At 60.6% G+C, this 113,869-nt stretch carries 103 protein-coding genes and 1 tRNA gene (2 of these 104 only partly in view); 51 read left to right on the top strand and 53 right to left on the bottom strand.

What is annotated here, in order from left to right; genetic code table 11:
- Together ASD07_RS27900 and ASD07_RS27895 are read left to right on the top strand one after the other, a co-directional pair.
- On the top strand, positions 1-357 hold the 3' end of the coding sequence (locus ASD07_RS27900; protein WP_229207314.1) for a methyl-accepting chemotaxis protein. 1,251 nt of this gene lie to the left of the window's left edge; only the last 357 of its 1,608 coding nucleotides appear in the window; its start codon lies off the left edge, out of view; it ends in the stop codon at positions 355-357.
- Between the two features lie 207 nt (positions 358-564).
- On the top strand, positions 565-933 hold the full coding sequence (locus ASD07_RS27895; protein ID WP_055938439.1) for a VOC family protein: 369 nt from the start codon (positions 565-567) through the stop codon (positions 931-933).
- Between the two features lie 33 nt (positions 934-966).
- Here ASD07_RS27895 and ASD07_RS27890 read toward each other — a convergent pair whose 3' ends face one another.
- From ASD07_RS27890 to ASD07_RS27865, 5 genes are all read right to left on the bottom strand, one after another.
- Positions 967-1,575, bottom strand: coding sequence for a DUF1579 domain-containing protein (locus ASD07_RS27890; RefSeq protein WP_156398206.1), 609 nt, complete (start codon positions 1,573-1,575; stop codon positions 967-969).
- Between the two features lie 240 nt (positions 1,576-1,815).
- The gene (locus tag ASD07_RS27880; RefSeq protein WP_055938428.1) at positions 1,816-2,238 is read right to left on the bottom strand and encodes a hypothetical protein; all 423 of its coding nucleotides are present in this window, start codon (positions 2,236-2,238) and stop codon (positions 1,816-1,818) included.
- 249 nt (positions 2,239-2,487) lie between these two features.
- Complete coding sequence (locus tag ASD07_RS27875) at positions 2,488-3,324, bottom strand: GNAT family N-acetyltransferase (protein ID WP_229207313.1); 837 nt, start codon at positions 3,322-3,324, stop codon at positions 2,488-2,490.
- 1 nt (position 3,325) lies between these two features.
- Positions 3,326-4,183: a hypothetical protein gene (locus ASD07_RS27870; RefSeq protein WP_055938425.1), complete on the bottom strand. Its 858-nt coding sequence runs from the start codon at positions 4,181-4,183 to the stop codon at positions 3,326-3,328.
- A gap of 148 nt (positions 4,184-4,331) precedes the next feature.
- The gene (locus ASD07_RS27865; protein WP_055938422.1) at positions 4,332-6,938 is read right to left on the bottom strand and encodes a TonB-dependent siderophore receptor; all 2,607 of its coding nucleotides are present in this window, start codon (positions 6,936-6,938) and stop codon (positions 4,332-4,334) included.
- A 163-nt stretch (positions 6,939-7,101) separates the two neighbouring features.
- Here ASD07_RS27865 and ASD07_RS27860 point away from each other — a divergent pair, with 163 nt between their 5' ends.
- From ASD07_RS27860 to ASD07_RS27830, 7 genes are read left to right on the top strand one after another with little or no spacing between them, the layout of a single operon-like run.
- Positions 7,102-7,887 (top strand): ABC transporter substrate-binding protein, encoded by a 786-nt coding sequence (locus ASD07_RS27860; protein WP_055938419.1) that lies wholly within the window; start codon positions 7,102-7,104, stop codon positions 7,885-7,887.
- Positions 7,888-7,925: 38 nt separating this feature from the next.
- Positions 7,926-8,618 (top strand): RDD family protein, encoded by a 693-nt coding sequence (locus ASD07_RS27855; protein ID WP_055938417.1) that lies wholly within the window; start codon positions 7,926-7,928, stop codon positions 8,616-8,618.
- Positions 8,615-9,574, top strand: coding sequence for a stage II sporulation protein M (locus tag ASD07_RS27850; protein ID WP_055938414.1), 960 nt, complete (start codon positions 8,615-8,617; stop codon positions 9,572-9,574). Before ASD07_RS27855 ends, ASD07_RS27850 begins: the two co-directional genes overlap by 4 nt.
- Entirely contained in the window at positions 9,561-11,153 is a 1,593-nt protein-coding gene (locus ASD07_RS27845; RefSeq protein ID WP_055938411.1) for a DUF4129 domain-containing protein, read from the top strand. The genes ASD07_RS27850 and ASD07_RS27845 overlap by 14 nt, the downstream gene beginning before the upstream one ends.
- Positions 11,150-12,484, top strand: coding sequence for a DUF4350 domain-containing protein (locus ASD07_RS27840; RefSeq protein ID WP_055938408.1), 1,335 nt, complete (start codon positions 11,150-11,152; stop codon positions 12,482-12,484). Before ASD07_RS27845 ends, ASD07_RS27840 begins: the two co-directional genes overlap by 4 nt.
- 1 nt (position 12,485) lies before the next feature.
- Positions 12,486-13,478 (top strand): MoxR family ATPase, encoded by a 993-nt coding sequence (locus tag ASD07_RS27835; protein ID WP_200953863.1) that lies wholly within the window; start codon positions 12,486-12,488, stop codon positions 13,476-13,478.
- A complete protein-coding gene (locus ASD07_RS27830) occupies positions 13,478-14,782 on the top strand; it encodes a DUF58 domain-containing protein (RefSeq protein ID WP_055938402.1) in 1,305 nt (434 codons plus the stop codon). The genes ASD07_RS27835 and ASD07_RS27830 overlap by 1 nt, the downstream gene beginning before the upstream one ends.
- Here ASD07_RS27830 and ASD07_RS27825 read toward each other — a convergent pair.
- Positions 14,749-15,255 carry a DUF805 domain-containing protein gene (locus ASD07_RS27825; protein ID WP_055938398.1) on the bottom strand — a complete coding sequence of 169 codons (507 nt, stop codon included), beginning with the start codon at positions 15,253-15,255 and terminating at the stop codon, positions 14,749-14,751. The genes ASD07_RS27830 and ASD07_RS27825 overlap by 34 nt on opposite strands.
- Positions 15,256-15,258: 3 nt before the next feature.
- Complete coding sequence (locus tag ASD07_RS27820) at positions 15,259-15,819, bottom strand: DUF805 domain-containing protein (protein WP_156398205.1); 561 nt, start codon at positions 15,817-15,819, stop codon at positions 15,259-15,261.
- Between the two features lie 178 nt (positions 15,820-15,997).
- Between ASD07_RS27820 and ASD07_RS27815 the strand changes: the two genes are divergently transcribed.
- Entirely contained in the window at positions 15,998-17,152 is a 1,155-nt protein-coding gene (locus tag ASD07_RS27815; protein ID WP_055938392.1) for a TIGR04552 family protein, read from the top strand.
- Here the strand turns inward: ASD07_RS27815 and ASD07_RS27810 are convergent.
- The gene (locus tag ASD07_RS27810) at positions 17,149-17,397 is read right to left on the bottom strand and encodes a DUF1059 domain-containing protein (RefSeq protein WP_055938389.1); all 249 of its coding nucleotides are present in this window, start codon (positions 17,395-17,397) and stop codon (positions 17,149-17,151) included. The two genes, ASD07_RS27815 and ASD07_RS27810, sit on opposite strands and share 4 nt — an antisense overlap.
- 58 nt (positions 17,398-17,455) lie before the next feature.
- Positions 17,456-18,331 carry a CsgG/HfaB family protein gene (locus tag ASD07_RS27805; protein ID WP_055938386.1) on the bottom strand — a complete coding sequence of 292 codons (876 nt, stop codon included), beginning with the start codon at positions 18,329-18,331 and terminating at the stop codon, positions 17,456-17,458.
- Between the two features lie 126 nt (positions 18,332-18,457).
- On the opposite strand from ASD07_RS27805, the gene ASD07_RS27800 reads away from it, so the two are divergent.
- Positions 18,458-18,754 (top strand): PsiF family protein, encoded by a 297-nt coding sequence (locus ASD07_RS27800; RefSeq protein ID WP_055938383.1) that lies wholly within the window; start codon positions 18,458-18,460, stop codon positions 18,752-18,754.
- Positions 18,755-18,765: 11 nt separating this feature from the next.
- On the opposite strand, the gene ASD07_RS27795 is transcribed toward ASD07_RS27800, so the two are convergent.
- Together ASD07_RS27795 and ASD07_RS27790 are read right to left on the bottom strand one after the other, a co-directional pair.
- Complete coding sequence (locus ASD07_RS27795; protein ID WP_055938380.1) at positions 18,766-20,049, bottom strand: hypothetical protein; 1,284 nt, start codon at positions 20,047-20,049, stop codon at positions 18,766-18,768.
- A 40-nt stretch (positions 20,050-20,089) separates the two neighbouring features.
- Positions 20,090-21,946, bottom strand: coding sequence for a PAS domain-containing sensor histidine kinase (locus tag ASD07_RS27790; RefSeq protein WP_229207312.1), 1,857 nt, complete (start codon positions 21,944-21,946; stop codon positions 20,090-20,092).
- 115 nt (positions 21,947-22,061) lie between these two features.
- On the opposite strand from ASD07_RS27790, the gene ASD07_RS27785 reads away from it, so the two are divergent.
- Entirely contained in the window at positions 22,062-23,018 is a 957-nt protein-coding gene (locus tag ASD07_RS27785) for a hypothetical protein (RefSeq protein WP_229207311.1), read from the top strand.
- Here the strand turns inward: ASD07_RS27785 and ASD07_RS27780 are convergent.
- The 3 genes from ASD07_RS27780 to ASD07_RS31225 form a co-directional block, all read right to left on the bottom strand.
- A complete protein-coding gene (locus ASD07_RS27780; RefSeq protein WP_055938370.1) occupies positions 23,015-23,482 on the bottom strand; it encodes a sulfatase/phosphatase domain-containing protein in 468 nt (155 codons plus the stop codon). The genes ASD07_RS27785 and ASD07_RS27780 overlap by 4 nt on opposite strands.
- On the bottom strand, positions 23,482-23,913 hold the full coding sequence (locus tag ASD07_RS27775) for a hypothetical protein (protein WP_055938367.1): 432 nt from the start codon (positions 23,911-23,913) through the stop codon (positions 23,482-23,484). Before ASD07_RS27775 ends, ASD07_RS27780 begins: the two co-directional genes overlap by 1 nt.
- A 91-nt stretch (positions 23,914-24,004) precedes the next feature.
- The gene (locus ASD07_RS31225) at positions 24,005-24,220 is read right to left on the bottom strand and encodes a hypothetical protein (RefSeq protein ID WP_156398204.1); all 216 of its coding nucleotides are present in this window, start codon (positions 24,218-24,220) and stop codon (positions 24,005-24,007) included.
- On the opposite strand from ASD07_RS31225, the gene ASD07_RS27770 reads away from it, so the two are divergent.
- The 8 genes from ASD07_RS27770 (at position 24,188) to ASD07_RS27740 (ending at position 31,609) form a co-directional block, all read left to right on the top strand.
- A complete protein-coding gene (locus ASD07_RS27770) occupies positions 24,188-25,960 on the top strand; it encodes a glycosyltransferase family 39 protein (RefSeq protein WP_055938364.1) in 1,773 nt (590 codons plus the stop codon). The genes ASD07_RS31225 and ASD07_RS27770 overlap by 33 nt on opposite strands.
- A gap of 76 nt (positions 25,961-26,036) precedes the next feature.
- Positions 26,037-26,112 (top strand) — tRNA-Phe (locus tag ASD07_RS27765).
- 575 nt (positions 26,113-26,687) lie between these two features.
- Entirely contained in the window at positions 26,688-27,836 is a 1,149-nt protein-coding gene (locus ASD07_RS27760; RefSeq protein WP_055938361.1) for a DUF6575 domain-containing protein, read from the top strand.
- Positions 27,837-28,234: 398 nt separating this feature from the next.
- Complete coding sequence (locus ASD07_RS27755) at positions 28,235-28,849, top strand: hypothetical protein (RefSeq protein WP_055938358.1); 615 nt, start codon at positions 28,235-28,237, stop codon at positions 28,847-28,849.
- Between the two features lie 69 nt (positions 28,850-28,918).
- The gene (locus ASD07_RS31220) at positions 28,919-29,074 is read left to right on the top strand and encodes a hypothetical protein (RefSeq protein WP_156398202.1); all 156 of its coding nucleotides are present in this window, start codon (positions 28,919-28,921) and stop codon (positions 29,072-29,074) included.
- 26 nt (positions 29,075-29,100) lie between these two features.
- Positions 29,101-29,664 (top strand): hypothetical protein, encoded by a 564-nt coding sequence (locus tag ASD07_RS27750; RefSeq protein ID WP_055938356.1) that lies wholly within the window; start codon positions 29,101-29,103, stop codon positions 29,662-29,664.
- Positions 29,665-29,697: 33 nt separating this feature from the next.
- Positions 29,698-30,864 (top strand): radical SAM protein, encoded by a 1,167-nt coding sequence (locus ASD07_RS27745; RefSeq protein WP_156398201.1) that lies wholly within the window; start codon positions 29,698-29,700, stop codon positions 30,862-30,864.
- Between the two features lie 13 nt (positions 30,865-30,877).
- Positions 30,878-31,609 carry a hypothetical protein gene (locus ASD07_RS27740; protein ID WP_055938350.1) on the top strand — a complete coding sequence of 244 codons (732 nt, stop codon included), beginning with the start codon at positions 30,878-30,880 and terminating at the stop codon, positions 31,607-31,609.
- Between the two features lie 233 nt (positions 31,610-31,842).
- On the opposite strand, the gene ASD07_RS27735 is transcribed toward ASD07_RS27740, so the two are convergent.
- The gene (locus ASD07_RS27735; protein ID WP_156398200.1) at positions 31,843-32,859 is read right to left on the bottom strand and encodes a hypothetical protein; all 1,017 of its coding nucleotides are present in this window, start codon (positions 32,857-32,859) and stop codon (positions 31,843-31,845) included.
- 179 nt (positions 32,860-33,038) lie between these two features.
- Here ASD07_RS27735 and ASD07_RS27725 point away from each other — a divergent pair, with 179 nt between their 5' ends.
- Positions 33,039-34,823, top strand: coding sequence for a DUF3987 domain-containing protein (locus ASD07_RS27725; protein WP_055938342.1), 1,785 nt, complete (start codon positions 33,039-33,041; stop codon positions 34,821-34,823).
- Positions 34,824-35,108: 285 nt separating this feature from the next.
- On the opposite strand, the gene ASD07_RS31215 is transcribed toward ASD07_RS27725, so the two are convergent.
- The gene (locus tag ASD07_RS31215; protein WP_156398199.1) at positions 35,109-35,303 is read right to left on the bottom strand and encodes a hypothetical protein; all 195 of its coding nucleotides are present in this window, start codon (positions 35,301-35,303) and stop codon (positions 35,109-35,111) included.
- Between the two features lie 327 nt (positions 35,304-35,630).
- Between ASD07_RS31215 and ASD07_RS27720 the strand changes: the two genes are divergently transcribed.
- On the top strand, positions 35,631-36,779 hold the full coding sequence (locus ASD07_RS27720) for a site-specific integrase (protein ID WP_055938339.1): 1,149 nt from the start codon (positions 35,631-35,633) through the stop codon (positions 36,777-36,779).
- 487 nt (positions 36,780-37,266) lie between these two features.
- On the opposite strand, the gene ASD07_RS27715 is transcribed toward ASD07_RS27720, so the two are convergent.
- The 4 genes from ASD07_RS27715 to ASD07_RS27705 all read right to left on the bottom strand — a co-directional run bounded on the left by ASD07_RS27715 (position 37,267) and on the right by ASD07_RS27705 (position 39,030).
- Positions 37,267-37,674: a hypothetical protein gene (locus ASD07_RS27715; RefSeq protein ID WP_055938334.1), complete on the bottom strand. Its 408-nt coding sequence runs from the start codon at positions 37,672-37,674 to the stop codon at positions 37,267-37,269.
- Positions 37,675-37,744: 70 nt separating this feature from the next.
- On the bottom strand, positions 37,745-38,074 hold the full coding sequence (locus tag ASD07_RS27710; RefSeq protein ID WP_055938332.1) for a hypothetical protein: 330 nt from the start codon (positions 38,072-38,074) through the stop codon (positions 37,745-37,747).
- The gene (locus ASD07_RS30530) at positions 38,071-38,613 is read right to left on the bottom strand and encodes a demethoxyubiquinone hydroxylase family protein (RefSeq protein ID WP_082507598.1); all 543 of its coding nucleotides are present in this window, start codon (positions 38,611-38,613) and stop codon (positions 38,071-38,073) included. The genes ASD07_RS27710 and ASD07_RS30530 overlap by 4 nt, the downstream gene beginning before the upstream one ends.
- A gap of 114 nt (positions 38,614-38,727) precedes the next feature.
- Entirely contained in the window at positions 38,728-39,030 is a 303-nt protein-coding gene (locus ASD07_RS27705) for a hypothetical protein (RefSeq protein ID WP_055938331.1), read from the bottom strand.
- A 1,389-nt stretch (positions 39,031-40,419) separates the two neighbouring features.
- On the opposite strand from ASD07_RS27705, the gene ASD07_RS27695 reads away from it, so the two are divergent.
- Positions 40,420-42,792 carry a hypothetical protein gene (locus tag ASD07_RS27695; RefSeq protein ID WP_055938325.1) on the top strand — a complete coding sequence of 791 codons (2,373 nt, stop codon included), beginning with the start codon at positions 40,420-40,422 and terminating at the stop codon, positions 42,790-42,792.
- 6 nt (positions 42,793-42,798) lie between these two features.
- Here ASD07_RS27695 and ASD07_RS27690 read toward each other — a convergent pair whose 3' ends face one another.
- The 9 genes from ASD07_RS27690 to ASD07_RS27650 all read right to left on the bottom strand — a co-directional run bounded on the left by ASD07_RS27690 (position 42,799) and on the right by ASD07_RS27650 (position 54,289).
- Positions 42,799-43,782 carry a lysylphosphatidylglycerol synthase transmembrane domain-containing protein gene (locus tag ASD07_RS27690; RefSeq protein WP_055938322.1) on the bottom strand — a complete coding sequence of 328 codons (984 nt, stop codon included), beginning with the start codon at positions 43,780-43,782 and terminating at the stop codon, positions 42,799-42,801.
- Positions 43,779-44,168 (bottom strand): GtrA family protein, encoded by a 390-nt coding sequence (locus ASD07_RS27685; protein ID WP_055938601.1) that lies wholly within the window; start codon positions 44,166-44,168, stop codon positions 43,779-43,781. The genes ASD07_RS27690 and ASD07_RS27685 overlap by 4 nt, the downstream gene beginning before the upstream one ends.
- Positions 44,158-45,459 (bottom strand): NAD(P)/FAD-dependent oxidoreductase, encoded by a 1,302-nt coding sequence (locus ASD07_RS27680; RefSeq protein WP_200953869.1) that lies wholly within the window; start codon positions 45,457-45,459, stop codon positions 44,158-44,160. The genes ASD07_RS27685 and ASD07_RS27680 overlap by 11 nt, the downstream gene beginning before the upstream one ends.
- Positions 45,459-46,406 (bottom strand): NAD(P)-dependent oxidoreductase, encoded by a 948-nt coding sequence (locus tag ASD07_RS27675; RefSeq protein WP_055938317.1) that lies wholly within the window; start codon positions 46,404-46,406, stop codon positions 45,459-45,461. The genes ASD07_RS27680 and ASD07_RS27675 overlap by 1 nt, the downstream gene beginning before the upstream one ends.
- Positions 46,407-46,425: 19 nt before the next feature.
- Positions 46,426-48,546 carry a hypothetical protein gene (locus tag ASD07_RS27670; RefSeq protein ID WP_055938314.1) on the bottom strand — a complete coding sequence of 707 codons (2,121 nt, stop codon included), beginning with the start codon at positions 48,544-48,546 and terminating at the stop codon, positions 46,426-46,428.
- On the bottom strand, positions 48,543-49,295 hold the full coding sequence (locus ASD07_RS27665; RefSeq protein ID WP_055938311.1) for an SDR family NAD(P)-dependent oxidoreductase: 753 nt from the start codon (positions 49,293-49,295) through the stop codon (positions 48,543-48,545). The genes ASD07_RS27670 and ASD07_RS27665 overlap by 4 nt, the downstream gene beginning before the upstream one ends.
- Complete coding sequence (locus ASD07_RS27660; protein WP_055938307.1) at positions 49,296-50,597, bottom strand: FAD-binding oxidoreductase; 1,302 nt, start codon at positions 50,595-50,597, stop codon at positions 49,296-49,298.
- Positions 50,585-52,018 carry a UbiA family prenyltransferase gene (locus ASD07_RS27655; RefSeq protein ID WP_055938304.1) on the bottom strand — a complete coding sequence of 478 codons (1,434 nt, stop codon included), beginning with the start codon at positions 52,016-52,018 and terminating at the stop codon, positions 50,585-50,587. Before ASD07_RS27655 ends, ASD07_RS27660 begins: the two co-directional genes overlap by 13 nt.
- 105 nt (positions 52,019-52,123) lie before the next feature.
- Entirely contained in the window at positions 52,124-54,289 is a 2,166-nt protein-coding gene (locus tag ASD07_RS27650; RefSeq protein ID WP_055938300.1) for a glycosyltransferase, read from the bottom strand.
- Positions 54,290-54,695: 406 nt separating this feature from the next.
- Between ASD07_RS27650 and ASD07_RS27645 the strand changes: the two genes are divergently transcribed.
- The 9 genes from ASD07_RS27645 to ASD07_RS27610 all read left to right on the top strand — a co-directional run bounded on the left by ASD07_RS27645 (position 54,696) and on the right by ASD07_RS27610 (position 63,235).
- Positions 54,696-56,063, top strand: a complete 1,368-nt coding sequence (locus ASD07_RS27645; RefSeq protein ID WP_156398198.1) for a hypothetical protein — start codon at positions 54,696-54,698, stop codon at positions 56,061-56,063.
- Positions 56,064-56,124: 61 nt separating this feature from the next.
- The gene (locus tag ASD07_RS27640) at positions 56,125-57,150 is read left to right on the top strand and encodes a glycosyltransferase (protein WP_055938294.1); all 1,026 of its coding nucleotides are present in this window, start codon (positions 56,125-56,127) and stop codon (positions 57,148-57,150) included.
- Positions 57,151-57,158: 8 nt separating this feature from the next.
- On the top strand, positions 57,159-58,289 hold the full coding sequence (locus tag ASD07_RS27635; RefSeq protein ID WP_055938291.1) for an FAD-binding oxidoreductase: 1,131 nt from the start codon (positions 57,159-57,161) through the stop codon (positions 58,287-58,289).
- Positions 58,290-59,075: an NAD(P)-dependent oxidoreductase gene (locus tag ASD07_RS27630; RefSeq protein WP_055938288.1), complete on the top strand. Its 786-nt coding sequence runs from the start codon at positions 58,290-58,292 to the stop codon at positions 59,073-59,075.
- Positions 59,072-59,905 carry a sugar phosphate isomerase/epimerase gene (locus ASD07_RS27625; protein ID WP_055938284.1) on the top strand — a complete coding sequence of 278 codons (834 nt, stop codon included), beginning with the start codon at positions 59,072-59,074 and terminating at the stop codon, positions 59,903-59,905. The genes ASD07_RS27630 and ASD07_RS27625 overlap by 4 nt, the downstream gene beginning before the upstream one ends.
- Complete coding sequence (locus tag ASD07_RS27620; protein WP_055938283.1) at positions 59,902-60,258, top strand: SMR family transporter; 357 nt, start codon at positions 59,902-59,904, stop codon at positions 60,256-60,258. The genes ASD07_RS27625 and ASD07_RS27620 overlap by 4 nt, the downstream gene beginning before the upstream one ends.
- Positions 60,255-61,082, top strand: coding sequence for a glycosyltransferase family 2 protein (locus ASD07_RS27615; protein WP_229207310.1), 828 nt, complete (start codon positions 60,255-60,257; stop codon positions 61,080-61,082). The genes ASD07_RS27620 and ASD07_RS27615 overlap by 4 nt, the downstream gene beginning before the upstream one ends.
- 108 nt (positions 61,083-61,190) lie before the next feature.
- Positions 61,191-61,763, top strand: coding sequence for an Ig-like domain-containing protein (locus ASD07_RS30525; RefSeq protein WP_162246605.1), 573 nt, complete (start codon positions 61,191-61,193; stop codon positions 61,761-61,763).
- Positions 61,764-61,882: 119 nt separating this feature from the next.
- Positions 61,883-63,235 carry an IS5 family transposase gene (locus ASD07_RS27610; protein WP_055938278.1) on the top strand — a complete coding sequence of 451 codons (1,353 nt, stop codon included), beginning with the start codon at positions 61,883-61,885 and terminating at the stop codon, positions 63,233-63,235.
- A 498-nt stretch (positions 63,236-63,733) separates the two neighbouring features.
- On the opposite strand, the gene ASD07_RS27605 is transcribed toward ASD07_RS27610, so the two are convergent.
- Positions 63,734-65,190 (bottom strand): IS3 family transposase gene (locus tag ASD07_RS27605; protein ID WP_373922107.1). Its coding sequence is split into 2 segments (ribosomal slippage): positions 63,734-64,803 and positions 64,803-65,190, totalling 1,458 coding nucleotides; the frame shifts between segments, so codons are not numbered across the junction.
- Between the two features lie 195 nt (positions 65,191-65,385).
- Here ASD07_RS27605 and ASD07_RS31205 point away from each other — a divergent pair.
- Together ASD07_RS31205 and ASD07_RS30520 are read left to right on the top strand one after the other, a co-directional pair.
- A complete protein-coding gene (locus ASD07_RS31205) occupies positions 65,386-65,988 on the top strand; it encodes a hypothetical protein (RefSeq protein WP_156398196.1) in 603 nt (200 codons plus the stop codon).
- A gap of 110 nt (positions 65,989-66,098) precedes the next feature.
- Positions 66,099-67,778: an Ig-like domain-containing protein gene (locus tag ASD07_RS30520; protein ID WP_082507596.1), complete on the top strand. Its 1,680-nt coding sequence runs from the start codon at positions 66,099-66,101 to the stop codon at positions 67,776-67,778.
- A 76-nt stretch (positions 67,779-67,854) separates the two neighbouring features.
- Here ASD07_RS30520 and ASD07_RS27590 read toward each other — a convergent pair whose 3' ends face one another.
- From ASD07_RS27590 to ASD07_RS27525, 14 genes are all read right to left on the bottom strand, one after another.
- Positions 67,855-68,817 (bottom strand): NAD-dependent epimerase/dehydratase family protein, encoded by a 963-nt coding sequence (locus ASD07_RS27590; RefSeq protein ID WP_055938269.1) that lies wholly within the window; start codon positions 68,815-68,817, stop codon positions 67,855-67,857.
- 45 nt (positions 68,818-68,862) lie between these two features.
- The gene (locus tag ASD07_RS27585; protein WP_082507595.1) at positions 68,863-71,844 is read right to left on the bottom strand and encodes a glycosyltransferase; all 2,982 of its coding nucleotides are present in this window, start codon (positions 71,842-71,844) and stop codon (positions 68,863-68,865) included.
- A 12-nt stretch (positions 71,845-71,856) separates the two neighbouring features.
- Complete coding sequence (locus ASD07_RS31310; protein WP_055938263.1) at positions 71,857-73,224, bottom strand: ABC transporter ATP-binding protein; 1,368 nt, start codon at positions 73,222-73,224, stop codon at positions 71,857-71,859.
- On the bottom strand, positions 73,214-74,041 hold the full coding sequence (locus ASD07_RS27575) for an ABC transporter permease (protein ID WP_055938260.1): 828 nt from the start codon (positions 74,039-74,041) through the stop codon (positions 73,214-73,216). The genes ASD07_RS31310 and ASD07_RS27575 overlap by 11 nt, the downstream gene beginning before the upstream one ends.
- Entirely contained in the window at positions 74,038-75,045 is a 1,008-nt protein-coding gene (gene galE, locus ASD07_RS27570; protein WP_055938257.1) for a UDP-glucose 4-epimerase GalE, read from the bottom strand. The genes ASD07_RS27575 and galE overlap by 4 nt, the downstream gene beginning before the upstream one ends.
- Positions 75,042-75,587 carry a dTDP-4-dehydrorhamnose 3,5-epimerase gene (rfbC, locus tag ASD07_RS27565; RefSeq protein ID WP_055938255.1) on the bottom strand — a complete coding sequence of 182 codons (546 nt, stop codon included), beginning with the start codon at positions 75,585-75,587 and terminating at the stop codon, positions 75,042-75,044. The genes galE and rfbC overlap by 4 nt, the downstream gene beginning before the upstream one ends.
- Positions 75,587-76,468, bottom strand: a complete 882-nt coding sequence (gene rfbA, locus ASD07_RS27560; RefSeq protein WP_055938252.1) for a glucose-1-phosphate thymidylyltransferase RfbA — start codon at positions 76,466-76,468, stop codon at positions 75,587-75,589. The genes rfbC and rfbA overlap by 1 nt, the downstream gene beginning before the upstream one ends.
- Before the next feature lie 12 nt (positions 76,469-76,480).
- Entirely contained in the window at positions 76,481-77,359 is an 879-nt protein-coding gene (gene rfbD, locus ASD07_RS27555) for a dTDP-4-dehydrorhamnose reductase (protein WP_055938249.1), read from the bottom strand.
- Positions 77,356-78,414, bottom strand: a complete 1,059-nt coding sequence (gene rfbB, locus ASD07_RS27550; RefSeq protein WP_055938248.1) for a dTDP-glucose 4,6-dehydratase — start codon at positions 78,412-78,414, stop codon at positions 77,356-77,358. The genes rfbD and rfbB overlap by 4 nt, the downstream gene beginning before the upstream one ends.
- Positions 78,415-78,418: 4 nt before the next feature.
- Positions 78,419-79,357: a glycosyltransferase family 2 protein gene (locus ASD07_RS27545; RefSeq protein ID WP_055938247.1), complete on the bottom strand. Its 939-nt coding sequence runs from the start codon at positions 79,355-79,357 to the stop codon at positions 78,419-78,421.
- Positions 79,358-79,635: 278 nt separating this feature from the next.
- On the bottom strand, positions 79,636-80,589 hold the full coding sequence (locus tag ASD07_RS27540; protein WP_229207309.1) for a glycosyltransferase family 2 protein: 954 nt from the start codon (positions 80,587-80,589) through the stop codon (positions 79,636-79,638).
- 256 nt (positions 80,590-80,845) lie between these two features.
- Positions 80,846-81,718, bottom strand: coding sequence for a UTP--glucose-1-phosphate uridylyltransferase GalU (galU, locus tag ASD07_RS27535; protein ID WP_055938243.1), 873 nt, complete (start codon positions 81,716-81,718; stop codon positions 80,846-80,848).
- Between the two features lie 171 nt (positions 81,719-81,889).
- Positions 81,890-83,089, bottom strand: coding sequence for a diguanylate cyclase domain-containing protein (locus tag ASD07_RS27530; protein WP_055938240.1), 1,200 nt, complete (start codon positions 83,087-83,089; stop codon positions 81,890-81,892).
- A gap of 65 nt (positions 83,090-83,154) precedes the next feature.
- Complete coding sequence (locus ASD07_RS27525; RefSeq protein ID WP_055938238.1) at positions 83,155-84,735, bottom strand: methyl-accepting chemotaxis protein; 1,581 nt, start codon at positions 84,733-84,735, stop codon at positions 83,155-83,157.
- Positions 84,736-84,889: 154 nt separating this feature from the next.
- On the opposite strand from ASD07_RS27525, the gene ASD07_RS27520 reads away from it, so the two are divergent.
- Complete coding sequence (locus ASD07_RS27520; protein ID WP_055938235.1) at positions 84,890-85,351, top strand: hypothetical protein; 462 nt, start codon at positions 84,890-84,892, stop codon at positions 85,349-85,351.
- Here the strand turns inward: ASD07_RS27520 and ASD07_RS27515 are convergent, their stop codons facing one another.
- Positions 85,352-87,760, bottom strand: a complete 2,409-nt coding sequence (locus tag ASD07_RS27515) for a penicillin acylase family protein (RefSeq protein WP_055938232.1) — start codon at positions 87,758-87,760, stop codon at positions 85,352-85,354.
- Between the two features lie 151 nt (positions 87,761-87,911).
- Here ASD07_RS27515 and ASD07_RS27510 point away from each other — a divergent pair, with 151 nt between their 5' ends.
- Positions 87,912-88,616 carry a glutathione S-transferase N-terminal domain-containing protein gene (locus tag ASD07_RS27510; protein WP_055938225.1) on the top strand — a complete coding sequence of 235 codons (705 nt, stop codon included), beginning with the start codon at positions 87,912-87,914 and terminating at the stop codon, positions 88,614-88,616.
- A 62-nt stretch (positions 88,617-88,678) separates the two neighbouring features.
- Positions 88,679-89,659, top strand: coding sequence for a cyanophycinase (locus ASD07_RS27505; RefSeq protein WP_055938223.1), 981 nt, complete (start codon positions 88,679-88,681; stop codon positions 89,657-89,659).
- Here the strand turns inward: ASD07_RS27505 and ASD07_RS27500 are convergent.
- Positions 89,649-90,188, bottom strand: coding sequence for a DUF2058 domain-containing protein (locus ASD07_RS27500; RefSeq protein ID WP_055938220.1), 540 nt, complete (start codon positions 90,186-90,188; stop codon positions 89,649-89,651). The genes ASD07_RS27505 and ASD07_RS27500 overlap by 11 nt on opposite strands.
- A 50-nt stretch (positions 90,189-90,238) precedes the next feature.
- Between ASD07_RS27500 and ASD07_RS27495 the strand changes: the two genes are divergently transcribed.
- The 11 genes from ASD07_RS27495 to ASD07_RS27445 all read left to right on the top strand — a co-directional run bounded on the left by ASD07_RS27495 (position 90,239) and on the right by ASD07_RS27445 (position 102,803).
- Positions 90,239-91,087, top strand: a complete 849-nt coding sequence (locus tag ASD07_RS27495) for a CAP domain-containing protein (protein WP_055938218.1) — start codon at positions 90,239-90,241, stop codon at positions 91,085-91,087.
- An 85-nt stretch (positions 91,088-91,172) separates the two neighbouring features.
- Positions 91,173-91,604: a nuclear transport factor 2 family protein gene (locus ASD07_RS27490; RefSeq protein ID WP_055938215.1), complete on the top strand. Its 432-nt coding sequence runs from the start codon at positions 91,173-91,175 to the stop codon at positions 91,602-91,604.
- Between the two features lie 14 nt (positions 91,605-91,618).
- Entirely contained in the window at positions 91,619-93,397 is a 1,779-nt protein-coding gene (locus ASD07_RS27485; RefSeq protein WP_229207308.1) for a lipopolysaccharide assembly protein LapB, read from the top strand.
- A 70-nt stretch (positions 93,398-93,467) separates the two neighbouring features.
- Entirely contained in the window at positions 93,468-96,407 is a 2,940-nt protein-coding gene (locus ASD07_RS27480) for a sensor histidine kinase (RefSeq protein ID WP_055938209.1), read from the top strand.
- A gap of 124 nt (positions 96,408-96,531) precedes the next feature.
- The gene (locus tag ASD07_RS27475; protein WP_055938206.1) at positions 96,532-97,497 is read left to right on the top strand and encodes an alpha/beta fold hydrolase; all 966 of its coding nucleotides are present in this window, start codon (positions 96,532-96,534) and stop codon (positions 97,495-97,497) included.
- Between the two features lie 3 nt (positions 97,498-97,500).
- Positions 97,501-98,946, top strand: coding sequence for a catalase (locus ASD07_RS27470; RefSeq protein WP_055938204.1), 1,446 nt, complete (start codon positions 97,501-97,503; stop codon positions 98,944-98,946).
- A 19-nt stretch (positions 98,947-98,965) separates the two neighbouring features.
- Positions 98,966-99,622, top strand: a complete 657-nt coding sequence (locus tag ASD07_RS27465) for a hydrolase (protein WP_055938201.1) — start codon at positions 98,966-98,968, stop codon at positions 99,620-99,622.
- Positions 99,619-99,876, top strand: a complete 258-nt coding sequence (locus ASD07_RS27460) for a DUF1427 family protein (protein WP_055938197.1) — start codon at positions 99,619-99,621, stop codon at positions 99,874-99,876. Before ASD07_RS27465 ends, ASD07_RS27460 begins: the two co-directional genes overlap by 4 nt.
- Complete coding sequence (locus tag ASD07_RS27455; protein ID WP_229207307.1) at positions 99,873-101,786, top strand: amidohydrolase; 1,914 nt, start codon at positions 99,873-99,875, stop codon at positions 101,784-101,786. The genes ASD07_RS27460 and ASD07_RS27455 overlap by 4 nt, the downstream gene beginning before the upstream one ends.
- 1 nt (position 101,787) lies before the next feature.
- A complete protein-coding gene (locus ASD07_RS27450) occupies positions 101,788-102,207 on the top strand; it encodes a DoxX family protein (RefSeq protein ID WP_055938191.1) in 420 nt (139 codons plus the stop codon).
- Positions 102,186-102,803 (top strand): YoaK family protein, encoded by a 618-nt coding sequence (locus ASD07_RS27445; protein ID WP_055938188.1) that lies wholly within the window; start codon positions 102,186-102,188, stop codon positions 102,801-102,803. The genes ASD07_RS27450 and ASD07_RS27445 overlap by 22 nt, the downstream gene beginning before the upstream one ends.
- On the opposite strand, the gene ASD07_RS27440 is transcribed toward ASD07_RS27445, so the two are convergent.
- A complete protein-coding gene (locus tag ASD07_RS27440) occupies positions 102,777-103,409 on the bottom strand; it encodes a response regulator transcription factor (RefSeq protein ID WP_082507609.1) in 633 nt (210 codons plus the stop codon). The genes ASD07_RS27445 and ASD07_RS27440 overlap by 27 nt on opposite strands.
- Positions 103,410-103,522: 113 nt before the next feature.
- Positions 103,523-104,401: a CsgG/HfaB family protein gene (locus ASD07_RS27435; RefSeq protein ID WP_055938185.1), complete on the bottom strand. Its 879-nt coding sequence runs from the start codon at positions 104,399-104,401 to the stop codon at positions 103,523-103,525.
- A gap of 157 nt (positions 104,402-104,558) precedes the next feature.
- Between ASD07_RS27435 and ASD07_RS27430 the strand changes: the two genes are divergently transcribed.
- Complete coding sequence (locus tag ASD07_RS27430) at positions 104,559-106,427, top strand: bifunctional diguanylate cyclase/phosphodiesterase (protein WP_055938182.1); 1,869 nt, start codon at positions 104,559-104,561, stop codon at positions 106,425-106,427.
- Here ASD07_RS27430 and pepN read toward each other — a convergent pair.
- Positions 106,424-109,087 (bottom strand): aminopeptidase N, encoded by a 2,664-nt coding sequence (gene pepN / locus ASD07_RS27425; RefSeq protein WP_055938179.1) that lies wholly within the window; start codon positions 109,085-109,087, stop codon positions 106,424-106,426. The two genes, ASD07_RS27430 and pepN, sit on opposite strands and share 4 nt — an antisense overlap.
- A gap of 70 nt (positions 109,088-109,157) precedes the next feature.
- Between pepN and ASD07_RS27420 the strand changes: the two genes are divergently transcribed.
- Together ASD07_RS27420 and ASD07_RS27415 are read left to right on the top strand one after the other, a co-directional pair.
- Positions 109,158-109,607 carry a GNAT family N-acetyltransferase gene (locus tag ASD07_RS27420; protein ID WP_055938176.1) on the top strand — a complete coding sequence of 150 codons (450 nt, stop codon included), beginning with the start codon at positions 109,158-109,160 and terminating at the stop codon, positions 109,605-109,607.
- Positions 109,604-109,924 (top strand): nucleotide pyrophosphohydrolase, encoded by a 321-nt coding sequence (locus tag ASD07_RS27415; protein ID WP_055938174.1) that lies wholly within the window; start codon positions 109,604-109,606, stop codon positions 109,922-109,924. The genes ASD07_RS27420 and ASD07_RS27415 overlap by 4 nt, the downstream gene beginning before the upstream one ends.
- An 11-nt stretch (positions 109,925-109,935) precedes the next feature.
- Here the strand turns inward: ASD07_RS27415 and ASD07_RS27410 are convergent, their stop codons facing one another.
- The 4 genes from ASD07_RS27410 to ASD07_RS27395 form a co-directional block, all read right to left on the bottom strand.
- Positions 109,936-110,697 (bottom strand): tRNA(His) guanylyltransferase Thg1 family protein, encoded by a 762-nt coding sequence (locus tag ASD07_RS27410; RefSeq protein ID WP_055938170.1) that lies wholly within the window; start codon positions 110,695-110,697, stop codon positions 109,936-109,938.
- On the bottom strand, positions 110,687-111,133 hold the full coding sequence (locus ASD07_RS27405; protein WP_055938168.1) for an ATP-binding protein: 447 nt from the start codon (positions 111,131-111,133) through the stop codon (positions 110,687-110,689). Before ASD07_RS27405 ends, ASD07_RS27410 begins: the two co-directional genes overlap by 11 nt.
- The gene (locus ASD07_RS27400) at positions 111,133-112,050 is read right to left on the bottom strand and encodes a S9 family peptidase (RefSeq protein ID WP_082507608.1); all 918 of its coding nucleotides are present in this window, start codon (positions 112,048-112,050) and stop codon (positions 111,133-111,135) included. Before ASD07_RS27400 ends, ASD07_RS27405 begins: the two co-directional genes overlap by 1 nt.
- Before the next feature lie 287 nt (positions 112,051-112,337).
- Positions 112,338-113,869 carry the 3' portion of a DEAD/DEAH box helicase gene (locus tag ASD07_RS27395; RefSeq protein ID WP_055938165.1) on the bottom strand. Its footprint extends 673 nt past the window's final position, so 1,532 of the gene's 2,205 nt are visible here — the last part of the coding sequence; the start codon falls outside the window, past its right edge; it ends in the stop codon at positions 112,338-112,340.

The following is a 113,869-nucleotide window of genomic DNA, read 5'->3' as shown; positions in this document are numbered from 1 at the left end:
AAGGACCTGATCGGCGCCTCGGTGGAAACCGTCGGCGTCGGCAATTCGCTGGTGGCGCAGGCCGGCAGCACCATGCAGGAAGTGGTGGAAAGCGTGCACCGCGTGCGCCAGGTCATCAACGAGATCAGTACCGCCAGCAACGAGCAAAGCGCCGGCATCGCCCAGGTCAATGAAGCGATTTCGCAAATGGATGCGGTGACGCAGCAGAATGCGGCGCTGGTCGAACAGGCTGCCGCTGCCGCGGCCAGCATGCAGCAGCAGTCGGCGGCGCTGCTGCAGGCGGTCGGCGTGTTCCGCGTCGATGCCGACGCCCCCGCCGCGCCGGGGCGCCGCACACCACGTCTTGGCCGCAGCTGATGTCGTGATATGATCGGGCCTGTCGAAAAAGGCAGGACCGGTTCAAGGTAAGCCCGATCCCTCTCCTCCCCGGAGAGCTCTGCTCCATGCGCAGTCTTGCATGAGAACCCACGACGATCCCGGCGCAAATGCGTCCCGGGCTCGTCGGGGCGTTGCCAATCGATCCTCACAGGCACTCCCGTTGGGCCCACCAACTATGGAGTCATCATGCAATTGAATCACCTCGACCTGTCCGTGCCCGATGTGGCCGCGGCTTCAACTTTCCTTACGCGCCACTTCGGCTTCGCGCTGCTGCAAACCAAAGGCAACCAGGGCATGGCCATATTGGCTGGCGACGGCGGCGTGGTACTCGTGCTTACGCGCAGCGAGGAGCCCAGCTACCCCAAGACATTCCACATCGGCTTCCTGGTGGACGATGCCGGCAAAGTCAGCGCCAAACACGCCGAACTGGAGGCGGCCGGCGTGAGCGGGCTTTCGCCGCTGCAGGATATGCGCGGAGGCCCTGGCTTCTATTGCCGCACCGGGTGGGGAATCTTGCTGGAGGTTGCGCACCGCGTGCCAGTACCCGTGAGGTAGCACCGGTGCGCAGGCCCCTCGCGGGGCCTTGCCTTATTTGACGCGGGTGTAGGTCATTTCCATCCACTTCATGTCCTTGCCATTCTGCCCCGGCCCCCACATTTCCAGTTTGTGGTTGTCGTTGTCGGTGATGGCCACGCTCATGGTGTATGGAATTTCCTTGCCGCTCATCGGGTCGGACATCATGCCCTTGTACTTGATGGTGTTGCCAGTCATGGCGCCATGGGCCAGCGTCATGCCGGTGCCGCTGGAATCGATCCAGCTGCCGAAGTACTTCTTCGTCACGTTGTCATAGCCCTGGATGCCCATGCCATCGAATGGCTGGCCCATGAACTTGCCCTGGTAGTTCTCCTGCAGGTAACGGTTACCCATGATCCATTTGCGTTCCGTGGAACCGTCGGTTTCTTCAGGAGGTTTGGATGGGTCCATCCACATTTTTGACTTGACCGTGAACTTGCCTGCCAGCGCGTCAAGCTTCTTGTGCGCTTCGCCGGGAGCGGCGGCCTTGGCCATCATCTCCATTGCCGCCTTGTCGTCAGGCGGCGCGGCGGCCTTTTTCTTTTCCGGGGCGGCGCTGACGGCGGCGCCGGCCAGGGTGAATCCCGCAACAACCAGGTACTGCGCGATACGACGGAGCTTCATGACTTCCTCCTTATCCAGCAGGGTTGTGGAAGGGCCATTCTCCGCGCGGCCGCGCAGCCCGTCAACTGCGCCGCTCGGTTTCACGCAACTTGCGGCGCAGACGCAGGTTATCCGCCACAACCGACACCAACGCAAGCATCATGAGTACGACTACCGCATCAGTATCCAGATATCGCCAGAACGCCCACGCCCCAAATGCGCAAGCAGCGGCAGATAGCAGAAGCAGAAACTGGTCTCTCATCACCGAGTCATCCGTGCTTGGTACAAACTACGACCGATTACCCTTGCATCATAGATCACCGGGTGACGACGCATTGTGTCGGCCAACCAAGGGCGGTATAGGCCGTTGCATCGGATATCCCACATCACGTCGGCTAGGGAGACGCCTCCGCTCAGCGTCCTTCCCGTCGCGACAGCAATGCTCCCGATAACTGCTCCCACATAAAAGGCAGCACCCATTGTCGCTATTGCGCCAAGTTTCTCTGCGCGCAGTCCAGCGCCTATCATTTCACCTACCGTGATTCTTTGTCCGAATTTATCGATATGCGCAATGAATGCTGCCGCGTTTGCCAGTGCCATCTGAAGACTACCAAATAATGACACTGGCGCCGGCAAGCCTAGCGATTCCATATTTTCTCGGAAGTACTGGTAGAAGTTGGACATGGTCACTCCCCGATGGATTGGCGTAAAAGGGAGAGTAGCGCCACGAGGGGCGGCGCGTTTTGCGCTGGGGCAAGTGAAGTGCTTACGCGGCGTAGATGCTGACGGCTTCGACCATGAAAGGCGCGAGGTCGGGGTGGATATTGCCGAAGCTGGCGCGGAAGCGCGGACCGTCGCGCGAGGATGCCCCGCTTCCTGCTGCTATGCCGCCATCCTCAAGGCTGACGCCGCGTCAGGGTCGCGCAATACTGCTCAGCCCAGTTCAAAAGTTGTGATGCCGTACTGCCGCGCCAGCGGTAGCCTTGGGTCTGCACCGGTGTACATGCGCGCCGTTTCGAAGCAGGCATGCATGCCATGCCGTTCAGCCAGCGCCACGGCGGCGGCATTCGGCTCGGGCACGTCGAGGAAAACCGGTTCACCGGCCGGCACACGGCCACATACGGCCAGCATCAATTCCTCGGCCACTTGCGGCGATTCCGCGCACAGCGGGCCAATCTTGAAACCCGCGCGGCACGGGCGCAGCACCGCGTAGCCAAGCAGCGTGCCATCCGTATCGCGTACACCGAAGGCGACGCTGCCTGCCTGCTGCAACCAGCAGCGCATGAATTGCTCACGCTCGTCGGCGAAGAAAGCGCGGTCATATGCCAGCACTTCGCCCACATCGTGCGGGCCGAGCGGCAGCACGCGGTCGGCAGCCGGGACGTCGCTGCCACGGCCTTCATAGCGCACATTGCGGTGCGCCAGCTTGAAGCCGGAGCGCGCGTAGTTGGCCTGCTGGGCCGGTACGCCATCCAGCCCCACGTTGCGCCCTGCCAGCCGCGCCATGCCGGCGTGCCAGATCGCCATGCCGTAACCCTTGCTGCGATATTCAGGCCGCACGATATAGCCACCGATGAAACCGAACGCGGCGCCGAAGCGCACCGCGAAGATGCTGGCCACCGCTTCGCCATCCACAGTGCCCAGCAGGAAGCCGTCCGGGTCGGCCGCATAAAAACTGGCGGCATCCTGCAGTCCAGGATTCCAGCCCTCCGCCGCGGCCCAATCGAGCACCATATCGAGCTCGGGCAGGGTCATGGCACGAATGTCCATATCAGCCTCCATTTGCCGAATCATAAGCGGCAAATGCGGCCCGCACAGCATATTCCCATGCAGCGCCATCCTGTTCGTAAAGGTAGTTGGCTGGCGCAGGCGCCGCGCCCTCCAGCGCACTGCGACGGCGATACAGGTACACCGTGGTCCATGCCACGCTGGGCGGCGCGAATTGCTTTACCAGCTCGAAAGCCGGGTTCAGCATGGGGAAGGTGACCGTTGTGACCAGGGCGCCCTCCGGCAGTTCCCCTGCCAGCTTATCGGCCAGCCGGTCCATCATCGGCGCGAAACAGGTGCTGTAGATATAAACCATGCTCGCTTCGGAGACGTCCGCTTCAAACATGTCCTGGTGCAGCAGACGCACGCGGGCAGCAACCCTGGCCGCCGCGGCGGGATCTTCGGACACCCCGACCGCCAGCATCTGCGCCAACCGCACCTGCGCCATATCGTTGCGGTATCCGAGCAGCTCAACCCCGGTGCAGCGCATGCCGGGCAAGGCCAGTGCCGCGCTCATGACGACCTTGCCAAGACCGCTGCCCAAATCGATGAAGTGGCCGTGCAAAGGCAGCCATGGCGCCACCGCTTCGAAATAATTGTCCAGTTCCTGCTGCGTGAATTCGCCATAGATCAGGCGTCCGTCATCGACCAGCCATTGCGCCAGGTCCGCGTCGGAGATCTCGGCCAGGCTATGGGAAGGAACGCGCTCCGGCAGCATGCCGTGCTGCTGGATGCCAGCCGGCACGCAGCCGGCAATCAGGCGCCGGTGGGGCTTGAGGCGCGCAATGAAGGCCTCGCGCAGCTGCGGCAGGCGGAACGCTTCGCGCACCGCCAGGCCGATTTCGACGTAACGGGCAAGCACTGCATCGTCAATAACGGGCCTTACGTGCTGCGCACCACTTGTGATTGCCCGCCGCATCGAGAGCATAGTCTCCCCTCACCGGTTGATTACCCACTTTACAATAAAAAACCGCCCCAAAGGGCGGTTTTCGCATCGGCTGGGTTGCGCTTTAGAAGCGGTAGTTCAGCGACGCTGCGTAGGTGCGGCCCAGCTGGCTGAAATGCGAGCCATCGTAGGTCACCATGTCGTAGCGGCCGTTAAAGGTGATCAGGTTGCGCTGGATGGCTCGCGCGTTAGGATCATCAATCTTCTTCTGGCCTTCGGCGTTCAGGGCGCGGAACTCCCACTCAGGCGTGGTGTTGAACACGTTGTTGACGTTGAACGACACGGTCACATTCGGCATCAGGTTGTAGTTGAGCGCGAAGTCGGTGACGTTCTTGGTCTTGAACTTGGTCTCCAGGTTGCTGTCCAGGCCGGCCTGGCGGAAGTGGGTCGGGCCGAACACGGTGTTGTTGAGCGACAGGTTCAGCTTCTTGTAGTCCCAGTCGGCGCCAAGGATGGTCTTGAACTTCGGACGCGAAGTGAACATCAGCGCTTCCTGGGTTGCATCCATCACGGATTGGTTGGCGTCGGCCACCAGCTTAGGATTGCGCACCGCACCGTCGCGCTCGTTCCTGTGGGTATAGTTACCGGACAGGTTCAGGGTCAGCTTGCCGTCCGCCAGCGGGATGTTCTTACGCGACAGCACGTAGTCCAGGCCTTCGGTGCGGGTAGTCAGTGCGTTGATGAAGAAGCTCACCGAAACAATGCCTGCCTTGGCCAGTTCCTGGTCCAGCTTGCTCTTCGCAAAGCAGGCATCGTACTGCAACTGGTCTTCGGCTGGCGTCAGGCTATCGTCGTGGTGGCAGACCGGGCCGATTTCCTTGCCCAGCACGATGCGGTCCTTGACCTTGATGCGGTAGTAGTCCAGGGTGATGCTGGTGTTGTCGTCCGGCTTCAGGCCCAGGCCCAGGGTGATGTTGTCCGACTTCTCGGCATGCAGCTTAGGCACTTCCAGGGCAGCGGCTGCCGCCGACACATTGTTCACCAGGCCGGAAACCTGGATGCCGCCGCCGGCTACGAAGGAGTACTGCGCTTTCTGGGTGTAGATCTGCGCCAGCGATGGCGCGCGGAAGCCCTTCGATGCGGAAGCACGCAGGGTCACCCAGTCGTTGGCCTTGAAGCGGGTCGACAGCTTCCATACGAAGGCGGAGCCGAAGTCGGTGTACTTCTCCCAGCGGCCGGTACCGTCGACCAGCCATTCCTTGCTGATATCCCAGGTGGCGCCGGCGTACACGCCGTAGTTAGAGCGCGAGGTCGGGAAGGAATTGCGTGGGTCGTTGCCGGCAAAGGAGTCGGCGCCGGTGCCCTGGTAGGAAGCCACGTCGCCCGGTTTTGTTTCAAACTTCTCGTGGCGCAGTTCGGTACCGGCGTAGAAGTTGACGGTATCGCTCAGCTGCCTGGAGATATCGCCGTTGAAGACAAAATGCTCGAACTTCACGCCGCCTGCGTAGAAACTGGTCGGCGAACGGACCGTGCTGATTCCTTTCAGTACGTCATCCTCCATACTGCGGTTGACGGAATTATTCACATTGTATTTCTGCTCGTTGCCGCCATAGGTCAGGCTGAAATCGGTGTTCCAGCCAGCCAGGTCCAGCTTCACGCCCGCGGTAGCGTTGTAGTCGTCCAGCGTGCCGTCGAAGGTTGGCTGGTAGCCTTCATACACCGAACCGGCCGGATGCAGCAGGCCGTAATCGGTCGGGCGCCAGTACGGGGTTCGGTAGTTGGCAAAGGAATTGATTTTCTTGCGTACGTAGGCAGCATTGCCGTAGATGGCGACGCCATCGCCGATATCGTAGCGGGTGTTGAACAGGCCTTTGAAAGCCTTGGTCTTCGGCGAGCCGTTGACGTTGCGCGCATCAGGATACTTGGACAGGAAGGCCTGCACCTCCGACAGCGGGGCGCCGAAGTCGCCCGCTTCCCCAACGGCGCTGACCGCGCCGGAGCGGCTGGCCAGGTTCACGCGCGAGGCATCGATGGTGTAGTTGAAGAAGCCGCGGTCGCCGCCCAGGGCGAAGCCCTGGTTGAGGCTCAGGCCGCCCATGCCGCCGTCGTGCTCGTGGGTGATGCCGGCACGCGCCGTCACGGAGCCGCCTTCGGCATTGTCCTTCAGGATGATGTTGACCACGCCGGCAATCGCGTCGGAGCCATACTGCGCCGAAGCGCCGTCGCGCAGCACTTCGATGCGCTTGATCGCGTCGGCCGGGATGGCGGAAATGTCGGAACCGGATTCGCCGCGGCCGGGCGAGGTCTGGGTGTAGACCAGCGAGCTCATGTTCTTGCGCTTGCCGTTAATCAGGATCAGCACGCGGCTTGGGCCCATATTGCGGATCTCGTACGGGTCCAGCAGCGAGGTCGCATCGTTGACCGGAGTCTGCACGGTATTGAAGGACGGGACGCGGAACTGCATCGACTTGTCGAGCGTGGCCTGGCCGGTCTTGGTCAGCTCGCGCGAGCTCAGCACGTCAACCGGTACCGGGGTATCGACCATGGTGCGTTGCGAACCGCGGCTACCGGTCGAAACGATGACCACCTTCTGGATGTCGTCGGTGGTGGTGTCGGCAGCCTGCTGCGCCTGGACAGGGGCAGCATCCTGTGCCTGTGCATGGGCTTGGCCCAGCAGCACAAACGGGCTGGCAGACAACATTAATGCTGCAATCGGAAAATGTTTATTCATGTATTTCTCTCTTCCATACAGATTTTAAAAAAACTAGGGAGAATTTATATGCAACATTTTCATCCGTCTATTATTTCCAGTTATACATGCGCAAATACAACATGTATGGATCTTTTTTATGAAGTTGCCCGGAACATAAAAACACCGTGATAATCTTTGTGCCATGAGCTACAAAAGCCTCTGCGTGCTGCTGGCACTGTTGAGCGGCATGGCTGCCCATGCCGCGAAAGAGCCGCCGCTGCGCCTGTGCTTTGAAGACGTCGACCAGCGGCCATGGAGCACGCCGGACGGAAAAGGCCTTAATTTCGAATTATTAAAGCGAGTTGAATTACTCCTTAATGAACAATTTATTTATTCACCGAAACCCTGGAAGCGTTGCTTAAATGAATTAAAACTTGGCCAGGTGGATGCCGTAGTTGGTGCAGCGGATGCAATTGACCGCCGCGCCTGGTCACGCATTCCCCAATTACCCGACGGGCGCGAAGATCCGGGCCGGGCATTATTCGAAGATGCCGCCCTGGTATTCCTGCGCGTCGGGGGCAATGGCAGCTGGGACGGCCATGAACTGCTGGCACCCGGCAAGGTCGTGATCGTGCAGACCGGCTACCTGGTGGCGCAGCAATTGCGCGAAAAAGGCTATATCCCGCACGACACCGTGAAGTCGGCCGCCGATGCGCTGCGCATGCTGACCAGGGGCAGCTTCGATGTCGCCGTCCTGCAGGGACTGGAAGCGAGCAAGCTGGCACACGAAGATCCCCGTTTCGTCGGCAAGGTCCAGCAGGCCGAACTGCCATATTCCACCGTCCACCTGCACCTGATGGTCGGGCGCGGCGTCTACCAGCGCGATCCGCAGCGGGTCGAAGCCATCTGGCAAGCCATCGGCAACGTGCGCCAGACACGCGAATACCGGCAAGTCGAGGAGGCGGCCGGCATAAAACATTTCCATTGATATTTCCATTGAGGAAATTTTATGGTTAAATAAATGGCATGAATTACCTTCTCGACGGACGCCTGTCCCTGATCACCCCAGAAGGCGTGCGTTTGCAGCTTGTTCCTGCCGGTCCGGTAGTGCGCGCTTACGCATGGGCCATCGATTTCGCAGTCTGGAGTATTGGCGCCAGCGTGCTCATCGGGCTGCTGGGCGCCATCATCCCTTCCGAAAAACTGTTCAACGGCGTGACCGCGATCCTGTTCTTCCTCGCCTACTGGGCTTACCCGGTGATCTGCGAGGTGTACGCCGGCGGCCGCACGCTGGGCAAGCACATCATCGGCCTGCAGGTGCTGCGCGCCGACGGCCTGCCGCTGCGCTGGCGCGAATCGGTGCTGCGCAACCTGCTGATGGTGGCCGACTTCCTGCCCCTGCTGTATGCCTCCGGCCTGCTGGCCATGCTGTGCGACCGCCATTTCCGCCGCCTGGGCGATATCGTGGCCGGCACCCAGGTGGTGTACCGTGACAAGGTGTCCAGGCGCGTTGAGGTACCCGATGCGGCGCCGCTGCCGCTGCCTTTCCCGCTGACGCCCGAACAGCAACGTGCGCTGGCCGACCTGTTTGCACGCGAAAGCCGCCTGCCGCACGCGCGCATGCTGGAACTGGCCGATATCGCCGAACCGCTGACCGGCCGCGACGGCGACGCTTCGCTGGAACGCTTGCGCGGCATGGCCGCAGGATTGGTCCGATGAAGCAAGCCCAGTTTGAAGCGACCTACGCTCCGCAGTGGAGCGAGATCGACACCCTGCTGGCCAAGCGCGCCGAAGGCCGCGAAGCCCTGCCCGAACAATACCGCCGCCTGTGCCAGTGCCTGGCCCTGGCCGGCCAGCGCGGTTACTCGCCGCAATTGGTGTCCTACCTGCACGGCCTGGTCGCGCGCTGCCATCACGCGCTGTACGGCGTGGCAGCCGAACGGCCGACCGTGCTGCTGCAGTGGCTGCGTGCGGACTTGCCGCGCCGCGTGCGCGCCGAATGGAAGCTGCTGCTGCTGGTGCTGCTTTGCCTGTTGGGGCCGGCCGTCGCCATCGGCCTGCTGGTATGGCACGACTCGCACAATGCTTTCATGTTCGCCTCGCCGGAAGAACTGACGCGCATGCACCAGATGTATTCGCCCTCCAGCATGAAGACCGGCCGCGGCGGCAGTGAAGGCGACCTGCAAATGTTCGGCCACTATATCTGGAACAATGTCTCGATCGGTTTCCGCACTTTCGCCAGCGGCATCTTCGGCGGCGTGCCGGCCTTGCTCAGCGTACTGTTCAACGGCATGAAGATGGGCGTGGTGGCTGCATGGCTCAGCCTCGACCCGGCGACCCGCACCAACTTCTGGTCCTTCGTGGTGACCCATTCCAGCTTTGAACTGACCGGCCTGGTACTGTCCGGCATGGCCGGCGTGCGCCTTGGCCTGGCGCTGGTGCAGCCAGGACGCCTGGGCCGCCGCCGCGCGCTGCAGGAAGCCAGCATCCAGATGTACCCGGTGGTGGCGGGCGCCGCCCTGCTCACCGTGCTGGCTGCCTTCTTTGAAGCCTTCTGGTCGGCCAGCAGCCTGGCGCCGGCCGTCAAATACAGCGTCGGCGCCGTCTGCTGGGCCCTTGTGTTCCTGTTCTTTGCTTGCGCCGGCCGCGGGAAAGGCGTACATGCAACTCGATAAGCTGCGCCTTGATTTGCGCCCGCGCAGCAATGCGCAAGGCCTGGACCTTGGTTTCTCCCTGCTGCACGCCGGCGGCGCCGACGTCTGGCGCGCCTGGCTGGCCCTGTGGCTGCCGCTGTCGGCGCTGGCCGTCCTGCTCAGCTGGTACAACCCCGACCTGGCCCTGGGCTGGCTGCTGCCATGGTGGCTGCGCCCCTTGCTCGAGCGCGCGCCGCTGCACGTGCTGGCGCGCCAGGTCTTCGGCGAACAGGCCAGCTGGCGCGATGCCTTGCGCGCCTGGCCGCGCGAACTGGGCGGCGGCTGGTTCCGCATGCTGACCTGGTGGCGCCCCTTCATGGCCGGACGCGGCCTGCACCAGCCGGTGTGGGTGCTGGAGCGGGCGCGCGGCAAGGTCGCCACCGCGCGCCGCGCCACCATCGCCCGCAACGGCACCGGCGGCGCGGCGCTGATGTTCGGCAGCATGTGTGCCAGCTTCGAATTCGTGCTGATGATGGGCGTACTGGCCCTGCTGGGCCTGTTCATGCCGGGCGAAACCGCCAATCCTTTCGCCCTGCTCACCTTGACCAACCAGGGCCCGCTGCAGGCCGCGCTGGGCACCGCCGCCTGGTGCCTGGCGTGCGCCATCATCGGCCCGATCTACACCGCCTGTACCTTTACCCTGTACCTGAACCGCCGCGCCACGCTGGAAGCCTGGGACCTCGAAATCGTGCTGCGCCAGCTGCGCCCGCCGGCACGTCCAGCCGCAGCGCGCCAGGCTGCCGCCGTGCTGATGGCCGCGCCGCTGCTGGCCATGGCCTTGCTCGGCATGCCGCCGCCGGTGCAGGCGGCCGGGCCGGTTGCCGGCGCCAAGTCCGTGGCCACCGACTGCGCGCCGCCCGAAGGGCTCACCAAGCAGGACAGCGGCCGCGGGCCTGACCGGTCGCCGCAACAGGCCGCGCTGCGCCGCCAACTCGACCAGGTGTTTGCGCACGAAGACTTGCGCGGCTATCGCTGCGGCGAGCAATGGGAACTGCGCGTACCGCCGGCCGCGGAAAAAGAAAAGGAAAAACCGAAGTCGCCGCCGCTGCTGCCGCGCTGGATGGTCGCGATCCTGGCCGGCGGGCTCAAGGTCGCCCTGATCGCCGGCGCCGTCGCCCTGGTGGCCTGGCTGCTGTGGCGCTATGCCGCGCCGCTGCGCTTCAATTTTGCGGCCGCAGCCGAACCGAAGCTGGCCACCGAAGTGGGCGGCCTCGATATCCGCGAAGAGAGCTTGCCGGCCGATGTGGCGGGCGCCGTGCGCGCGCTGTGGCAGCAAGGCCAGCAGCGCGCTGCGCTGGCGCTGCTGTATCGCGCCACGCTGTCGCGCCTGGTCAGCCGCCAGTCGCTCAAGCTGCACCATGGGGCAACGGAAGGCGAGTGCCTGGCGCAAGCGCGCAGCGCCCACGCCGCCGGCGCACTCGATAGCGCCAGCCTGGCGCTGGCCGACCAGGCCACCACGCTGTGGCTGAACGCCGCCTACGGTGCGCGCTGGCCCGCTGCGGAAAGCGTGGCGGCGCTGTGCACGCGCTGGCAAGCCCATTTCGACCGCGAGGCAGCATGAAGCGGAGCCATACGATCATCATCGCCATCGTCGCCGTGCTGCTGGCCGGCGCCGGCTACGAGCTTTGGCACCTGTACTTCCATAAGGTGTGGCGCGGCCAGTACCACGTCTCGGAAGCACAGGCCAAGAACCCGATGCTGGCGGCAACGCGCCTGCTGGAAGCGAGCGGCCACAAGGTACGCGTCGAGCCCGTGCTCAGCTACCAGTTGCTGAACCAGTTGCCGGATGGCGTCCTGCTGCTGTCACGCTACGCGCGTCCGCCGGACGAGCGCCAGGCCAGGCTGCTGCTGGACTGGGTCCGCCGCGGCAATACCCTGGTCATGACGCCCGACTGGGTGGGCGACACCGAAGAAGGCGAGGCCAGCCCGGCCGACCTCGACCAGGCAACCGATCCCTTGGGCAAGCACTTCGGCGTTGCGATGTCGGGCCGTTCGCGCGTCGATGACAGCTGCCGCATCGACCCGCTGGAAACCAGCCGCCGCGAGAAGCGCGCCGCAAAGGCCAAAGCCGGGCAGGCCCAGAACAACGATGGCGACGACGGTGAGGAGGGCGACGACGGTGACGACGGCGACGGCGCGGCCGGCAAGGAAGCCGAAGGCCCGGCCCGGCTGGTATGCCTGAACGCGCCCGGCGCCGCCAACACCATCGAGCTGGCCCGCCCATCCGACACCTTGCAACGCTTCCAGGGCAAAGGTCCGGCACCGCTATGGGGCGACACCTACGAGCTGGCCGTGCTGGTGTATGGCGAAGGCCGCGGCAAGGTCGCAATGGTGGCGGTCGATGCCGGCGACAGCTATTTCGACAACGACGCGCTGCGCCAGTTCGACCACGCCGAACTGCTGCTGCTGCTGGCCGGGCAAAGCGGTCCCCATGCCCCGGTGATGCTGGTGCAGCACAACGAACCGGTGGGCTGGGCCGCCTGGCTGTGGCAGCACGGCCGCCCGGTCGTGCTGGGCCTGGCCGCCCTGCTGCTGCTGTGGACCTGGAGCGCTTCGCGCCGCTTCGGCCCCATGCTGCCGGAAGCGCCCACCGCACGGCGCGCCCTGATCGAGCACATTGAAGCCAGCGGCCGCTGGTTGTGGCGCCTGCCGCAAGGCCGCGCACTGCTGCTGGAAGCCGTGCGCAAGAGCACGGAGAAGCAGCTGCTGCGCCGCCTGCCGGAATTGCATGCCCTGGGGCCGGCCGAGCGCGCACGCCGCCTGGCACGCCTGGCGAAAATGCCGGAACCGCAGGTGAGCGATGCGCTGCTCGGCGCACCGGCCAAGCGCGCCGCCGACTTCACGCGGCAAATTTCAATACTCCAACAATTACGAGCCCATCATGAGCGATAGCATGTCCATCCAACCCAACAACGCCATTCCGGCCGACCGCCTGGCGCAGGCGATCGACATCGTGCAACGCCTGCGCGAGGAAATCGGCCGCGCCATCATCGGCCAGCAAACGGTGGTCGAGCAGGTGCTGGCTTGCTGCCTGGCCGGCGGCCACGTGCTGCTGGAAGGCGTGCCGGGCCTGGGCAAGACCCTGCTGGTCAAGGCGCTGGCCAAGACCTTTGCCGGCGAGTTCTCGCGCATCCAGTTCACGCCCGACCTGATGCCGGCCGACGTCATGGGCCACGCCGTTTTCGACCAGCGCCAGCAAACTTTCAGCGTGCGCAAGGGGCCGGTCTTCACCCACCTGCTGCTGGCCGACGAAATCAACCGCGCACCGGCCAAGACCCAGTCCGCGCTGCTGGAAGCCATGCAGGAGCGCCAGGTTACCATCGAAGGCGAAGCGCACGTCCTGGACGCCCCCTTCATGGTGCTGGCCACCCAGAATCCGCTGGAAAGCGAAGGCACTTACCCGCTGCCGGAAGCGCAGCTTGACCGTTTCCTGATCAAGGCGCGCATTGCCTACCCAAGCGAGCAGGAAGAAACTGAAATGCTGCTGGCGGTGACCCAGGACCGCGTCGGCGACGCGCTGGAAGTGGCGCAGGTGCGCACCCTGATCAAGCCGGAAATCCTGGTCGCGCTGCAGCAGCTGGTGGCCCGCATCCGCGTCGATGAGGCGGTTGCCAACTACGCCGTGCGCATGGTGCGCGCCACGCGCCAGTGGCCCGGTGTGTCGGTCGGCGCCGGTCCGCGCGGCAGCATCGCCCTGATCCGCCTGGCGCGCGCCATGGCGCTGATGGCCGGCCGCGACTACGCCACGCCGGACGACATCAAGCAAGCCAGCCTGCCGGTGCTGCGCCACCGCATCGCACTGTCGCCGGAAAGCGAACTCGATGGCCTGGGCGCCGATGACGTGCTGGCCGCGCTGATCGACTCCGTCGCCGCGCCGCGCAACTGATGAAGCCAACCCGCCGCATGTTCCAGGCCCTGCTGGGCCTGACCGCGCTCGGCGTGCCGGCCAGCATCTGGCCGGCGCTGCAGGCGCCATGGCAAATGCTGGGCGGCGCCCTGCTGCTGGCCGCCGGCGCCGACGCCTTGCTGGCGCGCCGCCGCCCCGCCCTGCGCGCAGAGCGCAGCATGGCCGGCGTGCTGCCGGTCGGCGCCTGGCACGACGTGCGCCTGACCCTGCACAACGAAGGCAAGGCCGCGCTGCAGCTTGACGTATTCGACGATTACCCGGCCGCCTGGGAACTGGAAGGCATGCCGCACGCAGCGCAGCTGGCGCCGGGTGCGTTTTCCAGCATGACTTACCGCGTACGCCCGCTGGAGCGGGGCGACGGCGAATTCGGCACGCCGTGGCTGCGCGTGGCCGGCCCGCTCGGCCTGTGGCAGGCGACCCACCGCATCGGACCACAGCAGACGGCAAAAGTATTCCCCGACGTGGCGCGCCTGCTGGGCCAGGCCCTGCGCGCCACCGACCGCCAGGCGCCGACTGCCGGTTCGCTGCTCAAGCGCCAGCGCGGCGAAGGCACCGACTTCCGCCAGCTGCGCGAATACCGGCGCGGCGACAGCCTGCGCTCGATCGACTGGAAAGCCACCGCGCGCCACCGCAAGCCGATCAGCCGCGAATATCAGCTCGAACGCGACCAGCAAGTCGTGTTCCTGCTCGATACCGGCCGCCGCATGCTGGCGCGCGACGGCGACACCAGCCACTTCGACCATGCACTGTACGCCGTGCTGACGCTGGCCTTCGTGGCCGGCAAGCAGGGCGATGCGGTGGGCTTGATGAGTTTTGGCGTCGACAAGCGCTGGCTGGCGCCGGCCAAAGGCCGCATTGGACTGGACCGCATGCTGGCCGGAGTGTACGACCTGCAGCCCGGTGAAGCCGCGCCCGACTACATGCGCGCCGCCAACGACCTGCTGAACCGCCTGAACCGGCGCGCCTTCGTGGTGCTGGTGACGAACGTACGGGATGAAGACGATGTGGCGCTGCGCCAGGCGGTCGACCTGCTGTCCTCGCGCCACCTGGTGCTGTGCGCCAGCCTGCGCGAGCGCGCCCTGGATGCCGCCAGCAGCGCGCCGGTTCAGGGCTTCGAAGACGCCCTGCGGCTGGCAGCCAGCGAGCATTACCTGCAACAGCGCCAGGATGCCATCCGCCGCCTCGGCCTGCGCTCGGGCCACCTGGTCGACGTCGCGCCGGAACAGTTGGCCGGCGCCCTGCTGAACCGCTACCTTGACATCAAAGAAAGCGGAGCGCTGTAAAGCCGAACAGCAAGGCCCCCCCCGAGTGCGACCCCGAGCTTCACGCCCCAGTCGGCCGGTGCCGGCAGCGCACCAAAACGGTTCGCTTCCGGCGTACCGGGTGCGACCAGCAGGTAGATCAGGAAGATGAACTGGAAGATGGGGAACAGCAGCAACAGCGCCCACCAGCTGCTGACTTCGATATCGTGCAGCCGCCGGCGTGTCGCCAACACAATCGCCAGCAGGAAAACCAGCGGGATGGTAAAGATCACCGAATCGCTGGCCGAGGATTCCGCAGGGATGTACTGGCGCACCCTGGATAGACCGAAGGCGATGGCGATAGCGTACAGCACTGTCACCGGGATACCCAGCATGCAGTACGCCACAAAATGCAAGCGCCCGATGCGGCCATTCCAGGAAAACAGCCGCGCCTGGTTCGCAGGTGCAAACGGCAGCTCGAGCGCTGCCTGCGGCGCGGCGTACGGGTTATGCACTGCTTACTGGCCGCCTTCCTGCATCTGTGCGGCGCGCGCGCGATCGGTGTAATCCTTGTATGCCGGGATCGACACCGCGGCCAGGATACCGCCCACGACGATGAGGACAGGCACGATCCAGGCGACGACCAGCACGCCCGTGGTGTTCGGCGCCGGTTGTGGGCCGTAGTCGTTAGCGCAATCGTCACCCGGTGCAAACAGCAGCCACAGGCCAATACCGATCTGAACGATGGGAATGATTGCCAGGATGCTCAGCCAGCCCGACTTGCCCATGTCATGGAAGCGGCGGCGCGCCAGGATGATGGTGATGGCGAGATACATGCCCCAGATCAGCAGGCCAAACATGGTGCTTGCGGCGCCCGGGCTGGTCATGATGCCGGACAAGACGCCCACCACGACGACCAGGAAGAGTACCGGCATCATCAGCAAGCCGGCCAGGAAGCTGTACGACCAATAGCGCACGCGGCCAATACGCCCATTCAGGGCAAAAAACTTCGGCATATAGGTTTCGTCGCCGGCGCGTTCCGCCAGGTCGGACTGCGGCATCGAATAAGGATTACTCACGGTTGCTCCTAAAGGATTATTTATATCGTTATTAAAGTTACCAACAAGAAAATCTTACATTATTCTTTTACCAAGGCACAAGGCCGATTTCGATACAACACCCGGCTTGCGGCTTGCACCCGCGGCTGCGATACTTTCTTTAAAGACTGGACGGTTGCACAATACACAAAACACCTCCATGCATCCCTCACTCAAGTGCCAGGGCAAGTTCTCCCTGAACTGGACCTACCTGAATGCCATCGCCTCGGGCGTGTCGGCGATCGACCTCGGCGGCCTGGCCCTGCGCAACCAACACGACGCCCACCAGTTCGTGCGCGAATACGGCTTCGACATCGATAACCCGCATGCGCGCGAAGTGATTGCCGCCGCCCATGCCGAAGCACTCGACTTCATCTGCGGCAACTTCCTGACACCCGGCCAGGCGGCCCTGGTCCCGCCCGAAGTGCGGGCGCCGCAGGATCCGCTGGACCTGCTGGTATTCGCCTCGCTGCACGGCAATGAACAAGTCGAGCTGCGCCGCATGTGGTCGTGCGCCGTACTGAAAGTCATGCACGGCATCTTCTACATCGATAACAACCTCAAACTACGCTACTTCAACACCATCCGCCAGCAAGTGTTTGCCAGCCTCGATGAAGTGATCCAGGAAGAAGATGGCCAGTTCTATTTGAGCGATGGCGAGATTTGCCTGCCCTTGCTGCATTTTGACCGCAAGAACAATAAAAGCCGCGGCAGTATCCTGTTGAAGCTGCTGCAGAAAGCAGCCTACCTGGCAGCCGACATCTTCGACCATCTCGGCGTGCGGCTGGTCTTCAATACACGCTTCGAATGCCTGCTCGCCTTGCGTACGCTGCAGCGCGCCCACCTGATCTCGGTAACCAATGTCGATTCCCAGCGCACCCGCAACACCCTGCTCGACATGGAGGCGGCCAAGGAAGTGTTCACCCAGTACCGCTGCATGCTGGAAGCGGCGGATGGCTATCCGGCCGGATTGCTGGAACAGATGGACGCGGAACTGATGCAGATTTCGTCGCCGCAAACGCGGGCCGACAACCCGCACAGCGGCGCCGGCTTCAGCAGCATCCAGGTCACGGTGCGCAAGATGATCCACCTGCCGCCGGACGATCCGGCAGCGAGCGGCCCCGACTACGACGTCGGCTTCTTCTTCGAGTACGAAATCCAGCTGATGGACAAAGCCAGCCATGGCCGAACGCTGGAAGGCCCAGCCAGCCACGACGCTTACAAGAAACGCCAGGTCGACACAGCGCGCCTGCGCGTGCTGGGGCGCGACCTGGTGCGCTATCTCGAAACCCGGCCCGCAGTGCACGCCGCTTAATGCGGCCGCAGGCCTTCCGGTGCGCCTGTCTCCGCGCCCGGCGGCATCGCATGCTCGGGTGGGATGCCCTCATGGATCATGCCGCGGATGGCGCTGCGCAGTTCAGGACTATCCGCGTGCTTGTGGACCGAGACGGCGTGCTGGACAGCGACTTCCAGCAGCTCGTCTTCGTTATCTGCCGAAATCGCGACGCTGCATTTCGCATCGCTGGGAAACTCGCGGCAGTCGATATATTTGCGGGTCATGGCGACCTCCCTTCCAAAGAGCTACTTACACTATAGCGCGCCTGACCCGCAATGGAACTCAGTTCTTTTTCTTGGCAGGCTTCTTCTCGAGTTCTTTGGAAGCCGGCGTCGAACCGCCCTGCACGCCCAGCGCGCCGCCGGTACCCATGCCGCCGGCCACTTCCTGCGCCCTGTAGTTGCGCACCGCCTTCACCAGTTGGTTGTACGAGTCCATGAACGAGGCAATCAGGATCTTGCCCTCAGGCGTGTTGGAATAGCCGCCGGCTGCGCCAAAACCGCCGCCGCCGAACAGGGCGCCGCCCATGTTGAAGTCATAATTCTTGGCGCTGCCTTCGGCCGCAGCCAGCTGGATGCCGGAACGGTTATCCACCATCAGCAGGGTGGTGGAAGCCTCGTTGGCCTTGAGGCCGCCAGCGACGACACCCGCCACACTGCCCAGCAGCCCCAGCCCGCCCAAGGCGCCGCCAACCCCTTGCGTGCCTTTCTGGCTGAAGGTAATGCTCGGGCTCATGGTGTAATCGGCCGCCACCATCTGGCCTTTGCCGTAATTGCTGCCGGCCCGCATTTCACCGGACGAGGCCAGCGCGCGTTCCTGCATCAGCTTGCCCATTGCCGCGCCACGCTCAACGACGACGAAGCAATTCGATTGCTGGATCATCATGCGCAGTACAGGCACGGTCGAGCCGAGCTTGTATTGCGACAGGTGGTGGTACCAGGGTGCCGCCGTGTCTTCCACCACGCCCAGCGTGCCTAGCGGCTTGTCACATTTTTCCAACTGTGTGTTGGCATTCGACGCCGTGGCGCCGCCGGCCGAGCCGGTCGCCATGGTCGGTGCTCCGCCCAGTTTTGGATCCGTTCCCGCACAGGCAGACAGCAGCAACAGCGCCAGGCCGGCAGTGGCAGTTCCTGATTTGAAGACCTTCTTATTGTCCATGTTCACTCCCCAAGGAAACGGCCGTTTGAACTCATCGGCGTTCTTTGAGAATAGGCCACATCGACAAAAAATCTATGTATAGTTGTTACCGCAAGACCAACTCAACTGTTAGAAGGAAGCCGCCTCATGAAAAAACTGATCATTGCCGCCCTGGCCCTGTCTTGTTCCGCCGCTTTCGCCGCGGATCCGGCGCCGGCAAAGAACTCCCAGCAATCCAAAATGACGACCTGCAACAAGGAAGCCACGGGCAAGAAGGGCGACGAACGCAAGGCCTTCATGAAGGAATGCCTGGCCGCGAAGCCTGCCGCGCCGGCAACCCAGCAGGACAAGATGAAGACCTGCAACGCAGACGCGACGGGCAAGAAAGGCGACGAACGCAAGGCATTCATGAAAGAATGCCTGAGCGCGAAGAAAGCTGCCTGAGCAGCTTAAAGTTAGCGCAGGCCGCTGGCGAGGCGCGGCGACGACAGCAATGTCTTGAACGCTTCCCAGCGCTGCTTGCGGGCGGTTGCCGGATCGGTGGCCGTCACATGTTTTTCCACCCAGGCTTTGACCATGTCCTTGCCCAGGTTGTAGTTGATGACGTAGCCGCGGTTGGCGTCATAGAAAGACAGGCGCTGCGCCGATTTCTCCGGCGGGTACAGGGCCACGTTCACCAGCCATTCGATGGTCTGCTCGCGCGTCCACTTCCCTTCCAGGTAAGCCTGTGCCGCATCGTTGTCGGCATAGCTCAGCTTGCCGAGCAGTTTCATCAGCTTCGCATATTGCGGCGCCAGTGCCGGGTCCAGCCCGGCCAATGGATACAGTACCTTCTGCTCGAAGGCCAGCCGCTCTTCATCGGTGAACGCCATTTCGATGCCGTAGTTGGCACTGCCCTCGGCGATCAGCGACATCGGCGAATACAGCGGGTAGACGCTGAACTCCACCCAGTTGCGCTGTTTGACCAGCGCCTGCTCCAGCAGGGCGTTGTAGACGTGGTGGCCCGGATAGCCCTCGTGGCAGCCCAGGTCCACCGCGCGCTCGATGTAGATCGGGAATTCGGTATTAATCTGGATCAGGCTATGCGCATTGCCCTTGTACCAGTTATAACCGGACCAAGGCTTGTTGCTGACGAATTCCAGTACAAAGCTTTCCTTCTGAGGCAAAGGCATGAAGGCAGCGGTGCGCTCGCGGCAGGCGGCAATGGAAGCATCGAACACCGGCTGCAGCTTGTCTTTCGGGATCGCGAACCTGGCGCGGAAGGCTTGCAGGCGTTCCGGCAGCGTGCCGACGCCCGGCAGCAGCTGGTCGACCTGCGCCACCAGCGCCATGTAATGGGCGCGGTCATGGTGCGGGCTTACGGCGTCGTACAGCAGCGCAGTCTCTGCGTCGAACGTAAACTTGCGGCCCTCCATCATCTCGACGCGGGCCTGCATGGCCTTGAGCTGCTTGGCCAGGAATTCGATGCGCAACGCTTCGTCGGCGCCGCCGGCCTTCTGCTGCGCGATGTCGCGCTGGGCCGCCGCGACGCCGGCCTTGATCGAAGCCAGGCTTTGCTTGTCCTTCGCTGCCTGCTGCTCCAGTTCCGGCGGGCCGTAGTAAGCGTCCACGTAGCTGGCGTCATGCTGGCCGATGGCCAGCGCCAGCTTGCGATAGCGCTGCGCCACGTCCTGCACCGATGCCGCCATGGCGCTGCCTGCCATCAGCATGGCCAATCCTCCCAGTACGATTTTTTTCATTGTCTCCCCTACGCCTTGTTTCAAAGTCGTAGAGTGTAACTCAGCCCGTGCGCAGCTGGCGGGCCAGGTCGGCCAGGCGATATGGCTTGCCCACGACGGCAAATTCCTCTTCGGATTGCGGGAATCCGGACGCCAGGATGATCTTGACGCGGGGGTAGCGCTGGCGCACCTCGCGCGCCAGTTCAAGGCCCGTCATTCCGTTCGGCATCATCACATCGCTGAACAAGACATCGACCTCGCTATCGCGCTGCAGGCAGCGCAAGGCCGCCGCTGCATCGTTGGCATGCAAGGTTACGTAGCCCATGGCCTGGAACAGCTCGCGCGCCGACTCCATTACCAGCGGATCATCGTCCACGATCAACACCCTTTCCTCACGCGCGGCGCGCGGCGCGGGCGCCTCCGGCGCCGACTCCGCCAGGGCTGGCAGGAAGAGGTTGATGGTGGTGCCTTTGCCTTCTTCGGTATCGATCGTCACGGCGCCGCCGGATTGCACGATAAAGCCGTACACCTGGCTCAAGCCCAGGCCGGAGCCCTTGCCGACTTCCTTGGTGGTATAGAACGGTTCGAAGGCACGCTGGCGCACCTCCTCGCTCATGCCGGTGCCGGTGTCGGCAACACTCGCGCGCACATAGTCGCCAGCCGGCAGGGCACCGGCCTGGTTGGCCTCGAGCTTGACGTTGCGCGTGGTGACTTCCAGCGTACCGCCTTCCGGCATGGCGTCGCGCGCATTCACCACCAGGTTGAGCAAGGCGGCTTCAAAGCGCGCTTCGTCGATCGAGGCCTGGCGCAGCTTGGGATCGAGGTCCATCTCGAAGCGCATCAGCGGGCCGGCAGCGCGCCGCAGCACGCCTTCGAAACCGAGCACCAGGCCGTTCAACTGCTGCACGCTGGGCGCCAATGGCTGCTGGCGCGCAAAGGCCAGCAGTTGCGCCGTCAGTGCGGCACCACGGTCGACCGCGCGCCGCATGCTGTCCAGCACGCGCGCGCCGGTATCTTCCGGCGGTGCCGTGCGCAGGATGTCGATGCCGTTCGATACCACCGCCAGCAAATTGTTGAAGTCGTGCGCCACGCCGCCCGTCAACTGCCCGATCGATTCCATCTTCTGCGCCTGGAACAGGGCCGCGCGCGCCTGCTCCAGCGATTCCTGCGCCTGGCGCTGCTCGGTGTTGTCTCGCGTAACCTTGGCAAAACCGAGCAGATCGCCGTCATCGTCGTACAGTGCGTCGACCACGGCGTGGGCCCAGAAACGCGTGCCGTCCTTGCGCACGCGCCAGCCTTCGCTTTCGTAGCGGCCCTCGCGCGCCGCGACTTCCAGCGCCCGCTCCGGCACGCCAGCCGCCTTGTCTTCTTCAGTAAAGAACTGGCGGTAGTGGGTGCCAAGCACCTCCTCCGGAGCATAGCCCTTGATGCGTTCGGCGCCAAGGTTCCAGTTGGTGATCAAGCCCTGCGGCGAGAGCATGTAGATCGCATAATCGATCACGCCCTGCACCAGCAGGCGGAAACGCTGCTCGCTCTCGCGCAACGCTTCCATGACGCGCTTGCGCTCCGTGGTGTCGCGCGTGACATTGGCAAAGCCGACGTGATCGCCCTCCTGCGTATAGATCGGATCGATCACCACGGTGGCCCAGAACAGCGAGCCATCCTTGCGCACCCGCCAACCCTCGTTTTCAAAACGGCCTTCGCGCAATGCGGTGGCGAGGGCATGTTTCGCCAGGCCGGCTTCCTGGTCTTCCGGCGTATGGAAGCGCGAAAAGTGCCTGCCCAGTATCTCCTTCTCGCTGTAGCCGTTAAAGCGCTGCGCACCCGCATTCCAGCTGCTGATGCGGCCTTCGGGGTCCATCATGTAGATCGCATAGTCGCTGATGCTGGCTACCAGAAGTTCATATCTGGTTGACATACTCTCAAGCGTCGGGGCTTCGTTGATCATTAGTAGCTGCGCGCACTGCAGCGCGCATCGATTGTGCGAGGATTTCAGGAGAATGCCACAATCTGCAATTATGTGGAAAACGACTATGTTGCTGGCATTGGCCTTGTCGATCCCCACGGTAGAAGTCCCCAGCACCCGCTCGCCGGTGGACAAGTCCTACCGCAAGATGCTGCAAGGCATGGAGCGATTCAAGCGCGAGCACGCGCTGGCACCGCAGGCCACCTTGCGCTTCCGCCTTCTGCCGCGCCAGCCGGGTACCGCGATGCGGGGCATCAAGCTGAAGGTGGTGGGCGATACCAGCAGCATGGACGTCCCGATCGGCGCCGACAACAGCTTCACGCTGGACTACCAGGAGCTGCTATGGCGCGAAGATGCCGCCGTGCTGGCCAACCGCAAAACCTTGTCGATGACCTGGCGCGCCGAGGTGCGCAGCCCGGGCGTACCGGACGGCATGCGGCGCCTGGGCGACCTGCGGCTGGAATGCCTGGTCGGGATGGAGGCTGGGCTGGTTTCGAACAATGCCCAGCTGTTTGCCTGGCTCGATGAATTCCTGCGCAGCCCGGACAAGGTATGCAGCGACCCGCACGGCAACTACTTGTTCTTCACGGAAAAGCCGCTCTTCGCCATCACCCTGCAGGCAGGCGAACGGCGCGCCACCCTCCCCTTCCACGCACTGTACGCAGGCAATCCGCCGGCGGCTGAAATGCCGTACTGCGACTGCCAGGTACTGCTTGAGCGCAGCTACCTGGCCCCAGTCTGGGACCGCTCCTGGCCGGACGATACCCTGCTGCGCTTTGAATACATGGACGACCCGCCGCCCGCCAGTCCAGCCGCGCCACGCGACCGCAACGCGGCACTGGCAGCACTCGGCCCGCCCCAGCTCAGCCGGCGCTTCGACAGCGGGCGCGAAGTCTGGCTGTACCAGTCCGCGCCGGCGAGCCACTTGGCACCGGGCCCCGACGGCCGCCCGCGCATGGGCGAGCACGTGCTGCTGTTCGACGCCGACGGCACCACACTGAAATCACGTCAGCGCGCTCCTTAGCTTTCGTTGGCTTCGGGGCTGTACTTGTCGGCCTGCACGCGGCCGCCAACGCCGTGGGTACGCACATCGGCACTGATAGGCAGCATTCCAGCATCCCAACGCTCCCACTGCGCGCGCAGCACAGCCAAGCGTTCCGGCTCGCGCTCGGCCAGGTTGAACAGGAATTCCTGATTGCGAATTTTCAGGTACTTCCAGTCGCCGTCGCACAAGACGCACTGGGCATTGGCCTTGTAGCGCCAGTACAGGCTGCGCTGCTGCACGCCCTGCTCGCCCAGCAGCACCGGCAGCAGGTTGGCGCCATCCGGCGGATAGGCCGGATCCGCCGCGGTGCCAGTTGCCGCCAGCAGCGTAGGCAGCCAGTCCATGCTGATCACCACCTGCTGGCTGGTCTGCCCGGGCTTGATGCGGGCCGGCCAGCGCATCAGTCCCGGCACGCGCCCGATCGACGCATCCAGAGCCTCCACTATGCGTCCGTAGGTTTCCAGATGCCGCCGTCGTAGTGGAATATGCCGCCGACAGAGCGCGATACTTCGTCGTCCTTTGGCCCCTCCCACGGCCAGTGTGGCGCGATGTAACGCAGCGACGGGAAGAAAGGCTTGCTGCGGTCTTGCTTGTCGATGAAATTGGCGGCGCGGTCGCCCGGCAAGTCGATGTAGTAGCCGGCCTGGCTGACCGGAACCTTGCCTTCGTACAGGTCGTCCTTGACGTTCGGCCGGCGCCCGGCTTGTGCGTAAAGTAGTCGATGGTGCCGCCGTAATTGGTCGTCGGCGAGGATGAACAGAATATTCGGCTTGGCTGCGACGTTGCCGGTGGCGCCCAGCGCTGCAGCGGGCGTCAGTGCCAGCGTGGATACGCCGCCCACTACGGCGCGGCGCTTGCTGTTGACGGTGCTCATATGATTTCCTCCTGCGCCGCGTCATATGCAGCAACCCTTACGTCAAGGAACGAAGCGTTTCTCATACCATTGTGAAGCGTGGCTGCATTACTTAAGAAGACTTCCAGCCCGAAAGACCGAACGCAAGCTGGCCGGGATCGAAATCAGTTTCAATCATGATAACAATCTGACGTCCTGCAATCACCTTGACGCTCCAAGTCCGCATGGCCAATAATCCCATTTGACAATTTTTCAAGCGCCGCCCCCCTCCCACAAATACGGCGCGATCCCCTTCATGATCGACAAAATCCTCTACGCGGCAACTCATTACTTCGCCTTATTGATCTTCCTGTGCGCCTGCTGGGGTATCGGATGGGCCGTACTGCGCCGCCTGGAGGCCAAAACCTCCCTGGCCGAAGCCGGCGACACGCTGGTATGGCATGGAGTCGCCGCGGCACTGGGGATGGGCTTGTATATGAGTGTCATCCAGTGGCTGGCGATCGCAGGGCAGTTGCGCCTGCTGCCGTTGTTGATCTTGCTCGCAGGCGGTCTTGGCCTGTGGCTGCTTGAATGGCGGGCGCTTCCGGTGCGCACTGGCCCGACGTTGGCCCGGCACTGGCATCAGGCTGGCTGGCCCGCACGCGGCATGGTGTTGTTGATCGCCTTGATGGTGCTGCCGACCCTCGTCGCCCCGCTATGCCCACCGCTGGCCTGGGATGAGGTGAGTTACCACCTGCCTCATGCCAAACAATGGGCATTGGAGGGCAAACTCAACGTTAACGAGTGGCTGCGCTACCCATGGTTCCCCTTCAACGCAGACCTGCTCTTCAGCGCGGCCATGCTTACCTATGACGATGTGATGCCGCACCTGCTTAGCGCGCTGACTGCTTGGCTCACTGCATTCCTGATTTATCGGGTCGGCAAACGCTATGCCGGCCAAACCGTTGCCGGCATGGCCGTCATCATCTTTCTGTCGCTGACACGGAATGAATACGACAATGCGATGGTCGATACCAGCGCCACCCTGTTTATCTTTGCGGGCTGCCTGGTATTCCATTTCTGGCATCAGCAGCCACAACGGCACGCCTTGCTGGCCGTTGCAGCCTTCCTGATCGGCGTTGCCGCTGGCATCAAATACCAGGCGCTGCAAGTTCTTCCCTTGTTCGCGATTGCCTTGCTGATGCGAACCCGTTCGCCTCGCGCCTGGCTCATCGCCACGGCCAGCCTGCTGCTGCCATGCGCTTATTGGTACGTAAGAAATTACGTGTTGACGGGCGACCCCTTCAATCCCCTCGGCGGCAAGCTGTTCGGCTTTAGCGATTGGAACCTGGGGGATTACCAGTTCCAGATCGACGACGTCAAACGCAATGCAGGCTGGCCAAGCTGGGTTATCTGGCCGGCGCTGCTGGCACCATTCATCCCCAAAGTGCGTCGCTTGCCGGGGGCGCGAGCCGCCATGATCCTGTGTGCCGCGGCACTGGGAGTCTGGTTGCTAACCTCGCGCTACCCGCGCTACCTGATGCCGTTCTATCCGGTGCTGGCACTGTTGGCAGCAGCCGTCTGGCATTGGGCATTGACCACAGCATGGAACCTGATCGCTCGCAGGCGCGCGGCCAGCGGGCAGAACAAGGCGGAGATGGCCTGCGTCGCCTTGGCGCTGCTGATCGTTGTACCGGTTGCGCTCAAAAATGCGTACAAGGGCTGGAAACTCGTGGCGCCGACTGCCAGCGCGCGCGAAGCGATATTGCAGCGGGAAATCACGGGTTATCCTGTGCTGGCCTATTTGCGAGAGCACCCCATGGGCCGCACCTACCAGTTTGGCCTGGAAGACGCGCTGTACTATGCTCCGCTGCGTACCGGAGGCGATCACTTCGGGCCAGGACGTTATCGCGATTTGGCCGGCCTGGCTCCAGCCGACCTGGCCAAGGCCTTGCACCAGGCCGGTTACGCCAGCCTGTTGATCCATAGCGGCCGCTGGACAGGAATCAATTCCCGGCCAGGATTCGAGCAATTCTTTACGCTGGTACGCCAAGAGGGCGAAGTGTCCGTGTACCAGATCGCGCAGTAGACGAATTGGCAAGATCCTGATTTGCGCCGCCGGCCCTTGGCAAAAGGAAAAACCCTCTGCTATAATTGCGCGCCTTGGCCTGGTAGCTCAGTTGGTAGAGCAGAGGATTGAAAATCCTTGTGTCGGTGGTTCGATTCCGCCCCGGGCCACCAAGAATAAAAAGTGAAAACGCCGATCCATGCAGATCGGCGTTTTCATTTGCGGTTTAGTAGTCCTTGTGTCCGGTCTATTCGCGGTTCTCGCCCTTGACCTGAGACAGCTACGCGACAAAATTGCGCGACAAGTAAGAGTTCATCAATTTTCTTCATTGCGCATTGGCAATATCGCGGTATTATCTTGATAAGATTTGTATCCCATATCCTTATCATGTGGTTTGAACCTCTACCCGACCAATGCCCTCCTGGCGATGCAATTGCTCCAGACGGCATCTACTACCGAGTGACTGAGTCTTCTGACGTTACATGTGAGGATTTTTGGTCGCACCGCAAACTGAATCCCACTCAAAAATACAATACTACTGAGTGTCGAGCAATGGCAGTTTCGGTGTTTGACACGTTACCAGCCGCGCAAAAATTGCTCCTGCTCGAGCGGCATCGTCACAAGGTCATAACCGCCATAAAGCTAGATCCAACCGCAGGAAAGATCGAGAAAAACGGAGCACCTAACCACTTCTCTTGGTGGCGTGCAACGAGCTATCCAGTTTTGCAGAACGTGGTATAGGTTGACAATGAAAATACTCACCCAAGACCTCGTTTTACTATTCTATGACGTTCCCCAAGTCTTTCTTGCAAGGGACCAAATAGGGTGCCGGTACGTTTGTATGATCGGGAACGACGACACAGACAGTGGTCCTATCTATTCATGTGTAGCAATTTCTGCCGCCCGCGCCGATATGCTCACTAGCGGAAAACTTGACCTCCGCTCAGTATTCGAAGCCCCTGAATTATCCGAATTCTACTTAGCTCACTTTTCTACCGGTGATGACCGCACGCTGGCGGCCAAACAAGCTGAATACGCCATATTTCCAGCCAACTCATTGCCTGGGGAGGGGCTGGTCTTTAACGAATTCGACGAAGTTGCGCAAGCTGCTGCCGAGCTAAATACTACGGTCTCCTTCGTGTCACTGGACGTGCCCGAAGCGGCTCAGTCCGCTAGGATTCGGTCAGCGACTTTGGGAGGTTTTCTGTTCCTCTTCCAAGCAATCGTAAGAAATCTGTCACGCTCGGTAGCGCGCACCGCGAAACGCCCGCTGAAGCGTGATGACGACTCGTTCGCCGCAGATGTTTTTGGCTTCGCTCAAGGATCTTTCAAGATTAAGTTTCGCAGCGCTTATCCCAGCGATATAACCGGAGAAAGCCCGGTCTTCACTATTGCTATGGCTGAGGTACAAAAGTTCCTAGCATTAGCGGATAACCCGGCAAAAGCGATTGAGTATCTGCAAGCAGTAAAGGGGCATACAGCTTCCTCATTGATCAAACTATTAGGTTTCCTATCAGAACACGCTGCCGGAATTCACATGGAATGGGCAACCCCATCTATGAGTTCTGCATATGGGTCACGACTTGAACTAGATAACATCAGGCAACTCTTCGAAATGTGCCGCCTACGTACTGATCTGACAGTTCAAGAAGTTATCCTGCGCGGCCGAGTCGATCTCGCTGCGCATAAAGCGGGAAGCTGGAAGATCATAAGTGAAGAAGACCAAGAATCCTATTCTGGAGAGATTCTGCCGGGCAGCCCAATTAGCCTCAGCGGGATGATCATCACAAACGCAGTTTATGAATTTACGTGCGAGGAGCACATTGAGACGGTACCTGCAACAGGGAGAGAAATCAGACGCCTACTTCTAAAGAACTACAAAAAGGTTGCAGACTAGAGCGAGGCATAGAAGTCGATCTCAGCAGCGTACATGCTCATTTGTTCGTCCATCGTCAAGCCCGTTCAACATTTAGTTTCGGCCACAATTTGTTCACTCAACACACAGCGGATATAGACCGTCCTCTCTTACCTAAGACCACCCATGACGAAGCAGCAAGGCTCCACCAATCCAACACCAAGGCCATCGCCTACGCCCACACCAAGCAACCCTAGAGATGGCGTGTTTCCGGGGGATTGGGCGAAATGGAACAAGAGATAACCCCTCCGCCGGAGCGCCCCCGAATCGCCGCCCATTTCTCGCATATATCATTCTGATGGTTGATTCCAACCAAAGCCCAAGCCCCTACAAGGTCTTGGGCTTTTTCTTTATGACTACACAGAAAAGGCACTCCATCAATGATGAACACCACGGCCAAACCAACCTGGTCAGGCAAGCAGTATCGTCGCGCAGCCACCCCCATTCAGAAAATCAGTATCGCCGCCGCCAGCATCCTGTTCGCGTCGCTCTCGGGCCCAGCGTTTGCCGCCCCCACCTGCAGCGCCTATATCCCCGCCATTAACAAGGCGCTGGCTAGCTACCTGACCGCCGTCGGCCCGCGCGCGATGAAGAACGTAAGCCTGGATGAATTCGGGAATATGGTCGATCCGATGTGGGGCCGCCCCATCGTCAAGCTCGACACCTACGTCCTGCCGGAATCGATCAGCAAGAAGCTCTCGTACCGCTTCACCGACGCCGCCACCAAGGGCGTACGCACCGCCAACGGGCGGACGGTCTGCAACTTCAGCTACGAAGCTAATGACGGCTTCAAGATAGAGAAGGGTTACGCCAACTTCGATGTGGAGCCTTTTTCGAAGGCAGCCGAGGTGGTGATGTACGTCAGCCCCGGCGAAGCGAAAAGCGGCCTCCAGTTCACGCCGGAGGGCTTCACCCAAATGATCATCAACTCCGCCGTGCGCAAATCGCTAGCTAGCGACCCTCAATACAAAGGGAAGTTCAACGTGGTTTTCTGACGCAAGCACTCTAGTAAACACAGCCCGAATGGCCCAGGCCCTTCGGGCTTTTTCATTTCAGGTACCCGAATGACGAAGCCACTAAATACAACCATCAAGGCAAAGCCTGCATCACAAGCCAGCACGGCGCTGAAGACCCTGCGCACCAATGCCATCTTCAAGACCGCCATGTCCAGCTCCCTTCGCAGCCTGGATCTGAAGTTCTCTCTGAAATATCGCCGCTAACCAAACCTCTATACAAAAGGAAAAACATGAACGCAAAAGCTACCAAACCAAATAGCGACAGCGCACAAACAACGCCAGCAGCAGAAAGCGACGCTGGCGTGACTTACTGGCTGCTCAAGGAAGGTAAATGCAGGAAACTCGGCAAGAACGCCGAAGGCGGCATCACTTATCAGGTACTCGCGGACGCCGATCGCCACCGTCTCTATATCGCCATCACCGGCAACGAAAGCGGCGGCTACTTCAGCCGCGAACACGTACCGTTCGACAAAATCGAGGCTTGCCTGAACGCGCTCCCTCCAGATAAACCTTTCCCATCGAAGGCGCTCAAAGGCACGTTTATCGGCCGCAGCAGCAACAACTCGGGCTTCGCAATGGCCGTACTGCGTAATGAAGGACTAGCTACGGCTGCGCCGGATGCCGAAACCCAACACGTGCGACACGGCGACATGGCGACCTGGAAGGCGAAGTTGCTGACCGAACCCGGCAAGCAGATCACGCTGCCGCTCCAGGCCAATAGCACTCCGGTCTGCGACGGCGGACCGGACGAAGCGACCGGCACAACACTCTCCCTGCCGCGAAAAAAGGCGTAACGCCCTGACCGCGCCAGATTACGAAAGTTCTCCATGAGACAACCAAAACCAAACTTCTCGATACTCGTTAACTGGCGCACCAAAGGATTCGGCTGCGCCAAAGTATGCAGCCATTGCAGCTGGAGGGAGTCCCCCTTTCTTCCGCATGGCATACAGAACAAAGAAGCAATCGCCGATTTCGTGGATAAATGTGATAAATCATTTATCACGATCAGCGGCGGTGGCGATCCCCTATACCGATTCGATGAGCACTACCCGCAACTGCTGTCGATGATTCGTATCATCACGGATCGCGGCCTGAAGGTAAGGATCATCACCCGCGAAGTACAGCATATCGCCAAACTGCGGGGAGTAGCAGATTACTTCTCGATCTCGCTCGATGCCGATGTGCTGGACGCCGTCCAGCTATATCGGCACGAATGGGATGGGCTAAACATCGAATACTCGCTCGTCCTTCCTCCGCTCCCCAGCGCCGACCTTGCCACGCTAAAGCCCCAGTATTTGGCCCTGTACCGCCGCCTTGGCCAACGGCTCGTGCTCCGCGAGAACCTATTCAGCATCTTCCCGCTCGACTTCGCAGACCTTAGCTTCGGGCACAGCGGCATCGTGTTTGTTCCCAAGGTACTGTGCTTATCGAGCCGGTACCTATCGACCGTGGACTGCACCGGCTACGAGCTGATGCAGGACACGGAGCGACTAGCCGAGTACCTGATGAACGAGCCAAACCTGCACCTGTTCGGCGGATTCGCGAAGCATCTGATCAATCCGAGGCTGCACCCCGACTTCGCGGACATCGACGTTATCGCATCCAGCACTGACGTTATCGACAATCTGGAACGCGACTTCGCCTTTACGTTCAAGGATGTATCGCCATCCCCGGCTAGCTACCCACGCTACTTTACCGGCAAGTCCACTCGGGCAGGGAAGACCATCCATCTCATCTTGGTCAAGTTTCCTTCCGATACAGCGAAATTCATCAACGCAGCGCAGTACGACGCGGACCGCGTCAGCTACAGCGCTGGCGAGTACCACTTCGACAGCATGATCGGCGAAACAGCAATCCGCCACGCCATCAATTCCAAGTGCGTGAACCGAATTGGCGATGATCGCGACCTGAGCCTGTTCACGATCAATCGCCCCGCCATCGAGCAACGCCACAAGATCAAACTGCTACGCAAGGGCTTCACCATCAACGAATAAAGGGTACCAATCCATGCAGGCCAATATCTATATCAGCGCAGAGGCGATGGCAACCGTCAACGCCATCCAACATCTGGACTACTACGAACGGATCAGTCTGAGCGACGATCCGGCGACCGATCTTACCCACCACCCAGGCTACTACCTCAACACCAACGCCCTGCACCTCATAGGGCTGCCAGAAGGCGCGAAGGTAATATTATCCCTCTCTCCCGCTGACGCTGACCGCTACGGGCGGCACGTCAGCATTCCCACCAACCTACGCGGCGTCATCTTCTCAGGCGCGCCCAACCTTCCAGTCAACTACGACCAGATCATTTCCTACTGGTCGCCGTTGTCCCTGATGCCCTACCATCGCAATGCGCTGTACTACCAGAACGTGCAGTCCGAATATTGCGTGACGCTGACCGAAACTGACGGCATGGGTGACGCGGGGGATGGTCTGCCCGAAACCGTCGATACGCTTATCAGCGATTCGGTGGTGGTCGTTATCTCCGGTCTAGCGGCATCGCTCACCAACCTGAGTTCCGATCACTTCGTTGCGCTGACCATCCCGATCAACTCGAACATGCTCGGCATCGAACTGGACGGCTATCGGTCATCGCAGGACTACGTCACCAGTAATTCCCTGCAATCGGAAACCGTGTTCCTGCGCATCGCGGATATCCTGGCTTCGCCCAATCCTGATCTCATAGCCATCGCTGCGATCAGATCGGAGACGGACGATTACGGCTATATCTACTGAGGGCCTTCGTGCGCACGGGCTGCTGCTCCAGCAATCATCCTGAATGTACCAGCAGCGCCCAAGGCTGCTGCTACATTCAGGGGCCGCATATTCAGTCAACCGAAAATCCTGACGGCATATACAGAAGCAATATAGGGAGAGGGTCAATCCTACAGTCCTGATCGTGGCCTGATGAACGCTGGCGACACGGCGACAGTGGCGACCAAGTACATTACCGCGAGCCGGACGTGTCGCTATGTCGCCGTGTCGCCAAGCATCCCCTCCACCGCCAACCTCCCCCGATCACCAGGGAAAGCAAAGAAGTCCTCGTACTCCCGCTTATAGAACCGAACTTCACGTAGCTCAAAGTCATTCAGAACATAGTCATGCTTCATGATCCGCTGATGAAATTGCGGTGTGGGCACTGTGAATCGTGATGTCCCGTGCCGCGCTTTGGCAGCTGTATCCGATCTAGTCAACATGGCATCAAGAACCTCACGAGCACGTTCCAGGCATTGCAACGCCACTACCTTGTTATGCCGCTTTACCAAGTCCGACAGATAGGATGTTAGCTCAGTTGCGTTGGTGCCTGTGCACCATGCAATGAAGGGATGGTCACCATCGCATGTACGATAAGGCCGTTTACTATCCCAGCTGCACGGCAGTTCATTGTCTCCAGCCAGTTCCTTACGCCCCCTGAGCAACATCCTTCCCGCCGAAAGGGACAAGTAAGCCACCTTGCCAGCTCCTGGCGTGAAGTCCATTATTTTTTGCGTGAACAAGACCTGCTGAATCGGCAAACCGACCATCCGACCGCATTCATCCACAAACGCCGCGACCGTTGCGGCAGGAATCCGGTTACAGAGCGGCATGTCTTTCGGATCCCCGCTGAAATCTGTCCCGCGATACAGGCGGAAGTGGAGCAAGCCGGAGCACACTTCATAACCCAACAAGATAACCAGTTGGCGCGTCTTTCCCTGCCGCTTGTCTTGCCTAAACTGGGCCTTGAGCGACACCACCCGCAAGCGGAGCTGGCAGCTCATGGGGTAACTCCCCATACGGCACGATTCCGTCGCACTGGCGATGCTGCCCCTTGCCCAGTCATTCCGCTCCATGTGCGAGTAGAACGTCTGCCGCGCTTTAGGTACTTGCAATCCCAAGCCCGTTCCCCACTGATAAAGTCGGGATGGCGTCTCGCCCGTCAGTTCAGCTACTTCACGAGCAAAGGCAATTCCCAATTCCTGAGCCTGCTTCTTATCAAAATTAGACAAAATCGAAAATCCACAAAGATTCCCGGCAGGGACTTCTTATACACCACGTCCCAACCAGCAAATTGGCCATATAAGCCATTGATAATAAACATATTCTCCGAACGATACCGGTTAATCATCCGGCAGTAAAGTGCAACCCGTTGCCTCACATCGGGCCGACTATAACAGGAGAAATCAACATGAAAAAAGGTAGTGCCGCAAAGATCGCCCTCATCATTGCAAACAAAAAGCGCAGGGCACAAGCCACAGCAGAAGCTACGGCCAGCACCGACGATGGCAAGGATGAGGCACAATGCGATGATGGCGAGCCAGCGGTTGAGCCTGCCGCAACCGACGACGACTATAACGCCGGTTACTACGAGGCTGAACACGAAGCCGATTACGAAGACGATGACGATGGCAACTACGATGATGGTGAGCCAGCGGATGAGCCCGCCGCAACCATTGACGACTATGACGCCGGGTACGACGAGGCTGAACACGAAGCCGAATACGAGGACGACAAGGAAGGCGACTACGATGACGGTCACTATGAAGATGCCAACGAATACCTCGACATCCCAAATGACAACGAATTCGTAAGCGAAGAAGAATGCCCATCCAGCCAAGATGAGCAGCACGTCTCGGCAATCTCCTCGACGCTCACTGTCCAAAAACCGTCCAGCGTAGCCACTACCGGTGTAAAGCAAACGCGCCGTCCATACCCTGTCGAAGCCTTCGGCAAGTTCGCAACTGTCATCAAGCTGATCGCCTCCGCTGTGCAGGTCGATCTGGAGATGGTCGGTTCGTCGCTGTTGGGCGTAATCGCCGCACTGGCCCAAGGCTTGATTAACGTTTCGTCCCGCACCAACGATAGCGGTTGCCCGGTTTCGGTCAATATGTTCGTGATCGCGCCATCGGGCGAGCGTAAGTCCTCGACGATCGACAAAATCATGAAACCAGTATACGACGCCATCCGTCGTGCACAGGATGAGCGCAAACACATGATCGTCCAGGACCTGACGGTGGACGGTCTGATCGTGGGCCTGATTGCCCGCTGCCCGGTCCAGTTCTGCCTCGCACTGGAAGGCGCGTCACTCCTCGGCGGGCACGCCATGTCCCGCGATAATCTGAGCCGATTCTTAGGCAATGTGGCTTCGCTCTATTCCGGCGAACCAATCTCCCGTACCCGAGTTAATGAACACCACTACGCGCAGGATCGCCGCCTCAATGTACTGCTGTTCACCCAGCCGATCGTGGCGATGGACTTCCTCAGTTCCGAAATGGTGATGCAGCAGGGTATGGGTAATCGCTTCCTCTACAGCCAACCATCGTCGCTGCTGGGCCAACGCCAGCATACTGACATCGAGCTGGAAGACAAACCCGCATATCAGAAATTCTGCGCCAAGATCGCCGAACTTGCGAGCATGACTTGGAAGATCAACCCTGAAAGCGGTGGCGTCACCATCCGCATGGTACGGATGACGAGCGGAGCCAAGGCTGCATGGGTTGACCTGTACAACGAGCTGGAGAGCGCCGCAGGCCCCGGCGGCAAGCTGGCCCAACATGCTGGTTACGTGACCCGCTTTCCAGAACAGGTAATGCGCATTGCGGCCTTGCTCGCCATGCTGGAAGATCCGACTGTAGAGCACATCAGCGAGGACATCATGGTACGTGCCATCGAACTGGGAAAATACTATCTCGACTCGGCCATGCGTGTGTTCGATCTGACCCCAGCCAATAAAGACGAAGCAGACGCCAAGACCTTGCTGAACTGGATGCAGAACAAGGCCGACGAGCAGGGCATGGAAGCCATCCCGGTAAGGATGATGTACAAGGATGGACCACGCTGCGCCCGTCCCAGCAAGCGCACTAAGGAACTACTTGCCGTTCTGGCCGCTCGTGGCGAGATTGTCGAATTCGATGAGGCAATCTATTACGACAAAAAAAACTCCTACGACAATTACGCGATCGTCAGTACCTAACGGATCTGCAAGACAAACGCCCGGTACGGCTTGCTGGCCTGTACCGGGCGTTTTGCTTTTTCGGTGGTTCCGATCGCCCCTTTCGGTCGCACCATCCCGCGCACGCTGTCGCCCTGCCCTGATAGCGCGGCTACATGGCTACATGGCTACACGCATCCACAATGCGCGCCTGAATGTGCAGGTTTCCCCTCTAATATCCAAGCGGCAAAGCATTCGCTTCGTTGCGCAGACGAGCTGCACAACATGCCTCGGCTACGCCCAACCGTGCATCAAGTGCAACCTTTCTCATAATGCGCTGCGCCTTTTTCTGTGCTGCTCGTAATGTCGCCGGGTCGCCGTGTAGCCGCATAGCCTCTCGTCGATGGTTTTCGCGCCGCCGCACTGGCGCGGAAAACCATCAGCCGCCTGGAGCAGCACCGGGCCGGAAATAGACCGGCAGGCCTGCGCATAGGGATTCACAGGAACCACGTAGCCGCTCATTGATCGAGACTGACCCTCGCCGCATGCGGTACGTCCAGCGTCAATCATTTACCCAGCTCCAAGGACTTGGAAGACTTGCTTCACTCACCCTGCCAGACAAGAAGCAACATCGCTGACGTCTCGCACAAAATTAGACAAAACCGTAATTCGCAAATCGGGCCGTCAAGGAACATTCCTGCCCGGATGCCCTGCGCGAAAAGAGCGCGTGTAAGCCACTGAATCGCATCAGTATTCGCCGCCTGAAGCGAAGCCAATCAGCCAATAAAGTACGTCTCAAGCAACCAGCACTGGTTCTTCACGACCAACAATTCCTTTAGGAGAAACTCAATGGCAGCAGCAGTAAAATGGACCAAGGCAGCGCTGGAAAAGCTCCCGCCGCATCAGCAAGGCGCAAAGTCCAGCAATTACGAAATCACCGATCCGCAGACTGCCGGACTGAAACTGCAAGTAGGCACGACGGGCCGCAAATTCTTCTGGTTCCGCTATACCTACCGTGGCGAAAAGCTCGCGGTGCGTATTGGCGAGTTCGGCGCACTGAGCATCGAGCAGGCGCGTGCAGCAGCGATGCAGCACCGCGCAACGCTCGACCAAGGCGGCAACCCGCAGGATGCGCGCCAGCAGCAGAAAAACATGCCGCTCGTGAGCGAGTTCATGGATGACTACATGGCGCAAGCAAAGCTGACGAAGATCACCTACAAAAATGATCTGGCCAAGTTCCGCGACTACATCCTGCCAGCCATCGGCAAGCTGCGCCTGTCCGACGTCACGCAGAAGGACATTCAGCTGCTGCTGGGCGGCCTGAAGGAACGCCTTGCTCCCGCCACGATCAATCGCGTCCACGCCTTGCTGAGTGTTTTCTTCAATTTAGCCGTTTCGTACAAGAGGATCAATGACTCCCCTTGCGCCAACATGAAGAAGCTGAAGGAATTGAATAAGAAAGACCGCTTCCTGACGCCAGATCAAGTCCGCGAAATTCTCGCCATGGCCCAACTGGACATGAACCGTGTGGCCGGGAACGCTATTTCTGCGCTGATTCTGACCGGGTTGCGCCGGGAGGAAATCCTTCGCAGCCGTCACGAGCACCTCGATCTGGAGAAAAAGTCGCTCTACCTGCCCAAGACCAAAAGCGGCAAGTCCCGGCATGTGGCACTGAACGACGCTGCGCTGGCAATCTTCAAGGCCACGCCGCGCATCGACGGCTCGCCGTGGATCTTCCCCGGTAAAGACCCGATGAAGCCACTGAACAATCCGACGAAGGCATGGCACCGTATCCTCGCCGCAGCTGGCGTGGAGCGCTGCCGACTGCACGACTGTCGGCACACTTTCGCCAGCCTGCTGGTGAACGCGGGCGCTTCGCTCTATCAGGTACAGCAACTACTGGGGCATGCCTCCAGCGTCACGACGCAGCGCTACGCGCACCTTTCTTCGCATACTCTGCGTAGCACGTCCCAGATGGTCGCTAACCTCGTCAGCTAGTATCTACGCTTCAGCAAAAATGCTGGGCTGCTCTTCACGGACAGCCCAGCATTTTTTTTTTGCGATTGCTGAGGTCTTATCGCTCCGGCACGGAGTATTTCTCCCAACACTGCTATGCCGCTAGACGTCAGCGTGTGCAATCACGAATTTCAAAACCAGCACCCAGACATTTCTGAAGTGAGCAAAGAAGACCCGCAGTCTCCACCTGAAAACGCTCACGCTCTATATCAGACCATGGTGAAGGTCCAGGCGGATTGGTCCAATCAATAGACGTATCAAAGCGCGCTATCAGCTCTTCAGCAAGCATCCTCACCGACGAATTGAGGTCAAGATCATCCAACTCCACAGCGTACCCGAATCTATCGCTGGCTAAGTCATTTTCCGACCAAAGGCAAATACCAGAGCCTGGGTCGAAGAAATATCGCAGTCTATAATTTTCCATGTGCTAAAGCCGTTCGCGTGACGGCTACAGGCCGTTCTAGGCTACCTAGATGCCATACTTGTTTTCAACAGCGGCCGAGAGCTCCGCGAGCCCCAAGCCACCGCGCTGCCAAAAGGCAAAAAAATATTCGAGGGCCTCTGCGGCTACTCCTAACTCCATAGGATGTAAGACGCATATTGCGGTTCTGATCTTCAGTACATCAGGCTCATCTGATTGATCTCTACCTTCAATCGCTTTCCACAGTCGGACCCGCTCTTCTATAACCTCATCCGCCGTAGCCGCACCAGTAATGAAACGATTGGCGGTGGAAGCGGCAGTCCGGGCAATTGACGGCAGTTGGTTCGTTACTCTCCCGAGAGCTTCAATCATGAACCTTTGCGCGAGGAATTGCTCCGCAGGATCATTCAAGTCAGCGTGCGATGAAATCGCATCAAACAGTTTCGTATTCAGCATACACAATTAGTTCTAGCAAGCTTTTGTGGCGTTACGGTACCGGCGGCATCTGACCGATACCAAATCGGTCCTAGATTCTGTTCCAGAGCGCTTCAAAATCCTCCGGCGAAATCGCAATGTACTCTGCATCCGACATATCGATTGATATCTCAGCAAGCGCGCCGAATTCGTCCTCAATATGCTCTTCACTATAACGCAGCAGCCTACCTACTTCGTAAAGTTCTGCTTGCCGGGTGACGTCGCCGTTTTCACTCACTTCAAAGAACCACCAAGAGGTCCCCCATGAGTCGTACTCATCGCCGCGTCCTTCGTTCCAGTATTTTTTCAAATATCTAGGCATGCGTTTTGAAATTTTGGTAGTCCGTTTTTCCGAATTGAGCCCGTCCATGTTGGGCGTCATACACGCATGCCAATCCAAATGACGGTCTCCGTAGAGGCGGACACTATGGGTGACAGAATCCTCGACCAGAACCGATCAAATGCAATATGAGTTGCCGATTGATCGTGATGCTGCCGCTCCTCTGTAACGATTGAAGCAATTGCTTGGGTTGCCATCTGGTCCTTGCCCGACAATAACGAAAGCTGTTGATCAAGATGGCGAAGAACTACGCGCTCGACTGCTACTGTAGTTGCCGCAATAGCGCGGCGACCAAACGCGCCAGTTATCGCACCAAGAACGAAGCCGCCTACCCCACAGAGCCAAAAGCTCTTGCAGCGAGGACGATTTCGTCTTTGAAGTTCAGCCCAGAATATGGCTCGGTGTCGTTCTTCATGTGACTTGAATTCAATGAGCTCGGCGACCATGGATGGCGCAGTAAGTCGTGCAAGAAAAATCTGCCCTGCGTAGATATTGACAGCCCCGTGCTCGCCAGCGTGGTTGACTTTCAATACGCGCGAAGCAAATTCGTCTACTGTATCAATTGGGATTGCTGAGTGCATAACGGCCAGATGTTAGATAGGTATTCGCCAAAATTTAGCAGCATTCCTAGGAGCGCCCGCCGCTAACCGGCTCGCATGTTCGGCGCTGACTCTCTCTTCCTCATGCCCCGTATTCTAAGGCTTCTCGCGAAGAATAAATCGACCGGACATTCTATTCCAAGCTGAAGCTCGCCCCTGCAGGAACAAGAGTTGTCCATATTCATCCATACTCGAATTCCGACCCGTTTGGCTTAACCATTCTTCATAAAACCCATCGAAGCCCTTCTGATCAAGTTCTGGCAATAGGTTGTTCGAATAGTCGAACAGCGCCGAAAATTCAGCGCTTTGAGATATCAACGTAGGGGAAGACAGCGTTATGCCAAGTAGACTCATCAGCAGCTCCAGTTCGTCGTCACCTGAAAGTTCTACCGCGAACATTTCAACACTGGCCTCCTGCAACGACTCGATCGAACTGGACGAAATTGAACATGCTTCGTTCGACGATAAAAATATGTAGCTTGAAATTTCGACCTCCAGTGGGTGCTTATTGCCGTTTTCAGCCTAGCTCTCGTTGGATGATGTGCGACTAAGCTGCTCAATGAATTCATGGGGCGCAGCAGCGAAACGTGCGGCCCGCGACTTCTGAACAGCTCCGCTGAGTGCCGCCAAGTCCAAAGCAATTATGGCGCGTTCCGCAGGGAAAAATAGGACGCAATCAAGTACGCTAGCGAGTTCAATAACTCTAGAGCATAGGTGTGCCGTATCTTCTCGGGCATCGATGCGAACCATGACCGACTCGACATTATCGCCTTCGTAGCCTACCTGGATATCACTTCTACGCTCATCACCCCAAATTCTCAGGGAGTCGCTCCAAGATTCCGCAGGAGGCAATATTCCAGAAATCAATTCGGCGAGATTAACGTTAGGCTGATTATTCTGCCAAGCGCTCGACGTATCATTGTAACCCTCGCCGTCATACAGCATTTCAGGACTGTTACCGTCCCGTTCAGCCCACTGCCGTGGTATTAGCGCTACTAAGAACTGCCAAATGGCCATTGAGTACCTGCAAATAAAATGAACGACGGATTCTGGCCGGTTGCGGTCTACCGAAGCATGAAGTAACGCACGGGGGGGACAACGACCTGACGGCAGTGCTAAGATGCGTCTCCGGCACTAATCAACGCATCTGTAAAAACATGACGAAGCAAGACTCGACGAAGCCAAATCCCCAGCCCGCACCGACGCCAGCACCGAACAACCCTAGAGATGGAGTGTTTCCGTTCGATTGGGTAAAGATCAAGACAAAATAACTTCCAGATTCTTCCATCAAAAAGGCCAGCCACTGTCCATACACTGTCTTTACCACGGGACAGGTAGCAGGCTTGCCGGGAACCGATTCGATTTCATGAACGACTTACCTGATGCGCCAGCGTGACCGACTGCAATCTCACCTGTCTATTGTCGGTTCCCTTGTGCAAAATGGGAAGTCCCAGGACGCTAAGAGCGCGTGCCAGAACACCTTCGGCTGGCTTACCTATCAGATGAAACTGCCAGTCCCTTTTTCGACAGTATATCCTTGCTCGATTCATCTATCCCAGCCGCGCAAGGAAGATACCCAATACTAAGACTTCGAAAGAACTCAGGTTCGGCAGCGCGTTGTCTTGAAAATCCTTGTGTCGGTGGTTCGATTCCGCCCCGGGCCACCAAGAATAAAAAGTAAGAACGCCACCTTCGGGTGGCGTTTTTGTTTTTCGCTTTACAGATGACACCTCCCACGATGCTGACTTAAAATGCAACACCTCCAACTTGCATTATGAGCAAAAGTACATGAGCATCCCCGCACAAGGCGTGGTCCTTGCCCTTCGCGGCAAAGTCAAGTTCATCTCCTCCAATCTCGTTTTCCTCATCTTCCTGGTATTGACGGCGCTGGCCGTGTTCGTCCCCTTTTCGCCGGCCTTGCCGGGAGAGGGGCTTGACCCATCATGGATGCTGGCGATGAACCAGGCCATCGCGCAGGGACTGGTGATCGGTTCCGATATCGCCTTTACCTTTGGGCCGTATGCCGCCATCTATACGAAGGCATACCACCCGGCCACCGATCATTTGATGATCTGGGGCGCCATGTACCTTGGGTTGTCGTTTGCACTGGCGGTTTACCGGAATTTCAAGAATGCCAGCTGGACCATGCAGCTCGCTCTCCTATTTGTTCTTGGGGCGTTCATCTATTTTCCGGATGCGCTCCTGTTCTTTTACCCCCTCCTTGTCGGCGCCAGCCTTTATCGGTCGGTCGCCGCGGACGAAATCGAAAAGACCGGCACGCGCACCTTTGCCGCCATCGTGGTCGCGCTGTTCACTCCTTTCGGCCTGCTCCCGTTGATCAAGGGCTCCGCCTTGGTTGCGTGCATCGTGATCGTTTTATTCTCCGCATTCCTGCTGGTGAAAACCGGACGGCGCCAGTTGGCTGCGGCATGCTGCCTGGTTCCCGTCGTTTCGATGATGGCGTTCTGGAGCGTGGCTGGCCAGCCTGTCGCTGCCCTTCCCCGCTATTTCCAATCCATGCTTCCTATTATCAGCGGATACACGGAGGCGATGTCTCTCAGCGGCAGCGCAAGGGAGTTGCTGGCCTATGCGGCTGCGGCAAGCGCCATTGTGATCCTCGTATTTTTGCGCAAGGATGTGCCGCTATTCCTGCGCTCGACAGCGGCCCTGATGTTTTCGTGCGTGCTGTTCCTCGCATTCAAAGCTGGATTCGTCCGGCACGATGGCCATGCGGTGATTGCCAGCACCACGCTGTTCCTGGTGGCGATGCTGGCGGGGACCCTGCTGTCTCGCTATAAGGCGCTCGTCCTCTTTCTTGTTGCAGCGGCCGCTTGGTCATATATCGATAGGGCGCAAATCAAGACGTCTCCCCAGACCGCTTTCCACAACTTCAAATCCACCTACCTGAATGCCTGGACCGGCATGGCTTCGAGGATATCGGTGCCAGGCAAGCTGAAGGAAGATTATGCGCGCAGCCTGGCCGAGCTCAACGCCCGTGGCATGGTCCCTGCCTTGGAAGGGACCGTCGATATTTATTCTTACGACCAGGCGTATCTGATTGCATCGGGTAACAAATGGAATCCCCGTCCTGTTTTGCAGAGCTACTCGGTGTATGCGCCTGCCTTGGCCGATAAGAATAAGGAGCACTTGGTCGGTCCTAACAGGCCGGATAACATCCTCTTTAAAGTACAGCCGATTGACGGCAGGCTGCCGGCCCTGGAAGAAGGTCCGAGTTGGCCAGTGCTCATATCTGACTATGAGCCGTCTTCTTTTGTGAACGGCTACCTGCTGCTTAAGCACCGCCAGCCAGGCAGCATCACCCCTGCCCAGTCGAACAGCGTTCTCACACGTACCGCTTCGCTCGGAGAGCAGCTTATTTTGCCGGCGACCAATAAGGCCTTGTATGCAAAGATCAACCTGCAAAAAAGTGTGCTCGGCTCACTCTCGAACACCCTGCTCAAACCGAGCCAGCTTGAAATCCGGGTTACGACGGCAAACGGGATTGAAAAAAAATACCGCATGATTGCGAGCATGGCCGCAGCGGGATTTGTCCTCTCGCCGCTGGTTGAAAGCACCGAGGACTTCGGCCTACTGTACGCCGGGACCAACTTCCTGAAAGGCAAAGCAGTCGCATCGATCAGCATCGAACCTGTCGGCCGTAACATATTCTGGCGCAACAGTTTCGAGATCGAGCTCTTCGCGCTGGAATACAAGGCAGACGAAGGCGTGATTGCCAAATACGGCTTCGCCCAAGTGGAGGACAGGACAGGTTTTGGCAATCCCGTCTTAGTCGAGAAATGCGATGGCAGCATCGATTCGGCCAACGGCGTCTCTCCCGCCCAGACAGTCGTATCCGCCGCCGCGTTGCTGAACGTGAATGGATGGCTGGCACTTTCGGCCGACGCAGCGGAACTGCCAGATAAGACCTACCTCATGCTGACCAGCGAGCAAGGAACGCGCTACTTTGTCGAAACCCAACAGACCGAGCGCCCGGATGTCGGCGCCCATTTCCACAAACCGCAATTGAACCAGTCAGGCTACGTGGCCACTGCCGATGTGACGAAGCTGGCAGGCGACTACACGCTGGGCCTGGCATATGAGAAAGGGAATTCCATGTTCATGTGCCCGCAGTTCAAGATGAAGACGCATATTGGGCGATAAGCCAAGCTAGGCGTTTCGTGCGGCCTGCTTGGCCGAAGACAGCAGGGACAAGGCGCCAATGGCCATGCCCAGCCAGAGTGTCACAAGGCGGATGGCAATCGCCATCGACACGGCAACGCCGCCATCCACCCCGCGCTCGGTCAATTGAATGACCAGCGCGGCCTCCATGGCACCTAAACCGCCCGGCAGCATGCTTGCCGCGCCAAACAAGGTTGCCTGCACAAAGATCAGGACGCAGGCGGCGACAGGCACCCCAGTCCCCGCGGCAGCACAGAACCAGGCGAACACCAGCGCCTGCGTGCCATAGGCAATCATCGCCACGACGGAATAAGCCGTCACTCGCGGCAGTTTCCACACACCGGCCCAGCTTTCGAGGACAGCTTGCCCGCTCTTGACAGGCAGGCGTTGCCAAGCGCGGCTTAGCCAGCCCCAGCAGGCTCCGGCATGTGGCTGGCGCAGGAAGCCGGCAAATATGCAGCTGCCCAGCAGCAGCATGCCAAAGGCCAGCATCCAAGCCCAGGCCAGCACCTGTCCCGCCATCCATGCCGCAGCAAAGCCCAGCAAGCACATGCCCAGGACATCGCTGGCACGGTCGACAATGAAGGCGGCAAGGCTGTGGGAAACCCGCACGCCCTGCTGCAGCAGCAAAGCGGAGCGGAAGGTCTCGCCAGACTTGCCCGGCGTTGCTGTCAGCCCCAGTCCGGACAGGTAGATGGCCAAGTGGCGCCACATCGGGACCTGGTGCCCAAAGCAGCGCAGCGAAGACTCCCAGCGGCCGAAACGCCACAGGTAAGAAGTCGACGACAGCAGGGCTGCAAGCAGGATGGTTTTCAGGCCAAGGGACGATAATGCTGCCACCGTCCCCGTCCAGCCGAACCAGAAAATTGCAGACAGGTAAAGCAGCACCGCGGCGCTGACAAACAGGACGACGGCCCGGATGATGCGTGGATCACCCAGTGCCAACTGGAGTCGCGCCGCAGCCCCGCTCATCGGAAAGTCAGGAACTTATGGCCAAAATAGCTGGTAACCACTGGCACGAGTACGCCAGCCAGGTGCGCCAGCGCTTCGGCATGTTCGACAATGCCGAGTGAGGGTAACAGCCAGCGCGCCAGCAGCAAACTGATCGCCAGTGTCTGGAGTACTGCCAGCACGTTCACGCCAACGAACTTGCCGACCTGGGATGCAAGCGCCCCGTCCTGCGCCTTGAACACGTGGCCGCGCATCAGCGTAAAGGCGACCAGCATCCCCACCAGGTAGGCAAAGAAGACCGCCGGCGCATAGTCCAGGAAGGTGCTGAAGACGAAGCGCGAGCCGAAATTGGCACCGGCGGCAATGCCCCCGGCGACGAGAAATCGCAGGAATTCCTTATTCAGCATGGGCCGCCATTTTCGCCATGTTCCGGCCAAAGTCGATACTCTCGGAGATGCCGCGATCCTCCGGGTAGTAATACGAGGTGTCGGCGACCCACAGGCCCTTTACCGGCAGCGCTACGGGTGGCAACTTGTCAAGGTAGCCGGGGTCGCAGATCGGCTGCGCGTAGCGGTAGCGGCTGGCGCGCATGTCGAGGAAGTCTTCGTCGCGCAGCGCCGGATTGATCTTCTTCAGGTAGCTGCGCACCTTATCCAGGAACACCTGGTCCGGGTCGGCAAACTTCGGATGCTCGCCCGGCATGTAGAACGGCACGTAGGTGATGTGCTCGTCGAGCGGGCGCAGGTTCGAATATTCGACCAGGCCAGGAATGTCCATGTCAGGGTCGTTGGTGTTGAGCCAGAAGTTCTCCGTTACCGGCTTGCGCAACTTGGCAATCACGCATACCACGGCGATATTTTTCACCGACTGGAACTTGGCCAGCACGTCTGGCGGCAGGTCCGGCACCACGCGCGGAACATACGGCAGCGGGATGGTGCTGACCACCTTGTCGAAGGCTTCGAACTGCCCGCCGGCCTCGACGCCGCGCACCTGGCCCTGCTCCATGACGACTTTGGCGACAGGCGTACCAAGGCGCACTTCGCCGCCGTGTTTCACGATATCGTCGCGCATTGCGTTGAGCAGCGTCTCGGAGCCGCCGTCGAGGTAGCCAAGCTTTTCCTCGAACAGGCTGGCACGCGAAGTGCCGATGCGGCGGATGCGGCTCCAGATCCAGGCCGCCGACAGGTTGGTGCTGTGATCATAGAACTTGTAGTCGAACAGGCGGCGCCACAGCACTTCCCAGGCTTCCTCGCCCACCCAACGGCGAATCCAGCCGGTCGCCTCGACGTTATCGAGCGGGCGCCAGTCTTCGCGCTTGCGCTTCGTGGACAGGAAGGCGTGCAGGCCATAGCGGAATTTGGCCGCAAAGCTCAAGCCACGGAACTTCAGCAGCGCGACCGGGTTACCCCACGGTTGCAGGCGATTCTGGTACCAGTAGCCCATCTTGGTAGCGACCCAGTGCATCTTCGACTGCAGGCCCAGTTCATCCAGCACCTGCAGGAAGGCGGTGTCGGAGATGCAGTGGAAGTGATAATAGCGCTCGATCGACAAGCCGGAGAAGTCGAAGGCTGCCGCCATTCCGCCGACCCGGTCGTCCGCTTCGAACACGACTGGGTGATGGCCGTCGCGCGCCAGTTGATAGGCAACGGCCAGGCCCATCGGCCCGGCGCCCAGTACTGCAATACGTTGGCCCATGATCAGAATTCCAGAATAATCGCGTTATAGCGCGCATCGTTGAACGTGGCATCGAGGGCCTTGTCGAACGGCGTGTAAGGAACACCGAACTTGCCGGGCCAGTCGATCACTTCAAATTCATCTTTGGCGGTCAGCGCAGCAAGCTGCTGGGTGGTGAACGGCGGTTTCTTGTCGAACAGCGACCACGTCCAGATCAGCGCATAGAACAGGCCGTACGGGATCTTGACGATAGGCGTCTTGGCGCCGGTCGTCTTCTTGATCATGCGGATGATGTCGATGTAATCGATCTTTTCGTGACCGGAAATATTGAAGATCCCGCCGCCAACACGCTGCTCGAAGCAGCTGATGATGATGTCCGAGAAATCGCGTGCCCACAGCGGCTGTCGCATGTAGCGGCCATGACCCGGGATCGGGAACACCGGTACTTTCTGCATGAAGCGCGACAGCCAGCCCAGGTGTTTTCTGTCAAACCAGCCGAACATCAAGGTCGGGCGCAAGATCGGACACGCGATGCCGCTGGCAAGGACCACTTGCTCCTGCTCGATCTTGCTGCGCGTGTAAAAGTCGTCGGCCACAGAACATACGACCGAAGAACTGATGTGCACCAGGTAGGGCTGCTTGGCACTGGCTTTGACCAGGTCAAGAATATGCTTGGTCGAATCGATGTTGTTGCGCTGGAAATCCGTATAGTCGAGGCCGCCAATTTGCGCTTGCAGCATCAGTACCACGTCGGCGCCGTCGAAATGGCGCATCCATTCGCCGGGTTCGGCCAGGTCAGCGTACACGCAGGTAATGCCGGGCTGTGCCTTCTTCAGGATATCCAGGTTGGCCTGATGCTTGTCGAGCACAACCAGGTTGGTGTAGCCGCGGTCGATCAGGCGGGCCACCAGGTTCTGGCCTACCAGGCCCGCACCACCGGGCAGAAGTATTTTTTGGTCGAGAGAACTCATAAGCATTCCTGTATAAAAATCATTGTTTCGCGGCGATAGGTCCATCGATCCTGATGGCTACAGCCGACCATTCGCCCCAGCCGTCGCCGGAATCGGTCAACTTGACGGTAAAGGCTTGATGCGGCAAGGCGTCGCCGGAAAATTCCAGCAGCCCCCAATCCTGCGCCAACGGCATCGCTACTCTCCCCATGCCTTCAATTTCCATGCTTTGCTGCCGGCCCGACGGGCCGGAGCGGTAGAACAGCCGGGCGCCGCGCTGCAGGCGCAGCACTATCGTGCCGCGGTCGGCGTCGGAATTGATAAAGCTGCCGTAGACCCGCATGCCCGGGAAACTCGATCTGGCATAGTCCCCTCCCTGCCATGCGCCGCCGTCGACCACGTTGGCGCTGCCCACCGTGGCACGCTGCGCCGACGGCGCCTCTGTCGAAAAGCGATACGGCAGCGCCATCGGCGCCTTCAGCTGCATTTGGCAGATTGGCCCGGCAGGTCCCTCGCCGCGCACCGTCAAATCCTGGCCATGCACGGCTGCCATCAAGTAACCGCGGTACCCCGCCAGGCGGGCCGGCTTGCCAGCAGCCGCCACAACATCATCCCTTCGGTTGCCGCCAAGCGCGTAGCCGACCTGTTTGCCTTCCGCATCGAGGAAGCGCACGACCTGCGGCGCAGTTTTCCCGCCGGCTTCGTACAGCCAACCGTCGACGCGCAAAAAGCGCCCGTCGCCTTCGATCATGACGGTGGAATCCAGGGCGCCCGAGCATGCGGGCAGTGCCGCAGGCGCAAACACAATCCCCATGTGTGCCCGTACGCCGCGGTATGGATACATGCCGAACACCGAACTCTGGCTGTCCGCAGCCTTTGCAGACATGGCAATGACATCCGTGGTGGGATACACGTGGCCAATTTGCACCTTGTCGGGGACGCGCAGTTCGATTGCCAGCGCGGCAACTGCACGGTCGTAGATCTCGTCCGCTTGCGATTCGAGTGCCTTGAGCTGGAACGCCAGCATAGGCAAAACCAGCAAGGCCAACGCACTATATGCGAACTGGCGCCGCCTGCCATGCAATGCCAGGATGGCCGGCGCCGACAGGGCCAGCAGCGCGGCCCAGGCCATCAGCGCGGGCGTGGTGTAGCGGAAGGCTGGGGCCATGCTGATATGCATGCGCCCCATCGCAGTACCGCTTGCTGTAGCGCCGATATAGGCGATGAAGAACAACAGCGCCAGCTGCAGGGCGGGCCGATGCGGATGCCGCAGGTTCTGCCACGCAAACCGTACCGAACCGGCGATCAGGAACAAGCCGGCAAGCAGTGCCACCGTTTTACCGGTGCGGCCTGCACCCATCGCAAAATAGAACGGGCTGCCGAGGTACATGGCAATGTAACGGACAAACTGCTCCTTCCGTTGCCACAGCGGGGACAGCGCGGCATGCCCGGCAGGCGAGGCGTAGTCGTGCAAGTAGGCAAACAGTACCAACGCCGACAATGCTGCGAGCACGCCGGCGCGACGTGCCCCCTGGCGCGTCAGCATGGCGTAGACGGTCATCATCGGCAGCGCCAGAATGCCATTCGCCATCGTGCCAGCGCTCAGGACGCCGAGCAGGCAGGCCAGCGCAAACTGGGCACTTCCGCCCCGGATCGAACGATACAAGGTGTACAGCGCAGCCAGTGGCAGCAACTGGGCGAGAATGAACTGGCTTTGGAAGGCCCAGGTCAGGTTCTCATGCTGGCTCCAGAAAAACAGGCTCGCGACAGTGAATGCGGCAAGCGCATGCTGGTCCAGTTCCCGGCCCGACGGTGCCGCCGCCTCGCGCAGTATGCGGCAAAACAACACAGCGCCCAGCAGCACAAGAATGTAATTGATGGCGATCAGGAACCAGCTAGCACCGCCAAACCAGCGCAGGTCAACCCAGAAAAGCAGGCGCGACAATACGATGCGGTGTTCGTTATGCTGGTGCCACCAAAGCGACCACCCCCCGTTTGCCGCCGGGTCCGCCATTGGCAGGTAGCCGCCCCACATATCCCAGAACGGTACCGGTGAATAGCCGCGAACGCCGCCCACCACCGCCAGCACGGCAAACAGCAAGGCCAGGCCGCTGAGGCCAAGCCGTACCAGGCGCGGCGACGCGACGTTCGCGTCGCTCATATATCCATCCGGTTGAAGACGAAGCGCGGCAGGTTGGCGATGATCAGCATGATCAGCGCCCATTTACCCGGCGCATACAGCACCGGCTGGCCTTTGGCCGTGGCCGCAACGATCTGCGCTGCAACCGACTCGACGCTGGCCATGCCGCGCTGCGGCATGTGCGCCGTCATCGGCGTAGCGGTCGGTCCCGGCTTCACCAGCACCACTTTGACGGCGCTCCCAGCCAGGGCCAGGCGGTGCTGCAGGCCTTCGGCGTAGCGCGTGACAAGGCCCTTGGCGGCGCCATAGACGTAATTGGATTTGCGGCCACGTTCGCCTGCCACCGAGCCGATGATGGTCAGGGTGCCGCGGTTGACACGCTGCATATGGCCGGCAAAGGCTTCGGCGAACAGTGCCGGCGAAATGCCGTTCACGTCCATGGCCTCGGCCGCCTGCGCCAGGTTGTCCTGGCAGGCTTGCTGATCGGGCAGCGTGCCGTGCGCTACCAGCACGATCTCCGGCACGCCACCGGCGACAATGCCGTCCACCGTGGTGCGGATCTGCTGCGGGTCGCTGAAGTTCGCTTCGATAACGCTGACCGTCGATTGCGGGCTGCGCACGCGCAGGTCGGCAGCCACCGCTTCGGTTTTCTCGCGGTTGCGGCCCAACAGGGTCAGGTCGAGCGCCTGGCCTGCCGCCCACAAGCGGGCGCAGTGCTCGGCCATGGCAGAGGTGGCGCCAACGATTACGATTTTCTTTTTAGCAGACACTTATTTCCCCATCAAGCGACGCGACATCGCGGAACTGATGCCCGGGTCGCGGTATTGCAAAAATTCGGCGAGGCGCGGGTAGCCGGCCTCGAACAATGCGCGCGGCATGCGCGCGTCTTTGGCCATGTAGATGCGGCCGCCGGCTTCGGCAACGATGGCGTCGAGCCGTTCGAACAGGCGCAGCGTGCGCTCGCCCCGGTTCGGGAAGTCGAGCGCCAGCGTGACGCCAGGCTGCGGGAAGCTCAGCATGCCAAGCGACTCGCGTTCGCCAAAGGTTTTCAGCACGGCCAGGAAGGAACCCTCGCCGCTATCGCTGATTGCCGCAAGCATGGCCTGCACTGCGGCGCGGCCCACTGTGCGCGGCACCACGCTCTGGTACTGGTAGAACCCTTTCGGGCCGTACATGCGGTTCCACTCGTGCAGGTTATCGAGAGGATAGAAATAGCTCTCGTAATGGGCCACGCCCTTGCCGGCCCGGCTCTTCTGCAGGTTGTAGTACGCGAAGTTGAACGGCGCCAGCGACAGCCTGTTGACCAGCGATACCGGCGGTACGAAAGGCATGGTGCGCGGACGCGCGGCAGGCACTGGCTTGCCTTCGATGGCGCAATGGTTAGCACGCAGGAAGATTCCGCGCCCGTTGCCGGACAAGCAGTCAATCCACGACACCGTATGTTCCCAGTCCGCCTCGGAAGCGTCGGCCAGCGCGAAGAACTCGTCGAGATTGTTGTACGGCAGGGTTTCAGTTGCCAGCCAAGGGCCGGCAACGCGCCGCAATTGGATTTCGGCAGTACTGATCACGCCGGTCAGGCCCAGGCCGCCCACTGTGGCGGCGAACCATTCGGCCTGCTCGCCCGGGCCGCAAACGATGCGGCTGCCGTCGGTACGCAGCAATTCGATACGGCGCACATGGTCGCCAAAGGAACCGACCGCGTGATGGTTCTTGCCGTGCACGTCGTTGGCGATGGCGCCGCCGACGGTGACTAATTGAGTGCCCGGCGTGACCGGCAGCATCCATCCACGCGGGATCGCCATGCGCTGTATATCGCGCAGCAGGACGCCAGCCTCGCAGCGTAGCAGGCCCGTCTCCTGGTCGAAGCTGATGAAGCGATCAAGCCCGGTGGTGCGCCACAGCAGTCCGCCAGGATTCAGGCAGACGTCGCCATAGCTGCGCCCCATGCCGTGCGCCAGGCCAGGCATGCCGGCCTGCAGCTGGCGCGTCATTTGCGCGCGCTCCGCCAGGGGACGCACCTCGTGCTCCCATTGGCCCAGCCGTCCCCACGAGGAAACCATTACCTTGGCCATCCTGCGGTCCCCACCGCCAGCACCGCCGCGAAGCAGACGCCGGCAACCAGGCTGGCTTTATCCTTGACCGCGAATACCAGCGGGTCGTCGTGCATATGACCGCGATGCGCCTGCATCCACATCCAGCTGACCCAGAACAGCATGACCGGCACCGCGCCCCATACGATTTCGGGTGTGCGGTACAACGTCACCACCGCGTCGCTATTCAGATACAAGGCCAGCACCACCAGCGCAGCATAGCCGGCGCAGACGCCCAGCATCTGGATCAGCGGCGCATCCGTCGTGTAATAGCCGCGGCCATGCGCCTTCTTCTTGCCATGCAGGACCTGGACTTGCAGTTCCGCATAGCGTTTGACGAAAGCCAGCGACAGGAACAGGAACACGGAGAAGGCCAGCAACCAGAACGACAGCGGCATGCTCAGCGCGGCAGCACCGGCAATGATGCGCAGCGTATAAAGCAATGCCAGCGTCACGCAGTCGACCAGCATCAGCCGCTTAAGGAGCCAGGAGTAAGCGCAAGTGAGCAGGAAATATCCGCTCAGCCAACCAAAGAAGTTGCCGCCGACCTGCCAGGCCACCGCGGCGCTCGCCATCAACAGCAGCGGTGCGCACAGCACGCCCTGCCAGGCCGGCACCTGGCCGCTGGCAAATGGCCGGTTGCGCTTGCGCGGGTGCTGGCGGTCGCTTTCCAGGTCGAGCAAGTCGTTGGCGATATAAACAGAAGACGCGCAGAGGCTGAAGGCGATAAATGCCAGCAGCAGTGGCATCCAGTTGGCCGGGTCGGTGAACTGGTGGGCTGCGAACAGCGGCACAAACAGCAGCAGGTTCTTCAGCCATTGGTGGACACGCAGCACGCGGCGCCACGCGGTGAAGCCGGCGCCCGGTGCAGCGAAGGAACGCTCCACTTCGCAGCAGTTGGCAGCGCGCCGGGCCAGGTCGGGCGGCGCGTTGACCACCACGGCACGGCGCGCACTGCGCCACACCGGCAGGTCGGCATGCGAGTTGCCGGCATAGTCGTAGCCGGCCTGGCCAAAGCGCTGTACCAGCGCATCTGCCTTGTTCTTGCCTGCCAGGTTGACCACGCCATCGCTGGCCATGACTTCGTCAAAGACGCCGAGGTGGTCGGCAATGGCGTTGGCGATCGACTGGTCCGAAGCGGTGCACAGGATCAGCTTGCGGCCATTGCTGCGCTCCTGGCGCAGCCATTCCAGCAAATCAGTGTTATACGGCAGCGACGTCGCATCGAATTCACCGTGCTGCGCCAGGCGGCGTTTCAGCACGGCCTTGCCGCGCGCCAGCAGGAACGGGATGCGCAAAACCTCGACCGGCTTGTCGCGCAAGGTTCTCAATGCCGACTCGTGCAGCATATCGGTGTGGATCAGCGTACCGTCAAGGTCAATGATAAGAGGCAGCGAACTCATTTCAGCTTGCCTTGTGGGTTGGTCATGCATTCTCCAGCCTGGATCGTATTTGCAAATGGTGGCTCAGCGAAAGTAGCGAAAGCGTGGCGTGCAGGGGCACCGTTGTTAGCAAGAAGGGACACGGGGCGGCCAAGCGTAAGAGAAGTCTTCACCGTCCAGAGTCAAGTTAGGGCTATATGTTGGATCGTTTAACAGATCGTCGCCCCAACGTGCCTTCATGAAATCAATCTCCCTCTTGAAACGGGCAATCTTTACCGGAGAATCCTCTTCGCCGCGCGATGCCGATTCGTGGTGGTTCATTTCCGCGTAAGGAGTCCAGACGTTGCGATAGCCCGCAGCCTGGACGCGCAAACAGAAGTCAACGTCGTTGAATGCCACCACGAGCTGCTCATCGAGACCGCCCATCTGTTCAAAGACTGAACGGCGCACCAGCAGGCAGGCTGCCGTGACGGCGCTGAACGATTGGTGCAGTACAGCGCGCGCGAAGTAGCCCGCCTGCCCTTTCGGCAGGTACTTATGGGAGTGGCCGGCAATCCCGCCCACGCCGACGACGCAGCCACCATGCTGCAGGCGGCCATCCGGATACCAAAGGCGCGCGCCAACGCAGCCGACGTCCTCACGGCACGCAAACGAGACCATTTCCTCGAGCCAGTCGGGCGTCAGGATCTCGATGTCGTTATTCATCAGACACAACAACTCGCCACGCGCCAGGCGGGCGGCACTATTGTTCAGGGCCGCATAGTTAAAGGGACTGTCATCCCGCACCACCTTGAAGCGCGGTGCCTGCAGGCGATCGAACAAAGCCTGCGTGGCTGGTTCGACGCTGCCGTTGTCGACGATGATGACCTCGTAATTGCTGTAGCTGGTCTTGGCCTCCAGGGAATTGATGCACATTTCCATCAGGTCGGCGCGGTCCTTGGTCGGGATGATAATGCTCACCAGGGGCTGTGGCGACGGGCACGCAAAGCGCACGCGGTTCAGCGCAGGCGCTTCCGGGGCCGATGTCACTTCCGCGACAAGCCCCCTGCGCGCCAGATGCTCGGCCACCGCACGGCGCCCGGCATCGGCCGCATAGTTCTTTTCGCCAGCCGCCAGCGCGGTACTGCCCGCGATGGCTCGCCAGTGGTACAGCACCTGCGGCACGTGCACCACCTGCGCCGGCTCAAGCTGCTCAATGACGCGCAGCGCCAGGTCGTAGTCCTGTGCGCCATCGAAGCCGGTGCGGAAGCCGCCAAGGCTTCGCAACAGGGCCGTGCGGTAAACGCCCAGGTGGCAAATCATGTTCTGCGCCAGCAGCAGTTCGTAATTCAGCTCGGACTTGAAATACGGGTCGTAACGACGGTTGGTGGCGTCGACCTTGTCTTCATCAGAGTAGATCAGCCCTGCATCCGGCTTGCGATTAATTGCTTCCACAATCCAGTACAAAGCATGTTCAGTCAGCAAATCGTCGTGGTCAAACAAGGCGACAAACTCGCCCTGCGCCAACGCCAGGGCGGAATTGCTCGCCTGCGAAATGTGGCCGTTGGATGCCCTGAATTCAATCTTGATCCGGCGGTCCTGGGCCGCGGCGGCTTCCAGCAGCTCGCGCACCCGTGGATCCGTCGACGCGTCGTCGGCGATGCACAGCTCCCAGTTGGGATACATCTGGCTGCGTACGGAATCGATGGCTTGGGACAGGAATTCGACTGGCGCGTTATATACGGGCATGAGCACCGAGATCAGAGGTTGCAAAGCAAACCCCGCCATCTTGTTGCGCATTTCCAGACGGGACTCTTCGGTCAGGGTGCCGTAGCGCTGCACCCACGCTTGATAGTCATTCCGGTCAAAGCTTTCGGAGCGCGTCTTGACAACCATCATGCCGCGCCGAAGACCAGCCACGCCCTCGCGTCGGAAGAGGCCATATGCCATGCTTGCGGTATTACCCCAGCCGCCATAGCGCCGCTTGACACTCGCGGCAAACTGCCAGGCACGTCGCAACTTCAGCACGACACTGCCAACGGCACGCCATGGCCGGGTCAAGCGCCAACTGGTCGAGCTTTGCATCGCCTGCACGGCTTGGCTGAGCTCAGCGATCTGGCGGTCGCGTTCGATGAGGACCTTGAGCAAATGATCAACGCCTGCCTGATGGTCGGTCGGACGGCCTTCCGCACGTCCTTTTTTCGTATAGTGTTCGTAGCCAGAAGCAAATTCTTGTCTGCGCACGGCTTCGGCGATGTCCGGATTGACCTTCAAATATACTACTTCATTAAATTCCGAATTCATGACAACCATTTAACTATCAACGATAACGAGGCCAACGAGCTCAGCGCCACCTCGCGACAGCGGATTCGCAAAAGAGCGCTGCCACGCAAGTAAGCTAAAAAATTAACTGATTCTTCGCCTGCGAAACAAGGGGTACGCTATACGCCAATTCTCAGACGAAGCTGCACCAGCTATCAGAACCGGCAAACGCGCAAAGCTCATGCACTTGAAAGGACACAATTTTCTATTTTAACATCCAGGCCCAACCCACCCCCTTCGAAAAATGTGCAGCCTGGCATCGAACGACAGGCTCTTCCTTGTCTCGTGCTCGACTCCTGACTCTTCGCAAAGCCAGATGTGCTGGGATGTTGAGCAACAGGCACACCCAGCGCTAGGTGTGGTTTACAATCAGGATCTTTTTGAACCGGACTCCTACATGTCTCGTCCCGCCTCTACGGCTTCCGCCCGGCCGATCTACTTGATTATAGTTTTGGGGCTTCTGGTCAGCGCTTGGACATTCTTTCCCGGCTGGATGAGTAATGACTCCCTGATCCAGTATCGAGAGGCGCGCCTCGGCGTATTTAATAGCTGGCATCCCGTGCTGATGGCATGGTGGTGGAGGCAATTGGATCATCTTTATCAAGGTCCAGCGCCTTTCCTGATTCAGAATCTCTTGATGTATTGGGGTGGATTAGGTCTCCTGACAAACGCCATCCGGCGGAGCGCCGGCCAATACGCATATATAGTCCCGATTTTAGGCCTTTGGCCAGCACTATTCTTCGTGTTAGGCGAAATTTGGAAAGATGTCGCATTTGCGTGCAGCCTGTTCATGTCTTGGGCCATTGTTATTAACGCTTATTGCTGGCAGAGGAAGACATCTTGGCTGGAAAGATGCATCCTGATCATTCTAATAACCTTCGCAATCGGAGTGAAGACCAATGGCATTCTCGCCATTCCGTTTCTTGTAATTTTTTGGTTGTATAGTGACGGCGTGCGCCATAGGAAAATTTTTGCTGTGCTGACTTCTATCATTCTTTCAGCTGCAATACTTGTTCCTTATGGTGTTACTCGTACCCTTGCTGTTAAGCACGACAATCCTTTGCAATACACCCAAATTTATGACTTGCTTGCGATTTCAGTAAAAATCAAACAAAATTTGCTTCCACCTTACATTAATGAACGAATTCAGCTATCACAAGATGAACTGAATCAAAATTACATTGTCGGTGGCAACAATGGCCTCTTCTACGGCTACACAAAGGACTTGGTCGGACTCCGAGCGCCGTCCACCCAAATTGCAGAGGAGCTCCGCGATTCGTGGATTAAAGCCATCAAGGATTATCCGCGAAGTTACCTTGCCCATAGATGGGATAACTTTCTTTCCCTTTTAAGGATTGGACAATCGACCGCAGCATATGTCGCCAATCCGCTGGTAGTTGAAAATGAATTTGGCATCAAATTTAATGCTAACGAAATTTCTGATTTTTTCGATAAAGAGCCGTCAGCACATCCTTGGATTTTTTATCCTTGGCTGTATGTGTTGCTAACATTTATTTCGGCTGCCGTTTTGTTTTTGAATAAAAAACATAGACTTCTTGCAGCTGTGATCAGCGGGTCTTCGCTCACATTTATCGCAGCTCATTTCTTTATTGCCCCGGCATCAGATTTTCGTTACCTGTATTACTCGTACTTTTGCGCTTTGATAGTAGCTTCTTTCGCCGTCTTTTCATTAAAACCCCTGCACAATGACGCAAAGCAGTTCTTAGCACAAAGACGGGGACGCACCGCTCCTCGCAGCTTATAATCAGGGCTATATCAAATTTACGTCTGGCGTGAGCAATACTCGCGCTCGAGGAATCACACGCATGGCTTTCTATCCTGTCTTTCTATCGGTTGTATTTGTAGTCCGCAATCAAGGCGTGCAATTGGAAGGCATTCTCAGTGCAGCCAGCGAACAGGTGGCTTCGTATGCCAGCGACTATGAGTTAATCATCGTCGACAATGCGTCCGATGACGAGAGCGTCAGCATACTCAAGTCCCTGACCACCCAGCAGGGCTTGCCGAACCTGCAAGTCTACGCCTTGACCAAGGAAGTAAATAGCGACACCGCGGCTTGGGTTGGCTTGGAGAATGCGCTGGGGGATTTTGTTGCAGTTATTGACCCACTGATCGATGACATCGCATTCCTGCCACAAATGCTGGAGAAAGCCGTCAGTGGCGCTGACGTCGTGTTTGCCAACAATACCCAAAAACCCCGCCAGAGCCTGCCATACCGCTTGGCCAACAGTGCGTTTCACTCGCTTTACAAGAGCTTTAATGGCATCCATCTGGCGAAGGAAGCTCCGAGTTACAGACTTCTCAGCAAGCGAGTCATCAATTTCATTCTGCAGCATCCGCAGCCCTCTGTAACTTACCGGCACCTACCCGCGACCGGAGGTTTCGCGCGCGTCAATATGGAGTACAGTGCAGCCCCGATCGCGGGGGGCATCAAGAAGCTTGGCGCGAGTATCGATCGCGGAATGCGCCTGCTAGTTTCTACAACCCAGACGCCAATGCGTCTGGTGACCAGCTTGTCGCTGTTTGGTGCAGTTGCCAACTTGGTGTATTCGATTTATGTCGTCGCAGTCGGCATTTTCAAATCCGACGTCGCGCCAGGCTGGATCAGCCTGTCTCTTCAACAGTCCGGCATGTTTTTCCTGATTTCGCTCGTGCTGCTTGTGTTGGGCGAGTACATCCTGCACATGGCGACTTTGTCCAACGAGGGACCGCTCTATCACGTTGGACAAGAGTTCACGAGTGCCCGCGTGACCCGCAAAGAAAAACTGAACATTGAAACGGTGAATGCCCGGCCTGTCAGCGTCGAGCATCCAGCTGCACCCATAGGTACCTGATTTTGAGCATGACGGACGCAGATGCAGTCATCATTGGCGGAGGATTTTATGGCGCAGCAATCGCCATCTACCTGGCCAAGGAGCGCGGCCTCAAGCGTGTGGTCTTGCTCGAGCGGGAACCAAAACTGCTCTGCCGGGCTTCGTATCACAATCAGGCCCGTGTCCATAATGGATACCACTACCCGCGTAGCTTCACCACGGCTTTCCGTAGCCGTGTAAACTTGCCCCGTTTCGTTCGTGACTGGCCTGAGGCAGTCAAGCAGGATTTCACCAAGCTCTACGCCATTGCGCGGCGCAATTCTAAAGTGACAGCCAAGCAGTTCGAGCGCTTTTGCTACGAGATTGGTGCCAGGATTGAGCCAGCCGAAGCTAGCCTGCAGAAGTTGTTTGAACCGCGTCTGATCGAAGCGGTGTTCCTGGTTGAAGAATATGCCTTTGATTCGACCCGCCTTGCGGCTTGGGCGCAAAAAGAGCTTCAGGAATCCGGCGTCGAAGTGCGCCTGTCGACCAGGGCAATGACCGTGGCGCGCGACGCGGGGGCGGGGCTGCAGGTAACAACCTTGAATGAGAACGGCGATTCGGATTCCGTGCGTTGCCGTTACCTCTTCAACTGCACCTACAGCGGGCTGAATCAACTGTCAGGGGAATTCCCAGGGACCAAGACACGCTTAAAACACGAGATCACCGAAATGGCCCTGGTCAAGGCCCCGTCGGCATTGGAAGGGCTCGGCGTAACCGTGATGGACGGCCCGTTCTTCTCCATGATGCCCTTCCCTGCCCGCGGTCTGCACACACTTTCCCACGTGCGCTACACGCCACATTTCAGCTGGCAGGATGAGAGTGGGGATGACCCGTACAGGAAACTGCAGGAATATGAACGTGAATCGCGCGTCGACCGCATGCTGCGGGACGTGGGTCGCTACATGCCGTCGGTGCTTGACGCAAAATACGCCGACTCGCTGTTTGAGGTCAAAACGATTTTGCAAAAGAATGAAGGCGACGATGGTCGCCCAATCCTGTTCGAACAACACGCTGAACTACCTGGCTGCTACTCGGTGCTGGGCGGGAAGATCGACAATATTTACGACGTGCTTGAAAAACTCGAAACTGAGCAATTTGAGAACGTTGCGGAGCGATAAATGAAAAAGAACGCATTGATTGGTTATTCCGGTTTCGTCGGAACCACGCTGCTCAAGCAAGCATCCTTCGAGGCGCTGTACCGCTCAACCAATATCCACGAAATCGACAACCAGGAATTCGATGTCGTCGTCTGCGCCGGCGCCCCCGCGCAGAAATGGATCGCCAACGGCAATCCAGCAGAAGACAAGGCCAAGATAGAAGGGCTGATCAACCACCTGAAGACCATTACCTGCGATACCTTTGTGCTGATCAGCACGGTTGATGTATTCAAGAATCCGCAAGGGGTGGACGAAGATACTCCTATCGACGAAGACGGGCTGCACGCCTATGGACTGCACCGCCGCCTGCTGGAAAAGTTCGTCGAGGAACATTTTCCAAAGCATTTGATTGTCCGCCTGCCAGGCCTGGTCGGCCCGGGCTTGCGAAAGAACGTCATTTTCGATTTCCTGAACAATAATAATCTGCACGCAATCGAGAGCCGCGGAGTGTTCCAGTTCTACCCGATGGTGAACCTCTGGTTCGACATCCAGACCGCGTTGGAAAAAGGGCTGAAACTGGTGCACCTGACCTCTGAACCGGTCAGCGTGGCGGACGTTTCGCTGCATGGCTTCGGGCGGTCCTTCACCCAGGAGCTGGCCAACGCGCCGGCCCACTATGACATGCAGACGCGCTATGCCGGCCAATTTGGCGCAGGCGGGTGCCATCAATACAGTGCGCGCGAAACGATTCTGGCAATCCGGGCATATGCACAGTCCGAACCACTCAAGACTGGAGATGCCGCATGAGGCTCGCTATTTCCAACATTGCGTGGGACATCGTCGAAGACGAAGGCATGGCAACGCTGCTGAAAAAATTCAGCGTTGACGCCATTGATATCGCGCCCGGAAAATATTTCCCGGAGCCTGCCAAAGCATCCGTCTCCGACATCGAAGCCGTCAAACAATGGTGGGCAGAGCGCGGCATCGAGATCACGGGAATGCAGGCGCTTCTGTTCGGCACCGTCGGCCTGAATGTGTTTGGGCCGACGGAGGTGCAGAATGCCCTGCTCGCGCACCTGGCCGCAGTTTGCCGCATCGCTTCGGGGTTGGGCGCAACGCGCCTGGTTTTCGGCTCGCCGAAAAATCGCGATCGCACCGGTTTGAGCGATGAGCAGGCCTTGGCGGAGGCGGTGCCATTCTTCCGGCGGCTCGGCGACATTGCCCTCGAACAGGGCGTGATCATCTGCCTGGAGCCGAATCCGACCTGCTATGGCGCCAACTTCATGACTACCAGCGCCGAAACGGCGCAAGTGGTCAGGAGCGTCGCCCATCCGGCGATCCGGATGCAGCTCGATACCGGGGCGCTGACCATCAACGGCGAATCGGCTAACACGGTGCTTGAGGATTGCGCGGATCTGATCGGCCACGTGCACGTCAGCGAACCGAACCTGGTCCCTATCGGCGACCTCGACACCGACCACGGCAATCTGCACGAGGCGATGGCCCGATTCCTCCCCGCCCATGTTGCCTCAATCGAGATGGTCGCAACCAAAGACGAGCCCCACATTGCCGCCATCGAGCGTGCGCTCACCCGCGTAACCAATTTCTATCGCCCAGTAGCAGGTATATCAGTATGAAGTGGATAATTTTATTAACTGGCATTCTTGCCAATGCATCCGCCAGCGTGCTGGTCAAAATCGCGATGATGCCGCCTCGCAAATTCCCGTCGCCCGCAGATCCGATGGCGGCGCTCAGCAATTGGCCGTTCTGGCTGGGCCTCGGGCTGTATGGCGCGGCCTTCCTGCTTTATGCCGCCGCGCTGGCGCGCCTGCCGTTGAACGTTGCGCACCCGATCCTGACTTCGGGTGCAGTTGCCACGGTCGCACTATTCTCCATTTTTCTCTTCCGTGAACCTTTCCACTGGACCACGATCGCCGGGATAGTCCTGGTGATTTCAGGTGTAACACTCATTACGGCGCGCGTGGCATGAATCCAATGAATATTCCAGAGAACATCAAACCAGCTGGCCGCGAAACGTGGAAAGTGCCAGCGATGGAAGTGCCGCTTTGGCAGGGCAAGCAGCACGCGTATTGTGTGGTGATCCCTGTGATCAACGAAGGCGACCGCATCCGAAACCTGTTGCAGCGTATGCAGGCCTGCCGGATCTCGGCGATTGCCGACATCATCATTGTCGATGGCGGCAGCACGGATGGCTCAATGGAACTCGAAGCGCTCAAGCGCTTCGACGTGAGCGGCCTGATCGTCAAGAAAGGCCCTGGCAAATTGAGCGCCCAGCTGCGTTGCGCTTATGCGTTTGCGCTGGACCAGGGATATGACGGCATCGTCACGATTGACGGCAACGACAAGGACGATCCGGATGCCATCCCAAAGTTCATTGAGGCACTGGAAACAGGCGTCGACTTTGTGCAGGCCTCTCGCTTCATTTCCGGCGGCGTAGCCGAGAACACGCCGAAGTCGCGCGACTTTGCGATCCGCTTTATCCACGCACCTGCGCTCTCTTTGAGTTCTGGCTTCAAGTGGACTGACACCACTCAAGGCTTCCGCGCATACAGCCGCAAGATGCTGCAGGATCCGGATGTCGGCGCGTTCCGCGATATTTTCCGCGAATACGAACTCCTCGCCTACCTTTCGCACCGTGTTCCACAATTGAACTATCGTTGCCTAGAAATTGCAACGGTGCGCCGCTATCCGAAGGGCGAGGTTCCGACCAAAATTTCGGCATTCCGCGGAAATTTCAAGGTACTTAGAACACTCGTACATGCCTGCTTTGGGAAATATAATATTGATAATTAATTTACTGATTCCCGAGCATCGCCCGGCAGGTCGGTGATGAGTTCCCAGCACGGCTGGTACAACAAAAACCAAGCTAGAACTAACAAAGCAGTCAGATATGGATCAGTCATGCGCAAATCAAAAACGGCAGTAAGAAAAGCACATTTCCTTCTCGCATCCATGACTTCCGTTGTGATCGCGGGGTGCGGAGGTTCGTCGGGAAGTCAGGAGCCTGCTCCACCTAGCACTGTGGGACAACTAAAGGTCTCTACTACTACTCCCGGTGATGCATCTAATAGTGCAAACCGAAATGGCCCCATCGAAGTCGTATTTGATCGTGAACTGAATCCATCCACTGTATCCTCTGAGAAAATAGTTCTTCAGAACCCGATCGGCAGTATTCCGGCAAACGTCACTGTCGCCGGGAATAAGCTGACGCTCACCCTTCCGCAACGCTTGGCTCGTGGCACGACATATTCAATTGATGCGGTCAGCCTACAAGGAAAGTCGGGGGAAACACTCTCGGGCACACGATTGCTAAGTTTTACGACGACGACAGAAAGGGAGTGGAGCAAGCCTATTAAGGTTGATGTATCCGGCAGTTCGAGCAAACCCCACATTTCGGTCGACAGCAATGGCAACGCCATTGCGGCATGGCGCCAGAATGACGGCACAACTGGAGCTATTCACTACGCTCGGTAGTCGGCCCTGAACAATTGAACGGAGCCTGATTCTAAAGGCGAAACGCCTGAAAAACACTGCTGCAATTTGCAAGGTTTCGTTAGAATAGAGGCAATTCCTTGCAAATTCCAGAGGGGCAGATGGGACCAAAGCCAGTCGGACCGCAAAGCAATGACATGTTTCGCCAACGGCTAGACGAGTTGGTGAACCCGCAGCACCCGCTGGCCAGATTGGCCAAGCACATCGACTGGCAAGTGTTTGAACAAAAGTGGGCACCCCACTTTCCATCGTCGCGAGGCCGTCCCGCCACGCCAACGCGCCTGATTGCCGGCCTGCTGTACTTGCAGCATACCTTTGCCCTGTCGGACGAAGACGTGGTGTGGGGTTGGGTCGAGAATCCATATTGGCAGCTGTTCTGCGGCGAAACCTGGTTCCAGCACCGCCCGCCGATCGATCCAAGTTCATTGACGCGCTGGCGCAATCGTATCGGCGAGGAAGGCTTGGAATGGATGCTGACGCAAACGATCAAGGCCGCCGAATCGACCAAGGTCGTCAAGCCACAGAGCTACCAGAAAATTATCGTTGACAGCACGGTGCAGGAGAAAGCGATCGCCCATCCCACCGACAGTAAACTGCTGGAGCGGGCCAGGCAGCACTTGGTCAAGCTGGCCACTGAAGGCGGTTTGGTTCTGCGCCAGAACTACAACCGGGAAGCGCCGAAACTGGCGGCACAGACTGGCCGCTACGCTCATGCCAAGCAATACAAGCGTATGCGCGGCAGCCTGAAAAAGTTGAAGACAGTGGTAGGCCGGGTGTGGCGCGACGTGCAGCGCCAAGTGGAAAAGCTGCCCGCAGCCATGCAGGGCAAGGCCGGTGATTTGCTGGCCAAGACCAAGCGTTTGTTGACTCAAAAGCAGAAGGACAAGAATAAGCTGTACAGCCTGCACGCGCCCGAGGCGGAGTGCATCGCCAAAGGCAAATCGCGCCAGCCCTACGAGTTCGGCGTGAAGGTCTCGATTGCCACCACGCACAAGGAAGGTCTGGTGGTCGGCATGCGCAGCATGCCTGGCAATCCGTACGACGGACACACGCTGTTTGAAGCGCTGGAGCAGGTGTCGATCCTGACCGACTGCCAACCCAAGGAAGTCTTTGTGGACCTGGGCTATCGCGGCGTGGATGTCCAGCCCGGCACCAAGGTCTACCACCCCAAGCTCAAGCGAAACATCACCCAGCGCTTGCGGCGCGACATCCGCCGCCGCAGCGCCATCGAGCCAGCAATCGGGCACATGAAAAATGACGGGCGCCTGCGGCGTAATTGGCTGAAAGGGACCGACGGCGATGCGTTCCATGCGCTGTTGTGCGGATGCGGGCACAACCTGCGCATGATCCTCAGGAAGCTACGGCTTCTTTTTGCCCAGATTTCCGCCGACCTAATGTCGTCACTGAACCTGGCGATACGCCGGCAGTCCCGATGGCAACTGACGTCGCTCTGAATTTTGATTTATTCAGACCGGACTCGGTATACTCGAGAAAAGGGATGGGGCAACCCAGAGGTATTGCCCGGTGCGTCGGGTGACGTAGGGCGAATTCAAGTTGCACATATAGACGACAACCACGTTCTCGCCGTATGGCCAAGATTTGACACTTGCTGCCTCGGCGTTTATTCCAGCCTGTACGACGTTGGATCGGGATGGGATGCGCCTCAACGAATCGACTCAGGCTACCTCGGCTCTTGGGGGCCAATCAACGATCCAGTATCCATCAGCACAGACCACGCAGGTAAAGCGCTTGTAGTTTGGAGCGAATTCACGGGCAGCGTCACAAAGATTCAATCAAAATTCTTCAACGTTGGACAACGGTGGAGCTCGCTAGCCACAGTAGACTTTTATCAAAGCAGGTCAGATCCCCCCAATGTCTCACTGAACAAGGCCGAAGCGTGTCAATGAATTTGAAACACCTTGTTGAATTGGTGAGTGTCTAAATCTCGGATTTCAGGCAGCTTTTTTCTCCATGGTCGGTGGGTTGATCCAAGCAGCCGTGGGCAGTTTCTGCGGTTGCGGCATACGGTTTTTGAAGCGGTTCGGCGTGCGCTGGTAGGCGCTCGCCAAAGTGGCTTGGCGCTGCTTGCGCACTTCGGCGGCACGGCCGGTGTGGACGCTCTCTGGCGTCATCATGCCGATGCCAGAATGGCGATGCTGCTGGTTGTACCAGGTGAAGAACTGGGCGCAATGAGCGCGGGCGTCGGCCAGCGAGCCAAAGCGCACTGGAAAGCCTGGCTGGTACTTCATGGTCTTGAACTGCGCCTCCGAGTACGGGTTGTCATCGGAAACATAAGGCCGGCTGTGCGACTTGGTGATTCCCAGGTCTGATAGCAGCGTGGCCACCGGCTTGGAGCGCATGCTGCTCCCCCGGTCGGCATGCAAGGTCAGCGCACCAGGCGCGATGCTTTCCTTGGCGGCAGTGTCGGCAATAAGCTGCTCGGCCAGCTCGGCCGTTTCGTGCTCGGCCACCATCCAGCCAACCACGTAGCGGCTAAAGATGTCGAGGATGACGTACAGATGGAAACATGTTCCCCTGATCGGCCCCTTCAATTTTGTGATGTCCCAGCTCCAGACTTGGTTAGGCACCACGGCCAGCAGTTCCGGCTTGGTGTATTCGGGATGTCGCAGCTGGTTGCGCCGCTCGCGCACGGCGGCACAGCCTTGCAGCAGGCGATACATCGTACGCACCGAAGCCACGTAGCGCCCTTCATCGAGTAGCTGGGCGTGGATGGCAGCCGGCGCACAGTTGGCGAAGCGTGGGCTGTTGAGCAAATCGAGTACCACTCGCCGCTCCAGCTCCGACAGTGCCAGTGGTGGACGCTTGGCTGGCGTAACGGTGACCGTTGGCGGCAGTGGGCGAACGTTACGCGCAACGCGATCCCGATAAAAAGCGCTGCGTGGCAGGCGCAATGCGTGGCACGCGACGCTCACGCCGACTTGTTCGGCCAGGCTGTTGGCAGCGCTGATCACTTCGGCTCGCTGGGCGTGTCGCTGGTATCGAGCCCCAGCAGAGTGGAAAGTTTTTTTTGGACGTCAATAATCAAGTCCGCCTTTGCCAGCTTGGCGCGCAAACGTTCGACTTCCTTCTCTAATGCCTGAACACGGCGCGCTTCGACAGCGCCGGAATCGACTTTCGGTCCGCGCTTGCGTTCCAGCGCGGCGGCTTCACTGGCCTGCTGCCGTTGCTTGCGCCATGTCGCCAGATGCGACGAGTAAATGCCCTCTCGACGCAGCAAGGCGCCAATGTCACCAGCGGCCACGCAGGCGTCGGCTGCTGCCAAGATGCGCAATTTCTCGGCCTTGGAGAAGGTGCGACGTTTGGCCGTGGGTACAACCTCGGGGTCGGGGCGCTGGGCCTCGGCAGACGATGCGTCGTTGGCGTTGCCAGGGACTACTGGAGTGCTAATTTGATGCTTTCGGTTGTGCATATTGGGGACCTACCGCTGTACTCTAAATTATATCGGGTAGGTGTCTCAAGTTATATTGGCACAGAGGGGGCTGGCGAGGCGTTTGCGGCCTATACAACTCAAAACATTGCATGGGGAACCTCTGGTATCAGTGCATCCGCGAGGCGATACACGCAGGATCGCGGGTGGGTAGACGTGTCGATTTACTCTTCGTTCCTCACTGAGGCTCGCTTCCCACAAATCGCAGTCGATGAAACAGGGAACGCAACCTTTGTATGGGTGCAAACTGACGCAGCGGGTAAGAGAGTGCACGCTCAAAGATTCTTACCATCCGGGCCACCACCGTTTGATACCGATTCGGTCATCTCTGATAATTCGGGAGATGCTTCACCTCCGAAAATGGTCATTGATCCCCTTGGCAATGTAACCGTAGCATGGAGCCAAAGCATTGACGGCACATCCCGGGTGCTAGTCAATCGTTACACCACTGCAACGGGCTGGCAAGCAGTGAAAGCCATTGCAACGGACACCAAATATATCGGCTCCGATTCGCCACAGGTTGCAGTCGACAAGGATGGAAATGTTGTGGTTGTGTGGCTAGGGACTGAAGATTCCAAGACCCAAGTGCACTCGATGCGATTTGTTCCGTCCCGAGGCTGGGAAGACGCGAGGATTCATGGCACTACCGGGATCACATCGAGCCCTCAAATCGCATTAGGTACTGCTGGGGATGCAATGATTATTTGGGAAAGCAGTGACGGAACCTCAAGCAGTATCCTTGTTAGCACTTTCGATTGAATCGCGTGAGATAGTCGAGCGAAAACGCAGTTGGCGAAGGGGTTGTGATATGCCTGGCGCAACGCAAAACCAAGCCAGAACTTTACAAAGCAGTTGGATATGGATCAGTCATGCACAAATCAAAAACGGCAGTAAGAAAAGCACATTTCCTTCTCGCATCCATGACTTCCCTTGTGATCGCGGGGTGCGGAGGTTCGTCGGGAAGTCAGGAGCCTGCTCCACCTACCACTGTGGGCCAACTAAAGGTCTCTACTACCACTCCCGGTGATGCATCTAATAGCGCAAACCGAAATGGCCCCATCGAAGTCGTATTTGATCGTGAGCTGAATCCATCCACTATATCCTCTGAAAAAGTAGTTCTTCAGAACCCGATCGGCAGCATTGCGGCAAACGTCACTGTCGCCGGGAATAAGCTGACGCTCACCCTTCCGCAACGCTTGGCGCGTGGCGCGACATATTCAATTGATGCGGTCGGCCTACAAGGAAAGTCGGGGGAAACACTCTCTGGCACAAGATTGCTTAGTTTCACGACAACGACAGAAAGGGAGTGGAGCGTTCCTCTTCAGATTGACGCGACCGGTAATTCCAGCAAACCTCACATTTCTTTCGACAGCAATGGCAACGCCGTCGCGGCTTGGCGCCAGAATGACGGGGCAAATGGAGCAATATATTTTAATAAATATACTCGAGGACTAGGATGGAGCAGTCCCGGCGCATTGCAAGTTGCATCAGGTGATGTTGGGTACATCCAATTGGCACATATCGACGACAATCACGTACTTGCGGTTTGGCCTCGATTTGATGCATGCTGCTTCGGCATTTATTCAAGTCAGTACACTGTTGGTGGTGGTTGGGACACGCCACAACGAATTTACGAAGGAATGCGCGTCTTTGGCGAATTCAATGTAAGTGACCCTATATCGGTCAGTACAGATCAAGCGGGTAAAGCATTCGTCGTTTGGAGCGACTTTACCGGAATGAATACAACCGCCCGCTCGCGAATCTACACCTTGAGTGGAGGATGGGGCCCGCTAACCACCGTGGACTCTTTCCAGAGTTACATGGATCGAGCGAATGTGTCGATGAACAAGCGTGGACAGGCTTTTGCAACTTATACGACTACAAATCTTCCCTATGGGGACAGCGGAACCAAGGTTCGCGCCAAGCAGTACACACAGGACGGTAAATGGGCTACTGTCTTGCTCTTCTCTACCGAATTTATTGAGGCGCGTTTCCCGCGGGTTGCCACAGATGACGCTGGAAACGCTACGTTCGTATGGCTGCAATCTGATGCTACGGCTAAAAGTATTCACGCCCATCGCTTCAGCGCCACCGGCCCGCTGGACACAGACACTGTCCTGTCCAATGATTCTGGCGATGCGCTCCCACCAAAACTGGTGGTTGATTCTGCAGGTAACGTAAGCGTTGTATGGGGGCAGAACATCGACGGCAAGGTCCAGCTTTACACTAATCGCTATTCTATAGGCGGCTGGCAAACTGCTCAGGCCATTGCAGCAGACATCAAATACAGCGGCACCGACTCACCACAGATTGCAACTGACAAGGACGGAAATGTCTTGGTTGTGTGGCTTCAGTCTGATGATTCCAAGATCAATGTCTATTCAAGGCGATTCGTGCCGGCTCAAGGCTGGGAGGAAGCAAAAATCCAAAGCACTACGGGCAACGCGTCGAATCCGCAGATCGTATTTAGTAGTCCAGGTGATGCTATGATCGTTTGGGAAAGTCACGAAGGAACAGCAAGCAAGATCCTCGTTACGGCGTTCGATTAACTGCTCGTCAAATACTCAGGCAAAAAAGCAAAGGCGGCATTGATATCAATGCCGCCTCCAAATTCTTGGATCTGCTTCAATCGCTTCTTGAGGACCTCATCCATTCGATCGTCGCTTGCAGCCCTGCTTCGAACGTCGTGTGCGGTCTCCAGCCTAGATCACTTGCAGCAAAGCTCGTGTCCAGAATGCTCACCGGGACGTCCACTGGCCGTCCCGGCCGGTGATCCACAGGAATTTTTTCGCCAAGCAGCCGGTCAATCGAACCGACGATGTCATTCAGGGTCCGGCCCTCTCCGCTCCCGATGTTAAAGATGCGGCCCAACCCTTCATGGTAAGCAGCCAACATAAGGGACTCGACCACGTCGTCAACGTAAATATAGTCACGGGTCACGCTTCCATCGCCCCACATCTCAATCGGTTTGCCCGATAGCGCCCCGCGCAAGAAGGCAGCAATCACTCCCTGATTTTTCAATGCTGTCTGGTAGGGACCGAAGGGATTAGCGACACGCAAAACTCGGTATTGCAGGCCATAGAGATACTCATATAAGCCAAGGTATTTCTCGATCGCCAGCTTACTGATTCCGTAAGCCGTGATTGGATTGGTACGTGCCGTCTCCGGCGTCGGTACCAGGTCAGGGATACCGTAGACGGTACCGCCTGAAGACACAAAAACTACCCTGGACACACCAGTCTCACGACATGCTTCGAGCAGGCGCAAAGTGCTTGCGACATTCGCGTTCAAATCAGCAAGCTTGTCGACATTTGCGCTGGCAGGAGTGGTTGCATTTACGAGGTGGAACACCACTTCGCACTCGGAGACAGCCGCAGCTACACTGGTCGAATCCGTAAAGTCACCAGGTAGCCAGTCACATCCATGCAATGCCTCAGGAAAACTCTGACGTCGTCCGAATGCTCGCACCTTTGCCCCCTGCTCTGCGAGCGCCCGGCATAAATTGGTGCCGATGAAGCCGCCAGCCCCCAGTACTGCGCAACGCAACCCTGCCATCGACGGCATAATTGTCCGGCCAATGGTACTCATGCTACGTTCTCCACCGCATCCCCTATTTCAATTTTCTTAAGATTGTTAAGAACGTATCATATTACGTATCCGTCGAGCCAGCTTCCATCCAGTTGCGCCAATGCCACGTACAAGGCGGAATACGACCGGGATGCGAGCCAGGCGATTGGCGATGCCCCGTGCGGCCCTGACCGATGCACGATTTAACTCAGCAGACATTGCAGCATTCGCTAAGCGCAACTCATGGCCCGCATCACCGTTGCGGCAAAGTTCCGCATTAAGACGGGCAATTTCTGCACTCAGGCCTTGATCGTGCTCATTCAAGTTGTGCATCAATGCCTGCAGGCGGAAGCTTTCAAAACGCGGCAACCCATACATATTGCGCGCGAGGCGTCGCATAGCAGGCCATGCCTTATATGTACGCAGCATCGATTGTTTGCGGACACGATATAGACAGTCAGCTTGCGGAATAACTCCGATCCGATGGCCCGACGAAGTGATCTTCAAGAAGAGTGCCCAATCTTCCCACATCGACTTCTCACTATCATCCCATCCACCGAGTTCGCGAACTACGCTGGTGCGATAACCCGAGTTCGCATGTCCGAGGTGATTGTTGAGCTGGGAGATCACCACCCCTTGCCCCAGCGGGCGATAGATGTAACCACCGAACACCTGCTCATTAAAATCGGCTTCTTCGTCAAACGCTTTCAGATATGGTACTGCCGCCGCACAACGGGGCTCGGCGTCGAGCAATCGAACGATGTTGCGAACGAAGTCATTCAACGGAACATCGTCGGAGTCCACATTGATGACATATTCGGTATTGGCCGCGTTCAGGCCAGTATTTCGCGCACCTGACAGCCCTTTGTTCGTCGGATGGCTAATGATGCGGTATGGCAGACGCAATTCACGTTGCACTAATTCCTCGAGTTGGCTTGCGTAGCCAGGCTTCGATGCATCATCAATAAAAATCACTTCAGCGGGCGATTTGCTCTGATTGTTCAGGCCGAAGATAAGGTCGCTGATGAATCGAAGCTCGGTGTTAAACACTGGTACGATGACACTGGCATTCCCGGCTGGAAGCTGAACTGCCGGAGGAACGACGGATTCCCCAAATTCTTCAACCGCTTCATTAATGGCCGCTTGGGTCTCCACCATGTTGGCCATGAAATTCACGCGCAATCGGTGCACTTCATCCACCGGCAGCTTGGCAAGATTCCTCATGGCGGACAACAGCGAGGCCTCAGTCGGGTCAGCGAGCAGGATTCCGTCAAATGGTTCAGAATACATCTCGCCCACCCCGCCGGCCCGCAACATCAATGGCAAAACGCCGGCGAAGGTAACATCAAGCATTGCATATGGATGGTTGTCCCCGAGATACGGCATCACGCAGAAGGCGTTTTTTGCATAACTGCGAAGCTTGTCCATAGCCGCGTCACGGCTTAGGGAAGTGAACTCGAGCACTTCGAAGCAGGTGCGCAGCGCTTCCAAACGCGCTGTCTCTTCAGGCGCCTCATTGACTTTCGGGCCAATGAATACTATTCGTTTAATTCCAAGCTTCTGTAGCTGGCCGCCGTCCACGGACATCGCTCCAAGGAAGAGTGGGTATCCCTTCATGGCGGAGCGCTTCCCGAAGAAAACTATGGTATCGATTGGCTCGGTTGGCTCGATCTCAGCTTCTTCATAGTGGTACGGGTAGCGCAGACGGACGATCTGCTCGCCAGTCATTTCGATTCCCGTTTCGTGGTAAAGGTCGTGCAAGAATTTCGTCGGGAACACGATACGGTCAGCGTTCTCAATAGAGATCTTTTCCCGCTCGGCTACTTGGAAATGCGAAAGCCCAAACCAGTTTTGGTTAGCATTTTCCAAATAGTGAGTCGACCCGTGGCAATGCACGATCAGTTGAACCGACGGCGGAAGCAGACTGGCGCGCTTAGCCTGAGCAAGTCGTGCCCCCATGCCTTGATAGTCCGCATATTCGATCTTCGTGATATTCGGGAAATAGAACATCAACTGAAGCGTAGCCTTGAGAGCCAGGTCTTCAACTGGCAATGACAAGTCATTCTTATCAACGAGATGCTGTGGGCGAATGAGTTCAAGACGTCGGAACAAATTCTCGTCCAGCCCTTCCTGGTTTCCTATGAAGAGGCACAGCGTATTATCCAACCCATAGGTCGAGCGCTGTTCTGCAACAAACGTACCAATTCCGCCCGTGTTGTGTAGGCCTGCATATTCAGAGGTCAGCAACAAGTGCTTTGGCTGCACGCCACAGTGCAGCAAGCCGGCGGCCTTGAGGAAGGCTAGGTAGCGCGTCGGTTCACAGCGAAGCTCGATATAAATCGTGCTGAACTTCTCATCGAACTGATTAGCCCGCGTATGACCGCAGCGCTCAACCTGGAAGCCCGCTGCCTCGCAGAACGATGCTAGCTCTTCGTGCGTCCACTCCCGCACATGCGCGCGATTTTCAGGAGTAGTGCCATACGAAGCGTAATCCATGACGTGGCGATCAGGAGTCGATACAACCAACCGGTTTGTCAAATGTCGCATCAGCACAGTGCGCAACTGAGCAAGCAACAAGCGCGGATCAGGAATATGTTCGATCACATCAGACAGAATCAACAAGACAGGCTCGTCAGGATCCAAATCCCCAAACACCCGTGCCAAATCTCCGCTCGAGTTCAGATCGCATTCGACCCAACGTGCACCGGGGAATGTAGTTGACGCCAATTCCAGAGAACCATGGAAATCGAGCCCGACGGTGTTGAACTCTTCCGCTGGGAAGTAGTGCACCAGTTTCTCTCCGTTGCCACAACCTACGTCGACAATACGCTTAATACCGCTCTTTTCGGCCAAAATACGCGCTTCGGCATACACATCTGGCTGCCACATTACATTGTTACTTGGCGTATCCGCGTAGAGAGCATTGATTTCTCTGGACATGCCATTGCTGCCAAAATGCTGTTCAGGCGTCGCAAGGCGTACATCTGGCTGCAAGGATTTCACCTTGCGCACACGGATAGATTCCGATGGGAAGTTAAATTTGGTCATTCTTGATAGGATTTAGTTCGTAGACGAGAGCGCTTCAACGGCGTGCTGGCCGACATCGACGCCAGCGATGGCGCCGGCGGCTTCGATTTCGGCCGGGAGTCGGACTGCCCCCCAGAACTTGCGGTTTCCAGTGATAGAGATCGCAGTGAAGTCGTACAGGCCGTAACACTCCCGATAACTTTGCAGTGAATCATGTTGCGCAATGCCAGCGATGAGGAGGTACTCACCAGGCATCAGTTCGGCCTTGATACGTGCGGTCAACAAACGACGCTCGCCCGCGCGAACCGGCCCAACCGGGTTCCCGGAATAGAAAGTGTGTGCCCCGCCAATCAGAGTGCCAGAGCGATCACGAATACCGACCCCGAAATCGATCTGATCGTAATCTGCCGAGAAGAGCACGTTCAATTTCACTGTCAACCACTCGCCAACTGTGTAATTCAAGCTGGACTCACCATGGGCATTAAGAACGTAAACCTGTTCAATATAGGCGGTCCCATCATCCACGACGTGGTCACGGCGAACGGGCACAGGCTCAGCAGCGGGCATCGCAATCGCCGCTGCTGACTGGGCTGCAATATCCTTCTGCCCGGCGACAACCGATGCCGCCGCTACAGTCGGCTCTTCCCGGCTCATCTTGTAATACACATTCACCGCATCGGCTGTTCCCCCCTCGAACACCTTCTGCCCTTTGTCTAACACAATGGCACGAGTACAGATCCGTTCCACCGAGTACGTGTCATGCGTGACGAAGAATACGGTTCCGCCACGCTCGCGGAATTCATCCAGCTTGCGCATGCAACGGGCTTGAAAGAACACGTCGCCAACGGACAAGATCTCATCAACCACGAGGATTTCAGGATCCAGTGCAGTTGCAACTGCAAACGCCAGGCGCGCATACATACCGCTGCTATAAGTCTTGACAGGCTGCTCGATGAATTCACCGATATCAGCGAATGCCGCGATCTCTTCGAACTTCTGTTCAATTTGCTCGCGTTGCAACCCAAAGATGGCCGCGTTCAGAAAGACGTTTTCACGGCCTGTAAATTCCGGGTTGAAGCCAGCCCCAAGTTCGAGCAGTGCCGTAATCTTGCCGCCAATTGCTACTTGGCCAGATGAGGGTGTAAGTGTGCCAGCAATCATTTGCAGCAAGGTCGATTTACCCGAACCATTACGCCCCAATACCCCGATGGTCTCACCACGGCGCACTTCGAACGAGATATCGCGCAGTGCCCAGAAATCACGGTAATAGCGCTTTCGCGTCATACCGACCAGCCCTTGGAGAGAAGGAAGAACGAACTGTTTTAAGCGGTCACGGGGTTGCTCGTAAATGTGATAGCTCTTGCTCAGGTTCTTTACAGTAATAACGACTTCAGAGGACATCAGCAAAACCCTTCCGTGTTTTCTGGAACCACGCAAAACCTAACCATGCGACCACCGCAGAGAAGGCGGTCCAATATCCCCAATGGAGCCAATCTAAGCTTTTGCCCCAGATCATGACATTGCGCGTATCTTCTACAATATAAGTAAGCGGATTGATTAACATGAGTCCTCGCAAGTCCTCCGGAATAGCCGTAATCGGGTAGAACACCGGAGACATGTACATCAATACGATCGTAATGACGCTGATGATCTGGCCCACGTCTCTCAGGTAAACACCCAATGAGGCCAGCAACCACGCAATTCCTAACGTTAACAACATCAACGGAATAAAGATCAGGAAAACTTGCAAAGCTGCGATGCTAGGGACGCTAAAGAAGATCAGGAAAAAGATTAGCCAAACTAACAGGCTAATCAGCATATGGAATGCTGCTGAACCGAGTGCGACTACCGGTAAAACTTCCAACGGAAAAATGACTTTCTTAACGTAGTTCGCATTATTCAGGATTAAGCTCGGCGAGCGGTTGACCACCTCACCAAACAGATTAAACATCAAAAGACCTGTGAACATAATCAGGGCAAATTCAACCTTGGAGTCAGATCCACCGACCCAGCGAGCCTTAAACACCACGCTGAACATAAAGGTGTACACGGCCAACATTAAAACAGGATTAAAAAAAGACCAGAGTAGGCCCATTGTTGAGCCTCTGTAACGTCCAATCACTTCACGCTTGATCAGGTCGAAGATGAGATTTCGGTTTTTGTATAAGGACGCCAGCAGCGCCAGCGGCTGCGTCGATTGTGGTGCATGCGGATTCATACGTATCCCTGAGGGTTTTGTTTTTGCCAGTTCCAGTGATCCCGGCACATCATGGCCAAGTCACGTTCCGCGCGCCATCCCAGGTGGCGTTGGGCAAAGGCTGGGTCTGCGTAGCAGGCGGCGACATCGCCTGGGCGGCGGGGGGATACGCGGTAGGGGACGGCTTGCCCGCTGGCGCTTTCAAACGCCTTTACCACGTCCAGCACGCTGTAGCCGTTACCAGTTCCCAAATTAACTTCAGTGCACTGAGCCGCGTCGAGCCGCTCCAGTGCCTTCAAATGGCCCAACGCCAGGTCTACTACGTGGATGTAGTCGCGCACGCCAGTGCCGTCTTCGGTAGGGTAATCGTTGCCCCAAACATTGAGGAATTCCCGACGGCCCACCGCAACCTGCGCGACGAACGGCATTAGGTTGTTCGGGATACCCAGTGGGTTTTCACCGATCAGGCCGCTGGCATGTGCGCCGACAGGATTAAAGTAGCGCAGGATAGCGATACGCCAGTCCGGGCTTGCGCGATACAGGTCGCGCAGCATGTCTTCGATGATCAGCTTGCTTCGGCCATAAGGATTCGTAGCCGACAGCGGATGGTCTTCGGTGAGTGGCAGGCGTTGCGGTTCGCCATAGACGGTGGCCGAAGAACTGAAAACCAGCGTGTTGATGCCGCAGTTCTGCATCGCCGCCAGCAGGCGATGGGTACCAATCACATTATTGTCGTAGTAGCTCAGTGGCTGTTCCACCGATTCGCCAACTGCCTTCAAGCCCGCGAAATGGATCACGGCCTTGCACCCGTATTGGCGCAAGGTAGCTTCGATCGCATGCTGGTCGCGGATATCGCCTTCGACCAGCACCGGCTTGTGGCCGGTGATCTGTTCGACGCGCTTAAGCGACTCCGGATGGCTATTGCAGAAGTTGTCGAAGACGATAACTTCGTGGCCGGCCTGAAGCAACTCGACACAGGTATGCGAGCCGATGTAGCCGGCACCGCCGGTGACTAGGATGCTCATGCAAACACCTCGGCATTTCGAAGGGGCGTACCCTGCGCATCCTTGGCCGACAGCGACGGCGCGCCGTCAAAGTGCCAGTCGATCGCTAGGTCCGGGTCGTTCCAGGCGATGCTGCGCTCGTACTGCGGAGCGTAGTAGTCGGTTGTTTTATACAGGAACTCGGCGCTGTCGCTGAGCACCACGAAACCATGGCCGAAACCTTCAGGAATCCACAACTGGCGCTTGTTCTCGGCGCTCAGTATTTCGCCAACCCATTGACCGAAGGTAGGCGAGCTCTTGCGCAGGTCGACGGCGACGTCGAACACCGTGCCAGCCGACACACGCACCAGCTTTCCCTGCGACTGCTGAATCTGGTAATGCAGGCCGCGCAGCACGCCCTTGACGGAGCGCGAGTGGTTGTCCTGCACGAAATGCACGCTTCGCCCCACGGCCTCTTCGAAGCGGGCCTGGTTGAAGCTCTCGTAGAAGAAACCGCGCTCGTCGCCGAATACTTTCGGTTCGATCAGCAGCACCTCTGGGATCCCAAGGCGGGTGACGTTCATCAGTACACCTTTTCTTCCAGGATGCGCAGCAGGTACTGGCCATAGCCGTTCTTGGCCAGCGGACGGGCCAGCGATTCCAGCTTGGCAGCGTCGATCCATTCCTGGCGGAAGGCGATCTCTTCCGGGCAAGCCACTTTCAAGCCCTGGCGATTTTCCAGGGTAGCGATGAACTGGCCTGCTTCCAGCAGCGACTCGTGGGTGCCGGTGTCAAGCCAGGCGTAGCCGCGGCCCATGATTTCGACATTAAGCTTGCCCTGCTCCAGGTACAGGCGGTTCAGGTCGGTAATTTCCAGCTCGCCACGCGGCGAAGGCTTCAGGCTCTTCGCCAGTTCCGCCACCTGGTTGTCGTAGAAGTACAGGCCAGTTACGGCGTAGTTCGACTTCGGTTTGGCCGGCTTTTCTTCCAGCGACAGTACGCGGCGCTGCCCATCAAACTCGGCCACGCCATAGCGTTCCGGGTCGTGCACGTGGTAGGCGAACACGCTGGCACCTTCGGTGCGCGCCATGGCGTTGCCCAGCAGGTCCTGGAACTCGTGGCCGTAGAAGATGTTATCGCCCAGCACCAGTGCCGACTGGTCGCCGCCAATGAATTTCTCGCCGATGATAAATGCTTGCGCGAGGCCGTCCGGCGACTCTTGCACCGCATATTCCAGGTTCAGGCCCCAACGCTCGCCGTTGCCCAGCAGTTGCTGGAAGCGCGGCGTGTCTTGCGGAGTCGAGATGATCAGGATATCGCGGATGCCCGCCAGCATCAGGGTGCTGAGCGGGTAGTAAATCATCGGCTTGTCAAACACCGGCAGCAATTGCTTGCTGATCGCCAGGGTGGCTGGATGGAGGCGGGTGCCGGAGCCGCCGGCCAGAATAATGCCTTTGCGTTTCATGCGGATGTCCGTTCAGGAAAGTTGTTCAATGAGGCGATCGACGTGGATCTTCCACTCGGGAAGCTGCAGGTCGAGGGCACCGGAGAGCTTGCTGGTGTCAAGCCGGGAATTCTTTGGGCGCTTGGCCGGTACCGGGTATGCTTCGGTCGGGATCGGCTTGATCTGCGCCGGGTCGACTTTGAGCGCCGCGCCGCGTGCCTTGGCGCACTCAATGGCGTAGCTGGCCAGTCCATGCCAGCTGGTGGCGCCGGATGCCGTCAGGTGATAGATGCCGCCAGCCAGCGCGCCGCGGCGGAAGGCCGCCACCGCCAGCGCAGTAACATCGGCGATCAGCTCGGCCGATGTTGGTGCACCAAACTGGTCGGCGACTACATTCAGGCTGTCACGCTCACCGGCCAGGCGCAGCATGGTCTTGATGAAATTGCCGCCGTGAGCAGAGAACACCCAGCTGGTGCGGAAGACCAAGGCGTTGCAACCGCTGGCGAGAATCGCTTCTTCGCCGGCGCGCTTGCTGCGGCCGTAGGCGCTTTGCGGCGCAGTGGCGTCGTCTTCGACATAGGGCGACTGCTTCTCGCCATCGAACACGTAGTCGGTCGAATAGTGCACCAGCAAGGCGCCATGGGCGCGGGCGTAGTCGGCCATCGCGCCCACCGCAGCCGCGTTGACGGCCATTGCGCCCGCTTCATCGGCTTCGGCACGATCGACCGCGGTGTAGGCGGAAGCGTTGACGATGACGTCCGCAGTTTGGCTTTCCAGCACATGCTTGACGGCCGCCAGGTCGCCCAGATCAAGCCCGTCGCGGCCGAGCGCGACCAGCTCGCCCAGTGGCAGCAGGGTACGCTGCAACTCGTGCCCAACCTGGCCATTCTTGCCGATCAGCAGGATCTTCATGCGTATTGCTTCTCTACCCAGTTACGGTAATTGCCGCTGGTGACGTTCTGTACCCAGTCTTGGTTGGCCAAGTACCACTGCACCGTCTTGCGGATGCCGGTTTCGAAAGTTTCGGCAGGCTTCCAGCCCAGCTCACGCTCCAGCTTGCTGGCATCGATCGCATAACGCTTGTCGTGGCCTGGACGGTCCTTGACGAAGGTGATCTGGGTCTTGTACGACTGCGCATCGCTGCGCGGCTGCAGCTCGTCCAGGATGGCGCACAGGGTATGCACCACGTCGAGATTGGCCTTTTCGTTCCAGCCGCCGACGTTGTAGGTTTCGCCCAGCGTGCCGGACTCCAGCACGCGGCGGATGGCGCTGCAGTGATCCTTCACGTACAGCCAGTCTCGGATCTGCTGGCCATCGCCATAAATCGGCAGCGGCTTGCCTGCCAAAGCGTTGTGGATTACCAGCGGGATCAGTTTTTCCGGGAAATGGTAAGGACCGTAATTGTTCGAGCAGTTGGTGGTCAGCACCGGCAAGCCATAGGTATGGTGGTATGCGCGTACCAGGTGGTCGCTGGCGGCCTTACTGGCCGAATACGGGCTGTTCGGCTCATAGCGGTGCTGCTCGGTAAAGGCCGGCGCCTGCGGCTCCAGCGAACCGTAGACTTCATCGGTCGATACGTGCAGGAAGCGGAATGCCGCCTTGGCTTCGCCTTCCAGCCCGCCCCAGTAGGCGCGCGTCGCTTCCAGCAGGTTGAAGGTGCCGACGATATTGGTCTGGATGAACTCGCCAGGACCATGGATCGAACGGTCGACATGGCTCTCTGCGGCAAAGTTCAGGATCGCGCGCGGCTGGTGCTCGGCCAGCAAGGCCTCGACTTTTTCACGGTCGCCGATATCGGCATGCACGAACACATGGCGCGCGTCGCCATCAAGGCTGCGCAGGCTGTCCAGGTTGCCCGCGTAGGTCAGCTTGTCGAGATTGATGACTTTCTCGTCGGATTGCGCCAGCCAGTCCAGGACAAAATTGCCGCCGATGAAGCCGGCGCCGCCGGTAACTAAAATTGTCATTGTATTAAATTTTCTTAAAAATTGCCGCAGCGAGCAGGCCAAGATTGCCCAGCAAGGTTTGGCGGTGAATGCCGGATTTCTTCAAATCGATCAAGCGCGGTACCAGAGAGCGTTTGCGGGCCCGGGCCAGCAGTTCGAGCGTATGGCGGCTCTCGGGCGTGAGGCGGGGTTGCAGGCGCTGCAATGCTATCAAATGGCGCTCATTCCAGGTGCTCAGATGGCCTTGCCACAGCATGCGGATACGCGTGCGGCGCGCAGCCCAGGTGGTATTCATGCCAACCACATTGTTGTCGTGCTGGCGATAACGCAGTGTCGGATAGGCATCGTACTTGACCTTGCCGCCGCATCCCGTGACCACCATATACGCCCAGCTGTCGTGCGAGACTACTTCGATATTCTCACCGGCTTCGCGCAACAGGCGGCGCGCGGCATCGTTAAAAATCATCGTGTTGGCGCCGCCAATGTTCTGGATCAGGGCGTTGGCAAAGCTTGGCGGCTTGGCAAACAGCGGCGACAGGCCCAGCTCGCGGTTCTCGGCATCCACCAGCCGGGTGCGTGAGCAATACAGCGCCGGCACATCCTTGGAAACATTGCGCAACCATTCCAATCCGCGCTGCAACTTATCCGCTTCCCAGATATCGTCCTGGTCCGAGAATGCATAGTAATCGGCCTCGATGTCGGCCTTGCACGTCAGCGACAGGAAGTTGGAAACAAAACCTTCCGCCGGGCCATTGTGGATGGAAATACGTTGGGCGCCCCACTTCCCCTGGTAGCGCTCCAGAATCGCATGGGTATCGTCTTCCGAACCGTCGTCCGACGCCCACACCTCCCAATTCGGGTGCGTTTGCCGCTCAATCGAGTCCAGTTGATCGGCCAGAAAATGCTGGCCGTGATATGTACAAAGCAGAATCGCTACCTTTGGCAGGGTATCGTCATCTTGCATAATTAATACGCCTCTTTGCCTGAAGGCTTTTTAGCCAGCAAACATATTACATTTACCACACAATTAGCTTGGTTAACGACCAAACATATTGCACCTGCCACACAATTAGCTTTGGTTAACGCAGAACGGCCCTCACGGGCCCCATGTAAATAAACCGGCACAAGCATTTTGCCCTTGCGCCCGAAAATTGGCCAACATTCTAACATCCTGACACATCTACCGCCACTTACAGCGCCGTAGGCGTTGACCCGTCTCCACATTGGCGGTACGGATCGCGCTTATATTTTTTTGAAAACTGCTGCCAAAATCAGGCTTATATTCCCAGCCAAGGTCTGGCGATAAACTCCGCTGCGGTTAAAGTTAAGCAAGCGTCGAATCAAACTCATTTCGCGGGCGCTGGCGAAACTGTTTAGTATTTCGCGACTTTCCGGTGTCAGCCGATGATCGAGTTTGCGCAGCGCCTCAATATGGATTCCATTCCATTTCCTGAACTGCCCTTGCCATTGCTTTCCCAGCCGCCTGAAGCGCGCCAGCCAGCCATCGTTCATGCCGATCACGTTAGCACCGTGCTGGCGATAGCGCAGCGTCGGCAAGCTGTCGTAATGGACCTTGCCGCCGCAACCCGCCACCACCATATACGCCCACCAGTCATGTACCACGATCGGCAGTTGCGCTCCCGCTTCCTTCAAGAGTGCGCGGGCCGCGTTATTGAAAACCATGGTATTGCCGCCAGCAATGCTCTGGACCAGCGCATTGGCAAAACCAGGCGGCTTGCCGAACAACGGCGACAAGCCAATTTCCCGGCCGTCGTTATCGACCAGCCGGGTCCTTGCGCAATACAACGCCGGCGTTGCAGGTGAAATACTGTTCAGCCACTGAAGGGCGCATTCCAGCTTGTTAGCATCCCAAACATCGTCCTGGTCGGAGTAGGCGTAATAATCCGCCTGGATGGCCTCGTTGCAGGTCAACGACAAAAAATTGGCAACCAGCCCTTTTGCCGGCCCCTGCAGGACCCTCAGGCGGCCTGCCGGCCACATTTGAACGTACCCTTCCAGAATGTCGCGCGTACCATCCCTGGAGCCATCATCCGATGCCCATGCTTCCCAGTTGGCATGGGTCTGCGCCGCAAACGAATCGAGCTGCTCCGCCAAATATTGCTGGCCATTGTAAGTACATAGAAGGATTGCCACTTTGGCCGGCGCCCCAACGTTTGTCATACGAAGTTGGTTCACCAACCCTCCTTGAACAATGAATTATTTTGATACCGAATAGTCGCGCCATGATAACCCGGCGAAGCAGGGTCTCAGTGCAGCCTTGAAATGCGAGTGCTTTTTGGTGGTGAAATGCTAAGACCCAGCAGCAAAGATGATTAGTCATTTGCTGGGTCTTGGTGGTCAAGGTCTCGGTTGCCTGTTAAAGCTCGCTGGTTGGACACGAGCTTGGTCCAAAACGGTGCAGTGGAGGCAGCCACATGCAACCATCAATTTCCTAGTTTGGGTGGCGCCGCTCCAGCCACGCAGAAAATTCACTTCCGACTTCATCATGGAGCACTCCCAAATCGACCGTGGCTTGCAAAAAACCGAGCTTGCTACCACAGTCATAACGCGCGCCCTTGTAGCGATAGGCAAACACCTTTTCGCGACGTAAAAGGTTGGCAATGCCGTCCGTAAGCTGGATCTCACCGCCCACGCCGCGAGGTAAATTCTCCAACTCCTTGAAAATGCCTGGCGTCAGGATATAGCGTCCGGCAACCGCAAGTGTACTTGGTGCTGCTTCCGGCGTCGGTTTTTCTACAATTTCAATCACATTTACGAGGTCCTGGTTGACACTTTCGGCACTAACGATCCCGTAACGTTTCGTATCTTCGCGCGGCACATCCTGCACAGCCAAGATGCTTGCACGCCATTCGGAAAATTGTTCAACCATCTGCCGCATAACTGGTGGACTGCCAATCATCAGGTCATCAGCAAGCAGCACCGCAAAAGGCTCATTGCCGACCAGTTCTTGGGCGCATAGAACTGCGTGGCCAAGCCCTAAAGCGCGTGGCTGGCGTACATATGTGCAGACCATGTCTTCCGGAGCGATGCTGCGAGCTGTTGCCAGCAAAGCCGTCTTTCCTGCCAGCTCCAGTTCATTCTCGAGTTCGTAGGCAGTGTCAAAATGATCCTCCACACTGCGTTTCGTACGGCCAGTCACGAAAATCATATGGCGAATACCGGCAGCATATGCCTCCTCAACCGCATATTGAATCAGCGGTTTATCGACGATCGGCAACATTTCTTTTGCAGATGCCTTGGTCACGGGCAAGAAGCGGGTTCCAAGACCCGCAATTGGAAACACGGCTTTCCTAATTTTATTCATTATGGAAGATTTTCCGGCAACTTAACGCCAATATGGATGAAACAATGGCCAATATTCTAACATCGGACTATTTCTCCAGAAATGAAGCAATCCTTTCCGCGTAGCCGAATATGCTCTTCCTGGTTGCAATGGTCGGGTCGGCTGCACCATGGGAGTGGCGCGGAGTCGCATTCAGCCAGCGGCCGCCTTGCGCGCAGCCTTTGAAGCATACATGGCCTGGTCGGCATGGCGCATCAGCTGGTCGATGACTTCACCGTGCTCGGGGTAGAGGGCGATGCCGATGCTGGCATGCGGCCGCACGGTGCGGCCGGCCAGCACCAGGGGCGTGGCGATCACCTGCTGGATCTTGCGGGCCAGGGCCTCGGCCTGCGCCTGGTCGGCCACGTTTTCCAGCAAGGCGACAAATTCGTCGCCGCCGATGCGCGCCACCGTGTCGGCTTCGCGCACGCAGGAAGTGATGCGGCGGGCAATGGCATGCAGGAGCTGGTCGCCAGCCACATGCCCATGCTCGTCGTTGACCTGCTTGAAGTCGTCCAGGTCGATGAACAGCAGGGCGCCGCGCGACTGGCCGCGCCGGCAGCGCGCAATGGCCGACAGGATGCGGTCCTGGAACAGGCGCCGGTTCGGCAGTCCGGTCAGCTCGTCATAGCGCGCGGCATGCGCCAGGTCGGCATGCAGCGCCAGCCTTTCGATGACGGCGCCGGCCTGGCCGGCTGTAAATTCCAGTAAATCGATTTCCTTGGCCGACAGCGTGCCGGTGCGCCCAAGGTCCAGCTGCATCTCGCCAAAGGCGATGCCGGAAGCAGACAGGCTGAGGTGATGCCAGCCCGCCGCGTCCAACGGTGCCGTGCCGCCGGGTGTGCTGGAATACACCAGCCGTTCGCCCGGCTGCAGCACCACGGCCATGCCGCGCAGCGGCAGCAAGCCTTGCAGGATCTGGTCGAAAGCGCAGAATAATTCGGGCAGCGTTTCCGCGCCGTGGGCGGCCGTGGCCAGCGCCAGCATGCCGGCCTGGCGTTGCTCGGCAAGCTTGCGCTCACTGATGTCGCGCGCCACGCCGATGCGCAGGCGGTCTTGCGGCGACCAGCGCGCCGTCCACATAATGTGGGCCACGCTGCCGTCCTTGCGCAGGTAGCGGTTCTCGAAACCCAGGCCGTCACGGCCAAGCAGCACATGTCCCATTTCCGCCACGGTCTTGTTCTTGTCGTCGGGATGGATGAAATCGAGGATGATGCGGCCGATCATTTCTTCCGGCGCATAACCGAAGATCGCGCGGCAGGCTGGGTTGACGAACACGATCCGCCCGCCCTCGTCCACCATGAAGACGGCATCCAGCAACAACTCCGGCAGGCGCTCTAAAGCATCGGTCATTCACCGAGGATACAGCAAAACATGGCGCCGACCCATTTATCGGCAGGCCTGCTTCCGGCGCGCCTTTAGCGCAGCGCCAGCTGCCGTCCGGCGGCCGGGCCCGCCAGCCGGAACTGGCTGACGACACCGGCCAATTGCGCGGCCTGCTCCTGCAGCGCACCGGCGGCGGCCGCCGCCTCCTCGACCAGGGCGGCGTTCTGCTGCGTCACTTCGTCCATCTGGCCGATGGCGCGGTTGACTTCATCGATGCCGGTGCTTTGCTCGGCGCTGGCAACCGAGATTTCCGCCACCACGTCGCTGACGCGGCGCACGCTGGCCAATACCTGTTCCATGGTGCTGCCGGCCTGCTGCACCAGCTGGGTACCCGAACTCACCTGCAGCGCGGAATCATCGATCATCTGCTTGATTTCCTTGGCCGCCGAGGCGCTGCGCTGGGCCAGGTTGCGCACTTCGGAGGCGACCACGGCAAAGCCGCGCCCCTGTTCGCCGGCGCGCGCCGCTTCCACCGCGGCATTCAACGCCAGGATATTGGTCTGGAACGCGATACCGTCGATCACGGCAATGATGTCGACGATCTTGCCCGAGGCAGCGCTGATGTTCTCCATCGTCACGATCACCTGCTGCACCACCTTGCCGCCATCGCTGGCCACGTTCCATGCCGACTGCGCCAGCTGGTTGGCCTCGCGTGCGTTGTCGGCGTTCTGGCGCACGGTGGAAGTCAGTTCTTCCATGGCCGACGCGGTTTGTTCCAGCGAGCTGGCCTGGTTTTCGGTGCGTGCCGACAGGTCCAGGTTGCCGCTGGCGATTTGCGCCGAGGCGGTGGCAATGGCATCGGTGCCGCCGCGCACCTGGCCCACCACGTGCGCCAGGCTGTCGTTCATCTCGCGCAGCGAATGCATCAGCTTGCCCGTTTCATCGCGTGAAGTGACGCTGATACTGGCGCTCAGGTCACCACCGGCCACGCGCTGCGCCACCACGACCGCTTCCTTCAGAGGCGTGGCCACAATGCGCGCCACCCACAGCGCCAGCAGCACCCCCACCACTACCAGCGCGGCCAGCATGCCAATGATCAGCGTGCGCGACATGTCGAAGCGCTCCGCGGCTGCCTTCTCGGAGCCGCTGCTGCCTTCGTCGTTATATTTCGACAGCGCTTCGAACTGCTCGTTGAGCTTGCGGTAAACCTTGTTGGAAGCACCACGGAACAGCACGCGCGCTTCTTCCTTGTTGCCTGCCCGCGACAGCGCGACCAGTTTTGTGCTGTGCGCCAGGTAGGCTTCGATGTCCTGTTTCAGGTCGGCGTAAATGCGCGATTCCTCGGCATCGGTCACCAGCGCGGCCAGCGATTCTTGTTGCTTGCGCATCGTTTCGAGGCGGGTCGCCATCGACTTTTCGATGGCCGTCATCTCATCGCCTTCATCCACCAGGATGTGGCTGGCCTCGGAGATGCGGTAGCGCGCCAGCGAAGTCTGCACCTGTCCCACGTAGCGCACTGCCGGCAGCCAGTTGGTGGCGATATCGGTCGAGGACTGGCTGACTTTGACCAGCTCGAGGATGGAGAACAAGCCCATCACACAGGTGAACGCAATGACCAGGCTGAACGCGAATAGCAGCTTGCTCCCGATCTTCAGGTGATGGAACCACTTCATGCTTGTCTCCCTATTATTTTGTTACCCTCGGTTTGTTACCAAGAAGCAAATCCGAGCGTATCAAACGGGAGCTTTCAGTTTCCTTTCATCCATTGCCCTATGGCAAATCGTTCGGTATCGTGTCTGGATTGTGGACCCCTCACCGGAGCCGGACATGGCAGAGCACAGCATCCCCCCACTGGAAATTCCCGAATCGGTCACCGCTGCACTGAACAGCTGGGTGCAGCAGGCGGCGCAACAGGTGGGCGGCCCGCTACGCAGCGAGATCGAGGACCTGCGCGCGCAGCTGGCAGCCGCCAACGCCACGCTGGAGGAAAATGAGGACCAGATCACGCGCCTGAACGGAGAGCTGCGTAACGCGCGCAATATCGCGGCCGACGCCCTGGTCGGCAAGGCCAAGGACCAGTTGGCGATCGAAGGCAAGGATGCCCAGATCGCCGACCTGCGCGGCCAGCTCGAACGCAGCGTCGCTATTGCAGCGACGCTGTCCGACGCCAAGCTGGCGGCGGAAATGGAACTGGTCGGCGCCGCCACCGCGCGCGACAACTACCTGGCTGAAGCCACCGAACTGCGCACCCAGCTCGAAGCCTGCCGCGCCGCCCGCCGCAACGGATAATTACTCCGAGACCTCAACCAGCTTGTAGCCCGGGTCGGAGGTGATCTGGGCTTCGGTGTACAGCAGCTTGATCCACTGGCCTTTGGCATACAGCTTGGTCTCGTCGTTGAAGTGCTGGCTCTCGGGGTTGGAGGACTGGCTGTAGGTCAGGATGCCTTCCGCCACCGGTCCGCGCTCGTCCCAGGTCACGAACTGGATATAGCTGTTGCCATAGGCACCGGCATTGGTTTTCGAATCGGCCGTATAAATCCAGATGCCGGGATAGATCTGGTTCTTCACGCCGCGCCAGTTCATGAAGGTATAGCGCCCGCCCGGCACGGCCAGGGCGCCGTCCGGGCGCGAGATGGTCTGCACTTCTTCCGGGCGGGTGCGGCGCTTGGCCGCGGTGTCGAACTGGCTGCTGGCGACCAGCGTCTCCAGTTTCGCCATGGCGGCAGGAATGCCGGCAGCGCCGCGCGGCGTTTCCAGCGGGTCGGCCGGATTGTAAGGCACGCTCCACCACGATGCCGCATTCAGTTCACCCAGCGCTGCGTACAGCTCAAAGAACAGGATTGCGCCCTCGCTGCCTGGCGCATGGGTTTTGTCCCACGATTCCAGCACGGCGCAGGCATCCTTGGCCGCTGCCGTTGCGGTGCCGGAAGCCAGGCAGGCGGCAGTGAATTCAGGCAGCCATTTCTGTGCCTTGAAGAAGCGCGCCTGCAGATAGATCTGCTGCAGGTTGGCCATGGTGAAGCGGTTGCCCGCCACGCCGTCGGTGCCGGCCAGGCGGTCGCGCACGATGGCGTGGCCGGTGCGGGTGCGGTTGTTCTGCGGCGCACCTTCCTGGTTCGGACCGGTGGCAATGATCTTGGGATAGCCGGTGAGGAAGGTGCTGGAGGACGGCCACCAGTGGCTGTCGTTGGCGTTCAGGATGTAGTCGCTGCGCTTGACCCAAGGCCGCTGGGCTGCGCCGATCGCGCCCGACCAGTCGCAGGCCGATGAGGTGCCTGCCATCACTACCACGCCGGTGGTAGCCATGATGTCCTGGAACGGCGCGCCCTGTGCCGCACCGGGCACGCAGCCGGCCAGTTGCGCATTCTGCACATTGGCTGCCACGGAGAAGTTGCCATACAGCGTGTCGCCGGCAATGTCGGCCGCCATGGTGTTCACCCATGGCAGGGCGACGTAGGTAGACGCCGCGGTGCGCAAGTCGTCCACGCTGCCGGCCTTGCCATTCAGGATGATCTGGTCGATCAGCTTGTAGTTGGCCAGGTTGGCGTCCTGGATCGCAAACCCTGACGACGTGCCCCAGGCGAAGGAGCTGTCCATCAGCATCGGGCCGAACTCGGTGGTGTACAGGGTGCGCGACAGCGACGTGAGCGCGCCGTCGGCGCCCTTGACGCTGATCGTCAGCGGCACCGCCGTCATCGCCACCGGCTTGCCATCCTTGATGTAGCGCGTCGGGTTGGCCGGGTCGAGCGCCAGGTAGCGCAGCGTGAAGCGGTTGTCGGTGGAGAAGGTGTGGGTCCACGCCACCTTGTCGTTAAAGCCGATCAGCGGCAGCGGCACGCCCAGCAGCGTGGCGCCATACACGTCGTAGCCTTTGCCGGTGACGGTCAGGTGCAACTGGTTCAGGCGCAGCGCGCCCCACCATGGGAAGTGCGGATTGCCGAACACCATGCCCTTGCCGGACTGCGTCACGTCCTTGCCCAGGCCAAAACCATTGGAGCCGATGGTGTGCTCCTGGATAGTCTGCAGCCCCTTGGCAATCGAAGAGTTGGCGTAATCGGATGCAGCCAGCAGGCGCGGCTTGCTGCGCTTGAGCAGCGCGGCCGTGGCGCTTTTCGGCGGCTGCGCGGAACCGATCTGCTTGATGAAGGCCAGCGAACTGCCGGCCATCGCGGCCTGGGCGAAACGCAGGTAGGCATCGTCTTCCGTCATCGGCTGCACCCAGGCGGCGTTGTTGCATGCCGTTGGCAGGCTGGCGGCAGGGGTCTCTTTCAGGTAGCGGTTATAACCGGCCACGAAGCCGGAGGTGAGTTCCTGCGCATCGGTGCTGGATGCGGCCTTGATCCTGGCCGCCAGCGCTGGCGTGAACAGCAGCTTGTAGAAGAAATCGGAATCGATGTTGCCGAAGGTGTCGCCCAGCTGGCCAAGGTAGCCGCCGGCGCCGCCGAAGTACTTGGCGCGCTCGCCGTGCAGCGTCACCATTTCCTCCGCATACAGGCAGATGTTCTCCTTGGCGAAGGCGTAGCCATATCCGTAGCCGGCGCCCTTGAAGGTTTCCGCCTTGACGTGCGGTACGCCGTAGGAGGTGTAGCGGATCGAGGCGACGTAGGTGGTGCCGGTGATGGGCGGGACAGCCGGCGCAGGCGGGGGATCATCGCTGCCGCTGCCGCAGGCCGCGAGCAGCGCGAGGGGAATCAACATCAGAATACGGGATAAAACATGCTGTCTCATCGTGTCTCCTAGTTATCGGTATTGGCAAAGTTATTTGCTTGGCAATAATACCCCGCTCCGGGCATGAAAAACCGGAATAACGCATAATCGCGGTTCATTGTCCAACCGGGAGAGCTTGAGCATGACTGGCATTACCGACTTCCCTATCAACGCCAAATGGCCAGCGCAGCACCCTGAGCGCCTGCAGCTGTATTCCCTGCCGACGCCGAACGGCGTCAAAGTATCGATCATGCTGGAAGAGATCGGCCTCGCCTACGAGCCGCACCTGGTCAGCTTTGACACCAATGACCAGATGTCGCCGGAGTTCCTGTCGCTGAACCCGAACAACAAGATCCCGGCCATCATCGATCCGGACGGCCCGGGCGGCAAAGCGCTGCCGCTGTTCGAATCGGGCGCGATCCTGCTCTACCTGGCAGAAAAAACCGGCAAGCTGATTCCGCAGGACGCCGCGGCGCGCTATGAAACCATCCAGTGGGTGATGTTCCAGATGGGCGGGATCGGCCCGATGTTCGGCCAGGTCGGCTTCTTCCACAAATTCGCCGGCAAGGAATACGAAGACAAGCGCCCGCGCGACCGCTACATCAACGAATCGGCGCGCCTGCTCGGCGTGCTGGACCAGCGCCTGCAAGGGCGCAAGTGGATCATGGGCGAGCAGTTCACCATCGCCGATATCGCCATCTTCCCGTGGGTGCGCAACCTGGTGGAGTACTACGGCGCGGGCGAGCTGGTTGGCTTCGAGAAGTTCGCCAACGTGCGCCGCGTGCTGGGCGCATTCGTCGACCGCCCGGCTGTGGCGCGCGGCCTGAATATTCCGGCCCGCGGCTAATTTCCTGCAAATGACGGGCGTAGAATAGCTGGGCACGATTCACCTTGCCAGGGAGCATCGCCATGCTACGCCTCCACCGCCTGTTCGCTGTTGTCCTGCTGCTGGCCGCCGCGCTGGCTGCCCCCGCCTACGCCGGCAAGCCTTACCAGTATTACGCGCTGGGCGACGCCACCAACGTGATCCTGCCGCAGCCGAAAAAATCCAGCCTGGTGCTGATGGGCGGCGGGCCGGATGTCGATGCCGCCTTTGCCTGGATGATGCAGAAAGGCGGCGGCGGCAACTTCGTCGTGATCCGCAGCCGCGGCAGCGACGCTTACAACCCCTATATCTTCGCCATGGGCGGCGCGCGGTCGGTGGAAACGCTGGTGATTCCAAGCCGCGAGGCCGCCAGCGATCCTTTCGTGATCGAGCGCATACGCAATGCGGAAGAACTGTTCATCGCCGGCGGCGACCAGTCGGATTACATCAATTTCTGGCAAGGTACGCCGGTGCAGGCGGCGATCCAGGAACTGGCCGGGCGCAAAATCCCGATCGGCGGCACCAGCGCCGGCCTGGCCTTGATGGGGCGCTTCGGCTTTGCTGCGCTGAACGGCAGCATCACCTCGGATGAAGCGCTGGCCGATCCCTTCGACAAGCGCATGACGCTGGAGCGCGACTTCCTGCTGCTGCCCGACCTGGGCAGCGTGATCACCGACGCCCACTTCGACACGCGCGCGCGCCTGGGCCGCCTGGTAGCGTTCATGGCCCGCATCGTCGACGATGGCTGGGCCCCCATGGCGCGCGGCATCGGGGTCGATGTGGAAACGGCGTTGCTGGTGGAGGACGGCAAGGGCACGCGGGTTGGCGCCGGCGCGGTCACCTTCCTGCAATCGGTCGGGCTGCCGCAGGTGTGCAAGCCGAAGCAGCCTTTGACTTACCTGAACCTGCAAGGCCAGCGCATGGCGGGCGGCGGCAGCTTCGACCTGCGCAACTGGGCCGGCTATGGCGGAGCGACGGTGCCGTTCACCGTGTCCGCCCAGGCCGGCGTGCTGCTTACCAGGTGAAGTCGTCCGGGATCTTGTAGTCGGCGTAAGGATCGTCTTCCGCCGGCTGCTCGCCGGCGGCCTTTTTGACGGCCACCACTACTTCCGGCGCGCGCTCGGCGATCTTTTCGCCCACCACTTTCGGCACCAGTTCGGCCACGCCGTCCAGCACCACGATCACCAGGCGGCCGTTGACCAGGTGCTGCTGCACCTTGTCCGCGACATAGATACGCTCGATCTTGCTGCCGATGGTGAAGTTGTAGGCCACATCGCCATTGCCTTTCGGCTGGCGGTGCTGCTGCACCATCTGGATCACCTGGGCCATGACGGCTTTCTGGCCGGCGGCCGCGTCGCGCTGCGCATTCAGTTCGCGCGCCCGCTCGGCATTCTTGCGCTGCTGCTCCACGGCGGCCTCGCGCGACTGGTCCACGGCCTTGCTGCCGCTGCGCAGTTCTTCCTTGTGCTGCTTGGACTTGTCCTGCTGCGCCTTGTTGACCTTCTTCTTGTCGACCAGGCCAGCCTTCATCAATTGTTCTTGCAACGAAACCATGTTTAACTCCTCTGTTGCCGGCAGTTTAGCAGAGCGCGTATAGTGGCCGCATGAAAAGGCTTATCATTCTCGCAAGCGCATGCGCGTCGCAGCTTCCGGCCGCCCACGCGGGCGATGCGGATCAACTGGCAGCCATGGTCAATGCCTGGCGTGCCGCCCCCGCCACTTGCCAGGGCAAGCTGCGCCGCGCCGTCCCGGTGCTGACGCCAAAGCCTGTGTTGTCGCGCATTGCGCTGCGGCCTGGCGTCATCCTGCTGGCCACGCTCGACAGCGCCGGCTACGATCCGGAAATTGCAGACGCGGTCAATGTGGAAGGCCCCAATGATGCCCGCAGCGCCTTCGAGGCCTTGCGCGAATCGTATTGCGCCACCCTGGGCAGCACACGCTACCGCGATATCGGAGCCCACCGCGCGGGCAATGAATGGACCGTCGTGCTGGCGGCGCCAACACCAAATCCGCTCGAGCTGCTGCCCGACACTGCCGCCGCGGCGCGCCAGGTGTTCCAGGCCACCAATGCCGCCCGTGCCGAAGCCCGCCAATGCGGCGACAGCTGGATGGAGGCCGCGCCGCCGCTGGCGTGGAACCAGCAATTGGCCGAGGCGGCGCAGGCCCATAGCGAGGACATGGCACAGCAAAACTATTTCGCCCACAAGAACAAGCAGGGCAACGAGGTGCCGCAGCGCGCCGAAGCGCAAGGCTACCGCTGGCGCCATGTCGGCGAAAACATCTCGCGCGGCCAGACCAGTGCGCAGGAAGCAGTGACCGGCTGGATCAATAGTCCCGGCCATTGCCGCAACCTGATGAATCCCAGATTCACCGAGTTCGGCGCCGGCGTCGGCATCCGCCGCAGCAAGCGCCCGGCAGCCTATTGGACCCAGGTATTCGGCACCCCGCGCTGAGCTTGACATCTGCCCGCTGCGTACTAGGCTTATCTGATCGGCAGCCTGCGGCATGCCGCTGCAGGTGCCGGTAATTGGGGGATGTATGGACACCAAGAAGTTCATCATGGAAGGCTACAAGCTCTACGCGGCAGGCGACCTGAAAGGCCTGCTCGAACGCTACAACGACGATGCGGAGATGATCAATCCCGACTCCGACTACTTGCCCATAGGCGGCAGCTATCAAGGCAAGCAACAAATAGCCGAATTTTTCGTGAAGTTGAATGAAACCACGCAGTGCACCTACCTCGAGCCCAAGACCATGGTGCAGGAAGGCGATACCGTGGTGGTCACCGGCGACTCGAGCTGGATTGCGCGCAGCACGGGCATCGCCTACGACAATCCTTTCGTCCATGTCTTCAAGATGAGCGGCGATAAAGTCGCTTCGCTGCGCGCCTACTACGACACCAGCAAGCTGGAACACGCCCTGCACCCGGCCACCACCGGCCAGGCTGCCGGCAAGCCGTTGCACCACTAGCCAGGAGAGCCGACATGCCGACCGCCCGTGCCCTGCCTTTGATGCTGTGCCTGGCGGCCGGCGCCCTGCCCGCCGGTTCGCAGGCGGTCCGCGAGCCGGTCTTCGATCCGCTGCTGGATGGCGCATGGTGCGCCAATCCAGCCGGCGGACGCCCGCTGCTGCTGGCCATGGCGGCGCCAAGCGAAACGGCGCCCTTCAAACCGGTGCAGCAGGCGCGCAAGCCCAATGATGCCGGTCCGCCGCCGCTGTACACGGACCTGGGGAAGCTGCATTTTTCGATCACCACGCGCAGCCCGCGCGCCCAGGCTTATTTCGACCAGGGCTTGCGGCTGCTGTTTTCCTTCAACCATGCCGAGGCGGCGCGCGCCTTCCGCGCCGCGCAGCAGGCCGACCCGCAGTGCGCCATGTGCCACTGGGGCGAGGCGCTGGTGCTGGGACCGAACATCAACGCGCCGATGTTGCCCGAAATGGCGGCGCCCGCATTCGCGGCAGCCGAGCGCGCAGCAGCGGCAGCCAACAGCGCCAGTCCGCTGGAACAGGCGCTGGTACGCGCCGTCAACCAGCGCTATGGCGCGCAGGCGCCAGCCGACCGCGCGCCGCTGGACCAGGCTTATGCGGCAGCCATGGGCGAAGCGGCACGCAGCTTCCCCAACGACGACACGGTACAGGCACTGTTTGCCGAAGCGCTGATGGACCTGTCGCCCTGGGATTACTGGGAGGCCGGCGGCGCCAGCCCCAAGGGGCGTACGCGCGAACTGGTCGATGCGCTGGAGCGGGTGCTGGAGCGCAATCCCAGCCACCCCGGCGCCATCCACTACTACATCCACGCGATGGAAGCCTCGACCCACCCGGAAAAAGCCCTGCCCTATGCGCGCCAGCTGGCCAGGCAGGTTCCCGGCGCCGGCCATATCGTGCACATGCCGTCCCACATCTACTACCGCGTCGGCCTGTACAAGGACGCGCTGCAGTCGAATCTCGACGCCATTGCCATCGACGAAAGATACTTCCGCGCTGCCGCCAGCGACGCCGTGTACAAGGGTGCCTACTACCCGCACAACATTCACTTCGCGATGGTGTCGGCGCTGATGGGCGGCGACGGCAAGGCGGCGCTGCAAGCCACGCAAAGGCTGGAGCGATCGATCAGCCCCGAGCTGCTGCGCGCCATTCCGCCGATGCAGCCGGTGCGCGCCGCGCCCTATTTCGCGCACGTGCAATTCAGCAGCGCGGAAACCCTGCTGGCCCTGCCCGCCCCCGGCGAGGAATTCGTCCTGCTGCGCGCGATGTGGCATTACGCGCGCGCCGTCGGCTTTGCACGCAAGGGCATGTGGGACGAGGGCCGGCGCGAGGTCGACAGCATTGCCGTCATCGAGCAGAAGGCCGACTTCAAGCCGCTGCTCGATTGGGGCGTGCCGGGCGCCGATATCGTGCGCACCGCGCGCCTGGTCGCGGCGGGCAAGCTGGCCGAAGCCAAGGGCGAGCTGGCGGGCGCGATCGCGCTGTTCACGCAGGCGGTCGCGGCGCAGGATGCGCTGCCCTATACCGAGCCGCCCTACTGGTACTACCCGGTGCGCCAGTCGCTGGGGGCGGCGCTGCTGAAGGCGGGCAAGCTGGAAGAAGCGGAAGCGGCCTTCCGCGCTTCGTTTGCCAGAACACCAAGCAACGGCTGGGCCCTGCGCGGCCTGCTCGAGGTGTATGAGAAGCGCGGCGACAAGGCGGCGGCGGCAGCCACCCGCAAGCGCTTCGCCGCCACCTGGCTGGGACCGAAAGACGGGCCGCAGCTGGCCCGCCTGTAACCGTTCGCCGCCCCGGCATGCAGCCCCGCTTCCGGGTAAGATGCGCCTTTTGCGAATCGCGGGTTGAGGCATGGGGTTACATCGTTGGGCGCTGCTGCTGGGCAGTATGATTGCACTGGCCGTCCAGGCGCAGCAACTGTATCCGGACGGGCAAAGCTTTGAGCGGCGACGCTGGACGCAAGCCGACGGCGCACCGCAGCAAGCCCTGAACATGACCCAGACCGACGAAGGCCTGCTGTGGTTGGGCTCCGCCGTGGGACTGTACACCTTTGACGGCATACGTTTCCGCCAGATGGACAAGGTGTATGGCCATGCGCTCCCATCGAACAACATCATGGCCATGCGCAAGGTGACGGGCGGCCTGGCGGTCGGTTACTACTTCGGCGGCTTGAGCATCTTCACGCCGGGGCATGCCACGCATTATGTGGCCGGCCAGGGTTTTCCACGCGGCTCTGTGCTCAGCATCAGCACCGACAACAACGGTCATATGTATGTCGCCACCAGCAGTGGCCTGGTGATGCGGCAGGACGGCCAGTGGCTGCCGGTGGGCCAGGACTCGCTGCCAAAGGGCTCGGTGAATATGGTCAAGCACGACCAGTCCGGCCGGCTGTGGGCGAAAGTCGGCGCCGAATACTATGTGCGCCCGCTCGGCAGCCAACGCTTCGTCCAGGTGCCGGTGCCGCCACAGTCGCGGGTCACCTGGCGCATGGATGGCTTGTTCGTAATGGCGCCGGGCCAGCAAGTCCAGGTGCTCGACATCCAGCCCACGCAGCGCCAGGAGCGCTACGATCAGCCGCAGCTATACCAGGGGCCACCGGTGTCCGGGCCGCATGGCACACTGTGGGCCACGCGTGTGGACGGACTGGTGCGGCTGGCGCGCGACGGCGCCGGCATCCTGCGGGCGGCCGAACTGTTCACCAGCGCCATGGGGCGCGAGGCGCAATTCGACAAGATCACCATCGACCGCGAAGACAACCTGTGGCTGATCACGCCGGGCGGCATCGAGCGCCTGCGGCGCCATCGCTTCCACCGCCTGGAGTCGCCGTCCAATGCCTTCTATTGGCTGGCGCAGCAGGGTTTCGGGGAGGAGCTGTGGCTCGGGGCCAACAGGTCCCCGCTGGCAAGACTGAGGCCTGACGGCAGCCGCCTGCAGACCGAAATCGATGGCCCGAGCGCCCTGCTGCGCCTGGCGCCCGACCATGTCTGGGTCGGCTCCGCGGACGCACTGTGGGAATTCCATGGCGATGTCCGGCAGCGCTGGGCCCTGCCGCCGGACCTGGGCCGCGGTTACGAAATCCAGGCGCTGGCGGCAGAATCTGGCGGCCGCCTGCTGGTAGCCATTTCACGTAACGGCCTGTGGACGTTCGAGCAGGGGCAGTGGCGCCCGGACCAGCGCCTGCACGGCATCGAGGAGCCGATGCCAACCTGCATGCTGACCGACGGCCAGGGCAGGACCTGGCTCGGTTTGACCAACAGCCGCCTGGCCGAGCTGACGCCTGGCGCGGCCAGGCTGCTGCCCGCCAGCGCCGGACTGCAGGTGGGCAATGTGCTTTCCCTGCTGGACGCCGGCGGCAAAATGCTGGTGGGCGGCGACCTCGGGGTCGCCTGGGTCGAAGGCGGCACGGCGCACCCGCTGCGCTTGCAGCAAGGCGGCGGCTTCCAGCGCATCACCGGCATGCTGCTGGACCGGCAAGGCAGCCTTTGGATGCACAGCAACGCCGGCCTGCATCGCGTCAGGCAGCAAGCGCTGGCGCGCTTCTGGGCCGCGCCGGCACAGGCGCTGGAGTCCGAGCTGTTCAATTTCGAGGACGGCATCAACGGCATGGCCGCGCAATCGCGGCCACTGCCCTCGCTGGCGCTGGCGCAGGACGGCCGGCTGTATTACGCGACAATGACGCAGGCCGGCTGGATCGATCCTGCCACCATCCCGCGCAATACGCGCGCGCCAACCGTTCTGCTGCAAGCGCTGCGCACGGCTGAACGCGAGTACCATCCCACCGACCAGTTGCTGCTGCCGCAGCGCACCACGGCCATCGAGCTGGCATTCACTGCCACCGCCCTGTCGATCCCGGAACGGGTGCGCCTGAAGTTCCGGCTCGATGGCGTCGACAGCGGCTGGCGCGAAGCCGGCCTGGAGCGGCGGGTGCAGTACACCAACCTGGCGCCCGGCGGCTACCGCTTCCATGTCATCGCCGCCAATGAGGATGGGGTGTGGAACAACGAAGGCGCCCAGTTCCGCTTCGAGATCGAACCGGCTTTCTGGCAGACCAGCTGGTTCCGCCTGGCCTGCGCCCTGGCGCTGCTGGTGGCAGGCGTGCTGCTGTACCGCTGGCGTGTGGCAATCATCCAGCGCCGCGCGGAGCAGCAGGTAGCGCTGCGCCTGGACGCGACGCTGCAGGAGCGCAGCCGGATTGCGCGTTCGCTGCACGACAACCTGCTGCAGGCAGTACAGGCCCTGCTGCTGCGCTTCCACCTGGTCGAGCAAAAGCTGGGGCAACAGCCGGAATTGCAGAAAATGGTCGGCAGTGCGCTCGACTACGCGGAATCGCTGGTCGTCACCACCCGCGACGAAGTGATGGAACTGCGCCGTGCACAGGATGCCGATGAAATGTTCGCGGCGCTGCGCCACGCCGCCGCACAGGCGGCGCCGGGCGCCGAACAGCGCCTGAGCTGCACTGTCGTGGGCCAGCCGCGCCACCTGCGCAGCGACACGTGCGCCGAACTGGCCAGCGTGCTGCGCGAGGCCGTACTGAACAGCGTGGCCCACTCCGGTGCGGCGCATATCGAGGTGCGCCTGAGCTTCAGTGACGAAGCCCTGCTGGCGGAAGCCCGCGACGATGGCATCGGCCTCGATGCCATCCTCGCGCAGCACGGCAAGAGCGGACATTGGGGCATCACCGGCATGCGCGAACGGATCGTGCGCCTGGGCGGGCAGATCGACATCGGACCCGGGCCGAAGGGCGGCGTGGCGGTGCGCCTGGTGATCCCGGCGCAGCAGGCCTACGCCTGAAGCGCCGGCGCCGCCTCCCCCAAAAGAGGTAGTGCCTACGCCCCCGGATGGGCGATTCGGCCGCGGCCTGGTCTGGCTATTCTTTCAAGTGCGTTTTAACCACATTAAGAAAGAAAAACAGACCATGCCATCCCCTATCAGCAACCGCCGCCGCAACGTCCTGCTGGGTGCCGCCACCGCCGTCGCCGCCGCCGGCGCGTCCTTCTCCGCTTCCGCCGCGCCCGCAGCCGCCAAAGGCAGTGCTGCCGCCGGCCGCACCTCAGGCACTTTCACCACCCGCGACGGTGTGGAAATCTATTACAAGGACTGGGGCCCGCGCAACGGCCCGGTGGTGGTGTTCAGCCACGGCTGGCCGCTGAACTCCGACAGCTGGGAATCGCAGATGCTGTTCCTGGCCGACCACAGCTTCCGCACCATCGCGCACGACCGCCGCGGCCATGGCCGTTCCAGCCAGCCATGGGACGGCAACGACATGGACCACTACGCCGACGACCTGGCGCAGCTGCTGGACCTGCTGGACGTGAAAAATGCTGCGCTGTTCGGCTTCTCCACCGGCGGCGGCGAAGTGGCGCGCTACCTGTCGCGCCACGGCAGCAAGCGCATCGCCAAGGCCGGCCTGATTTCCGCCGTGCCGCCGCAGATGCTGAAAACCGCCGCCAACCCTGGCGGCCTGCCGATGGAAGTGTTCGACGGCATCCGCGCCGGTTCGCTGAAGGACCGCTCGCAGCTCTACCTGGACATCGCTTCCGGCCCGTTCTTCAACTTCAACCGCCCGGGCGCCAAACCGTCGCAAGGCATGATCAACGCCTGGTGGATGCAGGGCATGATGGCCGGCCACAAGAACACCTACGACTGCATCAAGGCGTTCTCGGAAACCGACTTCAGCGCCGACCTGAAAAAGATCGATATCCCGATGCTGGTACTGCACGGCGACGACGACCAGATCGTGCCGATCGACGCATCGGCAAAGGCGGCAGCAAAACTGCTGAAAAATGCTAAGCTGGTGGTGTATCCCGGCGCGCCGCACGGCCTGACCGACACCCACAAGGACAGGCTGAACGCCGACCTGCTGGCCTTCATCAAGGGCTAATCCATGGACCGCAAACTGACTACCGCAGCCGGCGCGCCGGTCGCGGACAACCAGAACGTGGAAACGGCCGGCCCGCGCGGGCCCATGCTGCTGCAGGACGTATGGCACCTGGAAAAGCTGGCCCACTTCCACCGCGAAGTGATTCCGGAGCGCCGCATGCACGCCAAGGGCTCGGGCGCCTTCGGCACCTTCACCGTCACGCACGACATCGCGCGCTACAGCAAGGCGGCGCTGTTCGGCGCCGTCGGCAAGAAGACCGAAGTGTTTGCGCGCTTTTCCACCGTCGCCGGCGAACGCGGTGCGGCCGACGCGGAACGCGATATCCGCGGCTTCGCGGTCAAGTTCTACACCGAGCAAGGCAACTGGGACGTGGTGGGCAACAACACGCCGGTGTTCTTCATGCGCGACCCGCTCAAGTTCCCCGACCTGAACCACGCCGTCAAGCGCGACCCGCGCAGCAACCTGCGCAGCGCCGAAAACAACTGGGACTACTGGACCCTGCTGCCGGAAGCGCTGCACCAGGTGACCATCGTGATGAGCGAGCGCGGCATCCCTGCCTCCTACCGCCACATGCACGGCTTCGGCAGCCATACCTTCAGCTTCATCAACGCCGCGGGTGAACGGCACTGGGTCAAGTTCCACTTCGCCAGCCAGCAAGGCATCGTCAACCTGAGCGACGAAGAGGCGGCAGCGCTGATCGCGAAAGACCGCGAATCCTCGCAGCGCGACCTGTATGAAGCAATCGAGCGCGGCGAATACCCGCGCTGGACGCTGAAGGTGCAGCTGATGACGGAACAGCAGGCGGCGCAGGCAGCCTTCAACCCGTTCGACCTGACCAAGGTCTGGCCGCACAAGGACTACCCGCTGCACGAGGTGGGCGTGCTGGAGTTGAACCGCAACCCGGACAACTACCACGCCGACGTCGAGCAGGCCGCCTTCACGCCGGCCAACGTGGTGCCGGGTATCGGCTTCTCGCCCGACCGCATGCTGCAATCGCGCCTGTTCGCCTACGGCGACGCGCAGCGCTACCGGCTGGGCGTGAACCACCACGCAATCCCGGTCAACACGCCGCGCTGCCCGTTCCACAGCTACCACCGCGACGGCGCCATGCGGGTCGACGGCAACCAGGGCGGCAGCATTGGCTACGAGCCGAACTCGAAAGGCGAATGGCAGCAGCAAGCCGCCTTCGCCGAGCCGCCGCTGGCGCTGGAAGGCGCCGCCGCGCGCTGGGACCACCGCGCCGACGACGACTATTACAGCCAGCCGCGCGCCCTGTTCCGCCTGATGGACCAGGAGCAGCGCCAGGCACTGTTCGACAACACCGCGCGTTCGCTGGCCGGGGTGCCGCTGCACATCCAGCAGCGCCACATTGAAAACTGCAACAAGGCCGATGAAGCCTACGGCGCGGGCGTGTCCGCCGCGCTCGACAAGCTGCGCCCACTCTGGTAACTCACTAAAAGGAAACAACATGACCGTTACTGCCAAAGCCACCGCCGGCGCCCTGCTGCTCACGCCGCAAGACCACACCCTGATCATGATCGACCACCAGTCGCAGATGGCCTTCGCCACGCACTCGATCGACGCCGTGCAGCTGCGTAACAACGCCGCCCTGGTGGCGCATGCCGCGGCCGGCTTCAAGGTTTCGACCATCGTCACCACCGTGGCCGAGAAGAGCTTCTCCGGCCCGGTATTCGACGAGATCAAGGATGCCTTCCCCGGCGCGGAAATCACCGACCGCACCTCGATGAACACCTGGGAAGACGAGCACGTGATCCGGCGCGTCAACGCCATCGGCAAAAAGCGCATCGTGCTGGCCGGCCTGTGGACCGGCGTCTGCATCGTCGGCCCGGCACTATCGGCGCTGGACCAGGGCTTCGAGGTGTACGTGATTTCCGACGCCTGCGGCGACGTCTCGGCCGAAGCGCACGAACGCGCCATGGAGCGCATGGTGCAGGCCGGCGCCCGTCCGATGACTTCGCTGCAGTACCTGCTGGAACTGCAGCGCGACTGGGCCCGTACCGACACCTATGAACTGACCACCGGCATCGCCAAGAAATTCGGCGGCGCCTACGGCCTGGGCATCATCTACGCGCAGACCATGTTCCACGCCAAGGAAGGCCAGTGAAGATTTATCTTCTCTCGCTGGGTGCCGGCCTGCTGGCCGGCATCCTGTACGGCGTGCTGAACGTGCGCTCGCCGGCGCCGCCCGTGGTGGCGCTGGTGGGACTGCTCGGCATCCTGCTGGGAGAACAGGTGCCGCCGCTGGTTCGCCAGTGGCTGGCACCGAAGCAACAGCAGGTATCCTGGCTGCATGGACAGGTCAAGCCGCATTGTTTCGGCCAACTGCCATGCGCCGGCAAGAAGGAGGACACGCAATGACTGCTGCACCGGAGCTGATACTCCATAACGGCCGCTTTACGACGCTGGACAAGAGCCAGCCCGAGGCCGATGCGGTCGCCGTCAGCGGCGGCCGTTTTTCCCATGTAGGCGCGGCGCGCGCGATCCTGCCGCTGGCCGGTGCGCAGACCCGCGTCATCGACCTGCAAGGCCGGCGCGTGCTGCCCGGCCTGATCGACAACCACCTGCACCTGATCCGCGGCGGCCTGAACTTCAATATGGAGTTGCGCTGGGACGGCGTACGCTCGCTGGCCGACGCCATGGCCATGCTGCGCGCCCAGGTGGCAAACACCCCGGCGCCGCAATGGGTGCGCGTGGTGGGCGGCTTCACCGAACACCAGTTCGTGGAAAAGCGCCTGCCGAGCATCGAGGAGTTGAATGCCGCGGCACCCGATACGCCGGTCTTCATCCTGCACCTGTACGACCGCGCCCTGCTGAATGGCGCCGCGCTGCGCGCCGTGGGCTACAACCGTGATACGCCGGAGCCGCCGGGCGGCCAGATGCTGCGCGATAGCGCCGGCAATCCGACCGGGCTGCTGCTGGCCAAGCCGAATGCATCCATCCTGTACGCCACGCTGGCCAAGGGGCCCAAACTGCCGCCGGAATACCAGCTCAACTCGACGCGCCACTTCATGCGCGAGCTGAACCGCCTGGGCGTGACCGGCGCGCTGGACGCGGGCGGCGGCAACCAGAACTACCCCGAGGACTACCAGGTGATCCAGCAACTGGCCGATGCCGGCGAGCTGACCATCCGCCTGGCCTACAACCTGTTCACGCAAAAGCCCAAACAGGAAAAGGACGACTTCCTGCACTGGGCGGCCAGCAGCAAGTACCAGCAGGGCGACGACTATTTCCGCCACAACGGCGCCGGCGAAATGCTGACTTTCTCGGCCGCCGACTTCGAAGACTTCCGCCAGCCGCGCCCGGACATGCCGGCCAATATGGAAGACGACCTGGAAGGCGTGATCCGCATCCTGGTGCAGAACCGCTGGCCGTGGCGCATGCACGCCACCTATGACGAGACCATCTCGCGCGCACTGGACGTGTTCGAGAAGGTCAACCGCGACATGCCGCTCGATGGCCTGCACTGGTTCTTCGACCATGCGGAAACCATCTCGCCGCAGTCGATCGACCGCATCGCGGCCCTGGGCGGCGGCGTGGCGGTGCAGCACCGCATGGCGTACCAGGGCGAGTACTTCGTCGAGCGCTACGGCGCGGCAGCGGCCGAGGCGACGCCGCCGGTGAAGTACATGCTGGAATCGGGCGTCAAGGTATCGGCCGGTACGGATGCCACACGCGTGGCGTCCTACAACCCGTGGGTCTCGCTGTCCTGGCTGAGCACCGGGCGCACGGTGGGCGGCATGCGGCTTTACCCGCAGCGCAACCTGCTGGAGCGTGAAGCGGCGCTGCGCATGTGGACCGAAAACGTCACCTGGTTCTCCAACGAGGAAGGCAAGAAGGGACGCATCGCGGCCGGCCAGCTGGCCGACCTGATGGTGCCGGACCGCGACTTCCTGCGCTGCCCGGAGGACGAGATTGCCGATACCACCTCGCTGCTGACCGTGGTCGGCGGCAAGGTGGTGTACGGCGCCGGGCCATTTGCCGCGTTTGATCCGCCCATGCCGCCCGCCATGCCGGACTGGTCGCCAGTGCGCCAGTATGGCGGCTATGGCGCCTGGGGCACGCTGCCGGGCGCCGCGGCGCGCGCGGCGCAGGGCGGCACTGCCGGGCATGCGCGCACGGCTGCCATGGCAGCGGCGGCGGCTTGCGCCTGCTCCAGCCAGTGCGGCATGCACGGCCACCAGCACGCCACGGCGTGGACCCGTTCCCTGCCGATCGCCGACCTGAAGTCGTTCTGGGGCGCGCTGGGCTGCTCCTGCTGGGCGGTGTGACGTGGCGCGCCCGCTACGCGTCCTGCACTGGCTGGCCCTGCTCCTGCTATGCGCGGCCTACCTGCAGGGCGGTTTGAACAAGCTGCTGGACTTCGGCGGCGCGGTCGGCGAAATGCAGCACTTCGGCCTGCAGCCGGCGGCGCCGCTGGCGCTGCTGGTGATCGGCGGCGAGCTGGGGGCGGCGGCCATGGTCCTGAGCGGGCGCCTGCGCTGGCTCGGCGCAGCCTGGCTGGCCCTGTTCACGGTGGCGGCCAGCTTGATCGCCAACCGCTACTGGGAGATGGCGGGCATGCAGCGCTTCATGGCCGCCAACAGCTTTTACGAGCACCTGGGCCTGGCCGGCGGCTTCCTGCTGGTGGCCTGGCATGACCTGGCGGCCAAGTCAGGCAAGGGGGGGCCATGGCACGCGGAACGACCCTGAGTTTCCTGGGCGGCTATGTCGATACCCTGGGCTTCGTGGCCCTGCACGGGCTGTTTACGGCCCACGTGACGGGCAACTTCGTGCTGCTCGGGAGGGAGCTGGTGGCGCCGGGCAATGACGTGCTGCTCAAGCTGCTCGCCTTCCCCGCCTTCGTGGCCGGCATCGTCGCGGTGCGCGCCCTGGTGCGCCGGCGCCAGCGCGGCGGCGCCAACGCCCTGCGCCCGGCCCACGTGCTGCAGGCGGCGCTGCTGCTGGCGGCGGCCGCCGCGGCGCGCTGGGACATGGCGGCCGGCCTGCTGTGCGCCGCCGCCATGGGCGCGCAGAACGGCTACGGCAAGCTGCTGCTGGCGAAGCTGCCGGCCAGCACCGTCATGACGGGCAACGTCACGCAGCTGGTGATCGACTGCCTGGACCGCGCCGGCGGCGAGCAGCGCCCGGCGCTGGCGGCGCTGGGCGGCGGCGTGCTGGCGTTTGCGGCGGGCTGCGTGACGGGTGCGCTGGCTTCGCGCTGGGGCATGGGGGTCGGCCTGCTGCCGGCCATCGCACTGCTGCTGGCGATGGCGCTGCTGTCAAAGAGCGATAATGCCGCGCTTTAGGGCAATGGTGACGGCGTGCGTGCGGTCGTTGGCATCGAGCTTGGCCAGGATGCTGCGCATATGCGCCTTCACCGTTTCTTCGGAAATCGCCAGCAGGACGGCGATGCGCTTGTTGGCGTTGCCGGCCGCCGCGCATTGCAGCACTTCGACTTCACGCTCGCTGAGCAGGGAGGCGCCGAGGTGGCTGGCCAGCTGCTGCGCGATTTCCGGCGAGATGTAGCGCTGGCCGCCGTGCACGGCGCGGATCATGCCCACCAGCTCCTTGCGCAGGCTGCTTTTCAGCAGGAAGCCGCTGGCGCCGGCCTGCAGCGCGCGCCGCACCTGGGCGTCGCCGCCGAAGGTGGTCAGCATCACGATGCGCGCCGCCGGAAACCGGGCGCGGATCGCCTGCAGCGCCTCCAGGCCGCACATGCCGGGCATGGCCAGGTCCATGATGGCCAGGTCGGGGCGCACCGAGGCCCAGGCGGCAATCGCCTGCTGGCCGTCGCCGGCTTCGGCCACAACCTGCATGTCGGGCTGGCCGGCAATGGCATCGGCCAGGCCGGCGCGCAGCATGGGATGGTCGTCCACCAGCAGCACCCGGATTGGCGCGGCGGTGTCTGGAATGGTCTGGGTGTTCAAGGAAAAGCTCCGCGCAGGACTGCAACGGAGCACTATAGCAATGCCAGGCGCTGCTGGCAATTTGCCGGGCGTAGCGTACGCCCGGCAAGCATGGCCGCTTACTTCTTCTTGGCCTTGGTTTTCGACGACGGGGTCTGCGACTGCGCAGCGACCGGCTGCTGCGACGCCGCCGTGGTGCCGCCCTGCACGCCCAGCGCGCCGCCGGTGCCCAGGCCGCCCGCTACTTCCTGCTGCTTGTAGTTGCGCACTGCGCGCACCACGTTGTTGTACGAATCCATGAAGGCCGCCACCAGGATCTTGCCTTCCGGGGTGTTGGTGTAGCCGCCGGCACCGGCTGCCGCGCCGCCGCCGAACATGGCGCCGAACATGCCGAAATCGGTGTTCTTGGCGCTGCCTTCGGCTGCCGCCAGCTGCACGCCGGAGCGGTTGTCGATCATCAGCAGCATGGTCGACGCTTCATTGGTCTTCATATTGCCGGCCACCATGCCGGCCACGCTGCCGATCAGGCCCAGGCCGCCCAGTGCGCCGCCGACGCCGGAGGTGCCTTTCTGGCTGAAGGTGATGGTCGGGCTCATGGTGTAGTCGGCCGCCGCGATCTGGCCTTTGCCGTAGTTGCTGTTGGCGCGCATTTCACCGGACTTTTCCAGCGCGCGCTCGCCCATCATATGGTCCATGGCCGCGCCGCGTTCCACCACCACGAAGCAGTTCGACTGCTGGATCATCATGCGCAGCACCGGGGTGGTGGAGCCCAGCTTGTACTGGCTCAGTTGCTGGAACCACGGCATGCTGCGGTCTTCCACCACCGACAGGGTGCCCAGCGGACGGTCGCATTTCTCCAGCTGGGTGCTGGCGTTGGCGGCGGTGGCGCCGCCGGCGCTGCCGGTGGCCACGGTACTGCCGCCGCCGAGGGTTGGTTGGGTGCCGGCACAACCGGCCAGCGCCATGGCCGCCACGGCCGCGAACAGTTTGGTCTTCATACGGAGATCCCCTAATTATTGAATGAAACGGCCGATTTTATAAGAAAGGCATATCAAAAATTCTATCAAATAGTCACACACGCGCTACGCCGGCGGCGGTGACACGGGGCGCCATAGGGCGTACTATCAAGGTTCCTTAGAGCAAGGAAGCAAGCGCATGGCTGCCCCCGACCAGATCACCCACTGGCGCGAAAAAATCTTTGCCCGCCTGGTCCAGGTCGTGCTGGTACTGGGCCTGGCCACGGCCATCCCCAGCATCGCGCAGTCGCTGCGCGAAGGCTTGTGGGGCGTGGTGGTGGTGGACCTGGTCGCGCTGTCCTGGCTGGCGGCCCTGTGGCGGCTGCAGGAGGTGGTGTCCTACCCGCTGCGCGCCATGCAATTCCTGCTGATCACCTTTGCAGTCGGCGTGGCGCTGATGCTGCAGGTGGGCCCGGTGGCGCACACCTACCTGCTGGCCGTGCCCTGCCTGGCCGCGCTGCTGGTGGGGCTGAAGCCGGCCGTCTGGCTGCTGCTGGCCGGCGCCGTGGCCATCGTGCTGACCGGCTTTGCGCCGGCGCCCGATCCGGCAGTCATGGGCCTGGCCGACGACCACGCCGTGCGCGCCGCCATCGTGGCCCTGAATTACCTGTTTATCGCCGGCATCCTGACCATGAGCTGCGGCGTGCTGCTGCGCCACCTGGCACGCTCGCTGGCCGAGGGCGAGCAGCTGGCCTTCTACGATCCGCTGACCGGGCTGCCGAACCGGCGCCTGCTGCTGGACCGGCTGGCCGGCCTGCTGGCCAGTTCCGAACGCCAGCACGTGTTCAGCGCAGTGATGTTTGTCGACCTCGACCGCTTCAAGACCATCAACGATGCGCGCGGCCATGCCACCGGCGACCACCTGCTGCGCCTGGCCGCCCAGCGCCTGGAAGAGGTGGTGCGCAAAAGCGACACCGTGGCGCGCATCGGCGGCGATGAATTCGTGGTGCTGCTGGCGCACCTGGCGCCGGACCTGGCGGCGGCCAGCAGCGCCGCGCAGGGCGTGGCGGAAAAGATCCGCGCCGCGCTGGCGCAGGAATTCGAGATCGCCGGCCAGGGCTACGGCTGTTCGGCCAGCATCGGCGTCACGCTGCTGCCCAAGCACGGCCAGCAGGCCGACGACCTGCTGCGCGAAGCCGATACGGCGATGTACCGCGCCAAGGGCGCCGGGCGCAACGGCATTGCCTTCTTCGAAGCGGCCATGCAGTCCGAGCTCGAACGGCGCCTGACGCTGGAGCGCGAACTGGGCCAGGCCATCGAGCAGGAGCGGCTGCACGTGGTGTACCAGCCGCAGTTCGATTGCCTGGGACGGCTGCACGGCGCCGAATTGCTGATGCGCTGGGAGCGCGACGACGGCAGCATGGTGGCGCCGGCCATCTTCGTCCCGCTGGCGGAAGAAGCGGGGCTGATCGGGCCGCTCGGCTTATGGGCGCTGAAGCAGGCCTGCCTGGCGCAGCAGCGCATGGCGGTGCTGGGACTGTCGCTGCCGCTGTCGGTCAACGTCAGCCCGCAGCAATTCCGCCAGCCCGACTTCGTGCAGCAGGTGCGCACAATCTTGCAGGAGCAGGGCATGGAGCCGGCGCTGCTGATCCTGGAAGTGACGGAAGGGCTGCTGGTGGACCGGATGGATGAAATCGTGGCGCGCATGAACCAGCTGGCCGACCTCGGGGTGCGCTTTTCGATCGATGATTTCGGCACCGGCTATTCCAGCCTGGCGTACCTGAAACGCATGCCGCTGTATGAGCTGAAGATCGACCGCAGCTTCATCATGGACATGCCGGACGACGCCAGCGACGTGGTGATCGTGCAGACCATCCTGGCCATGGCCGGCCAGATGGGCTTGCGGGTGGTGGCCGAAGGGGTGGAGACGCAGGCCCAGGCCGACTTCCTGGCGGCCCACGGTTGCCATGCTCTGCAAGGCTACCTGCTGGGCCGCCCGGCGCCGCTGCCGGCGCTGCTCGACCTGCTGACGGCGCAGGCCGCGCTCTCCACCAAAGTGCAGGTTTAGTTCAGCTTCACGGTCAAGGCTTTGCGGATCGCCAGGCAGCGCTGGTCTTCCTGGTGCGCCACCAGCAGCGCACGGCGGGTGCCGGCGCTCAGGCCCGGGTTGGCCTGCGCGCTGTCGGCCAGGCGCTGCACGCTGGCAGCGGTGCAGGTGGCCGGGATCATGGCGCCGGCATAATCGCGCATGAAGACCGGGCCAGCCGACTTGTCCAGCTGGGCCAACTGCGCCAGGCGGGCTGCCGCGCTTTGCTCATTGAGCGCCACTTGCGAAGACGGATACAGCGCGTGCATCGCGGTGCGGATGCGCGAGAACGGCAGCTTGCTCTGGGTGTCGCCGATCTTCGCCAGCCATTCCTGCTTCACCTTCGCGTCCGGACGCGCAGCCTGCGCCGCCACCGCAGCCAGTTCGCCGCTGTCGGACTTGTCCTTGGCCTGCTCGGCCGCGATGCGCGCTTCGGCGCCCGGATAATCCTTGCGGTTCAGGACCGCGATCATGTCCCAGCGCACGTCCTGGCTCAGGGTCAGGCCAGCCAGCTTTTCGCGGCCATCGAGCATGGCTGCGATGCGCTGCAGCGATTCCTGGCTGCCGGCGGTGCCGAGGTAGGCGCTGAACCAGCGGCGCTGGAAGTCGCCCTTGCTGGCCCTGGACTGCGCCCAGGCCATCTTTTCCAGGCGGCCCACCACGGTGCGGGTGTAGGCGCCGTCGCTCGACATGGTGCGCAGGTAGCGGATCGACTGGCCCATCTTGCCCAGTACATCGCCCAGCAGCACGTAGTCTTTTTCCAGCGGCGCGTTGAGCAGCACCGTGTCGAGGAATTCGTTGAGCGGCAGCGCGCCGTCGCGCACGTTGTCCCACATGCTGTGCCAGAGCATGGTGCGCAGCAGCTTGTCGTCCACCTTGCTGACGTCCTGGCGCGCGGTGGCGAAGGAGCGCGTATCGAGCTTGGCTTTCACGAAGCCCCAGTCCTGGTAGTTCGGGTAGACCAGGTCAGGGCAGGCGGCGCCTTTCAGTTCCGCCACCTCGGTGCTGGCGCCCTTGTAGGTCACCGGCAGCACCCTGGAGATCGTCAGCTGCTTGCCCGTCTTCTGCATCAGGGCCAGCTGCACGCGCTGCTCGCGCAGGGTCGGGAATTGCGCCACGGCCGTCTGCTGCAGCCTGAAGGCGTCGACCTTGCCGGCCTTGCAGCTGTAGCTGGCGGTGATGGTGTTCACGCCCGGCTGGTACAGCCAGTCCTGGGTCCACTGCCCCAGGTCGCGCCCGGCCGCTTCGGCCTGGCTGCCGATGAAGTCATCCAGCCTGGCGTTCTTCCACTGGTATTTGACCAGGTAGTTGTGCACGCCCTTGCGGAAGGTTTCCTCGCCCAGCAGGTGGCGCAGCTGCTTCAGGGTGGAGGCGCCTTTGGAATAGGTGATGGCGTCGATATTGTCGAAGGCGTTGGCGGTCGAGGGCACCGGGGTTTCGATCGGGTGCGTGGTGACGCGCTGGTCCATCACGTACGCGGCCGATTTGCCCTGGGCGTAGAAATACTGCCAGGCCGAGTCCTTGAATTCGGTGGCTTCGGCGGTGGCCAGGGTGCCCATGAAGGAGGCAAAGCTCTCGTTCAGCCACAGGCCGTTCCACCACTGCATGGTGACCAGGTCGCCGAACCACTGGTGCGCCATTTCGTGCATGATCACGCTGGCCAGCTCGTGCTTCTCGGCGCTGGACATCTTGTCCTTGTGCAGGAAGGAGTGTTCGGCAAAGGTCACGGCGCCGGCGTTTTCCATCGCGCCGTACAGGAAGTCCGGCACCAGCAGCTGGTCGTATTTGCCGTACTGGTAAGGGATGCCGAAATAGTCGTCGAACCAGGCCAGGCCCTGCCTGGTGTATTCGAACCATGGCGCCGGGTCGACCTGGTCGGCCACCGACTGGCGCGCTAACAGGCGCATCGGGTACTTGGCGCTGGTGGCGTCCTCCCACACCTTGTAAGGTCCGGCGTGCAGCGAGAAATTGTACGGGCTGAGGATCTTCGAGACCGGGAAGGTCCAGCGCCTGGTGTCGGGCGAACTGGCGACGTCTTCCACCTTGGATTCGCGCGCGGTGGACACCACGGTCCAGTCGGCAGGTGCGCTCACATTGACCTGGTAGGTCGCCTTCAGGTCAGGCTGGTCGAACAGCGCGAACATCTGGTGCGCGGCGGCCGGCTCGAAGTGCGAGTAGGTATACACGCGGCCGTCGACCGGGTCGACCATGCGGTGCAGACCCTCGCCGTTGGTGCTGTGCTTGCGCTCGAATTCCACGGTCACGCTGTTGCGCCCGGCCTTCAGGTCGGCGGCGGCCAGCGTGATGAACCAGTTGTTGTACTGCGGCGCGGCGACCGGCTTGCCGTTCACCACCAGGCGCTTGATGCTGGCCTTGTCCAGGTCCAGCGTCAGCGGCTGCGCGTTGTCCTGCAGGTCGAAATTGACGGTGGTGGTGTTGCTGAAGGTCTCCTGGCCGGTCAGCGTGAAGTCGAGGACATAGGCGACATTCGACACGCGCGCGGAGCGGGCGGCGGCATCGACCTGGCTCAGGTAAGGGTTTTCGGCGCGCGGGGTGACGGCGCTGTTGTCGGCCGCGATGCCGCTGGTGGCGACAAGTGCACTGACTGCCAGTGTAATGGCGTGAGGAACTAGCGATTTCATGGTTATCCTTAGACATGTCTCGCCCCGGACCGACCCCGGTCTGGCGGCGCAGGGATGATACCATTGGGCGATGGACATCAAACTCGAGACCCCCAACCAGCCCGAAGTCGTGGCCCTGATCGACCTGCTGGACGCCTACCAGCTATCGCTGTATCCACCGGAGAGCGTATATGCGCTCGACATGAATTCCCTGCTGCAGCCCAATGTGCTGTTCGCGGTGGCGCGCAATATCGATGGCGCGGCGGTGGGCTGCGGCGCCATCGTGGTGACGCCGGAATACGGGGAAGTCAAGCGCATGTTCGTGCAACCTTCAGCGCGCGGCCAGGGCGTGGCACAGCGCCTGCTCGGCATGCTGGAGACGGAAGCGCTGGCGCGCGGCTGCCGCCAGTTCATGCTGGAGACCGGGCCGTCGCAGCCGGAAGCGATCGGTTTGTACGAACGCCTGGGCTACCGGGTACGCGGACCGTATGGCGATTACCGCGACGATCCTTTGAGTGTATTCATGGAAAAGGCGGCATGAGCGACGCGCTGCACGACCTGCGCGAGCGCACCCGCGCTTTTGCCGCCGCGCGCGACTGGGAGCAGTACCACACGCCGAAAAACCTGGCGATGGCGCTGTCGGTGGAGGTGGCCGAACTGGCCGAGCATTTCCAGTGGCTGCCGACCGGCCGCGCCGGCGAGCTGGCGCAGGGCCAGCAGGAAGCGATCCGCCAGGAGCTGGCCGACGTGCTGCTTTACCTGGTGCAGATCGCCGACAAGCTCGATGTCGACCTGCACGCGGCGGCGCTGGAAAAAATCCAGCTCAACGCGATCAAGTACCCGCCGCGGAATAAGTAAGCCTGGCAGGGCTAAGCGTTTTCCAGCAGGTTGGCGACGAAGGTGCTGTACTCGCCGCGCATCGGCAGCTCCAGGTCCGTCACGATTGCGCGGCGCTGCGACACGACCGGTACATTGTCCTTGGGGTTGAAGCCCGCCTTCTCTTCGACGCCCCAGTAGAGGCCCACGCCGCGCTTCTGCCAGTTCGGCAGTTCATTGAAGTTGATGCCGCGGCTGAAAAGCAGCTCGTTCTTGCCGGCCAGCGATTTGCCGGCGATCGTTGCGGCTGCACTGTTGGGGTCTACGCCTTCCTTGCGCAGCATCCAGTAGCAGTGCGCATTCAGGGCGTTGCGGTGGGCGTCCTCATTACGCCAGCGGAAATAGTCGACCACCAGCCGCTTCGTCGGCAGTTCCGAAATCCGGCAATCGAAGGCGCCCAACTGCCCCAGCATCAGGCTGAATTTGGCGGAGGCTTCGCCGGCCAGGATGGAGTTGTACTTGCGGGTCTTGCGGCCGAATACATTGATATCCGGGTCGAACAGCAGGGAGATTTCATCGCTCTCGGTGTAGCCGTACATGACTTTGAATCCGCAATTCATCAGGTGCCTGGTGGTTTCGATCATCAAGTCGCGAAAGCGCACGTCGAACGGCGCTTCGAAACCGGCAAGCTCCTTGGTCAGCCGCGTAAAACTCCGGCCGTCGATGCGGGCGACCATATAAATGCCGGGCAGGACGCACTGGTCATGCGCGGTTTCGTACACGCGCATGGATTCGTCGAGTTCATCAAACTTCACTATTCCATTCCTTTACGACGCGTTGGCCGCCTATCCAGTCAACGTAAAACAACTCATCAAAGCCCTCGTCCGGGCTGGGGATTTCCAGCCGCTTGTGGGTGCTGAAGATGCCGGCCCGGGGGATGCATTCGGCTCCCTGGCGCTGGTCGTTCCATTCGAGCGACCGCTCCAGATCACTCTTGAAGTAGTAGCACTTGATGCGGTAGCCCTGCTCCTTCAGCAGCGCGATATAGCGCGCCCTCACCTCTTTGCTGGCATTGGTGTTGTCGATAACCAGCGGCATACCCGTGTCAAAGCACAGCGCGAACATCAGCTTTTCCCGGTTCTTCGTTTTCAGCAGGTCGTTGCTGATGCGGAGGTGGGAATTGAAGAATCGCTCTTTGTAGAACGTCGACTTTCCGGAGGCCTGGATGCCGACAAACAGGATTGCTTCCATCAGAGTCCGAGCGCTTTCCTGACCTGGGCGTTGACGATTGCCCAGGCTTTCGAGTCGGCCGAGACTTCGTCGTAGTGGCTGCCGCCGGGCAGTACCAGGACCTCGGCGCTGTCGCCGGCTGCACGCGCGCGGCGGGCGTAGTTTTCGCCGGTGACGGTGGGCGAGATGTCGTCATGCTCGCCGTGGATCAGCACCGTACGCACGCCGGCCGGCAGCATTTCGGCCGGCGAGGTGTCGGCAAAAACGTCGGGGCGCCGGGCGCTTGGCGTGCCGGCGATTTGCGCCGTCTCGCGGTCGCAGGTGCGGCGGATCAGGGCTGCTTCGTTGCGCAGGTCGGCCAGGCCGCCAAGGCTGATCACGGTGCCGATCTTCAAAGGCTGTGGCGCCCAGGCGGGACTCCATTCGGGCAGCTTGTGGCGCGCAACGGCCCACTGCGCAAGATGGCCGCCGGCGGAGTGGCCGACCGCGACAACGCGGCCCAGGTCGAGGGCGCTGGACTTGGCCTCGTGCTTCAGCAAGTCCACTGCGGTGGCGACGTCCTGGTACATGCCGGGATAGCCGCCGCCCTCCTCGTCGTAACGGCGGTATTCCACGTTCCACACAGCGATGCCCTGCCTGGCCAGCGCGCCGGCCATATTGCGCATTTGTTCGATACCGCCAAAGTGCACGGTCCAGCAGCCGCCGTGCACCAGCACGACCACCGGGTGCGGGCCGGGGCCGGCGGGCTTGAACAGTTCGACAAACTGGCTGGGCGCCGTGCCGTACATGATCCGCTTGTCGGGCGCAGGGCCCTTCAGCGCAAGGTAGTCCTGCAAGTCCATTGGCTTGGTGACGACGGTGTCGGCCGGCGCGGCGGAGGCGCCAACGGCAGCAGCGCCGGCGGCGGCGCACAGGGAATGGCGGATCAGTTTGTGCATGGCTTTCTCGGTGAGGTCCGGAACAGCCAGCAGCATAGCGTGGGGATGGCTAATCCGGCAACAAGCGGTGCTGGGGCCGCCAGCCTGGGCGCGGCTTTCGGTTTCCCTTGCGGGCCTGTCGCGGACTACTACTGAAAACTACTGAAAGAACTACTGAAACTACTGAAATCTACTGGTTTTTCCCGTGATAGCGCTATAAACGGAAAAATTTCAGTAGCTTTCAGTAGCAGGTGCGGAGGGGGCGAAAAGGCCGGGCGGTTTGCCCGGCCCCAGGGTGCCGGCGCGGATCAGCGCTTCGGCTTGGCTACCGGCTTCTTCGGCGGGGTGTGCTTCCCGGACATTGCCGGCATGCTGTCGGCCAGCGACATTTTCAGCTGCTTGCCGCCGACCCACACTTTGCGCAGGTGCTTGAAGATGTCGTCCGGCATACCGTCCGGCATCTCGACGAAGGCGTGGTCGTCCAGGATCTCGATGCGGCCGATGAAGCGTGATTCGAGGCCGCTCTCGTTGGCGATAGCGCCAACCAGGTTGCCGGCATTGACGCCGTCGCCCGAACCCACTTCCACGCGGTAGGCGCGCATCGGCATCGGGGCAGCACCGCCGTCGCCTGCTTCGGCCTTGTCCTTCTTCTTGCGCTTCGGCGCTTCTTCTTCGAACATCGGTTCGTCGTCATCGTCGCGCGAAGACAGCGGCGGCGCGGCGCGCTCCGGGCGCTCGGTACGTTCGGCACGTTCAGGACGTTCAGCACGTTCAGGCTTGGCTGCGCGCGGCGCTTTGGCGGCTGGCGCCGGCGGCGGCGTTTCGCCGTCGCGATGCAGGCGCAGCGGCTGCCCGGCTACGCGCAGCGCCTGCAAGGTTTCGATGTCGCCCGGCTGCAGGTCGGCCGGCATATCCAGCAGGGAGTAGTCGTCGTAAATCTCGATACGGCCGATGAACTTGGAATCGATGCCGCCCTCGTTGGCGATGGCACCGACGATATTGCCCGGCTTGACGCCGTGCTGGTAGCCCACTTCCACCCGGTAGGTGGCCTTGCCCGGCTCCGGCTCACGTTCGATGCGTTCTTTCTTCGCACGCGGCTCGCGCGGCTCACGTGGCTCGCGTGGCTCACGCGGTTCGCGCGCTTCGCGGCCCGGGCCTTCCTGGCGCGGCGCGCCGTCTTCATGCCAGCCTTTTTCGCGCGATTTATCCAGCAGCAGCGGCTTGCCGCCGCTGGCCATCAGCGCCAGCGCCGCGGCGATTTCAACTGCCGGGACATTGTGCTCAGCCTCGTACTCGCTCACCAGCGTTTCATAGAAGGACAGGCCCTCCTGCGCCAGGGCGTCGGAGATCTGGTCCTTGAAACGCTGCACGCGCACGTCGTTGACGGCCTGGATGGTTGGCAGCGTCATTGGCGTTACCGCCTGGCGCGTGGTGCGCTCGATCAGTTTCAGCAGGTTGCGCTCGCGCGGGGTGATGAACAGGATCGCGTCGCCGCTGCGGCCGGCGCGGCCGGTACGGCCGATGCGGTGGGTGTAGCTCTCAGGGTCGTACGGCACGTCGTAGTTGACCACGTGGCTGATGCGCTCCACGTCCAGCCCGCGCGCCGCCACGTCGGTGGCCACCAGGATGTCGATCTTGCCGTCTTTCAGCTGGCCGATCATGCGTTCGCGCGCCGCCTGCTGCATGTCGCCGTTGATGGCGCCGGCCGAGAAGCCGCGCGCCTGCAGGCGCTCCGCCAGTTCTTCGGTACCGATCTTGGTGCGTGAGAAGATGATCATGCCGTCGAACGGCTCCGCTTCCAGGATGCGGGTCAGCGCGTCCAGCTTGTGCATGCCCGACA

The organism is Duganella sp. Root336D2 (assembly GCF_001425005.1).
Lineage (GTDB): Bacteria > Pseudomonadota > Gammaproteobacteria > Burkholderiales > Burkholderiaceae_D > Rugamonas.
This window is presented reverse-complemented; position numbering and strand designations above follow the sequence as displayed.

What these genes read in the sequence shown, in the direction of transcription:
- ASD07_RS27720 (WP_055938339.1), top strand. Translation starts at nt 35,631, where the DNA reads ATGGCAGCAGCAGTAAAATGGACCAAGGCAGCGCTGGAAAAGCTCCCG.
- ASD07_RS27770 (WP_055938364.1), top strand. Translation starts at nt 24,188, where the DNA reads ATGATCGACAAAATCCTCTACGCGGCAACTCATTACTTCGCCTTATTG.
- galE (WP_055938257.1), bottom strand. Translation starts at nt 75,045, where the DNA reads ATGAGCATCCTAGTCACCGGCGGTGCCGGCTACATCGGCTCGCATACC.
- ASD07_RS27715 (WP_055938334.1), bottom strand. Translation starts at nt 37,674, where the DNA reads ATGCTGAATACGAAACTGTTTGATGCGATTTCATCGCACGCTGACTTG.
- ASD07_RS27420 (WP_055938176.1), top strand. Translation starts at nt 109,158, where the DNA reads ATGGACATCAAACTCGAGACCCCCAACCAGCCCGAAGTCGTGGCCCTG.
- ASD07_RS27470 (WP_055938204.1), top strand. Translation starts at nt 97,501, where the DNA reads ATGGACCGCAAACTGACTACCGCAGCCGGCGCGCCGGTCGCGGACAAC.
- ASD07_RS27875 (WP_229207313.1), bottom strand. Translation starts at nt 3,324, where the DNA reads ATGGACATTCGTGCCATGACCCTGCCCGAGCTCGATATGGTGCTCGAT.
- ASD07_RS27480 (WP_055938209.1), top strand. Translation starts at nt 93,468, where the DNA reads ATGGGGTTACATCGTTGGGCGCTGCTGCTGGGCAGTATGATTGCACTG.
- ASD07_RS27400 (WP_082507608.1), bottom strand. Translation starts at nt 112,050, where the DNA reads ATGCACAAACTGATCCGCCATTCCCTGTGCGCCGCCGCCGGCGCTGCT.
- ASD07_RS27525 (WP_055938238.1), bottom strand. Translation starts at nt 84,735, where the DNA reads ATGAAGTGGTTCCATCACCTGAAGATCGGGAGCAAGCTGCTATTCGCG.
- ASD07_RS27800 (WP_055938383.1), top strand. Translation starts at nt 18,458, where the DNA reads ATGAAAAAACTGATCATTGCCGCCCTGGCCCTGTCTTGTTCCGCCGCT.
- ASD07_RS27740 (WP_055938350.1), top strand. Translation starts at nt 30,878, where the DNA reads ATGCAGGCCAATATCTATATCAGCGCAGAGGCGATGGCAACCGTCAAC.
- ASD07_RS27545 (WP_055938247.1), bottom strand. Translation starts at nt 79,357, where the DNA reads ATGCAAGATGACGATACCCTGCCAAAGGTAGCGATTCTGCTTTGTACA.
- ASD07_RS27835 (WP_200953863.1), top strand. Translation starts at nt 12,486, where the DNA reads ATGTCCATCCAACCCAACAACGCCATTCCGGCCGACCGCCTGGCGCAG.
- ASD07_RS27505 (WP_055938223.1), top strand. Translation starts at nt 88,679, where the DNA reads ATGCTACGCCTCCACCGCCTGTTCGCTGTTGTCCTGCTGCTGGCCGCC.
- ASD07_RS27655 (WP_055938304.1), bottom strand. Translation starts at nt 52,018, where the DNA reads ATGAGTTCGCTGCCTCTTATCATTGACCTTGACGGTACGCTGATCCAC.
- ASD07_RS27815 (WP_055938392.1), top strand. Translation starts at nt 15,998, where the DNA reads ATGCATCCCTCACTCAAGTGCCAGGGCAAGTTCTCCCTGAACTGGACC.
- ASD07_RS27670 (WP_055938314.1), bottom strand. Translation starts at nt 48,546, where the DNA reads ATGAGCGACGCGAACGTCGCGTCGCCGCGCCTGGTACGGCTTGGCCTC.
- ASD07_RS27675 (WP_055938317.1), bottom strand. Translation starts at nt 46,406, where the DNA reads ATGAGTTCTCTCGACCAAAAAATACTTCTGCCCGGTGGTGCGGGCCTG.
- ASD07_RS27415 (WP_055938174.1), top strand. Translation starts at nt 109,604, where the DNA reads ATGAGCGACGCGCTGCACGACCTGCGCGAGCGCACCCGCGCTTTTGCC.
- ASD07_RS27610 (WP_055938278.1), top strand. Translation starts at nt 61,883, where the DNA reads ATGGGACCAAAGCCAGTCGGACCGCAAAGCAATGACATGTTTCGCCAA.
- ASD07_RS27790 (WP_229207312.1), bottom strand. Translation starts at nt 21,946, where the DNA reads ATGTCAACCAGATATGAACTTCTGGTAGCCAGCATCAGCGACTATGCG.
- ASD07_RS27685 (WP_055938601.1), bottom strand. Translation starts at nt 44,168, where the DNA reads ATGCTGAATAAGGAATTCCTGCGATTTCTCGTCGCCGGGGGCATTGCC.
- ASD07_RS30530 (WP_082507598.1), bottom strand. Translation starts at nt 38,613, where the DNA reads ATGCACTCAGCAATCCCAATTGATACAGTAGACGAATTTGCTTCGCGC.
- ASD07_RS27845 (WP_055938411.1), top strand. Translation starts at nt 9,561, where the DNA reads ATGCAACTCGATAAGCTGCGCCTTGATTTGCGCCCGCGCAGCAATGCG.
- ASD07_RS27530 (WP_055938240.1), bottom strand. Translation starts at nt 83,089, where the DNA reads ATGACCGATGCTTTAGAGCGCCTGCCGGAGTTGTTGCTGGATGCCGTC.
- ASD07_RS27750 (WP_055938356.1), top strand. Translation starts at nt 29,101, where the DNA reads ATGAACGCAAAAGCTACCAAACCAAATAGCGACAGCGCACAAACAACG.
- ASD07_RS27465 (WP_055938201.1), top strand. Translation starts at nt 98,966, where the DNA reads ATGACCGTTACTGCCAAAGCCACCGCCGGCGCCCTGCTGCTCACGCCG.
- rfbA (WP_055938252.1), bottom strand. Translation starts at nt 76,468, where the DNA reads ATGAAACGCAAAGGCATTATTCTGGCCGGCGGCTCCGGCACCCGCCTC.
- rfbB (WP_055938248.1), bottom strand. Translation starts at nt 78,414, where the DNA reads ATGACAATTTTAGTTACCGGCGGCGCCGGCTTCATCGGCGGCAATTTT.
- ASD07_RS27515 (WP_055938232.1), bottom strand. Translation starts at nt 87,760, where the DNA reads ATGTTGATTCCCCTCGCGCTGCTCGCGGCCTGCGGCAGCGGCAGCGAT.
- ASD07_RS27495 (WP_055938218.1), top strand. Translation starts at nt 90,239, where the DNA reads ATGAAAAGGCTTATCATTCTCGCAAGCGCATGCGCGTCGCAGCTTCCG.
- ASD07_RS30520 (WP_082507596.1), top strand. Translation starts at nt 66,099, where the DNA reads ATGCACAAATCAAAAACGGCAGTAAGAAAAGCACATTTCCTTCTCGCA.
- ASD07_RS27785 (WP_229207311.1), top strand. Translation starts at nt 22,062, where the DNA reads ATGTTGCTGGCATTGGCCTTGTCGATCCCCACGGTAGAAGTCCCCAGC.
- rfbC (WP_055938255.1), bottom strand. Translation starts at nt 75,587, where the DNA reads ATGAACGTCACCCGCCTTGGGATCCCAGAGGTGCTGCTGATCGAACCG.
- ASD07_RS27445 (WP_055938188.1), top strand. Translation starts at nt 102,186, where the DNA reads ATGGCACGCGGAACGACCCTGAGTTTCCTGGGCGGCTATGTCGATACC.
- ASD07_RS27575 (WP_055938260.1), bottom strand. Translation starts at nt 74,041, where the DNA reads ATGAATCCGCATGCACCACAATCGACGCAGCCGCTGGCGCTGCTGGCG.
- ASD07_RS31225 (WP_156398204.1), bottom strand. Translation starts at nt 24,220, where the DNA reads ATGAGTTGCCGCGTAGAGGATTTTGTCGATCATGAAGGGGATCGCGCC.
- rfbD (WP_055938249.1), bottom strand. Translation starts at nt 77,359, where the DNA reads ATGAAGATCCTGCTGATCGGCAAGAATGGCCAGGTTGGGCACGAGTTG.
- ASD07_RS27615 (WP_229207310.1), top strand. Translation starts at nt 60,255, where the DNA reads ATGAATCCAATGAATATTCCAGAGAACATCAAACCAGCTGGCCGCGAA.
- ASD07_RS27435 (WP_055938185.1), bottom strand. Translation starts at nt 104,401, where the DNA reads ATGAAGACCAAACTGTTCGCGGCCGTGGCGGCCATGGCGCTGGCCGGT.
- ASD07_RS27895 (WP_055938439.1), top strand. Translation starts at nt 565, where the DNA reads ATGCAATTGAATCACCTCGACCTGTCCGTGCCCGATGTGGCCGCGGCT.
- ASD07_RS27710 (WP_055938332.1), bottom strand. Translation starts at nt 38,074, where the DNA reads ATGACGCCCAACATGGACGGGCTCAATTCGGAAAAACGGACTACCAAA.
- ASD07_RS27725 (WP_055938342.1), top strand. Translation starts at nt 33,039, where the DNA reads ATGAAAAAAGGTAGTGCCGCAAAGATCGCCCTCATCATTGCAAACAAA.
- ASD07_RS27795 (WP_055938380.1), bottom strand. Translation starts at nt 20,049, where the DNA reads ATGAAAAAAATCGTACTGGGAGGATTGGCCATGCTGATGGCAGGCAGC.
- ASD07_RS27585 (WP_082507595.1), bottom strand. Translation starts at nt 71,844, where the DNA reads ATGACCAAATTTAACTTCCCATCGGAATCTATCCGTGTGCGCAAGGTG.
- galU (WP_055938243.1), bottom strand. Translation starts at nt 81,718, where the DNA reads ATGAATAAAATTAGGAAAGCCGTGTTTCCAATTGCGGGTCTTGGAACC.
- ASD07_RS27645 (WP_156398198.1), top strand. Translation starts at nt 54,696, where the DNA reads ATGTCTCGTCCCGCCTCTACGGCTTCCGCCCGGCCGATCTACTTGATT.
- ASD07_RS27745 (WP_156398201.1), top strand. Translation starts at nt 29,698, where the DNA reads ATGAGACAACCAAAACCAAACTTCTCGATACTCGTTAACTGGCGCACC.
- ASD07_RS27430 (WP_055938182.1), top strand. Translation starts at nt 104,559, where the DNA reads ATGGCTGCCCCCGACCAGATCACCCACTGGCGCGAAAAAATCTTTGCC.
- ASD07_RS27705 (WP_055938331.1), bottom strand. Translation starts at nt 39,030, where the DNA reads ATGTTCGCGGTAGAACTTTCAGGTGACGACGAACTGGAGCTGCTGATG.
- ASD07_RS31215 (WP_156398199.1), bottom strand. Translation starts at nt 35,303, where the DNA reads ATGAGCGGCTACGTGGTTCCTGTGAATCCCTATGCGCAGGCCTGCCGG.
- ASD07_RS27625 (WP_055938284.1), top strand. Translation starts at nt 59,072, where the DNA reads ATGAGGCTCGCTATTTCCAACATTGCGTGGGACATCGTCGAAGACGAA.
- ASD07_RS27755 (WP_055938358.1), top strand. Translation starts at nt 28,235, where the DNA reads ATGATGAACACCACGGCCAAACCAACCTGGTCAGGCAAGCAGTATCGT.
- ASD07_RS27405 (WP_055938168.1), bottom strand. Translation starts at nt 111,133, where the DNA reads ATGGAAGCAATCCTGTTTGTCGGCATCCAGGCCTCCGGAAAGTCGACG.
- ASD07_RS27865 (WP_055938422.1), bottom strand. Translation starts at nt 6,938, where the DNA reads ATGAATAAACATTTTCCGATTGCAGCATTAATGTTGTCTGCCAGCCCG.
- ASD07_RS27805 (WP_055938386.1), bottom strand. Translation starts at nt 18,331, where the DNA reads ATGGACAATAAGAAGGTCTTCAAATCAGGAACTGCCACTGCCGGCCTG.
- ASD07_RS27880 (WP_055938428.1), bottom strand. Translation starts at nt 2,238, where the DNA reads ATGTCCAACTTCTACCAGTACTTCCGAGAAAATATGGAATCGCTAGGC.
- ASD07_RS27660 (WP_055938307.1), bottom strand. Translation starts at nt 50,597, where the DNA reads ATGGCCAAGGTAATGGTTTCCTCGTGGGGACGGCTGGGCCAATGGGAG.
- ASD07_RS27860 (WP_055938419.1), top strand. Translation starts at nt 7,102, where the DNA reads ATGAGCTACAAAAGCCTCTGCGTGCTGCTGGCACTGTTGAGCGGCATG.
- ASD07_RS27810 (WP_055938389.1), bottom strand. Translation starts at nt 17,397, where the DNA reads ATGACCCGCAAATATATCGACTGCCGCGAGTTTCCCAGCGATGCGAAA.
- ASD07_RS27520 (WP_055938235.1), top strand. Translation starts at nt 84,890, where the DNA reads ATGGCAGAGCACAGCATCCCCCCACTGGAAATTCCCGAATCGGTCACC.
- ASD07_RS27590 (WP_055938269.1), bottom strand. Translation starts at nt 68,817, where the DNA reads ATGAGTACCATTGGCCGGACAATTATGCCGTCGATGGCAGGGTTGCGT.
- ASD07_RS27510 (WP_055938225.1), top strand. Translation starts at nt 87,912, where the DNA reads ATGACTGGCATTACCGACTTCCCTATCAACGCCAAATGGCCAGCGCAG.
- ASD07_RS27840 (WP_055938408.1), top strand. Translation starts at nt 11,150, where the DNA reads ATGAAGCGGAGCCATACGATCATCATCGCCATCGTCGCCGTGCTGCTG.
- ASD07_RS27650 (WP_055938300.1), bottom strand. Translation starts at nt 54,289, where the DNA reads ATGGTTGTCATGAATTCGGAATTTAATGAAGTAGTATATTTGAAGGTC.
- ASD07_RS31310 (WP_055938263.1), bottom strand. Translation starts at nt 73,224, where the DNA reads ATGTCCTCTGAAGTCGTTATTACTGTAAAGAACCTGAGCAAGAGCTAT.
- ASD07_RS27850 (WP_055938414.1), top strand. Translation starts at nt 8,615, where the DNA reads ATGAAGCAAGCCCAGTTTGAAGCGACCTACGCTCCGCAGTGGAGCGAG.
- ASD07_RS27620 (WP_055938283.1), top strand. Translation starts at nt 59,902, where the DNA reads ATGAAGTGGATAATTTTATTAACTGGCATTCTTGCCAATGCATCCGCC.
- ASD07_RS27640 (WP_055938294.1), top strand. Translation starts at nt 56,125, where the DNA reads ATGGCTTTCTATCCTGTCTTTCTATCGGTTGTATTTGTAGTCCGCAAT.
- ASD07_RS31220 (WP_156398202.1), top strand. Translation starts at nt 28,919, where the DNA reads ATGACGAAGCCACTAAATACAACCATCAAGGCAAAGCCTGCATCACAA.
- ASD07_RS27890 (WP_156398206.1), bottom strand. Translation starts at nt 1,575, where the DNA reads ATGAAGCTCCGTCGTATCGCGCAGTACCTGGTTGTTGCGGGATTCACC.
- pepN (WP_055938179.1), bottom strand. Translation starts at nt 109,087, where the DNA reads ATGAAATCGCTAGTTCCTCACGCCATTACACTGGCAGTCAGTGCACTT.
- ASD07_RS27490 (WP_055938215.1), top strand. Translation starts at nt 91,173, where the DNA reads ATGGACACCAAGAAGTTCATCATGGAAGGCTACAAGCTCTACGCGGCA.
- ASD07_RS27455 (WP_229207307.1), top strand. Translation starts at nt 99,873, where the DNA reads ATGACTGCTGCACCGGAGCTGATACTCCATAACGGCCGCTTTACGACG.
- ASD07_RS27475 (WP_055938206.1), top strand. Translation starts at nt 96,532, where the DNA reads ATGCCATCCCCTATCAGCAACCGCCGCCGCAACGTCCTGCTGGGTGCC.
- ASD07_RS27635 (WP_055938291.1), top strand. Translation starts at nt 57,159, where the DNA reads ATGACGGACGCAGATGCAGTCATCATTGGCGGAGGATTTTATGGCGCA.
- ASD07_RS27855 (WP_055938417.1), top strand. Translation starts at nt 7,926, where the DNA reads ATGAATTACCTTCTCGACGGACGCCTGTCCCTGATCACCCCAGAAGGC.
- ASD07_RS27630 (WP_055938288.1), top strand. Translation starts at nt 58,290, where the DNA reads ATGAAAAAGAACGCATTGATTGGTTATTCCGGTTTCGTCGGAACCACG.
- ASD07_RS27485 (WP_229207308.1), top strand. Translation starts at nt 91,619, where the DNA reads ATGCCGACCGCCCGTGCCCTGCCTTTGATGCTGTGCCTGGCGGCCGGC.
- ASD07_RS27775 (WP_055938367.1), bottom strand. Translation starts at nt 23,913, where the DNA reads ATGAGCACCGTCAACAGCAAGCGCCGCGCCGTAGTGGGCGGCGTATCC.
- ASD07_RS30525 (WP_162246605.1), top strand. Translation starts at nt 61,191, where the DNA reads ATGCGCAAATCAAAAACGGCAGTAAGAAAAGCACATTTCCTTCTCGCA.
- ASD07_RS27695 (WP_055938325.1), top strand. Translation starts at nt 40,420, where the DNA reads ATGAGCATCCCCGCACAAGGCGTGGTCCTTGCCCTTCGCGGCAAAGTC.
- ASD07_RS27830 (WP_055938402.1), top strand. Translation starts at nt 13,478, where the DNA reads ATGAAGCCAACCCGCCGCATGTTCCAGGCCCTGCTGGGCCTGACCGCG.
- ASD07_RS27690 (WP_055938322.1), bottom strand. Translation starts at nt 43,782, where the DNA reads ATGAGCGGGGCTGCGGCGCGACTCCAGTTGGCACTGGGTGATCCACGC.
- ASD07_RS27760 (WP_055938361.1), top strand. Translation starts at nt 26,688, where the DNA reads ATGAAAATACTCACCCAAGACCTCGTTTTACTATTCTATGACGTTCCC.
- ASD07_RS27500 (WP_055938220.1), bottom strand. Translation starts at nt 90,188, where the DNA reads ATGGTTTCGTTGCAAGAACAATTGATGAAGGCTGGCCTGGTCGACAAG.